Below are 113,279 nucleotides of genomic sequence, written 5' to 3'. Positions count from 1 at the left end.
AAGGTCCACGATGGAAGTCATGGAAGCCACCCGCTCCGAAATCCCCGCCGAGAACCCGCTGGCAAGCGGCCCGGAGATCGCCGGCCCGGCCCCGCGCCACCGCACGGTCGGCGTCACGGTCGGCGAGGGCGAGGGCGCGGTCATGGTCGGGGGCGGCGCACCGATCGTCGTCCAGTCGATGACCAACACCGACACGGCCGACATCGACGCGACCGTGGCACAGGTGGCCCAGCTCGCCCGCGTCGGCTCGGAGCTGGTGCGGATCACCGTCGACCGCGACGAGGCGGCCGCCGCCGTGCCGAAGATCCGCGAGCGCCTGGACCGGATCGGCGTCCACGTGCCGCTGGTGGGCGACTTCCACTACATCGGGCACAAGCTGCTCGCCGACCACCCGGCCTGCGCCGAGGCGCTGGCCAAGTACCGGATCAATCCCGGCAACGTCGGCTTCAAGGACAAGAAGGACACGCAGTTCTCGGCGATCATCGAGCAGGCGATCAAGCACAACAAGACCGTGCGGATCGGCGCCAACTGGGGTTCGCTGGACGGCGAGCTGCTCACCCACCTGATGGACGAGAACGCCCGGGCCCCGCGGCCGATCGATGCCCGCGCGGTGATGCGCGAGGCGATGGTCCGCTCGGCGATCAGCTCGGCCGACCGCGCCGTGGAACTCGGCCTGCCGCAGAACAAGATCATCCTCTCGGCCAAGGTCTCGGCCGTGCAGGACCTGATCGCCGTCTACCGCGAGGTGGCGCGCCGCTCGGATTACGCGATCCATCTCGGCCTCACCGAGGCCGGCATGGGCTCGAAGGGTCTGGTGGCCGCCTCGGCCGCCATCGGCGTGCTCCTCCAAGAGGGCATCGGCGACACGATCCGCTACTCGCTCACCCCGGAGCCGGGCGGCGACCGGAGCGTCGAGGTGAAGGCCAGCCAGGAACTCCTGCAGACGATGGGGTTCCGTACCTTCGTGCCGATGGTGGCGGCCTGCCCGGGCTGCGGCCGCACGACCTCGACGACCTTCCAGGAGCTGGCCCGCGACATCCAGAACTGGATCGTCACGTCCATGCCGGAGTGGAAGAAGACCTATCCGGGCGTCGAGGGGCTGAACGTCGCCGTGATGGGCTGCATCGTGAACGGCCCGGGCGAATCGAAGCATGCCGATATCGGCATCTCGCTGCCCGGCACCGGCGAGACCCCGACCGCCCCGGTCTTCATCGACGGCAAGAAGGCGATGACGCTCCGCGGCCCGACGCTGGCCAAGGACTTCGAGACGATCGTGATCGACTACATCGCGCGCCGGTTCGGCCAGGGCGGGACGCGCACGGCCGCGGAGTGAGGCGCGCATAGCCCCTCATCCGCCGCGGGGGCGGGAACGCGCGCCGCGCGCCCGCACCCTCGATCCATCCCCGCGTCGATCGACCTCCCTGCGCCGAGACCCAGCTCCGCGCTCTTCGCATCTGCACACGGTTTCCGCCCGCACGAGGGCGTGATAGCAAGGCGCCACGATCCCGTGAGCGGTCGGCCCGGTGGCCGACCCGCGCGGTTCGGCGGAGTCTTCGCGTTTTCTGCCCGGCCCCGACCGGCCCCTGAGCCGAACCGCGAAGCGCCGGCCACGCCCGAGCGTCCGACATTCCATGAGCCAGACCTTCGCACCCGGCGTAGCAGCCCAGCCCGCGCCCGCAGCGTCCGACCCCGCGCGCCAGGTCGCCCCGGCGGCCGAGGGCGAGGGTCCCGTTCAGGGCCCGGCGCCCGCCGGCACCCTCGATGCGCCCGAGAAGGCGGAGACCCGCCACGGCCCTGCCGGCTTCTGGACGCTGCTGGTCGGCTCCGTCGGCGTCGTCTACGGCGACATCGGCACGAGCCCGCTCTACGCGTTCCGCGAGGCGCTGGTCCCGGCCCGGACCGACGGCATCCTGCTCCCCGAGGAGGTGATCGGCACGGTCTCGCTGATCCTCTGGGCGCTCTTCATGATCGTGACGGTGAAGTACGTCGCGATCCTGCTGCGCATGGACAACAACGGCGAGGGTGGGATCCTCTCGCTGATGGCGCTCGCCCGGAAGGCGCTCGGCGGCTCGCGCATCGTGTTCATGCTGGGACTGCTCGGCGCCTCGCTGTTCTACGGTGACGCGGTGATCACGCCGGCGATCTCGGTGCTGTCGGCGGTGGAGGGCCTCAAGCTCGTCACCCCCGCCCTCGACGACTACGTCCTGCCGATCACCGTGGTGATCATCGTCGCCCTGTTCCTCGTGCAGAACCGCGGCACCGCCAAGGTCGCGGCCTTCTTCGGGCCGATGACCATCGTGTGGTTCCTGGCCATGGCGCTGGCGGCCCTGCCGCACATCGCCCTCCATCCGGAGGTGTTCCGCGCGGTCAATCCCATGCACGCGGTGGTCTACCTGCTGGGCCACGGCACAGGGGCGCTGGTGGCTCTGGGCGCCGTGTTCCTGGCGGTGACCGGAGCCGAGGCCCTGTTCGCCGATCTCGGGCATTTCGGCCGCAAGCCGATCCAGGTGGCGTGGGTCTGCCTCGTCTTCCCGGCGCTCGCCCTCAACTATCTGGGCCAGGCGGCCCTGGTGCTGGAGAAGCCCGACACCGCCGATCCATTCTTCCAACTGGTGCCGGCCTGGGGCCTGCTGCCGATGGTGGTGCTGGCCACGCTCGCCACCGTGGTGGCGAGCCAGGCGGTGATCACCGGCGCCTTCTCGCTGTCCCGGCAGGCGATCCAGCTCGGCCTGCTGCCGCGGCTGGAGATCCGCCACACCTCCGAGTCCCACGCCGGCCAGATCTACCTGCCGCAGATCAATTCGCTGCTGATGATCGGCGTCGTGCTGCTGGCGGTGCTGTTCAAGACCTCGTCGTCGCTGGCCTCGGCCTACGGCATCGCGGTGACCGGCACGATGCTGCTCACCGCCTCCATGACCTTCCTGGTGATCTGGCGGATGTGGCGCTGGTCGCCGATCGCGGCGGCGGCCGTGATGCTGCCCTTCATCGTGCTCGAGTTCCTGTTCCTGCTCTCCAACCTGATCAAGGTGGTGGAGGGGGGCTACGTGCCGCTGCTGCTCGCGGGCGGCCTCGTCATCCTGATGTGGACCTGGGTGCGGGGCGTCACGATCCTGTTCAACAAGACCCGCAAGACCGACGTGCCGCTCGTGGAGCTGGTCGGCATGCTGGAGAAGAGCCCGCCCCACCACGTGCGCGGCACCGCGGTGTTCCTGACGAGCGATCCCGAGATCGCCCCGGCGGCGCTCCTGCACAACCTCAAGCACAACAAGGTGCTGCACGAGAAGAACGTGATCCTCACCGTCGAGACGGTGGACACGCCCCGCTCCAACGAGGCCGACAAGGTGCGGATCGAGCCGGTGGGCCCGCATTTCTACAAGGTCGTGATGAAGTTCGGCTACATGGAGACGCCGAACATTCCGAAGACGCTGGTGCTGCTGCGCCGCCAGGGCTTCAAGTTCGACATCATGGCGACGTCGTTCTTCCTGTCGCGCCGCTCGATCCGGCCGGCGGCCCATTCGGGCATGCCGCTCTGGCAGGACCGGATCTTCATCACGCTGGCCAAGAACGCCAACGACGCCACGGACTTCTTCCAGATCCCCACCGGGCGGGTGGTGGAGGTCGGGACGCAGGTGACCGTATAGGTGGGCGAATTGGGTGACACACGGTAAACCCAATCGATATTCCAGGTCGACGCCAAACTTTTACCAGCAAGGATCACATAGACGACCAATATCCCGAGAATGTTACTCCAAATTTACATCTTGTCTCTGCGCTTGAGTCCAGGTTGCGTCCAGGCAACATTGCGACCTACTGTCTGCGAGGCCGCCAAACGATTCCTCGCAACTACGCGAGGTTGAGCCATGGTGATCGCGGAGCGATCTCTGTCGATAGAGGACGGATCCGAGCCCAAGGCGTGCAAGATTACGATGCACGCACCTGAAGACACGGACGGGATTTGGATCTGCCGCTATACGATTGAATGGCCGACCGCTCCGGAAGAGAGCTTCGGCGCTGGCGTGGACACCTTTCAAGCGCTCCACCTCACGCTCCAGAAAATCGGCATCACTCTTTATGCGAGCGCCTATCACAAGGCAGGCATCTTGGTGTTCGACAAGCCCGGGAGAGGCTACGGCTTCCCCATGCCGAAGAACGGGCGCTATCTTCTGATCGGGGACGACAAGATCTTCGACGGGTGAGCGCCGGACCCGGGTGCCGGCGGGTCGACACCGTCGCGGACCGTGAGGCAGCGCGGGCGAAAGGCCGCCGAAGCCGCGGCACCGCTCCTCCCTCAGACCGGGATCCGGGCCTGTGCTCGGCAGGTTGATCTTGCAACGCTCGACGGCACGGCTCGAAAGGCCGCGCCGGCCGAGCGGACACGATCTCTGGTCGTTCCCACGGCCGCTCACTTCATGTGCGCCGCCGCACGCGGCATGACCTGAGCGCAACCAAGCGAGGATGACCGGCCCTGTCCGTGCGTTGCGCCCGGGACGGGGCCTGTTTTAGAATATTTATTATTCTGAGCTTGAGCGTTGGCCTGGCGGTCCTCCCCGCATCGGCACGCGTGACCCGGCCATGCCGGCCTTGGCCTTAGGGCCCGGCTCGGACCCGACTGATCGCCGCTCCGGCGCCGCCAGACAGGACGCATCGATGATCAAACTCACCGTGAACGGGGCTGCGCGCAGCTTCGACGGCGACCCCGACATGCCGCTGCTGTGGTACCTGCGGGACGAGCTTGGGCTCACCGGCACCAAGTTCGGCTGCGGCGTCTCGCTCTGCGGCGCCTGCACCATCCATCTCGGCGGCGCGGCGACCCGCGCCTGCATCACGCCGGTCTCGGCCGCCGCCGGCCAGGAGGTCGTCACCATCGAGGGGCTGTCGCCGGACGGCAACCACCCCGTGCAGGTGGCGTGGCGCGACCAGAACGTCGCCCAGTGCGGCTTCTGCCAGTGCGGCCAGATCATGCAGGCCGCCGCCCTGCTCAAGGACACGCCCAAGCCCACCGACGACGACATCGACACCACGATGAGCGGCAACATCTGCCGCTGCGGCACCTACCCGCGCATCCGCACCGCGATCCATCAGGCCGCCGGCCAGACGGCGCCCGCCACCAAGGGAGAGCGCCTGTGATTCACGACGCCAAGCTGACCGCTGAGTTCACCAAGACCAAGCCGACCCTCGACAATGTCAGCCGTCGCGGCATCCTCGGCGGCGCCGGCGCCCTGGTGCTGGCCCTCTCGCTGCGTCCCGCCCGGGCCGACGAGACCCAGACCCAGGAGCAGAAGGAGCAGAAATTCGGCGCCGACGGCATGCCGCACGGCTGGCGGGACGACCCGAAGGTCTTCGTCGCGATCGCGCCGGACGGGACCGTCACGGTGACCAACCACCGCTCCGACATGGGCCAGGGTATCCGCACCTCGGTGGCCTTCACGGTCGCCGACGAGCTGGAGGCCGACTGGTCGAAGGTGAAGGTGGTCCAGGCCTGGGGCGACGAGACCCGCTTCGGCAACCAGGACACGGACGGCTCGCGCTCGACCCGCCACTTCTTCCAGCACTTCCGCCACGCCGGCGCCGCCGCGCGGCTGATGCTGATCCAGGCCGCCGCCAAGCAGTGGGGCGTGCCGGCCTCCGAGGTCACGGCCGTCAACCACACGCTGACTCACGCCAAGTCGGGCCGCACCCTCGGCTACGGCGCGGTCGCCAAGGCCGCCGCCGAGCTGCCGGTGCCCACCGACGTCAAGCTGAAGGACCCGAAGGACTTCCGCTACATCGGCACCGGCAAGGTCGGGCTGATCGATAATTTCGACATCACCACCGGCAAGGCCGTCTACGGCCTCGACACCAAGCTCGACGGGATGCTGTACGCGGTCGTCGCGCGCCCGGCCGTCTACGGCGGCAAGGTGAAGTCGTTCGACGACAGCGAGGCCAAGAAGGTCCCGGGCGTCGTCAAGATCTTCAAGATCGACGGCGGCGAGATCCCGTCCGAGTTCATGCCGCTCGGCGGCGTCGCGGTGGTGGCCAAGAACACGTGGTCGGCCATGAAGGCGCGCGACGCCCTCAAGATCACCTGGGACGACGGCCCGAACGCCGGCTACGACACCGACGCGTTCCGCAAGGAGCTGGAGGCCGCGGCCCGCAAGCCCGGCAAGGTCGTGCGCACGCAGGGCGACGTCGACGGCGCGATGGCCAAGGCCAAGACCAAGCTCGAGGCCGAGTACTTCGTGCCCCACCTCGCCCAGGCGCCGATGGAGCCCCCGGCCGCGGTGGCCCGCGTGAAGGACGGGTTCTGCGAGGCCTGGGCCTGCGTCCAGGGTCCGCAGGCGGCCAACGACCGCCTGATGAAGGCGCTCAAGCTCCCCGACGACAAGGTCAAGGTGAACGTCACGCTGCTCGGCGGCGGCTTCGGGCGCAAGTCCAAGCCCGACTACGTGGTCGAGGCGGCGCTCTGCTCGCAGGCCGTCGGCGGCGCGCCGGTGAAGCTCGCCTGGACCCGCGAGGACGACCTCCACCACGGCTTCTTCCACACGATCTCGGTGGAGCACCTGGAGGCCGGCCTCGACGAGAAGGGCCTGCCGGTGGCGTGGCTGCACCGCTCGGTGGCGCCGACGATCGGCTCGATCTTCGCGCCCGATCCGAAGCACGAGCTGCCGTTCGAACTCGGGATGGGGCTGGTCAACACGCCGTTCAACATCCCGAACCTGCGGCTGGAGAACCCCGAGGCCGCCGCCCATGTCCGCATCGGCTGGTTCCGCTCGGTGTCGAACATCCCGCACGCCTTCGCGATCCAGTCCTTCGTGTCGGAGTTGGCCCACGCCGCCGGCCGCGAGCCGAAGGAGTACCTGCTGGAGCTGATCGGCCCCGACCGGAAGATCAGCCCGACCGAGATCGGCGACGTCTGGAACTACGGCGAGGCCCCGAAGCGCTACCCGATCGACACCGGCCGCCTGCGCGGCGTCATCGAGACGGCCGCCAAGGGCGCGGGCTGGGGCCGGCAGATGCCCAAGGGCGCCGGCCTCGGCATCGCCGGCCACTACAGCTTCGTCACCTACACGGCGGTCGCGGCCGAGGTGGAGGTCGACGACAAGGGCCAGGTGAAGGTGAAGGCGATCGACATCGCGGTCGATTGCGGGCCGCAGGTGAACCCGGAGCGCATCCGTTCGCAGATGGAGGGCGCGGTGGTCATGGGGATGGGGCTCGCCCTCACCTCCGAGATCACCTTCAAGCAGGGCCGGGCGGTGCAGAACAACTTCGACGGCTACGAGGTCCTCCGGATCGACGCCGCCCCGAAGCTGGTCCGCGTGCATCTCGTGCCGACCGGATCCTATGACGGGCCGCTCGGCGGCGTCGGCGAGCCCGGCGTGCCGCCGGTGGCGCCGGCGATCGCCAACGCGATCTTCGCGGCCACCGGCCGGCGGGTCCGGCAATTGCCGATCCGCGATCAGCTGAGCGCCTGAACCGTCGCCGAGCGCGATGCGTTGGGGCCGTGGGGGAACCCGCGGCCCCATTCTCTTGGAAAGTACCCGACCCGATGATGCGTCCCGCCCTGACCGCCTGCCTGACCCTGATCCTGACGGCGGCCCCCGCCCTCGCCTCGCCCTGCGGCGACCGGATCGACAGCGTGTCGAAGCGCGTCCAGTCCGAGGTGAGCCAGTCGATCTCTGCCAATACCAGCGGCCAGGGCAACGCCGCCAAGCGCGGCGGTGAGGGGATCACCGGTACGGAGGGCCAGCGGGACAAGGAATCCCCCGAGGCGCCGCCGGAGAAGTCGGCCCAGGCCGGCCAGGGGGCCGACGCCGCCCAGCAGGCGAAGGTCGCCCTGGAGGAGGCGCGCACCGCGGATTCGAAGGGCGACGCGAACGGCTGCGAGGCGGCGCTCACCCGCGCCGAGCAGCAGTTGAAGAAGGCGCCGTGAGGGCCCGGGGGAACCCGCCGAAGGCTTCGCAAGTGCGGCTCGACATCCCCGTTGATCCAACGGGCACCTCGTCCTGAGGCGCCGCGAGCGGTGCGGTGGCCGCGCAGGAGCCCTCCCTCGAGACCCGCGGACGCGGATCACCTCAGGATGAGGCGGGGGCCTCCACGACGTCCTGCCGGGCTTGCCGCCCCTACCGCCCCAGGGCGCTGATCTCGATCACGAATTTCCGCCGCAACGCCCGCGAGAAGTCGCCGTAGCCGGCCGCGGCCAGCAGGAACGCCCCCGGGCCGCCGATGACGTGGGCGCGGTACCATTGCTCCAGGCTCGTGCGCTCCTGCGGCAGCGGCGTCGGGAGCAGGCCGTAGCCCGGCGCCCGGTAGGCGCCCGCCCCGACCACGTCGTTCTCGCCCGGCACCAGGATCGGCAGGCCGTTGATCGTCGCGCCGGTGGCGAGCAGCGCCGCGTGCGCCTCCGCGAGGCTGCCGGCATCGGTGCAGTTGTCGATCCCGTCGCCCGAGACGTCGACCACGACGCGCTCGGCCGGGACCGGCAGGGCCGGCAGCACGCCGGCCGCGACCGTCCGAAACATCTGGCCGAGGCAGGTGAACTCGCCGGCCTGCCGGGGCGTGGCTCGCACCAGGGCCGCGGCGGCCGCGGCGTCGGCCCGGCTGGCGATCCGCCGCCAGCCGACCGCGAGGTCGGCCCGGTCCGCCCAGGTGACCATGGCGAACAGGATCCCGCCCGGAGTGCCGGTGATCGCGCCGATCACCGACGGGTCCTCCAGGGCCTCGGCGATGCCCTCCATCTGCAGGCGGAAGCGGGCATCGTCGACGGATTGCGAGACGTCGACCGCGACGACCAGCGCGGTGGCGACGCTCTCCGGCGCGGCGGCGGCGGGCAGGCCGGGGAGCAGGGCGAGCCACAGGGCACTGGCCGCGCGCATCACGCCGCCGCGGAGGCGTCCCGAACCCGTCCGCATCGTCGGCATCGGCGCCCCCGGTCCCCGCGGCCGGAGGACGGGCGCGTGACCCGTTAGGGCATGTTTCCCGGCCGGGCGAAACCGGCCTTTTCGGGGGAGTCCCGGCCGCGGCGAGACCGCGGCGGGGGGGTGGCGGGACCCGGGTGTCGCGCCCGGGCCCGGCGCGGGAACCGTCCCCGGCGGCGGTACCGCTCGTCTCGGGGAAGCGCCTCCCGGCTCCGTCTCGGCGCGCCCCGCGGGACGCCGGATCGCCGCCCTCAGGCGGCGGCGGCGGCCAGCGCGTGGCGGTGGCCGTTCAGGCCGGCGCAGAGGTCGTCGATCTCGGTGAGATCCAGGGCGTTGCCGGTCTGCCCGGCAATCGTATCGATCAGGTGGTCCTGGCGTGGGTCGAACGGATGTCCCTGCATCCGGTAGAACTGGTAATAGCGCAACGCCGCCAGAACGGTGTCACGCTCGCGGTCGGTTACGGTGAAGTTCTGCATGGGTCGTAGCTTCCCCTTGTGGCTTCAACGAACGCTCAGGAGGGCCGCGACGCCGAGCCCGAGCTTGGCCGTTGTAACCGGTGGGTAACGGTCCGACCAGTTCTTGACAGGTCGCGCGGATGTGATTCGCCGCCGTTGAGACTGGGGTCCTCGTCGGAGAATCCCGGCCTCCCGCCGGGCCCGTCGGGGTCGCCGAGCCGGCGCGGCTGGCCCGGCGGTCACAGCCCGAGATCCGCGAGGTAGCGCGGCAGAGCGGTGCTCGCCGGCCCGTAGCGGGCGTCGTCGAAGGCGTCGGCGGTGTCGGACGGCTCCAGGTTGATCTCGCGGGTCGGGATGCCCCGCGCCCGGGCCTGCCGCACGTAGCCGGCCGCCGGGTAGACCGCCCCGGAGGTGCCCGCCGCCACGAAGAGGTCGGCCTCCGCGAGCGCCGCCTCGATCGCGTCGAGGTGCATCGGCATCTCGCCGAACCAGACAACGTCCGGCCGCATCCGGCCTCCGGTACCGCAGGCGGGGCATCGGTCCGCCCGGCCCAGATCCGCGCGCCAGGGCGTGACGGCGCGGCAGGCGCAGCAGCGCGCCTTGAGCAGTTCGCCGTGCATGTGGGTCACCGCCCGCGAGCCGGCCCGCTCGTGCAGGTCGTCGACGTTCTGGGTGCACAGGAACAGCCGCCCGCCCCGGTCGGCGCAGCGCGCCTCGGCCTGGGCCAGGGCGACGTGCGCGATGTTGGGCTCGGCCGCGATCACGCCGCGGCGGCGGTGGTCGTAGAAGTCGAGGACCGTGTCGGGGTCGGCCGCGTAGGCCTCCGGGGTCGCGAGCTTCATGGGATCGAACCGCGCCCAGATCCCGCCGCGGTCCCGGAACGTGCCGAGCCCGCTCTCGGCCGAGACGCCGGCCCCGGTCAGCACGAAGATCGTCCGGGGATGTTTCGTCACGCGCGGCTCCTGCTCGCTCGAGATTGGCCGGACATGTCCGCTGGTCGGCGGCGGGATTTCTGTCGCGCTGCGTTCCGGCCGGGGATGCTGCGGCTCGCGTCACCGAGCGGGAGACAGGACATGTCCGATGTTGCGCTGCTGGTCATCGATGTCCAGGAATCCTTCCGGCGCAGGCCGTTCTGGACCGACGCCGATGTCCCGCTGCTGGCGGCGCGGGCCGGGCTCCTCGACGGCTACGCCGGCACCACCCACGAGGCCCGCTGCGCCCGCCTGGCGGCGCCCCGGGCCCGGGTTCCGGGGAACTGCGAGAGCGCCCCGCTCACCGACGCTGCGCTGCCGCCGGTCACGCCGCCGCGCTCGTCGCGCGGGAATCCGGATCACCGTTCACGGCGTCCGGGCGAAGGGGGAACATCCCGCGCCCGGGAGCGCCCGTGCCCGATCCGGGATCCCCTGGACCCGCGCGGCTGCGACCCGCGCGGCTGCCCGTGACCTCCTGCCGTGCCGACCGCGCCCGCCCGAATCGGCGCGAACCCTGCATCGGCCCGGCGCGCCCGACGGCGCGGAGGAGTGAGCGGCATGCCCGAGTTCGACCTTGCCATCCGCGGCGGCACGGTGGTCACGGCGAGCGACACGGTGCGGGCCGATGTCGGCGTGCGCGGCGGCCGGATCGTCGCGGTGGCGGAAACCATCGCCGACGCCGCGCGGGTGATCGACGCCTCTGGCCTGCTGGTCCTGCCGGGCGGGATCGACAGCCACGTCCACATCGCCCAGGAATCCGGCCCCGGCATCGTCATGGCGGACGATTTCGCCAGCGCCACCCGGGCGGCGGCGGCGGGCGGCAACACCTGCGTGATGCCCTTCGCGATCCAGCCCCGGGGCGGCTCGCTGCGCGGGGCGGTCGACGCCTACCGGGCCAGGGCCGAGGGCCAGTGCCACGTCGACGTGGCGATCCACATGATTATCTCGGACCCGACCGAGGCGGTGCTCGGCCAGGAGCTGCCGGCCTTGGTGGCCGACGGCTACACCTCGTTCAAGGTCTTCATGACCTACGACGACCTCGTCCTGAACGACCGCCAGCTTCTCGACGTGTTCCACGTCGCCCGGCGGCAGGGCGCCCGCGTGATGGTCCATGCCGAGGGCTACGACGCGATCCGCTACCTGAGCGACCGCCTGGAGCGGGCGGGCGAGACGGCGCCCTACGGCCACGCCCTGTCGCGTCCCGAGGTGGTCGAGCGGGAGGCCGCCCACCGGGCGATCAGCCACGCCGAGCTGATCGACCTGCCCATCGTGATCGTCCACGTCTCGGGCCGCGAGGCCACCGAGCAGATCGCCTGGGCGCAGGCGCGGGGCCTGAAGATCCGGGCCGAGACCTGCCCGCAATACCTCACCCTGACGGCCGAGGACATGAAGGGGCTCGGCCCCGATGACGGCTCCTTCGACCCGATGGCGGGCGCGAAATACGTCTGCTCGCCGCCGACGCGGGACGTCGCGAGCCAGGCGGCGGTGTGGTCGGGAATCCGGCGCGGGATCTTCGACGTGGTCTCGTCCGACCATTGCCCGTTCCGCTACGACGACCCGCAGGGCAAGCTGAACCCGCGCGGAAGAACCTCCTTCCGCTGGATCCCGAACGGCATCCCCGGCATCGAGACGCGGCTGCCGGTGTTCTTCTCCGAAGGTGTCTCGACGGGGCGGATCAGCCTCAACCAGTTCGCCGCGCTGACCGCCACGAACCACGCCAAGCTGTACGGTCTCTATCCGCGGAAAGGCTCGATCGCCCCGGGCTTCGACGCCGACCTGACCCTGTGGGACCCGAACCGCCGCGAGACCATCCGCCAGGCGAACCTGCACCACGGCTCCGACTACACGCCCTGGGAGGGCTTTTCCGTCACCGGCTGGCCGGTGGTGACCATCGCGGGCGGGCAGGTGATCGCCGAGGACGGCCGGGTCCTATCCGAGCCGGGACGCGGGCGGGTGCTCGACCGGGCGGTCGATCCGGCCGAGCGGCGGGACGCTTGAGCGCCGCGCTGGCCCGCCGCTTGCCTGCAGCCTCCGGGGGGAGCACCGCATGGATGTCGAGCTGATCGGCCTGACCAAGCGCTACGGCGCGGCCATCGCGGTCGACGCTGTCGACCTGAAGGTGCCGTCCGGCGCCTATTGCTGCCTGCTCGGCCCCTCCGGCTGCGGCAAGACCACGACCCTGCGGATGATCGGCGGTCACGAGCGGGCCAGCGCGGGCGACGTGGTGATCGGCCCGAAGGCAGTGGGCGATGCGCCGCCAGCGGAACGCGGCACCGCCATGATGTTCCAGAGCTACGCGCTGTTCCCGCACCTCGACGCGCGCGACAACGTCGCCTTCAGCCTGAAGATGCGCGGCGTCGGCAAGGTGGAGCGCCGGGCCAAGGCCATGGCCATGCTCGGCCTCGTGCAGATGGACCACCTCGCCGGGCGCCTGCCGGCTCAGCTTTCCGGGGGGCAGCAGCAGCGCGTGGCACTCGCCCGCGCCCTCGTGACCGGCCCGAAGGTGCTGCTGCTCGACGAGCCGCTCTCGGCCCTCGACCCGTTCCTGCGGGTGCGGATGCGGGTGGAGCTGAAGCGGATCCAGACCGAGCTGGGGCTGACCTTCATCCACGTCACCCACAGCCAGGAGGAGGCGATGGCGCTCTCCGACCTCGTGGTGGTGATGAATGCCGGCCGGATCGAGCAGGCCGCGGACCCGCGTACCGTGTTCGAGCGGCCGGCCACCGCCTTCGTGGCCCGGTTCATCGGCGGCCACAACGTCATCCGGCGGCCCGACGGGCTGGTCGCCGTCCGCGCCGACCGGATGCGGCTCGGGGCCGAGGCCGGGCCGGCGGCGCTGGCGGCCCGGGTGGTGGCGGTCGAGTACCAGGGCACCAGCGTCCATGTCGGCCTCGACGCCGACGGGCTGGAGCGCGCCGCCGACAGCCCGGCCGCCCTCACGGCGATCCTCAGCGACGCCGCCTTCGCGGCCCGTCCCCTCCGCCCGGGCGACACGATCCCGGTGGGCTGGGACGCGACCGCCGCCCACCGCCTCGACGCGTAACGGAGACGACCATGGACCTGCCCGCGAAGGACCTGCCCTCGAAGCCGAGCCGGCGCACGCTCCTGCAGGGAGCCGCCGCGCTGGCCGCCACGCCGGTGACCGGCTTCCCGGCGGTGCACGCCGCCGAGCCCGTGACCCTGCGCTACCTCGGCACGGCAGTGAACCAGTCCGCCGACATCGCCAGGAAGGTGAAGGAGGATCTCGGCCTCACCATCGAGTACATACCGGTGGTGACCGACGAGGTGACCAAGCGCGCGGTCACCCAGCCGAACTCCTTCGACCTGATCGACGCCGAGTATTTCAGCCTCAAGAAGATCCTGCCCTCCGGCAACCTGCAGGGCATGGACGCCAAGCGGATCAAGCTCGCCGACAAGATCTCGTCCGTCTTCACCAAGGGGGAAGTGGCGGGAAAGCAGATCGGCGACCAGGGCACGGCACCCAGGAAGGTCTTCTACCTGGAGGGCCAGGAGTCGAAGAAGTTTGCCGGCGAACAGACCGGGTGGATCTCGCTGATCCCCACCGTCTACAACGCCGACACGCTCGGCATCCGGCCGGACCTGATCAAGGTCCCGGTGACGAGCTGGAAGGAGCTCCTCAACCCGGCCTTCAAGGGCCGCGCCTCGATCCTCAACATCCCGTCCATCGGCATCATGGACGCCGCCATGGTGGTGGAGGCGACCGGCGACTACACCTACGGCGACAAGGGCAACATGACGAAGCCCGAGATTGACCGCACCATCAAGGTGCTGATCGAGGCCAAGCGCGCCGGCCAGTTCCGCGCCTTCTGGCAGGATTTCAACGAATCCGTGAACCTGATGGCCTCGGGCGAGACGGTGATCCAGTCGATGTGGTCGCCCGCCGTCACCAAGGTCCGCGCGCAGGGCGTGCCCTGCACCTACCAGCCGCTCAAGGAGGGCTACCGGGCCTGGGCCTCGGGCTTCGGCATCCCGAAGACCCTGAGCGGCCGGAAGCTCGACGCCGCCTACGACTTCATCAACTGGTTCCTGTCCGGCTGGGCCGGGGCCTACCTCAACCGGCAGGGCTACTACTCGGCGGTGCTGGAGACCGCCAAGGATAACATGCAGCCCGACGAGTGGGCCTTCTGGATGGAGGGCAAGCCCGCCGAGAAGGACATCCTCGGTCCCGACGGCACCCTGATCGAGAGGGCCGGTGCCACCCGCGACGGCGGCTCCTTCGAACAGCGCATGGGCGCGGTCGCCTGCTGGAACGCCGTCATGGACGAGAACACCTACATGGTGCGCAAGTGGAACGAGTTCATCGCGGCGTGAGCGGGCCGCGCGCCGCCGCCGCCCCACCCTCCCCCCTCCGCGCGGGAGGGGATGCGTCGGCGCGCGGGGGGCGAACCCGATGACCGATCTCGCCCTGCCCGCCGCAGCCCCTGCCACGGTGGCCGCGACCCCGGTCGCGACGCCGCCGTGGCGGCGGCGCGCCCTCGCCTATCTCCAGGCCGCGCCGCTGACCCTCGTCTTCCTGATCTTCCTGGTGGTGCCGCTGGCGCTCACCGGGATCGTGTCGCTCTGGGAGTACAACGAGTACGAGATCATCCCGGCGCTCACCCTGCAGAACTACGCCGACCTGTTCGACGGCTGCCTGTCGGCCGACCTCTGCACCACGGTCCGCACCTATCTCTCGACCGTGAAGTTCGTCGCCCTGACCCTGGCCATCACCCTGCCGCTCGGCTTCGCCGTCGCGTATTTCCTGGCCTTCCACGTCCGTTCCGGCACGGTGCGGATGGGCCTGTTCCTGCTCTGCACGATCCCGTTCTGGACCTCGAACGTGATCCGCATGATCTCGTGGATCCCGCTGCTGGGGCGCAACGGCCTCGTCAACGACACGCTTCGCGGCCTGGGGCTGATCCGCGCGCCGATCGAGGGCCTGCTCTACTCCGACTTCGCGGTGGTGCTGGCCTTCGTGCACCTCGACACGGTGTTCATGATCGTGCCGATCTTCAACAGCCTCGCCCGCATCGACCGGCGGCTGATCGAGGCGGCGCGCGATGGCGGCGCGTCGAGCGCGCAGATCCTCCGGAACGTCGTGCTGCCCCTCGCCAAGCCCGGCATCGCCATCGGGGCGATCTTCGTGGTCACCCTGGTGATGGGCGACTTCGTCACCGTTGGCGTCATGGGGGGCCAGCAGATCGCCAGCGTCGGCAAGGTGATCCAGGTGCAGATGGCCTATCTGCAATTCCCGGCCGCCGCCGCCAACGCCATGGTGCTGCTGGCCGCCGTGCTGCTGATGATCCTGGGGCTCACCCGGATGATCGACCTGCGCCGGGAGCTCTAGCGATGGACCAGCCCCGCGGCCCCGCCTTCTACCTGCTGGGCGGAATCTTCGCGCTCTACGTCCTGTTCCTCTACGGGCCGACGCTGACCATCCTGGCCCTGAGCTTCCAGGGCCCGTCCGGCGGCCTGACCTTCCCGATGAACGGGGTCTCGACCCACTGGTTCGCCAAGCTGTGGGCGGGCGTCGGCGTCGTCGACATCTGGGCGGCTTTGCGGCGCTCCCTGGCGCTCGGCCTCGTGGTGATGGCGCTCACCGTGACGCTGGCGTTCTATGCCGGTCTCGCCTTCCGGAAGGGCTTCCGGGGGGCCGGCCTCGTCTTCGCCCTGGCGGTTTCGAGCCTGATCGTGCCCTCGATCGTGGTTTCCCTGGGCATCGGGCTGGAGTTCCGGCTCCTCGACGACGCCATCAAGGCCCTGGCCGCCGCCACCGGCTGGGGATTCTTGGAGGATCACGGCACGCTGATGGGCCTCTACACCTCGGCGCTCGGGGCGCATCTGACCTGGACGCTGCCCTTCGGCCTGCTGATCCTGTTCGCCGTGTTCAACCGGTTCGACCCCGCCTACGAGGAGGCCGCCCGCGACCTCGGCGCCAGCGGTCCGCAGACGCTCCGCCACGTGGTGGTGCCGATCCTCGCCCCCGCGCTGGTCGGCGTCGCGCTGTTCGGCTTCACCCTGTCGTTCGACGAACTCGCCCGCACCAGCCAGGCGATCGGCGGGCGCAACACCCTGCCGCTGGAGCTGCAGGGCCTGACCACCACGGTGACGACGCCGGAGATCTACGCGCTCGGCACGGTGACCACGGCGGTCTCGGCGCTGGTGATCGGCACGGCGCTGGGCCTGACCCTGTGGCTGCAGAAGCGGCGGGCGCGGCGAGCGCTGGCGGGGTTGCGCCCGTAGTCGGGCGGGGTTCGGCCGGCCCTGAGGGGGTCCGCCCCGCACCGACCGGTCGCGACCTGCGCGGAGCACCGGCAGGATCGTGACGTCGGCGCTGGTCCGACGCGTTCCAACATTGCCAACCCGCCCCCATCCGTGTAAGCGCACGGCGCGCCCCCGAGACACCCTTGGAGGCAGGGGCGCGCCGGGAAGGATGTGGCCGTCCGTCAGGGGCGGCCTTTTCGTTTTCCGGCTCCAGCAACGTTTAAGGATCACGCCATGAGCGCAGTAAAGACGCTTGAGGCCGTGGCACGCGACCGGGTCGGCAAGGGGGCCGCCCGGGCCGTTCGTCGCCAAGGCCAAGTTCCCGCGGTCGTCTACGGGGGCGGCCAGCCGCCGCAAGCCATCGCCATCGACCTCATCCGCACCCGCACCCTGATCTACGCGGGCGGCTTCAAGACGACGCTGTTCGAGATCAAGGCCGGCGGCAAGACCGTCCGGGCGATCCCGCGCGACTTCCAGCTCGACCCCGTCTCCGGCGTGCCGCTGCACGTCGACTTCCTGCGCGTCGTCTCCGGCCAGACCGTGACCGTCGAGGTGCCGGTGCACTTCGTCAACGAGGACGCGGCTCCCGGCATCAAGAAGCTCGGCGGCACCCTCAACATCGTGACCCATACCCTGAGCCTCGAGGTCGCCCCCGACCAGATCCCGGACGCGATCGAGGTCGACCTGACCGGCCGTGCCATCGGTGACGTGATCCACGTCTCGGACATCAAGATCCCGGCCGGCACCTACACCGGCGAGCAGACCGACCCGGTCGCCAACATCGTGCCGCCGACCGTGCTGGGCGCCGAGGTGGAGGCCGAGGAGGCCGCCATCGCCGAGGCGCAGTCGGCCGAGGCCGCCGAGGAGAAGGCCGAGGCCGAGGCCGATGCTGCCGAGGACGAGAAGAAGGAGGGCGAGGAGGCCTGAGCCTCGTCGCACCGCTTCAGCGCTCCCGAGAGCCCCGGCCCTGCCGGGGCTCTTCTGCGTTTCCGGTCGACGCGTTCAATCGGAGACCGGATCACGGATAGAGCCGCGCGCGGCTCCAGCCCCCGTCCGTCCGGGTGAAGCGGACGCGGTCGTGCAGGCGGAACTCGCCGTTCTGCCAGAATTCCAGGGTCACCGGAGTGATGCGGAAGCCGGTCCAGTGCGCGGGTCGCGGGATCGGACCGTCCCCGTAGCGCGCGGAGAGTTCCGCCACGGCGTCCATCAGGGTGGCGCGGTCGGCGAGGGGGCGCGACTGCTGGCTGGCGATGGCACCCAGCCGGCTCTCCCGGCGGCGGCTCTGGAAATAGGCGTCCGCCTCCTCGGACGTCACCGGCGTGATCGCCCCCCGGGCGCGCACCTGCCGGCGCAGGCTCTTCCAGTGCAGCACCAGGGCGGCCTGGGGATTCTCGGCCAGCTCCGCGCCCTTGGTGGACTGCGTGTTGGTGTAGAACACGAAGCCCTGCGCGTCGAAGCCCTTCAGGAGCACCATTCGCACGTCCGGCAGCCCGTCGGCCCCCGCGGTGGCGAGCGCCATGGCGTTCGGATCCTCGGGCTCGGCGGCCTCCGCGTCCTTCATCCATGCGGCGAACAGCGCCACGGGATCGTCGCTGCGGGTGAAGTCCGCAGCCTGCGGGTCATCGGTCCTTAACTGATCCACGCCAAGACTCCTGCCTGCCGCGTCCAGGGCCTGAGGGGGCACCGACATCGGCATGTTCGGTCGAGCGGAAAGCCCGTCGTGAGTCAGGTGTAATGCGGCGATGCGCGTGTAAAGAGCCAAGCCGGTGGGTGCGCAGTGTCGCGTCCGTCTCGGTCCTGTCGGTGACGATGGCCCTGTGCGGCTGCAGCCAGCCGCTGCTCGTATTCCGCGGCGCGGCCGAGGCCCCGCCGCGCGTGGCCGAGGAGCCCATCGTGACCGGCAGCATCGAGAAGCGCCCCGCGAGCTTCGGGGATGATCTCGCCGAGGAGGATTGGCGGCGCGCCCGCGCGGCCCTCTCGGTCGCCCTCGATCCGCAGGGCAACGGCCGGCCGGTGAAGTGGGACAATCCCGAGACCGGCCTGCACGGCAGCATCAATCCGACCGGGCTGCCCTACGTGGCCGACGATCTGATCTGCCGGAACTTCCTGGCCTCGGTGATCGGAAGCGCCAGCAGCCGCTTCGTTCGCGGCACCGGCTGCAAACCGTCGGGCGGCCAGTGGACCCTGAAGCGGCTCCGCAACGTCAAAGGCATCGAGCGGTCCTGAAGGCGCTGGGCATGCCCGCCCGGCGCAGCGACGGCCGGACGAGTCCCAAGGGTGTCCGCGGCGTTCGACCGCGCCGGGCGCCTCCCGTCGTCCCGGGATGCCGGCTCCGACCACCCTCGAGCGAGGAGACCCGCGGGGCCTTCGCTGCGCTGCGCCGCCGCAGAAGGCGGGGCCGGGTCGCGATGGCCCGACCGCTCCCGCTGCCGCTCGGCCGCGGATCGCTACGGACGGGCGCGCCGGGGGCTCACCGTTCGAGCGCAGGTTTCGATCGCGTCCCGCCCGGCCACGACGCGGCGGGCGGATCCGTGGCTCAGTAGGGATAGCCGTAATAGGGGCGCATGCGCAGGCGCGGACGGGCCGCCGGCGGCGTGGCGGCGCGGGCCGCGGCCTCCGGGTCGTAGGCGCGGATATACGGGTCGAGGGCAGGGTCGCGGTAATTGCCGTTGTTGACCCCGGCCGAGCGGTCGTTGCCGCTGAGGGCGGCGTAGGGCGAGAGCCCGCTGCCGCTGTCACCGCCGCCGCCGCCACCACCGCCCCAGGCGAAGGCCGTCCCCGGCAGGGCGACGAGGAGCGTCGCCGTGAGCATCAGCGTCTTGCGCGTCATATCGTGTCTCCACACCCCGTCGCCCCTAGCGAACGGCCGAGCCGATCTGGGAGTTCCCGGGGCGTCCCTCACCGGCCGGGCGACACGGTCGCACGGCACCGTAACGTGACCTTACCGCGTCGACCGAGGCGCATCATTTTAATCAGTTCGGCAGAAATCGTCCTGCATCCTCAGCTCGTCGAGGTAGACTCATCCCTGGGCTTGCTTGATCGTCGCGCCAAGGAACAGCTTTCAGCCCGCGGCCGACCTGTTTCCAGCCGTTTTCTCTGCATCCGAAGGATCCTGAGCGCCGTGATTGCCGCCTCGAAATCCGACACGCGCGGCGGAAGGCTTCCCGGCTGATGGAACGGGCGATCGGCGGCATGGATCGGCCTCCGTCCGGCGGCAGCCGGGCCCCGGCCTGGTCGGAGACACAGGCCGCCGTGACGAGCCCCCCGGCGGCCCCCGTGACGAGGCCAGCGGCGCGGACCGTGACGGTGCGGCTCGACCGCCGCGCCCTGCGCGGCTGGCACATCCGCCTCCTCGACCAGCTCGGGCAGCGGCCCGAGCGCCGGATCCGCATCGCCTGGATCGAGGATGCCGGCGGCCTGCCGCCGAACGCCGAGCTGCTGTTCCGCCTGGAGGCCGCGATCCACGGGCTGCCCCGACCGGGCCTCGCCACCGCGGCCGAGCCGGTCGCCCTCGCCCCCTACGAGGCGGGTCGCGGCGACGACGCGGCCGCGGCGGCCGACATCGTCCTCGACCTCTCGGGGGGGCCCGCGGAGGCGGCGTCGGCCCCGACCTGGCGGCTCGACTTCGACGGGGTTCCGGGCGAGGCGGGCCTCCTGTCGGCCCTGTTCGCCCGGCGGGCGCCGGTGGCGGCCCTGCGGGGTCCCGGCGGCGTCCCGGTCGCGGTCGGGCGGCTCGGCGCGGAATCGCACACCGTCATGCTCGCCGCCTTCGAGGATTACCTCGCGCGCACGATCACGCTGATCGCCGCCGCCCTCGACGGCGCCGCCTCGCCGACGCTGCCGGACGGGACCGAGGCGCCCCTCCAGCCGGACCGGTCGTTCGATCTCGGCGGCCTGGGCGCCGGTCGGCGCGCCGCCGGGGGCCTCGCCCGGCTGATCGCCCGCCGGCTCTACGCCCTCTGTTTCCACAAGCCGCAATGGCGGGTCGGCTGGCGGCGGATCGAGGGGCCCGACCTGATCGATCTGCGCCGCCACCCGGAGGACGGCTGGATCGACCTGCCCGACGACGGCCACCGCTTCTACGCCGACCCCTTCGCCATCGCGCGGGGCGGGGCGGTGACCCTCTTCGTCGAGGAATTCGACTACCGGCGCGGCAAGGGGGTGATCTCGGCGGTGGGCTTCGATGCCGGCGGTCCGCGCGGGCGCCCCGAGCCGGTCCTGGAACTCGAGACCCACCTCTCCTACCCGTTCGTCTTCGAGGCGGACGGGCAGGTCTGGATGATCCCGGAATCCCACGCCTCGGGCACGATCGACCTCTACCGGGCCACCGCCTTCCCGCGGGGCTGGGTCCACGAGGCGGTGCTGGTGGACGGGGTGGTGGCCGGCGACGCGACGCTGCTGCACCACGGCGGCCGCTGGTGGCTCTTCGCCACGGTCCGGGCCGGCGGGGGCAGCTACTCCGACACCCTGCATCTCTGGCACGCGCCGCATTTCCGCGGCCCCTGGACACCCCACCGGCTGAATCCGGTGCTGATCGACGTCGGCTCGGCCCGGGCCGCCGGGCCGATCGTGGCGCGGGACGGCGCCCTGATCCGGCCGGTCCAGGATTGCCGCCAGGGCTACGGCGCGGCGCTGGGCCTCGCCCGGATCCTGCGGCTCGACGAGGGCGGCTACGCCCAGCGGGTCGAGACGCGCCTCGGGCCGGGGGCGGCCTGGCCGGGCTCGCGCCTGCACATGCTGAGCGCGGCCGGCGGCTTCGAATTCATCGACGGCTCGCGCCGGGCGCAGCCGCGGCTGCTGGCGTGAGGCGGTCGGGCGCGCCCTCCCGCAGCGCCGGACCGGGCGCGATGCGATGCCCCCGGTGTCGCGAGGCGTCCCCCCGCCCGAACGGGTTTCAGTATCGGCGGAACCCGACCTGAAACCCCGCGCGGGACGCGCCGCGCCCGCGCCGCGGCGGCGGGCCGGGGTTCGGCGCCCCCCGATCAGGAGCCCCTTGTGCCGAACGGCACCCACGCGCGGCTCGCGTCCCGGCCCCGCCCGCGCTAAGCGGGTGCTCCATCTGCGCGACCCTCGAAGAACCGCCGGGACGATCTTCATGGCGAGCCCCGTCGAACATGCGAGCTTCCTGCCGCCGGTCCTGACCTTCCTGTCGGCGGCGGTGATCGGCGTCCCGGTGTTCCGGCTGATCGGCCAGAGCGCCGTGCTGGGCTACCTCGTGGCCGGCGTGCTGATCGGGCCGTCCGGCCTGTCGCTGATCGCCGAGCCCGACACGGCCGCGAGCGTCGCCGAAATCGGCGTGGTGCTGCTGCTGTTCATCGTCGGGCTGGAGCTGCACCTGTCGCAGCTCGTCTCGATGCGGCGCGACATCTTCGGCCTCGGGGCCGCCCAGCTCGTGGTCTGCGCCCTGGTGCTCGGCGGCGCGGGGGTTCTGGCGGGCCTGAGCCTCGGCGCGGCCGCGGTGATCGGCCTCGCGCTCGCCCTCTCGGCCACCGCGGTGGCGCTCCAGCTCCTGGAGGAGCGGGGCGACCTCGGCAGCGCCTACGGGGGCCGCGCCTTCGCGGTGCTGCTGTTCCAGGATCTCTCGGTGGTGGGCATCCTGGCGCTGATGCCGCTGCTCGCCTCGGCGGGCGGGGCGACCGACGCCTCCTGGCTCGGAGAGGCGGCGGTCTCCACCGGCAAGGCGCTGGCGGCGATCCTGGCGGTGGTGCTGGTCGGCCGCTACGGCCTGAACCCGTTCTTCCGGCTGCTGGCGGCGAGCGGCGCCCGCGAGGTGATGACCGCTGCGGCCCTCCTCGTGGTGCTCGGGACCGCGCTGCTGATGGAGCAGGTCGGCCTGTCGATGGCCATGGGCGCGTTCCTCGCCGGGATCCTGCTCGCGGAGTCGAACTTCCGGCACCAGCTCGAGGCCGATATCGAGCCGTTCCGCGGCATGCTGCTCGGCCTGTTCTTCATGAGCGTCGGCATGTCGATCGACGGCACCCTCGTGCGCGAGGTCTGGCCGGCCCTGTTCGGCGCGACGCTGGGGGCGATCCTCGTCAAGGTCGCCCTCGTGGCCGGCCTGTTCCGGCTGTTCGGCTCGGACACCCTCGGGGCCCTGCGGGGCGCGGCCGTCCTGGCGCCCGCGGGCGAATTCGCCTTCGTGCTGCTGCCCCAGGCCGCGGAACTCGGCCTGACCGGCGCCACGGCGACGCGCTTCGCGGTGGCCCTCGCGGCGCTGACCATGCTGATCGGGCCTATCGCCGCCAAGGGCCTCGACAAGCTGATCGAGCGGCGCAACGCGCGGACCACGCACGACCTGGAGGAGCCCGCGACCGAACTCGCCGAGAGCGGCGAGGCGCGGGTCCTGGTGATCGGCTTCGGGCGGTTCGGGCAGGTTCTGACGCAGGTGCTGCTGGCCGAGGGCATCCCCGTCACGGTGATCGACAAGGACGTCGAGCAGCTGCGCGCGGCCTCGCGCTTCGGCTTCCGGATCTATTACGGCGACGGCACCCGGCTCGACGTGCTCCGCGCCGCCGGGATCGGCCGGGTCGAGCTGGTCTGCATCTGCGTCGACGACCGGGAGGGCGCCCTCAAGATCGTCGACATCGTGCACGAGGAGTTCTCGAGCGTTCGCACCTTCGTGCGCGCCTACGACCGCCTGCACGCCGTGGAGCTGATGAACCGGGACGTGGATTACCAGATCCGCGAGACGGCGGAATCCGCCCTTGCCTTCGGGCGGGCGGCGCTGGAGGGGCTCGGCCTGTCGCCGGAATCGGCCACCGCCCGGGCGGACGACGTGCGCAAGCGCGACATCGCCCGCCTCGTCCTGCAGCAGGCGGGCGCCCTGCCGGACGGGTCCAGCTGGATGCGCGGGGCGGCGGCGGGGCTGAAGCCCGAACCGCTCACCGCCCCCGTCCGGCCCGCCCGCGCGCTCAGCACCGAGACCCGCGACCTCGTGGGCGGCGACCGGCGCGAGGCCGCCGAGCGGCTCCTGGAGCGGCCCGCCCTCGCCCCGCAGGAGAGCGACGCCGCCGAGGCCGAGGGCGACCCGGAGGCGGAGCTGGAGGCGGAAGGCAGCGCCCGGAATGCGTGACCGGCCGGATGTCTGACGGCCCGCCCCCGCCCAGCCCGCATGCGTCCGGTCCGGCCCCGGTCGAGACCGGACGCTTCGTCACCGGCTCGATCCTCCGGCACGTCGTCGTGATGGCGGCCACCGGCTCGGTGGGGCTGATGGCGATCTTCGTCGTCGACCTGCTGTCGCTGTTCTACGTCTCCAAGCTCGGCGACCCGAACCTGACTGCGGCCGTCGGCTTCGCGGCGATCGTGCAGTTCTTCGCCACCGCGGTGAACATCGGCCTGATGATCGCCGCGGGCGCCCTGGTCGGGAGGGCCGTGGGGGCCTGCGACCCGGCGGCGGCGCGCCGGCTGGCCACCTCCGCGCTGACGCTGGGCAGCCTCGTGGCCGCCCTGATCGCGGGGTTGATCGCCCTCCTCGCCGACCCGCTGCTCGTCCTGATCGGCGCGCGCGGGGAAGCGCTGCGGGTGGCGATGCTGTTCCTGCACATCACCCTGCCGTCGAACATCCTGCTCGCCGCCGGCATGCTGTTCACCGGCCTGCTCCGCGCCGTCGGCGAGGCGCGGCAGGCGATGCTGGTGACGGTGGCCGGCGCCCTGGTCACCGCCGCCCTCGATCCCCTGCTGATCTTCGGGGCCGGCCTCGGCGTCGAGGGCGCGGCGATCACCGTCTGCGTGGCGCGGGTCACCTTCGTGGCGGTGGGCCTGCGCGGTGTCGCCCGCCACGGCCTCGTCGGCCGGCCGCGCCTCGCCGACCTGCCGGCGGATGCCGCCGCCCTGGCGGGGGTCGCGGGACCGGCCGTCCTCACCAACCTCGCCCCCTCGGTGGCGAGCGCCTTCCTGGCGCGCCTGTTCGCCGGCTACGGCGCCGACGCCGTCGCCGCCGCCGCGGTGATCGACCGCCTGACGCCGGTGGCCTTCGGCGGTCTGTTCGCCCTGTCGGGTGCGATCGGGCCGATCCTGGCGCAGAACTGGGGCGCGGGCCGGTTCGACCGGATGCGCGGCGTGCTGCGCGAGGCGGTGCGGGTGACGCTCGCCTACGTGGCCCTGGTCTGGCTCGCCCTGGCGCTCGCCCGCGGGCCGCTCGCGGCCCTGTTCGGCCTGAACGGGGTGGCGGCCGACCTGTTCGGCTTCTTCTGCCTCGTCGGCGGGGGGATCTGGTTCTTCAACGGACTCCTGTTCCTGGGCAACGCCGCCTTCAACAACCTCGGCTTTCCCCTGCGGTCGACGCTCCTGAACTGGGGGCGTGCGACGCTCGGCACCATCCCGCCCGCGCTGCTCGGCGCGTCGCTCTACGGCCCCCGCGGCGTTGTGGCCGGCATGGGGCTCGGCTCCCTGGTCTTCGGCGCGCTCGGCATCCTGCTCGCCCGCCGCACCGTCGATCGCCTCGAAGGGTCCGGCCCGAGCGGCGCGGAGCCGGAGGGCACGCGGGAGGGGCCCCACCGGGACACGCCGCTGCCGGCGGGCCATCCCCATCCCGGACCGGTGAGCTGAGACGGCGGGCGGGGCCCGCAGGACGACAGGGCGTCGCGGTCACGGGGCGCCGGGAAGACAGGGCGCCGGGATGACAGGGCGCCCGAGTTATCCGCCTCCGTCACGTCGCCCGACACAAGTTCCGCGGGCAAGAACTGGTATTTCGCCGCGCAACGGGTCACGATGCCTCGCCCCGGCCGGTCCGACCGGGGCAGGAACGAGGCGTCATGTTCAACCCGCTCGACATGTTCCAGGTCCAGGGCGAGGCCGGGCTCCAGACCATGGCCCAGCAATTCGGCCTCACGACGGAGCAGACGACCCGCGCCTTCCAGGCGCTGATGCCGGCCCTGACCCTCGGCCTCCAGCGAAGCGTCGGGATGGACCCGACCGGCTTCGCCCGGATGTTCGGCCTGGAGGCCGCCCGGCCGGCGGCGCCGCAGGGCCTCGACGCGCTGAGCCAGATGTTCGGCTCGGCCCAGCTGATGCAGGCGGTTCTGCAGCAGGCCTCCACCGCGAGTGGGGTCGGCGCCCAGGTCCTGCGCCAGATGCTGCCGATGATGGCGGGCGCGGTGGTGGCGAGCATCGTCCACGTGATGCTGAACCAGCCGCAGGCCGACCCCCTGCAGGCGCGGGCGAGCCCACCGCCGCCGGTGCCGTTCCCGTTCGGACCGGCCTGGGCCGAGATGGCCAAGGCCTTCCTGCCCGCCGCCGCGCCGCCCGCACCGAAGCCCGTGCCCAAGCCCGCGCACAAGCCCGCGGAGGGCGCGATGGGCGAGGCCGGCTCCGACATGATCCAGCAGATGCTGCGCACCGGGGCCGAGGTGCAGGGCAACAATATCCGGGCGATGCAGGAGCTGTTCGAGACCTTCTGGCCCACGACCGGCGCGCCGTCCCAGCAGGATCCGGGGTCCCCCGGATCGACCGGGCCGGGCGCGACGCCCGAGCGGGCCCGGCCCGACCCGGGGGCGCCCAGGGGCCGGCGGGGGCGCTCGCCCGGCGGGACCGGTTGACGCGGGCACAGGCCTCCGGACGCCCGTCGACCCGGCCGGCTTGGCCCCGCCCCACGCGCCCCTGGAAGAGACCCGAGCGATGGCCGATCACCTGACCACCTGGAACGACCGCGCGGAGAGCGTCGCCGGGAACGGCGTCGCCAAGCGTGAGATCCCGGGTGCGGGCGCCAGCCTCGTGCGGGTGGTGGTGCCGGCGGGTGTCTTGGCGGCGCGCCACAGCCACGATCACGAGCAGTTCGTGCAGGTGATCTCGGGGTCGGGCATCCTGGAGACGGAGCAGGGCCGCAGGCCGTTCTCGGCCGGCAGCGTGTTCCACTTCCCGATCGGGGCGTGGCATGCGGCCGCCTTCGAGACCGAGACGGTGCTGATCGAGACGAACCTCACGACGGAGGTCTGAGATGGATCCGGCGGGCTTGGGCGGCGCCGCCGAGGTTCTCTGGTCTCGCCGAGGTTCTTCGGCCGGGTCAGGCCTGGCGCTGAGGATGACCCCGGATCATTCCGGTCCGGGGCCGTGCTGCCGCTCGAGTTCCTCAGCGCCGGGCACCGTCTCGCGCGCGTACTGGACGGCCTGATCGGCCGTCAGCAAGCGACCGTCCTCCGGATAGAAGGCGAGCCCGCCAACCAGTTTCACGCAGGCCGCGATCGCCATCAGGGCACCGATGGATTCCGCGATGGTGCCGAAGCAGAACGCGTACACGCACGGCCAAGAGCCGGCGAAGTCGGTCTCCGGATAGGTGTCCTTCAATTCCGAGAGCGGCATGCTCGAGCACTCGAAGCCCGAGGCCCGGCCCCGCCGCGTGGCCGGCAGATGCCCCGACGAGGCCGGCGGAATCGCCCCGCCGCGCAGCTGGAGATCGAAACCGAGCGCGTCCAGGCCGGTCTGCCATTCCGATACGCTGGCAAGTGGTCGCGGACACAGGGCATACGCTTCCATACTCATGCGACTAAGACTCCCGTTGTGACGGCGACAGAGACGCGGCTCTTGACGGAAATGCCGCGGAGGAGATGGATCTCGATGACGGGGACGCGGTCGTCGACACCTGCGCCGGCCCGCAAGGCACGGATACGGCGCGGCGACAGGCCCATTTCACCCGTCTTGATGTCCCAGATCGCCCGGATCGGCGCCGCGCTGGTTCGGCCATCCCGGAGAAGAACATCCGTCCGGATGCTGCCCGACAGGCCGTGGCGGACGATGTCCCCCGCGACGAAGCTCTGCTCGACGCCGTGCCGGCCGATCCCGGGGAGATCCAGCGCGCGCAGGCGGGCCGCCAGCGCCGCGTGGATCTGAATTCCGTAGAGGAACCCCTCTCCCGGCTCGGTGCTCTCGACGACTTCCTTCAGGACATCGAGGATCTCATCAGTCTTGGTATCAATCCGAGAATCGCCCGTCTTGTCCTTTCGCGTGACGACGAACGATCCGCCTCCGCCCGACCATCGGCCGTCACTGTCTCGCGGCTGATCCTGACGAAACCCCGCTTTGATCTCGAGAAGACGCAGGGTGACGAATGCGAGACTGAGTCGAAGCCACGCGATGCGGCAATCCAGCGCTCGATCACGTTCGTCACTTTGCATGACCGCGCCTCGCCTGTGTTCATGTTTTATCCCATGAACATTTTCCTTTCGTCAAGAAGATCAGAGGTTTAATAGGAACACGGGCCTAGCAACCGCCGGTCGGCGACGCGGCCCCCATGCGGCAAATTATTCTTTGCGCGTATCCAAATTGCCTGTGCTTGGCCTGAGGGTTCGGCGCGTGTAGGAATCGCACCTTCAACGCCCGCCCGTTTACGCCGACGAAAGGCCGGGCATCGCCCCTACCAGAACAGAGGCTGACAATGAGCGCCGGTACTGCCGCCGACAAGCACTTCTCCAACAGCTTCTTCGCCGCCCCCCTGACGGAGGCCGATCCCGAGATCGCCGAGGCGGTGTCGAAGGAACTCGGGCGCCAGCAGCACGAGATCGAGCTGATCGCCTCGGAGAACATCGTCTCCCGCGCCGTGCTGGAAGCTCAGGGCTCTGTGCTGACCAACAAGTACGCGGAGGGCTATCCGGGCCGGCGCTACTACGGCGGCTGCCAGTTCGTCGACATCGCCGAGGATCTCGCCATCGAACGCGCCAAGCGTCTGTTCGATTGCGGCTTCGCCAACGTGCAGCCGAACTCGGGCTCCCAGGCCAACCAGGGCGTGTTCCTGGCCCTGATGCAGCCCGGCGACACGTTCCTCGGCCTCGACCTCGCCGCCGGCGGCCACCTCACCCACGGCGCCCCGCCGAACGTCTCAGGCAAGTGGTTCAAGCCGGTCTCCTACACGGTGCGCCGCGAGGACCAGCGCATCGACATGGAGCAGGTCGCCGCCCTCGCCCAGGAGCACAAGCCGAAGGTGATCATCGCCGGCGGCTCGGGCTACCCGCGCCACTGGGACTTCGCCAAGTTCCGTGAGATCGCCGACTCGGTCGGGGCGTATTTCATGGTCGACATGGCCCACTTCGCGGGCCTCGTGGCGGCCGGCGTCCACCCGTCGCCGTTCCCGCACGCCCACGTCGCCACCACGACGACCCACAAGACGCTCCGCGGCCCGCGCGGCGGCATGATCCTGACGAACGACGAGGCGCTGGCCAAGAAGTTCAACTCGGCGATCTTCCCCGGCCTCCAGGGCGGCCCGCTGATGCACGTCATCGCCGGCAAGGCCGTGGCCTTCGGCGAGGCGCTGAAGCCCGAGTTCAAGATCTACGCCCGCCAAGTGGTGGAGAACGCCCGTGCGCTCGCCGACACGCTGATCTCGGGCGGCTACGACATCACCTCGGGCGGCACCGACAACCACCTGATGCTGGTCGACCTCCAGCGGAAGGGCCTCACCGGCAAGGCCGCCGAGGCGGCGCTGTCGCGGGCCGACATCACCTGCAACAAGAACGGCGTGCCGTTCGACACGCAGAAGCCCACGATCACCTCGGGCATCCGCCTGGGCACGCCGGCCGGCACCTCGCGGGGCTTCGGCGTCGCCGAGTTCAAGCAGATCGGCGGCTTCATCGTCGAGGTGCTGGACGGGCTGGCCGCCAAGGGCGAGGCGGGCGATGCCGAGGTCGAGGCCAGCGTCAAGAGCCGCGTCCACGCGCTGACCGACCGGTTCCCGATCTACGGCTGAGACCCGCGCGGGGCCGGCCTTCCGGCCCCCTGTGGAGTGGATTAGACAGCGGCCGCGGATCCGACGGATCCGCGGCCGTCTTTCTGCGTCGAGTGCGAATCCATGCGGTGTCCCTATTGCGGCGGCTCCGAGACCCAGGTGAAGGACTCGCGGCCCTCCGAGGACGGCGCCGCGATCCGGCGCCGCCGGGTCTGCCCGGATTGCGCCGGCCGCTTCACCACCTTCGAGCGGGTGCAGCTGCGCGAGGTCGTGGTGCTGAAGCGCTCGGGCAAGCGCGTGCCCTTCGATCGGGACAAGCTCCAGCGCTCCATCGACGTGGCGCTGCGCAAGCGCGCCGTCGAGCCGGACCGGATCGAGCGGCTGGTCAGCGGCATCACCCGGCAGCTCGAGAGCGCCGGCGAGCCCGAGGTGACCTCCGAGGCGATCGGCGAGTTGGTGATGGCGGGGCTGAAAGGTCTCGACGACGTCGCCTACGTGCGCTTCGCCTCGGTCTACAAGAACTTCCGCGAGGCGAGGGATTTCGAGGCCCTGCTCGGCACCCTCGGCGACGGCACCCTGGCGGCGGAGGCCGGGGCCGACGGGGCGGCGGACGTGCCGGGACCCGAGCCGGAGCCCGGGGTCCCGGGCCGACGACGCGCGGGGCGCCCGTGAGCCCGGCGGCATGAGCGACGACGCCACCTTCATGCGGCTCGCCCTGGCGCTGGGCCGGCGCGGCCTCGGCACCACGTGGCCGAACCCGTCGGTCGGCGCCGTGGTGGTCGAGGCGGCCACGGGGCGCATCCTCGGGACGGGCGCGACCGCGCCGGGCGGGCGCCCGCACGGGGAGCCCCTGGCGCTCGCCGCCGCGGGCGAGGCCGCCCGCGGCGCGACCCTCTACGTCACCCTGGAGCCCTGCTCGCATCACGGGCGCACGCCGCCCTGCACCGACGCGATCCTGGCCGCCGGCATCGCCCGCGTGGTCAGCGCCCTGGAGGATCCGGATCCGCGGGTGGCGGGGCGCGGCCACGCCCTGCTCCGGCAGGGGGGCGTGGCGGTCGAGACCGGGCTGATGCGGGAGGCGGCGGCGCGGGACCATATCGGCCACGTCACCCGGGTGACGCGCGGCCGCCCGGCCCTGCACCTGAAGCTCGCCCGCACCCGCGACGGCTTCTGCGCGGCCGCCGGGCCGGAGCGCCTGCGGATCACCGGGCCGGTGGCGGACGGGGCGGTCCATCTCTGGCGGGCGCACGCGGACGCGATCCTGATCGGCATCGGCACCGCCCGGGCCGACGACCCCGCGCTGACCGTGCGGCTGCCGGGCCTCGCCGGGCGCTCGCCCCTGCGGGTCGTCCTCGACACGCACCTGCGGCTCTCGCCGGCCAGCGTGCTGGCCCGGACCGCCCGGGACACGCCGACCCTGGTGCTCACCACCCGCTCCGCGCCGGCCCATGCCCGCCGCGCCCTGGAGGCCCTGGGCGTCGCGGTGGCGACCGTGCCGGCGGATGCGGCCGGCGGGATCGACCTGACGGCGGCCCTGGCGGACCTCGGCGCGCGCGGCCTGACGCGCCTGTGCAGCGAGGGCGGCCCCCGCCTTGCGGATGCGCTGGCGCGGGCCGATCTGATCGAGGCCTGCACGCTGGTCACCGGACCGGCGGAACTCGGAACCGCGGGCGGCCTGCGGGCGCTGGGCCCCGCCCTGACGGCGGCGCTCGCGGGCGGCGGGTTCCGCACGGTCGAGGCGCTGCGCCTCGGCGCCGATACGGCCGTGACCTACGAACGCGACAGGACGTGAAGCGATGTTTACCGGACTCGTCAGCGCCATCGGCACGGTGGTCTCGGTCGCGGGCGAAGGCGACCTGCGCCGGATCGCGATCCGCGCCTCCTACGATCCCGCCTCGATCGCGCTGGGCGCCTCCATCGCCTGCGCGGGGCCATGCCTCACGGCGGTGTCGGTCGAGCCGGATGCGGAGGGCTGCGTCTTCGCGGTGGACGCCGCCGCCGAGACCCTGGCGCGGACCACCGTGGGGTCCTGGACGGCCGGCACGCGGATCAACCTCGAACGCTCCCTGAAGATCGGCGACGAGCTCGGCGGCCACCTCGTCACCGGCCACGTGGACGGCCTCGCCGAGATCGTGGCGCGCGAGAGCGTGACGGCGGGGGCCTGGGGACCGAGCGAGCGGTTCACCCTGCGGGCGCCGGCGGCCCTGGCGAAGTTCATCGCCGAGAAGGGCTCCGTCTGCCTCGACGGCACCTCGCTGACGGTGAACGCGGTCGCGGGAGACCAGTTCTCCGTGCTGCTGATTCCCCACACGCTCCAGGTGACCACCTGGGGTGAGCGGCGCTGCGGCGACCGGCTCAACCTGGAGGTCGACCTGATCGCCCGCTACGCCGCCCGGCTGACCGAGGCGCGGGCCTGAACGGCCTCAGCTGTCCTCAGGGGGGCGGGATCGAGTAGGTGCCGGTGGCGTGGCAGACGAGGTCCGGGCTCCCGACGGCAGTGATCAGCACCTCGCCCACCGCCAGCCGCCGGCCGAGCTTGAGCAGCCGGCATTCCGCCAGCAGGTCCCCCGCGGCGGGCTTGCGCAAAAAGTTGAAGGTGAGGCTCGTGGTCACCGCCAGCGCCACCGGGCCGATATTGGCGAGGATCGCCGCGTAGAGGGCATAGTCGGCCAGCGCCATCATGGCCGGGCCCGACACCGTCGCGCCGGGCCGGAGGAAGCGCTCCTGCGCCTCCAGCCGCATCCGCGCCGAGAGCGGCCCGACGGCCTCGAGATGGTAGGCCCGCCCGCCCGCCTGCATCTGCGGGAATTCGCGGTCGAGGAAGTCGCCGGTCTCGGCGCGGGTCAGGATCGTGGCAGCCATGGAACCATGGAGCATGGCCGGGACAGCTGGGCAATCGGCACCTCTCCCGCCGTCCGCCGCATCCGGAGACGCCGCGGCGCAGCGGTGGCCGCGCTGGAGGGATCCAGCCGGCCGCGCGGGTCCCGGCGCCCCCTGCGAACCGACTTCACCGCACCTCAGGATGAGCGGGACGGGTGGGAGACGCCGCTCAGAAGAAAATCGGCCGCGCGCTGGCGGTGATCTCGCCCAGCACCGTGCCGGTGGCGGGCTCGATCTCCTTGAGCACCACGTCGTAGCCCCAGAGGTCGGCGAGGTGCTGCAGGACCCGCTTGGCGTCGTCCTTCTGCAGGGTGATCTTGTTGATCGCCTTGTGGTGCAGGATCAGGCGGCGGTCGCCCTCCAGGTCCACGTCCACCACCTCGATGTCGGGATCGAGCCACGCCACGTCGTACTGGCGCGCGAAGGAGCGGCGCATCTTGCGGTAGCCGCGCTCGTCGTGGATCGCCTCGACCCGCAGCTCCGGCTCGTCGGGATCGTCCACCACGTGGAACAGGCGCAGGTCGCGCATCAGCTTGGGCGACAGGAATTGCTGGATGAAGCTCTCGTCGCGGTAATTCTCCCAGCAGTCGCGCAGGACCGCCATGGCGTCGCCGGTTCCCGCGATGTCCGGGAACCAGTCGCGGTCCTCGGCGGTCGGCTGCTCCACGATGCGGGCGATGTCCTGCATCATGGCGAAGCCGATCGCGTAGGGGTTGTGGCCGCCGTAGGAGCGGTCATCGTAGTTCGGCTGGCGGATGACGTTGGTGTGCGACTGCAGGAATTCCAGGTAGGCCGCCTCGGTGATCTGCCCGGATTCCGACAGGGCGTTCATGATCCGGTAGTGGCAATAGGTGGCGCAACCCTCGTTCATCACCTTGGTCTGGCGCTGCGGGTAGAAATACTGCGCCACCAGCCGGACGATGCGGAGGATCTCCCGCTGCCACGGCCGCAGGCGCGGCGCGACCTTCTCGAGGAAGTACAGGATGTTCTCCTGCGGCAGTTCGAGCAGCGCCTTGCGCCGCTCCGCCGCGAGGTCCGGCCGCACCGTGCCGATCTTCTGCGGCAGGGTCCGCCAGAGATCGTTGTAGATCTGCTCGCCGTGCTCGATCCGCTCGCGCTCGCGCCGCTGCTCGGAGGCGAGGTCCGGCCGCTTCTTGCGCGGGTAGCGGTGGACGCCCTGGCTCATCAGGGCGTGGGCGGCGTCGAGCACCTGCTCCACCGCCTGATGGCCGTAGCGCTCCTCGCAGCGGCCGATGAAGCTCTTGGCGAAGTCGAGGTAGTCGAGGATCCCCTCCGCGTCGGTCCATTGCCGGAACAGGTAGTTGTTCTTGAAGAAGTGGTTGTGGCCGAAGGCGGCGTGCGCGATGACCAGCGTCTGCATGGTCGCCGTGTTCTCCTCCATCACGTAGGAGATGCACGGGTCGGAGTTGATGACGATCTCGTAGGCGAGCCCCATCAGGCCGCGGCGGTAGCCGGCCTCGTGCTGGGCGAAGTGCTTGCCGAAGGACCAGTGCTTGTAGAACAGCGGCATGCCGATCGACGCGTAGGCGTCGAGCATCTGCTCGGCCGTGATGATCTCGATCTGGTTGGGGTACCAGGACAGGCCGAGCTGAGGACCCGCGACCGCCTCGCAGGCGTCGTGGATGCGGCGGATGGTGTCGAAATCCCAGTCGTTGCCCGTGAACAGGGGTTTCTGGCCACCGGAGATGATCTGGGGCGTGCGTGCCTTGACGAGCGTCATGCGGCCTCCCGATCGAGTGTATGGATCCGGCCGGCTCCGCGCCTCTCCCCTCCGCGGGGGCGAGCGAACCCCGCCTCAGCAGGGGGCGGGAGAGCGGAACCCGGGTTCAGAAGGCGGCGCGACCCGCAGGAAGGCCGAAGCCCCGTCGCGCACCGGCGCTCCCACCGCCCGCCCGCCTGCGGAGGCCGTGCGCCCCCGCAGCGGGAGGGGACGAGATGCCCGCGTCCTGCCACCCTCACGCCTCCGCCTCCGCCCGCGCATCCTTGCGGCCGAACAGCTCGCGGAAGACCGGGTAGATCTCCCGCCGGTGGTTGACCTTGCGCATGGCGATCGGGCCGCCGGCCTTGGCGATCGCCTCGTAGGTCCGCCACAGGGTGGTGCGGTGCTCCACGAAGCCGGCCCGGGGGCCGTTCTCGTCCCCCACTTCGAGGTAGGCGAAGTGCTGGCAGGCCGGCAGGATGTGCGACCGCAGCAGTTCCGTCGAGGTCGGCCCGTCGGAGGAGACGTTGTCGCCGTCGGAGGCCTGGGCCGCGTAGATGTTCCAGTCGTTGGGATCGTAGCGCTCGGCGATGACGCGCTTCATCTCCACCAGCGCCGAGGAGACCAGGGTGCCGCCGGTCTCGCGGGAGCCGAAGAACGTCTCCTCGTCGACCTCGGTGGCCCGGTCGGTGTGCCGGATGAACACGATCTCCACGTGGCGGTAGCGGCGCGTCAGGAAGATGTGCAGCAGGATGTAGAACCGCTTGGCGAGGTCCTTCATGTGCTCGGTCATCGAGCCGGACACGTCCATCAGGCAGAACATCACCGCCTGCGCGATCGGCCGCGGATAGGGCTCGAAGCGGCGGAAGCGCAGGTCGATCGGGTCGACGTAGGGGATGCGCTTGGCGCGCTCCCGCAGCTTGAGGAGCGCCTGCTCGAGGTCCGGCCGCTCCGGATCGCCCTCCGGCAGGGCGTCGAGCCGCGACGCCAGGGCCGCGACCTCCTCGGGCTTCGGGCGCTTGAGGGCGATGCGCCGCGACATCGAGTTGCGCAGGGTCCGGGTGAGCGCGAGGTTGGCGGGCGAGCCCGTGACCGTGTAGCCGGCCCGGCGCAGGCCCTCGGTCTCGACGATGGCGAGGCGGCGCTTGGCGAGGTCCGGCAGTTCCAGATCCTCCAGGAACAACTCCAGGAACTCCTCGCGGGTCAGCACGAAGCGGAACGCGTCCTCGCTGTTCTCGCCGCCCTCCCCGCCCTCGCCGGAGCCGCGCCCGCCGCCACCGCCCGGCGGGCGCTCGATCGTGTCGCCCTCCACGTAGGTCTTGTTGCCGGGCAGGATATGGTCCTGCAGGCCCGTGCCGGGCTGGCGGGAGAAGCGCGGCTCGCGCACGCCGTCCACCGGCACGCTGACCCGGCCGTCCTTGCCGAGATCCTTGATGTCCTTCTCGCGGGCGGATTCCCGCACGGCGCGCTGGGCCACGTCCTTCACGCGGCGCAGGAAGCGCTGGCGGTTGGGGAGGCTCTTGCCGCCCGGGTTCAAACGTCGGTCGACGATGTGCATCCGCTGCGAAAACCCTCGTCCGCGTGTGCCGGCCGGGTCCCGACCCTTCTCGTACCATGCTGCGGCCGGGGGAATGGATCCCGCGTCCGCGGCCGGGTCCCGGATCTTCACCGGCCGGTCGTCCGAAACTGTGGCGGCGGAGGGTTGGACCGCGGGGTCTGGATCCTGGCCCGGCCGGATTGGACCCGGCCGGACGCCCCGCGCCTCAGCCGGCCTGCTTCACCCGCATGTACCATTCCACCAGGCGGCGGACCTGCCGCTCGGTGTAGCCGCGCGCGACCATGCGCTCGACGAACTCGCCGTGCTTCTTCTCGGTGTCGCCGTCCTTCTTGGAGCCGAAGGAGATCACCGGCAGCAGTTCCTCCACCTGGGAGAACATCCGCCGCTCGATCACCTCCCGGAGCTTCTCGTAGCTGGTCCAGCTGGGGTTGCGGCCGCCGTGCTGCGCCCGGGAGCGCAGGGCGAACTTCACCACCTCGTTGCGGAAGTCCTTCGGGTTGGCGATCCCGGCCGGCTTCTCGATCTTCGTCAGCTCCTGGTTCAGGAGCTCGCGGTTCATGAGCTGGCCGGTTTCGGCGTCCTTGAAGTCCTGGTCCTCGATCCAGGCGTCGGCGTAGTCGATGTACCGGTCGAACAGGTTCTGCCCGTAATCGTGGTACGATTCGAGATAGGCCTTCTGGATCTCGTGACCGATGAACTCCGCGTAGCGCGGGGCCAGCTCGGTCTTGATGAATTCCAGGTACTTCTTCTCGGTCTCCGGCGGGAGCTGCTCGCGCTTGAGCGCCTGCTCCAGCACGTACATCAGGTGAACGGGGTCGGCCGAGACCTCGGTGGTGTCGTGGTTGAAGGTCGCGGCGAGCACCTTGAAGGCGAAGCGGGTCGAGATCCCGTCCATGCCCTCGTCGACGCCGGCCGTGTCCTTGTACTCCTGCATCGAGCGGGCGCGGGGATCGACCTCCCGCAGGGACTCGCCGTCGTAGACCCGCATCTTCGAGAAGCCGTTGGAATTGGCGTGCTCGCGCAGGCGCGACAGGACCGAGAAGCGCGCCAGCATCTCCAGCGTGCCGGGCGCGCAGGCCGCGTCCGACAACTCCGAGCCGGAGATCAACTTCTCGTAGATGCGCTGCTCCTCGGCGACGCGCAGGCAGTACGGGACCTTGATCACGTAGATCCGGTCGATGAAGGCCTCGTTGTTCTTGTTGGTCTTGAAGGTCTGCCACTCGGCCTCGTTCGAGTGGGCCAGGATCACGCCGGTGAACGGGATCGCGCCGATATTCTCGGTGCCGACGTAGTTGCCCTCCTGCGTCGCGGTGAGCAGCGGGTGCAGCATCTTGATCGGCGCCTTGAACATCTCGACGAACTCGAGGATGCCCTGGTTCGCCCGGTTCAGGCCGCCCGAGTACGAGTAGGCGTCGGGATCGGCCTGCGACAGGGTCTCCAGCCGGCGGATGTCGACCTTGCCGACCAGCGAGGAGATGTCCTGGTTGTTCTCGTCGCCCGGCTCGGTCTTGGCGATGGCGATCTGGCGCAGGCGCGAGGGCCGGACCTTGATCACCTTGAAGCGCGAGATGTCGCCGTTGAACTCGTCGAGGCGCTTCAGCGCCCAGGGGCTCATCAGGCCGGTCAGCCGCCGGCGCGGGACGCCGTAGCGCCTCTGGATCTCCTCGCCCATCGTCTCGGGGTCGAACAGGCCCAGCGGGCTCTCGAAGACCGGCGACACTTCGTCCCCAGCCTTGAGTACGTAGACGGGGTGAACCTCCATCAGGAGCTTCAGCCGCTCGGCCAGCGACGACTTACCGCCGCCCACCGGTCCGAGGAGGTAGAGGATCTGCTTGCGCTCCTCCAGCCCTTGCGCGGCGTGGCGGAAGAACGAGACGATCCGCTCGATCGTCTCCTCCATCCCGTAGAATTCGCGGAAGGCCGGGTACGTCCGGATCGTCCGGTTCATGAAGATCCGGCCGAGGCGCGAATCCTTGGCGGTGTCCACGAATTCGGGCTCGCCGATCGCCGCGAGGATGCGCTCGGCGGCCGAGGCGTACATCAGGGGCTCGTCGCGGCAGGCCTCGAGATACTCGGAGAGCGTCATCTCCGTGTCGCGGCGGGCTTCGTACCCGCGGGCGAAGCTCTGGAAAAGGTCGTTCGTCGCATGCATGGGCATTCGATAACCCTCTCAGACCGTGACAGCTTCATCCTGTCTCGGCTTGGATGCAACCGACAGGCCCGCTTTTGTCGCAGTGCGGTGAGCGTGTCGCCCGGCATGTCGATTGCGTGCAACACTCCCGCGATCGGGGGCGGCGCGGAGGAGACTCCGCGCCCCTCCGGGACGTTCAAAACGGGGTGACGGGCCTGCCTCGCCGCCTCGATTCACAAATCGGTGCCCTCTTTCTTGGCATCATCTCCCGATTTGCCGGCCGCGGCCCCGACCGTGATCTTGACGGTCTGCGTCTGGACTTGCCCGTCGGAGCTCTTGACCTCGAACGTCACTTCATCGGTGCCGGTGAAGCCGCTGTTGGGCTGGTAGAACAAGGCCTGCACCGCCGCCTCCTTGTTGGGGCATCGGTAGCTCGCGGGCGTCTTCAGCTTGCCGACCTTGGTGATGACCGAGCCGTTCTTCGGCGAACCGGAGACCTTGAACTCGGGCATCGGCCCCGGAGAGCAATCCTTCTTCAGGTTCGGCGCGATCTCGAGGCGCACGGTCTTGCCGGGCGCGACCGTCTTGGTCCGGCTGGACGGCGACTGGGCCAAAGCCGGCCCGGCGAGCGCCAGGCTCCCCACGAGCAGCGCGGCGAGTGGACGATGGGCGATCATGTCAGCGTCTCTCCAGGGCCGGGCCGGGACCTATGTCCGGACTTCCGTCCGGATGCCCCGTTCATCGGTGACGTGCATGTGGGAATGCCGCCGACCGCCGTCGAGGGCCCAGGATGCAGTCAGGTCTGCAGCGCGGCCGCGACGATACCGGTGACGCGCGCGATCTGCGCGGCATCGAACTCGCCCGCCAGCGCCGCGGCAAGCCGCGCCTCGACCCGCGCCCTCTCCCCGGCATCGGCGGTCGGCATGGGGGGAATCTCGTCCTCGGCGAGGCGGCAGACCCGGCGGATCGTCTCGGCGGCGGCGAGCAGCTTCGCCCGGTCGGTGGGACCCATCTCCCAGAGGGGATTGCGCAGCCGGCTGATCACGCGCTTGGCGTCGCGATACTCCCGGTCGACGCCGGTCGATGCCTCGATCTGGCTGACGAGGAACATCAGTTCCAGGACTTCGGAGGCCGCTTCCGGGCAGGTGCGGACGATCCGCATGAGGCGGGCCATCAGTTCCTGGCTGGGCGACAGCTTGGATTTGGGCACGGACATGCGGGCGACAACGCGAGTTGTTGCCAAAAAGTTCGCTCTCAGCGCGAAGGGTGCGGCGAGGCGTCCGCCGGACCGGGCCTCAGATGTCCTTCGCGGGCGCCCGGTGCAGTCCGTCGATCAGGGCGCGGCAGGCTTGCAGTTCCTCCAGGGCCTCCGCCAGCGCCGCCCGATCAGGGCCGCCCAGCGCGCCGCTCCTGGCCCCTGCCTCCGCCTCGACCTCCGGGGACAGGGGTTCGGCCGCCACCGCCTCGCCGCGCCCGACGGACTGGACGAAGCGGACACCGTTCTCCTTGAGCACCCGCTGCGCCCCGGCGATGGTGTAGCGGCGCACGTGCAGGAGGTGACGGATGCCGGCGACGAGTTCGACGTCCTGGGGCCTGTAGTAGCGGCGCCCCCCGGCCCGCTTGACCGGGCGGATCTGGCCGAACCGGGTTTCCCAGAACCGCAGCACGTGCTGGGGCACGTCGAGTTCCTCGGCGACCTCGCTGATCGTGCGGAACGCGTGGGGGCTCTTCTCGCCGGGCCCGGGGCTCTGTTCGTCGGCCTGTTCGGCGGCGCGGAGGGCTGGCGGCATGGCGGTCTTACGGATCAGCGCGGGACGGCACGATCTTGCCGGGTTGCGGAGCCGCACTCAAGCCTAACCGGTGATCCCGGGCCGGTTCCGTTCGGCACCGACGCCGGAGCGGCTCAGTCGTCGTCTTCGTGGGCACCCGCACCGTTGAGGCCGTTGATCTTGGCCTTGAGCACGTTCGAGGGCTTGAACACCATAACCTGGCGCGGTTCGATTGCGACCTCGACTCCGGTCTTGGGATTGCGGCCGACGCGCTTGCCCTTGCTGCGCACCACGAAGGAGCCGAACGAGGACAGCTTCACGGTCTCGCCGCCGGCTAGGCAGGTGCAGATCTCCGACAGCACGGTCTCGACGAGGGCCGCCGACTCGGTCCGCGACAGGCCCACCTGATGGTAGACGGCCTCGCTCAAGTCGGCGCGCGTCACCGTCTTGCCTGCCATGCCGTGCCCCCTCGCCCGCATCATTCTCTTCATGACCTCGGGCGCGGCGATCACGGCCGCACCAAACGCTGAAGACGTATCTCTATGATCCGGCACGCTAATCGGCGCTCCGCCCCCGGTCAACCGCGTGCGTGCGAGGAATCGTTTCGGCCCTCACCAGCGGATCAGCGCCGCTCCCCAGCTGAAGCCACCGCCGATCGCCTCGATCATCACGAGGTCGCCGGGCTTGATGCGGCCGTCCCGCCGCGCGACGTCGAGGGCCAGGGGGATCGAGGCCGCCGAGGTGTTGCCATGGCGATCCACCGTCAGGACGATCTTGTCGCGGGCGATCCCGATCTTGTCGGCCGAGGCCTCGATGATCCGGCGATTGGCCTGATGGGGAACGAACCAGTCGAGGTCCTCCGCAGTCATGCCCGCCTGCGCGAAGGCGTCAACGATCACGTCGGTGACCTGCCCGACGGCGAACCGGAACACGTCGCGGCCCTCCATGCGCAGGTGCCCGGTGGTGCCGGTGGAACCCGGGCCGCCATCGACGTAGAGCTTCTCCCGATGGCGGCCATCCGAGCGCAGGCTGGTGCTGAGGACGCCCCGGCCCTCCTCCGCCGCCTGCGCCTCCAGCACGATGGCGCCGGCCCCGTCGCCGAAGAGGACGCAGGTGGTGCGGTCCTCCCAGTCGACGAGCCGCGAGAAGGTCTCGGCGCCGACGATCAGCGCCCGGCGGGCCGCCCCGGTGGTCAGGAACTTGTCGGCGGTCGTGACCGCGAAGACGAAGCCGGCGCAGACCGCCTGGAGGTCGAAGGCCGCACCCTGGTGGATGCCCAGCGCCGCCTGGATCTGGGTCGCAGTGGCCGGAAACGTGTGGTCCGGGGTCGAGGTCGCGCAGATCACGAGGTCGATGTCGTCTGCAGTCAGGCCTGCATCATCCAGGGCAGACTGCGCGGCGCGCATGCCGAGCACCGACGTCGTTTCGTCGGCCGCCGCGATGTGGCGCTGCCGGATGCCGGTACGCTGGACGATCCACTCGTCGGAGGTGTCCATCTGCTCGGCCAGAGCGGCGTTCGTCACCACCCGCTCGGGCAGGCTCGAGCCGGTCCCAACCACCACCGAGCGCAGGTTCGGAGCGCGCCGGCTCTGTTCGGGGTCTGTGCGGAGAGTCGCCATCTGTGTCCTTCCCGAACGGCCCCGAATTCACAAGTCTCCGCTGTGAAGCCGCGACCGCCCGATTTCCATGCCGTTCGGTGACGGCCTCTCCCGGGTCGTTCAGGCCGGCGCCAGGGCCGCCGTCTGGTCGAGCATCTCGCGGATCGTGCGGATCATGTCGTGGCGGGCCATGTCGTGCGCCAGATCGACCGCGGCCGCGAAGCCCTGCGCGTTCTCCGAGCCGTGGCTCTTGATGACGATGCCTTCCAGGCCGAGGAAGACGCCGCCGTTGGCCCGGCTCGGGTTCATCTTGTCCCTGAGCGCCCGGAAGGCCTGCCGGGCGAACAGCGCGCCGATCTTGGCCGCCAGCGTCCGGGTCATGGCGGACCGGAGATAGGTGGCGATCTGCTTGGCGGTGCCCTCGGCGGTCTTGAGGGCGATGTTGCCGGTGAACCCCTCGGTTACCACCACGTCGACCGTCCCGCGCCCGAGATCCGTGCCCTCCACGAAGCCGTGGTAGCTCAGGCCCGGGCTGTCCATCTCGCGCAGGATTCGGGCGGCCTCCTTGACCGCCTCGTTGCCCTTCATCTCCTCGGTGCCGACGTTGAGGAGGCCCACCGTCGGCCGCTCGAGGTCGAACACGATGCGGGCCATGGCCGAGCCCATCACGGCCATCTCGACGAGGTGCTCGGCATCCGTGCCGATGGTGGCGCCGACGTCGAGCACGATGCTCTCGCCGCGCACGGTCGGCCACAGGCAGGCGATGGCCGGGCGCTCGATGCCCGACATGGTCTTCAGGCAGATCTTCGACATCGCCATCAGGGCGCCGGTGTTGCCGGCCGACACGCAGGCATCGGCCTGCCCGTCGCGGACCGCCTGGATCGCCTGCCACATGGACGACTTGCCCCGGCCCTGGCGGACCGCCTGACTGGGCTTGTCGTCCATCGCCACGGCCACGGCGGTGTGGCGGATCTCGACGCAGTCCTTGAGCCGGGGCTCCTTGGCGACCAGCGGCGCGATCACCGCCTCGTCGCCGAACATCAGGAAGGTGGTGCCGGGATGGCGCTCGCGGGCCAGAGCGGCGCCGGGGACGACCGTGGAAGGCCCGTGGTCGCCGCCCATGGCGTCGAGCGAGATGCACACGCGTTGGGACATGTCTCTAGCGGGTCGCGGGGCTCGGCGAGGGGGGATCGGGCGGGACGGGGCCCGTCAGGCGCGGCGGACCATAGCGATACCGGCCCGGCGGGCAAATGAAATCGGGTGCCGGCTGGTTCCGTCGGCCGCCCGGCGGCGCCCGGAGGGGCGCTTCGCGACCGCGTGCGCCGGATCTCCCGGATCGCATTCCGCGCGTGCTCCGCGCGCCGGGGACGGGGACGACGCCCGAACGCATTGGCGCGCCACCCTCCGATCCGCGCGACACCGCGGGGGTGCCGGCTCTACGCTTCTCCGTCACGGAGCCGGCGCAGCTGATCGAACGGCCCCGCATCCTCCCCCGCCACGACCGGCTCGAAGGCGATGCCGGGCTTGCGGGGATAAGGATCGAGGCCGAGGGCCAGGAACTCGGCGGTGAGCGCGCCGAAATCGATGCGCCCGCCGACGAGGGGATCGGGGATGTCGGCCTCCTCGGCATCGGTGCCGGCCAGCCGGTCGGTGTCGGTGAACACCACCTCGACGGGCTCACGGACCGGCGTCTCGAATGGTTCGAGGCTCACGGTGCAGACCTGGGTCACCTGCGCCTCGACGGTGCCGGTGACCGTGAGCCGGCTGGTGGAGCCCGCGATGGCGAACCGGCCCACGAGGTCGCGGATGCCGGGGATGCCGAAATCGGCGGCGAGCGCCGCGCATTCGGCCGGGCTCGCCTCCACGGTCACGGCGCCGCGCCCCTGGGGCAGGCGCTCGACGTTGACCCAGCGCGCGAGCGGACCGCTCGCCTGGCTGCCGTCCCGTGTCATGCCATGCCTCCCGTTGCGTCTCTGGCCGTTGCGTCTGCGGCCCGGGCCGATGCGGGCGCGAAGCCGTCCGGCTCCGGGAAGGGCGGTCCGCCCCCGAGCAGCCCGTCGAGATCGGCTCCCGCCAGCGCCGCGTCGGCGGCCCGCACGTAGGCGGCGAGACCCGCCCCGTCCCCCTCGCCGCCCAGAACGTTCCGGGACAGGACCGCGCGCAGGGCCGCCGTGTCGCCCGCATTGAGCGCCGCGTCGTAGCCCTCGGCGCGGCCGTAGAAGGCGGCGCCGAGTTTCTTCATGCGCTTGGACACGCCCATGTCGCCGACGCCCAGCTCGCGCAGGGACGCGTCGAGCTGGGTGAAGACGGAATTCACGAGATCCTGCGCGACCTCGGCGGCCGGTGCCGGCAGGCGGTTCAGCCGGCGCAGGACCAGGATGGTGTGGAGGCACAGGGATTCGAACCGGCCCTCCACGGTGTCGGGCACGCCGAGGCGCGTGTACAGGCCCGGGCGGCGCGCGGCCATGCTCAGGGCCACGTGCAACTCCTCGACGGCGCGACGGCGCGCGTTCGCCCGCCGGAACAGACCGGCGATCATGGGCGCCCCGCGCGGGTCGGGACGGCCGCCCACGACGCTCCGGCCCCTGTGCGGATGGCGGCCACCTGTGGCCAAGCTTGCCTTGTCAAAGCCATATCCCCGCGGTACGGCAACCCATGCCCAGGGCGCAAGCGCTGTCGGAGTCCCGTGCCGACGGCGACGGTTGCGTCCCGTCCGTCAACACGCTCTCTGGGGGCCCGATGCGGCGCCGTTTCGTCCAGTCCTTCGCGCGCCTCGCTCTGATCGGCCTCGCGGGAGCCGGCCTGTCCGGCTGCATCGGCGAGGAACTGCGCCACGGCTATCAGGTCGATCAGGCGGCGCTCGCCACGATCAAGCCCGGCATGAGCCCCGAGCAGGTGCTCCAGATCCTCGGCACGCCGTCGACGGTGTCCACCGTGGGCAACAAGTCCTGGTACTACATTTCGCAGAACACCCGCCGGACGATCATGTTCCTGGGCGAGCAGGTGGAGGACCAGAAGGTCACGGCGATCTACTTCACCGCCGGCTTCAAGGTGGAGCGCGTGGCCCTCTACGGCCTGCAGGACGGGCGGATCTTCGATTTCATCGAGCGCACCACGCCGACGAGCGGCGCCGACCGCGCCTTCCTCAGCCAGCTGTTCCGCGGCCTGACCCGCTACGAGCCGTTCGGCAGCGGCAAAGGCACCAGCGTGATCCCCGGCGCGAATCGCGGCCAGTGATCTGAGGCGCCCGCGGCCGCGCGGGCGATCTCCGCGGGCTCGGCGAACAGGTAGTCGGGCGCCTGCGCGGCCAGCGCCCGGGGATCCGTATAGCCCCAGGTCACGGCCCCGAACGGGCAGCCGAGCGTGCGCGCAGCCTCCAGGTCACGGATCTCGTCGCCGACGCAGAGCGCCCGATCCGGCGGGACGCCGCTGCGGGCGAGAAGCGCTTGCAGCCGACGTGCCTTCCCGAAGATCGAGGCCCCGCAGGCATAGGCCTCGATGCGCGCCGCGTTGTCCGGTCCAAGGACCCGGCGGACCGTGTCGGCGCGGTTCGACGAGAGGATCGCCAGGGGCACGCCCGCGGCCGCGATCCCGGCCAGCATGTCGGGCACGCCGGGGAACAGGGTCATCTGCGCAGCATCGCGCGCGGCCAGCCGATGCATGTGCCGTGCGATGAGCGGCAGCTTCCAGCGCGGAATGCCGAGATGGGCCACGATCGCCCGGGCACCCTGCAGGCGCAACGCGTCGACCTCGCCGGCCTCGACCCGGCGGAAGCGGTAGCGGTCCGCGACCCCGTTCAGGACCGAGCAGAACCAATCAAAGCTGTCGGCGAGCGTCCCGTCGAAATCGAGGACAACGAGGCGCGGCGGGCCGGCATCGGGTCTGCGGTTCATCCCGGTGTCCATCCGTCCCTGCGCGCGGAACTGGGCGCCACGCCACCCATGTCGCGCCGCCCCGGTTCGCCTCGCCGTCCGCGAGGCGGGCGGGGGTCTGGGAAGCGTTCCTCGGGCTCACGCCGTATCCGCCCCGCCCACGATCCGTGCCTCGCATCACCGGTGATGCCTCTGCAGCGGGCGCCTTCCACCCGCCGGCCGGGTCGTTCGGGGCGCTGCAGGACCCTGGACCGGCCGATGGACCGACCCGTTCCGGGAAAGGACGCCGAGCCTTGCCCCCCGCCGGAGATTGGAATTCCCCACCCTCCGGAGCCCCGACCCCGCCGGGGGCGGGAGACCCGCGGCCGTTTCCGGCGCGCCGTCCCCTGCGGCGGGCATCGGATCGCGACGCGCACATCCGCCAGTCCGCTCAGGTCCGCAGGTTCCCGATCGGGACGCTGAGCCGCATCAGCAGGCCGCCGGGCGCCCAGTCGCGCTCCAGCGCGCCGTCGAGCTGGCCGGCGACGCTGCGCTCGGCCAGGACCGTCCCGAAGCCCTTCCGCGAAGGCGCACCGGTGACGGGCGGTCCGCCGGTCTCCCGCCATGTCAGCGTGTAGCGGTCCGCGTCCCGGCGACCGCTCAGGGAGACGCCGCCCTCCTTGGTGGACAGGCCACCGTACTTCATCGCGTTGGTGGCCTGCTCGTGCATGATCAGCGCCAGCGCCGTCGCGGTGCGCTCGCCGATCTCGGCGTCGTCCCCGGCGATGGCGACGCGGGAGCGGCCGCCTTCCTCATAGGCTGCCATGATCAGGCGCATGAGCCCGAGCACGGTCTGGCCCGCCACCGCCGGTGCACTGTCGGGCGAGTGCGGGCGGACGTATTCGTGCGCCTGGGCCAGCGCCCCGAGCCGGTCGCGGAAGGCAGCCGCGAACGGCTTGGCGGCCGGATCGCTGCGCGCGGTGAGCGCGGCGAGGCCACCGACCACCGCGAAGATGTTCTTGATCCGGTGGGACAGCTCGCGGATCAGCAGGTCGCGGGCCTCCTCGGCGCGCTTCGCCTCGCGCAGGTCCCGGGTGACGGTGGCGTAGCCGATCTCGGCCCCGGTGGCATCGCGGACCGGGAAGATGTTGTAGAGGACCGCCACCGGCTCGGCCGTGCCGAACGGGCGCAGGGCCAGCTCGCCCTCCCAGTACCCGTCCCGGCGCACCGCCGGCATCGCGGTGTCGGCCAGCACCCGGCGGCTCTCGTCGGTGAAGAGATCCGGCATCCGGTAGCGGCGCCCGGCTGGGAGGTCGGGCAGGCCGACCAGCGCCAGGGCCGCCTCGTTGAGGTGGGTGATCGCGCCGTCCAGCGTGAACAGGCCGATGAAGTCCTTGGAAGCCTCGACGATGGCGGCGAGCTTGCGCGCCTCGGCCTCGGCCCGCTTCAGGTCGTCGATGTCGGTACAGGTCCCGAACCAGCGCTCGATCCGCCCGCCGGCGTCGCGGATCGGCATGGCGCGGCCGAGCGTCCAGCGATAGGCACCGCCGTGGTGGCGCAGGCGGTACTCGATCTCGTACGGCTCGCCCGTGGCCAGCGAATGGCGCCAGCGTGTCCAGGCCCGCTCCTGATCGTCGGGATGGAACACGTCGTTCCAGCCCGCGCCGTCGGTGGAGCCGTAGGGCACGCCGGTGAACTCGTACCAGCGGTCATTGTAGTAATCGTGGAACCCGTCCGGCTGCGTGGTCCAGACCATCTGGGGCATCGCCGCGGTCATGACGCGGAAGCGGCGCTCGCTGGCGGCGAGCTCCGCCTCGCGGGCCGCGACCTGGGCAAGGGTCCGGCGCTGGTCCAGCAGGTTCGAGATCTGGCGCGCCAGCGCCGTGAGCGTGGCTCTCTGCTCGGAGTCGAGGCCGTCCGGCCGCGGGGACCGGTCGAGCACGCAGAGGGCACCCAGGGGGATGCCCTGCGCGCCGCGGATCACCGCGCCGGCGTAGAACCGGAAGGCCGGCGTCCCGGTGACCAGCGGGTTCTCGATGGTCCGCGGATCGGCGGTCAGGTCGGGGATAATCAGCAGATCGCCCGCCTCGATCGTATGCGCGCAGACGGAGCAGTCGATCGGCAGTTCCCGCTTGCCGAGACCCACCTCCGACTTGAACCATTGCCGCTGGGCATCCACCAGGCTGACGAGGGCCACGGGCGCGCGGCAGACATGGGCGGCGACCCGGACGAGATCGTCGTAGAGCGGCTCCGGCTCCGTATCGAGGATCGCGAGATCATGCAGTTCGGCGATCCGGTCCGCAGTGCTCCAGGGCCCTGCGGTCGGTTCGGAGGCCGCGAGCGCGTGAGGTGCCGGCACTGTCATGATCCGGCTGTCACATAGGTTCCTTGCGTCCTCCTGCCTAGGTCCCGGTCGACCGCCGCGCTTCCCCACGCGGGGCGGCCGACCGAGATCCCGCGCCTAGGCGGCGCGGGCTTGGCCGAGGGTCGGGTAGTCGAGGTAGCCCTCCGGTCCCTGGCTGTACCAGGTGGCGGCGTCGTCCTTGTTGAGCGGCGCGCCCTTGGCGATCCGCTCGACGAGGTCCGGATTGGCGATGAAGGTCCGCCCGAACGCGATGGCGTCGGCCTCGCCGGCATCCAGCACCTTCTGGCCGCTGATCCCGTCGTAATCGGCGTTCAGGATGATCGGGTTGCGGAACACGCGCCGCATCGCCGGGGCGATCGGCGGATGGTCGGCCTTGCCGAAGGTGCCCTCCGGACCCGGCTCGCGCATCTCCAGGAACGCGATACCGAGATCGGCGAGCGCCTGGGCGGCGGCCACGAACAGCGGCTCGGGGTTCGAGTCGTTGCAGCCCTGGATCGCGCCGTTCGGCGACAGGCGCACGCCGGTGCGCTCGGGGCCGGCGACCTTCGCCACCACCTCGGACACCTCGCGCAGCAGCCGTACGCGATTCTCGATGGCGCCGCCGTACTGGTCGGTGCGGTGGTTGGTGCCGTCGCGCAGGAACTCGTCGATCAGGTAGCCGTTCGCCGCGTGGATCTGCACCCCGTCGAAGCCGGCCGCCAGGGCGTTGGCGGTGGCGCGCTCGTAATCGGCGAGCAGCCGCGGAATCTCGGCGACCTCCAGGGGGCGGGCCTCACCGTAGGGCTTCTTGCCGGCATAGGTGTGGGCGTGGTCGGGGGCCGTGGTGGCTGAAGCCGAGACCGGCTTGGCGCCGCCGAGGAAGTCCGGATGGACCATCCGGCCCATGTGCCAGATCTGGCAGACGATCTTGCCGCCCTTGTCGTGGACCGCCTTCACGATCGGCCGCCACGCGTCGACCTGGGCGTCCGACCAGATGCCCGGCGCGAAGGGCCAGCCGAGCCCCTCCTGGCTGATGCCGGTGGCCTCGGTGAGGATCAGGCCGGCGCCGGCGCGCTGGGCGTAATACTCGGCCATGATCGGGGTCGGCACGTGCTCGCGGGTGCCGCGGCCGCGAGTGAGCGGAGCCATGAAGATCCGGTTCTTCGCCTCGATGGCGCCGATGCGGATCGGGTCGAGCAGGGATGGCATGGGTGACCTCGTGCAGGTGCGGCAGCGCCGCGTCCGGTTTTATTCCGGCGCCGAGGTGGCGCTGCGGCGCGGCGATGCCAAGGTGCGCCGCGCCCCGGGCGACAGCGGCGTGCGAGGGCGCACATGCCGAAAGGCGAAGGGCCAAGCTCGGTCCGAACCTGGCCCTTCCTGCATTTCCCGCCTGCTGCGGCCTTCAGCTGTGTGCCAAGACCGCCAGCAGCAGGAGGGCGATGATGTTGGTGATCTTGATCGCCGGGTTCACCGCCGGGCCGGCGGTGTCCTTGTAGGGGTCGCCGACCGTGTCGCCGGTCACCGCCGCCTTGTGGGCGTCCGAGCCCTTGCCGCCGTGGTGCCCGTCCTCGATGTACTTCTTGGCGTTGTCCCAGGCGCCGCCGCCCGAGGTCATCGAGATCGCCACGTAGAGGCCGGTGAGGATCACGCCCAGCAGGCTCGCGCCCACCGTGGCGAAGGCCTGGCTCTTGCCGGCGATGAGCTGGATCACGAAGAACAGCACGATCGGCGACAGCACCGGCAGCAGCGACGGCACGATCATCTCCTTGATCGCCGCGCGGGTCAGCATGTCGACCGCCCGGCCGTAATCCGGCCGGTCCGTGCCCTGCATGATCCCGGGCTTCTCCCGGAACTGGCGGCGAACCTCCTCCACCACCGCGCCCGCCGCGCGCCCCACCGCCGTCATGGCGATGCCGGCGAACAGGAACGGGATCAGGCCGCCGAGCAGCAGGCCCACGACCACGTACGGGTTCGACAGGGAGAAATCGACGCTGACGCCCTGGAAGAAGCGGTACTGCGTCGGGCTCGCGTTGGCGATGAAGTAGTTCAGGTCCGACGTGTAGGCGGCGAACAGCACCAGCGCGCCGAGGCCCGCCGAGCCGATCGCGTAACCCTTGGTCACCGCCTTGGTGGTGTTGCCGACCGCGTCGAGGGCGTCGGTCGACTTGCGCACCTCGGCGGGCAGGCCCGCCATCTCGGCGATGCCGCCGGCATTGTCGGTGACCGGCCCGAAGGCGTCGAGCGCCACGATGAAGCCGGCCAGGGCCAGCATGGCGGTCACCGCGATGGCGATGCCGAACAGGCCGGCCAGCGCGTAGGTGCTGATGATGCCGGCCACGATCACGATGGCCGGCAGGGCGGTCGATTCGAGGGAGATCGCCAGCCCCTGGATGACGTTGGTGCCGTGGCCGGTGACGGAGGCGTCGGCGATCGACTTCACCGGGCGGAAGTTGGTGCCGGTGTAGTACTCGGTGATCACCACGATCAGCGCCGTGATGGCGAGACCGATCACCGCGCAGCCGAACAGGCCCGCCGAGGTGAAGGTGACGCCCGTCGAGGTGGTGAAGGACGTCGCGAAGCCGCCCAGCAGCGCCATGTTGACGGCCGCGATGGCGGCGACCGAGAGCACGCCCGCCACGATCAGGCCCTTGTAGAGCGCGCCCATGATCGACTGGTTCGCCCCGAGCCGCACCGCGAAGGTGCCGGCGATCGACGTGACGATGCAGGCCGCGCCGATGGCCAGCGGGTAGAGCATCATCGGTTCCAGCACGTCGCGGCCGCTGCCGGTCGGGCCGGAGAAGAAGATCGCCGCCAGCACCATGGTGGCCACGATCGTGACCGCGTAGGTCTCGAACAGGTCGGCCGCCATGCCGGCGCAGTCGCCGACGTTGTCGCCGACGTTGTCGGCGATGGTGGCGGGATTGCGCGGATCGTCCTCGGGAATGCCGGCCTCGACCTTGCCGACGAGGTCGCCGCCGACATCCGCCCCCTTGGTGAAGATGCCGCCGCCCAGCCGCGCGAAGATCGAGATCAGCGACGCGCCGAAGCCCAGCGCCACCAGGGCGTCGATCACCTCGCGGCTCGACGGGTCGAGATGGGCGCCGCGGGTGAGGTACAGGTAGTAGAGGGCGACACCGAGCAGCGCGAGGCCGGCGACCAGCATGCCGGTCACCGCGCCGGACTTGAAGGCCATGTCGAGGCCCCCGCCCAGCGAGGTCGAGGCGGCCTGCGCGGTGCGCACGTTGGCCCGGACCGAGACGTTCATGCCGATGAAGCCCGCCGCGCCCGACAGCACCGCGCCGATCAGGAAGCCGATGGCGACCTTGATCCCGAGGAACACGGCGAGCAGCACGAACAGAACCACGCCGACGACGCCGATGGTCGCGTATTGCCGCCGGAGATAGGCCTGCGCGCCCTCCGCGATGGCGGCGGCGATCTCCTGCATCCGCTGGGTTCCGGCGTCGCGCCGCATCAAGTCGAGGATCGTGACGATGCCGTAGGCGACGGCGCAGAGCCCGCCCACGATGATCAGAATCAAGGGAATCATTCGACCGTCCTTGTTATTATCGTGCCTGGCGTGGGCTTGTACTTTCCGAGCTTGACCGTCGGAGGACAGCCATGGGACGTGGTGCCCGGATCCGGGGCTTTCCTTCCCAGAACAATACCTTGATTGCCAAACTTCGCCGGGGAGCGCAAACGCCGAGTTTCGATGTGTTTGCGACGCAGCACACGAATGCTGCATTGCGCAATAGAAGAACCGGCAAAATAAATGCATTATCTTGCGGATTGGCAGGATGGGGCGCTGGATCGTGATGATGTCCCCGCGACCGGCTCCGGCGGGCCGGCTTTCCAAGGCCGCTCGCATCGGGGCGGCCGTCATGCGGCTTCACCGGCGTGCTGCCCGTGAGGGCGGCGCGAGACTCTGGAGCCGACCCCGCTCGATCCAAAGGTGGTGAGGTCCAACCCGGACCGTGGGCGCCGAAAGGTGTGAAGCCTGCCGCGAGAAGACTTCCTGGGAACGGATGACGACGGCCGCTCACACCGTCGCTCCGCCCATGTCGGAACACACTCCGTCTCTTTGACGGCACGGACGTTGAGGCGGCAATCGCTCAGCCTCATGCAGCCGGCGGCCGTTCGCTCGCTGTCGCAGGGCGCGCCGGTTTCGACCGCTCCTCCACGTTACAAATTCTTGAGATCGGATTGGATCCGCGCAGGCGGGCCGCAGCGCGATCGTCGCGCGGTGCCGAGCCGTGACGATCTTCGAAGCGCCGGAAGACGGTAACCTCTAATTACGACCGCGTTGCCAAGCTTCGACCTCGCCGCAGTTTTGCCGCGGTGCGGCGCATCTGATAGGCCGTCGCGCCGACACCGGATCGCAGCCGCATCATGCCCGCCCGCCTTCGCACCCGCCTCGCGCTCGCCACCGCTCTCGGCGCCGCGCTCCTCGGCCACCCCGCCGCCGCGCAGGACGCCTCCGAACTGGTGGTGCGTCTCGGTCGCATCGAGAACCAGTCCCGGATCATGGCCGGGCAGATCGAGACCCTCCAGTACGAGAACCGCCAGCTCAAGGAGCAGCTGCGCAAGTTCCAGGAGGACGTCGAGTTCCGGCTGAACGAGGGCAAGGGCGGGGGCAAGTCCGCGCCGTCGGCCGCGCCGTCCTCAGCCCCGTCGGGCAACGTCAACGGCGTCAATCCGGGCTCCGGGCGTCCGGGCAAGCGCGGCGACGCCTTCGACCCGTCGCAGGCGCCCGGCGCCCCCGGTGCGCCGATGCAGCTCGGCAGCACCCAGCCCTCCGCATCCCTGCCGCCCCGGGAGGCCGCCGAAGCCGCGCCCCGGCCGCAGCGCCTGCCCCAAGGCGCGATCAACGGCACTGCCAACGGCGCGATGGACGATGAGGACGCGGATGCCGGCGCCCCCGGCTACGACGAGCCGGTGGACCTGCGCCCGCCGGTGCGGACCGGTGCGATCCCGGCGGCGCGCCCCGCCGAGAGCGTCGCCGCCACACGGAGCGGCGATCCGGCACTGGATTACGACGCGGCGGTGGAGCTGTTCCGCGCCAAGCAGTACGAGCAGGCCGAGATGGGCTTGCGCCAGTTCATCCAGTCGCATCCCCGCGACAACCGGGTCGCCGGCGCGACCTACTGGCTGGGCGAGAGCTACCTCGCCCGTGGCCGCAACCGCGAGGCGGCCGAGCAGTTCTTGAAGGTCTCCACCGATTACGCCCGCTCGGCCCAGGCCCCCGACGCCATGCTGAAGCTCGGCGTCACGCTCAACGCCCTCGGCGCCCGCGAGCAGGCCTGCGCGACGCTGGCCGAGCTGGACCGGAAGTTCCCGAATGCCGGGACCGGCGTCCGCCAGGGCGTCGTGCGCGAGCAGAAGCGCGCCCGCTGCGCCGCTTGAGCGGATCGGGCGACCCGGTCCTCGGCGCCCTCGGCCCCTGGCTCGACCGATCCGCCCGCGACGGGCAGCGCGTTCTCCTGGCCGTCTCGGGCGGCCCCGATTCGAGCGCCCTGATGCACGCGGCGGCGCTCGCGGCATGTCCCGGCGCGTCCCTGCGTGTCGCCACCGTGGATCACGGCCTGCGCTCCGGCTCCCGCGCCGAGGCCGAAGGAGTCGGGCGCACGGCCGCGCGCCTCGGCCTGCCGCACGCGGTTCTCTCCTGGGCCGGAGAGAAGCCCGGCGGCGGCCTGCAGGACGCCGCCCGCACGGCCCGCTACGCGCTGCTGGCCGCGCACGCCGAAGCGATCGGCGCCGGCCTCGTGCTCACCGGACACACACGGGACGATCAGGCCGAGACCGTTCTGATGCGTCTCTCGGCCGGGAGCGGCACCGCGGGGCTCGCCGGCATGCGCGCCGAGCGGGTTCTCGCCCCCGGGATCAGGCTGGGGCGACCGTTCCTGCAACTGCCGAAGGCGAACCTGGTGGAATGGTGTGCGGCCCGCGGCATCGCCACGTTGCGCGACCCCAGCAACGCCGACCCGCGCTTCGCCCGCGGGCGCCTGCGCGCGGCGTGGCCGATCCTGGAGCGAGAGGGCCTGACCGCCGCGCGGCTCGCCCGGCTCGCCGAGCGCGCGGCCCGCGACGAGGCCGCCCTCACGCGCGCCGCCGAGGAGGCCCTGGCCGCGGTCCTGCTCCCGGCGGTGGGAAGAGGCGCGGTGGTGCGCCTCGATGGCGCCGGCCTCACGACGCTGCCCGAGGCCGTGGCCCTGCGCTGCGTCGCCCTCGCCCTGTCGCGGGCCGGCGCCGCGCCGCGCCGGCTCGAACGTCTTGAGGCGCTGGTGCTCGAATCACTGCTTCCGGCGCTGCGGCGGCGGGCGGCGATCCGGCGCACGCTGGCCGGCCTCCTGATCGCGTCCGACGCCTCAGCCACCGTGAGTTTCGCCCCCGCGCCCCCGCGGCGGCATCCGGCAGGTGTAGCCCTCGCCGCAGGGGATCCCCGATTACTTGGCAAGGAAGGGCCCCCCGCTTACATTGGCGATGTGTGCACAGACGGACCGGCCGAACCGTTCGACGCGTCCATCAGGAGGTCGCACACGCCAGGGATTGATCGATGAACCCGAATTTTCGCAACTTTGCCTTGTGGGTCGTCATCTTCCTGCTGGTGCTGGCCCTCGTCACCCTGTTCCAGAACCCCGGGCACCGGGGCGGCGGAAGCGAGATCGCCTACAGCCAGGTTCTGAACGACGCCGATGCCGGCAAGATCCAGTCGGTGGTGATCTCCGGTCAGGACGTGTCCGGCACCTATGTCGGCGGCGGCAACTTCACGAGCTACGCGCCCAATGATCCGAGCTTGGTCTCCAAGCTCCAGGGCAAGGGCGTGCAGATCACCGCCCGTCCGCCGTCGGACAACACCCCCTGGTTCATCCAGCTGCTCGTGAGCTGGTTGCCGATCCTCGTCTTCATCGGCGCCTGGATCTTCCTCAGCCGCCAGATGCAGTCGGGCGCCGGTCGCGCCATGGGCTTCGGCAAGTCGAAGGCGAAGCTCCTGAACGAGGCCCACGGCCGCGTCAGCTTCGACGACGTTGCCGGCGTCGAGGAGGCCAAGGAAGATCTCCAGGAGATCGTCGAGTTCCTCCGCGACCCCCAGAAGTTCCAGCGGCTCGGCGGCCGGATCCCGCGCGGCGTGCTGCTCGTCGGCCCGCCCGGCACCGGTAAGACCCTGATCGCCCGGGCGGTCGCGGGCGAGGCCAACGTGCCGTTCTTCACCATCTCGGGCTCCGACTTCGTCGAGATGTTCGTGGGCGTCGGCGCCAGCCGCGTGCGCGACATGTTCGAGCAGGCCAAGAAGAACGCGCCCTGCATCATCTTCATCGACGAGATCGACGCGGTCGGCCGCCATCGCGGCGCCGGCCTCGGTGGTGGCAACGACGAGCGTGAGCAGACCCTGAACCAGCTCCTCGTGGAGATGGACGGGTTCGAGGCCAACGAGGGCGTCATCATCATCGCGGCGACCAACCGCCCCGACGTGCTCGACCCGGCGCTGCTGCGCCCGGGCCGGTTCGACCGTCAGATCATGGTGCCGAACCCGGACGTCACCGGCCGCGAGCGCATCCTGCGGGTCCATGTCCGCAAGGTTCCGCTGGCTCCCGATGTCGACCTCAAGGTGATCGCCCGCGGCACCCCCGGCTTCTCGGGCGCCGACCTGATGAACCTCGTCAACGAGTCGGCCCTGCTGGCGGCCCGCCGCGGCAAGCGCATCGTGACGATGCACGAGTTCGAGGACGCCAAGGACAAGGTCATGATGGGCGCCGAGCGGCGCACCCTGGTGATGACCGAGGACGAGAAGCGGCTCACCGCCTATCACGAGGGCGGCCACGCCATCGTGGCCTTCAACGTCCCGGCCACAGACCCGGTGCACAAGGCGACCATCATCCCGCGCGGCCGGGCGCTCGGCATGGTCATGCAGCTGCCCGAGCGCGACAAGCTTTCCATGAGCTTCGAGCAGATGACCTCGCGGCTGGCGATCATGATGGGCGGCCGCATCGCCGAGGAGATGACCTTCGGCCGGGACAAAGTGACCTCGGGTGCCCAGTCGGACATCGAGCAGGCGACCCGGCTGGCCAAGATGATGGTGACCCGCTGGGGCTTCTCGCCCGAACTCGGCACCGTCGCGTACGGCGACAACAACGACGAGGTCTTCCTCGGCATGTCGATGGGCCGGCAGCAATCGGTCTCGGAGTCGACCGCTCAGAAGATCGACGCCGAGGTCCGCCGCCTCGTGGAGACCGGCCTGGAGGAGGCGCGCCGCATCCTCGCCGAGCACAAGGACGACCTGGAGGCCCTCGCGCAGGGGCTCCTCGAATACGAGACCCTCTCGGGCGAGGAGATCCGCAACCTGCTCCGCGGCCAGCCCCCGATCCGCGACGGTGGCGACGTGCCGCCAACCCCGGCCCGGGGCTCCTCGGTTCCCTCGGCGGGCCGCGGCCGGCCGAAGGAGAGCGACGGCGGGCTGGAGCCGCAGCCGCAGGCCTGACGCACGGGACAGGACGATGATCGGAAGGGGCGCCGCGAGGCGCCCTTTTTCGTGGTCGATCCCTCGGGTGGGCTTCGACGATGTTTGCTGGGCTGGACGCGGCCTTTCCTCCCCCTCCCCGGGAATGGACGTCGCGTCTCCGGTGACAAACCGGGTCTCCTGTCGGCAATCGATGCTGTCCGCTGAGCCGGTCGACTCCGCGTCATCCGGCGAATCGGAAACACAGACTCCTCCTCCACGCAGCGCAGCCTAAAACCCCGATGCCGGTCTCGACCTATCTCGTCGTCGCCCTCGGCGCAGTGGCGGCCGGCTTCGTGCAGGGGCTGTCGGGCTTCGCCTTCGGGCTCACGGCCCTGTCGTTCTGGGCCTGGGTGATCGATCCGCAGCTCGCCGCGGTGCTGGCCGTCTCCGGGGCCTTCACGGGCCAGATCATCGCCGTCCTCTCGGTCCGGCGCGGCTTCGAGCCCAAGCGCCTCGCGCCCTTCGTGCTCGGCGGTCTCGCGGGCATTCCCCTCGGGATCCTCCTGCTGCCCCGGCTCGACGCCGATTGGTTCAAGGCGCTCCTCGGCGCCCTGCTGGTGGTCTGGTGTCCGGTCATGCTGGTGGCGAAAAACCTGCCGCGGATCACGGCCGGCGGTCGGCTGGCGGACGCGGCCGTGGGCCTCGGCGGTGGCCTGATGGGCGGGCTCGGCGGCTTCACCGGGGTGCTGCCGACGCTCTGGTGCACCCTGCGCCGCTACGAGCGCGACGTGCAGCGGTCGGTGATCCAGAACTTCAACCTCGCGATGCTCGGCGTGACGATGGCGACCTATCTCGCCTCGGGCCTCGTCACCCGCGCCACGCTGCCGATGCTGGCCGTGGTGCTGCCGGCGATGCTGATCCCGACGCTGCTGGGCACGCGGATCTATCTGGGCATCAGCGAGGCGGCGTTCCGCCGCCTGGTGCTCGGCCTCCTGACCGTCTCGGGCCTCGCGCTGATCTCGGCCTCGGTGCCGCGGCTTCTGGCGCGCGCCTCTGCCGGGCGCCCCATTTCGACCGCCTTTGTCGCGGAGCACCCCGATTCACCCTGGCGGCCGATGAGCCTCCGTCGGGTTCGGTAATCTGCTAGGCTGTGTCGGGTCCGCGGCCCGGCATCGGAGACGTCATGGCGCGCAAGTATTTCGGAACCGACGGCATCCGGGGCCGGGCCAACGGGGTGATCACGCCCGAACTCGCCCTCAAGGTCGGTCAGGCCGCCGGCCTCGTGTTCCAGCGCGGCGACCATCGCCACCGGGTGGTGATCGGCAAGGACACGCGCCTGTCCGGCTACATGATCGAGACCGCGCTGGTGGCGGGCTTCACCTCGGTGGGCATGGACGTGCTGCTGCTGGGGCCCGTGCCGACGCCCGCCGTGGCGATGCTGACCCGCTCGATGCGGGCCGATCTCGGCGTGATGATCTCGGCCTCGCACAACCCGTTCGAGGACAACGGCATCAAGCTGTTCGGGCCCGACGGCTTCAAGCTCAACGACACGATCGAGCACCAGATCGAGGCGCTGATCGACGCCGACATGCACAAGCGCCTCTCCGGTTCGAACGATCTCGGCCGGGCCAAGCGCATCGAGAGCGTGCATGCCCGCTACATCGAGTTCGCCAAGCGCACCCTGCCCCGGCAGGTCACCCTGGAGGGCCTGCGGGTCGTGGTCGACTGCGCCAACGGCGCCGCCTACAAGGTCGCCCCCGAGACCCTGTGGGAACTCGGCGCCGACGTGATCGCCATCGGCACCGAGCCGGACGGGTTCAACATCAACCGCGACGTCGGCTCCACCGCCCCGGCCGCCCTGGTCGACATGGTCCGCGAGCGCCGGGCCGATATCGGCATCGCGCTGGACGGCGACGCCGACCGGGTGCTGATCGTCGACGAGAAGGGCCACGTGGTCGACGGCGACCAGCTCATGGCCGTCGTCGCCCGGTCCTGGAAGGAGGACGAGCGCCTCACCCAGCCGGGCGTGGTGGCTACCATCATGTCGAACCTCGGCCTGGAGCGCTACCTCGGCAGCCTGGGCCTGACGCTCGCCCGCACCGCGGTGGGCGACCGCTACGTCCTCGAACATATGCGCGAGCACGGCTACAACCTGGGCGGCGAGCAGTCCGGCCACATCATCATGTCGGACTACACCACCACGGGCGACGGCCTCGTGGCGGCGCTCCAGCTCCTGAGCGTGGTGCAGCGCCAGAGCCGACCGGTGAGCGAGGTCTGCCACTGCTTCGACCCGCTGCCGCAGATCCTCAAGAACGTGCGCTACAGAGCCGGCGAGCCGCTCCGTCAGGACAGCGTCGTCAGCGCGATCGAGCACGCCCGCCAGCGTCTGGGCGATGGCGGCCGCCTGGTGATCCGCCCGTCCGGCACCGAGCCGGTGATCCGCGTGATGGCCGAGGGCGACGACCGCGGCCTCGTCACCGCGGTGGTCGACGAGGTGGTCGACGCCGTGACCCGGGCCGCGGCCTGAGGAGGAGCCGCCACAGGGCCGGCGGTGCGGGACCGGCGAGCGTCGGCGGAACCTGATCCGGACGGATGCCGCGCGTATCCCCGGGCCACGTCCCAGGGCGCGTCCGGCGCCGCGTCCCGCTGGTGCGGGATGCGGTCGGGCAAAAGATGGCGCCGGCAGGTCTGCGCAGGCCCCGGATCCCGACCGGCCGCGCCGCAACCGCTGCCCGTAGCCCTCTGGCGGGTTCGCGGCGGGCAGGCTCAGGCCATGTCGACGTAGGCCGCGCGCAGCTCCGGCGGCGCCGTCATCCCCCAAGCCGCCAGCAGCGCATCCCGCAGCGTCTCCTCCGCGCACAGGTCGAGGTCCAGATTGGTCCAGCCGCGCCGGCCCCAGGCCCCGTCGAGGGGCGTGAACAGGTCCGGCTCGGCCGCGCACAGGGCCGCCTGATCGTCGGGCGCGAGGCGCAGCACCACCCGCGCCTCTTCGACCCACAGGGTCGCCAGCACACGGCCGCCGACGCGGAAATCCGGGTTGCCGCTGTGGGCCCCCGCCACCGTCCCGGGCAGCATCAGCGCCAGGATGCGCACGTCCTCGGGGAGCACGGGACGCTCAGGCCCGGCGCCCGGACCGGAGGCGCGGGCGAGGCCCGGCAGCCGGCCCGGGGGAGAACAGAGTACTCACGCCCGCATCCTCGTCGCGAGAGTTGACGCACGGGAAGGTGGCAGCACGTTCCCACGAAAATAAACAAATACTTGCTGATCCGCAGTTTCGATGGGCATGCGGAAAACGCGCAAGCATAAGATTTAACGTTAAGCCAGATTTAAGACCTTCCATACATCCTTCACCATGTACCCCCGAGCCCACGCTGCGTGTCCGGCTCACGAGTTCAGAAGGAAATCTCATGGCCCGCTCCAAGCTGAACGCTTTGGTGCGTAGCCTGACGCTCGCGGCGAGCGTCGGCGCGCCCTGCCTCGCCGTCGCTGCGGATCTGCTGCCGCCGCCCCCGCCCCCGCCCCCGCCGATCGAGGTGGGCGGCGGCTGGTACCTGCGCGGCGACGTGGGCGCGAGCGTCTACACCCGTCCGAAGTACAGCGAGGCCTACGATTACACCGGCTATTCCGACGCCAACCGCTCCTTCGGGAACGTGATCGGCGGCGGCGGGTTCGCGGGCGTCGGCGTCGGCTACCAGTTCACCCCGTTCCTGCGCGGCGACATCACCGGCGAGTACCGCTACTCCACCGGGCTTCGCGGCAGCGAGTACTATCGCGGCCCCGACTTCGACGACGGTCTCGGCTCGTACGGGGTCAACAAGTCGAGCGGCCACTTCGACTCCGCGGTGGTGCTGGCCAACGCCTACTTCGATCTCGGCACGTGGTACGGCATCACGCCGTTCATCGGCGGCGGCGTTGGCTACGCCTTCAACCATGTCTCGTCGTACTCGACGAACCAGCAGTTCACCAGCCCGTCCTACGCCTACGATTACGGCCATCCGGTCTACGGCTGCGAGTGCGGACCGCCCTCCTACAACTACGCGCCCGTCTACGACGCCAACGGCAACGCGGTCTACAACACCAACAGCGGCACCAAGTTCTACAAGGACAAGACGAGCGGCAGCTTCGCCTGGGCACTCCATGCCGGTCTCGCCTACAACGTGACCGACGCGTTCAAGATCGAGCTGGCCTACCGCTACCTGAACCTCGGCAAGGCCGAGACCGGCACGGGCTACGTGCCGTGCTGCACCGGCACCCTGCAGGCGATGAAGGTGAAGGACATCGAGGCCCACGACGTCAAGATCGGCCTGCGCTACTACCTCGGCGGCGTGATCGCGGCCCCGCTGCCGCCGCTGATGCCGGAGCCGATCCCCGGCCCGCTGGTGCGCAAGTACTGATCGAACACCCCGCCCGGCTTCACCGCCAGGGCCTGACGGCGCGGAGTCTCTCCGCGCCGTTTCGCGTTTTGCCACCCGGTCTCGGGGGCGGCTCGGCCCGTCGGACAACACCCGTCTTCCTTCCGGTCTACGCGAACGGAAGCCCGAATGATCTCGCTGGAAAGAAGAAACCACGCCCTAGCAACGGACGATTAAGGTTACTGGTCTATCCCGGTACTGAGGCTTGATCCGCCGTCCGCTCCGTACTGCCAGGACGATCCCGATGCGTACCGTCACCCTTCCGTTCCTGGCAGTTCTCGGCCTCTTCGGCGTGAACACGGCCCGGTCCGCCGATCTGGACTACGATTACCTGCGCGGCGCCGATTACGACCCGATCCCGGCGCCGGTGATCGACTGGAGCGGCGTGTATGTCGGCGGCCATGGCGGCTACACCTCAGCGGCCCTGGGCAGCAAGGGCGCGCTGCAGCCGCTGATCTACCGGGATTCGCACAACACGACGGGCGAGTCCGACTTCAGCGCCTCGACCCTGCTCAGCCCGCCATCGCGGCGCGTCGGCGACATGAGCTTCGGCGCCTTCGCGGGCTACAATGTCCAGTTCGACGATTTCGTTTTCGGCATCGAGGCCGACTACACCCATTTCGGCCGGATGGGCGTGTCGAACGACGGACTCGCGCGCAGCCAGATCTCGGCCGCGGGCATGTACGAAGTCGTGAACCTGTACGGATCCACGGCCACGCGGGTCAACGACTACGGCAGCGTGCGTGCGCGGGTCGGCTACGCCCTGGGCAATTTCCTGCCTTACGTGACCGGCGGCGTGGCGATCGGACGGGCACGCATCGCCGATGCGACGAGCTACCAGAATTACGGGTTCAACCTGACCGCCTACAACGCGAACCTGTCCGGCACGCCGACCTACGTCAACAATTTCGGCTACGCGAGCTTCAACCCGGGCGCGCCCTACAGCGGAACGGCCTTCACCGCGCTCCAGACGCAGTCGAAGACCAAGGTCGTCGCCGGCGTGGCGGGAGGGGCCGGCATCGAATACGCGATCACGCCCAACATCCTGCTCCGCGCCGAGTACCAGTACGTCCTGTTCAACGATTTCGACGGCCACAAGGTCAACCTGAACACCGTCCGCGCCGGCGCCGCCGTCAAGTTCTGAGACCGGGCCCGCGGTCGACGATCGCGGGTCGCGTCCCTTCGTTGAAGCGCACCGCCTCGGGCCGGGCCGGCGACGCCCCGGACGGCGGCTGCGTCCGTGCCGCGCGTCGGCGGAGCCTGACCATGCAAATCCACCGCTTCCTCCGGCTTGCCGCACCTCTCCTGCTCGCCGGGCTCGTCCTGGCGCCGGAGCCATCCGCGGCCCGGCACCGGCCGCGCATCGTCCGGCACCGGATCCACGTGCGCCCCGTTCCGGCCGTCCCGCCGCCGGTGCTCATCCGGGACTACCTGCCGCGCAACCACAACGTCCCGATGTACAACGAGCCGCCACGGCGGGGCCCGGCGTGGTGAGGGCGCGTCCTCAGCTCTCCAGCTCGCTGTCCCAGTACAGGTAGTCGAGCCAGGTGTGGTGGTACTGGCGGTGGTCGAACTCGGGCTGCCGGTGGTGCAGCTCGTAGCGCGTCGGCCGCCGGGGCGCGTTCATCAGCGGCATGTCGGCCTCGTCGGGGGTGCGGTTGGCCTTGCGCAGGTTGCAGGGCGAGCAGGCCGCCACGACGTTCTCCCAGCTCGACAGCCCGCCCCGGGAGCGCGGCACCACGTGGTCGAAGGTCAGGCCGCCCGAGGGCAGGCGCAGGCCGCAATACTGGCAGCTGAAGCCGTCGCGCAGGTAGATGTTGTAGCGGGTGAAGGCTGGGCTGCGGGCCAGCGCCACGTAGTTCTTCAGCGCCACCACGCTCGGCACCCGGAGCGAGCGGGACGGGGAGCGCGCCTCGACGTCGTAGCTCGCCACCAGGGTCACGCGGTCGAGGAACAGGGCCGTGAACGCGTCCTTCCAAGACCAGAGGGAGAGCGGATTGTACGAGAGCGGCCGGTAATCCGCGTTGAGGACGAGGGTTTGGAGATCCATCATCGGCGCGACTCTTCGGACTGACTCTGACGCGGATAACGCGCGGGACCACGCCCGCGCGTCACCGGCCCGCCCGGACCGGCCGAGGGCCGGGGCAGGACGGAGAGGTGCGCGGAGCGCTGGCTTGGCGGGAGAGACGACGGGAGCAACAGGGCGGCGGGCCGGCGCGCGGGGGCGCCGGTCGGGGCAGTCGTATCCGGAACGCGGCCGGGCCGGGCCGGCACTGTGACCGGCCGTGCCCTTTCGCGTAATGACGAAAAGGCCCTGTCCATCAGGTGTTCATCTAATCCTAGCGTGACACCCTTGTGAAGCTATTCCCGCCGGGCTCCAGGGACGCACCCACAGGCCGGCCGCCGATCCCGAATCCGCGGAAGCGTCGGCAGGAGCACTGTTTCGCCCCAAAGCTCGCCCAGAGCACCCGGCCGCCAGGAGGCCCGCCCCGGTCCCCTATCGCCGCCGATTCGCCGATGCCGGCCTGCGACCGCGCGTCCGGCGCACCCGACGAGAGGTTGCCCATGACCCGTCCGCCAGCGCGGATCTGCCCGCGCCCGTCGCTGATCCTGCCGGTTCTCGCGGCCCTCGTGCTCGGAGCCCCGGCGGCCGCGCCCGTGCCGGCCCTTGCCCAGGCACAGCCTCAGGCGCAAACCCAGTCTCCGGCCCAGTCTCACGACCAGTCTGACGTCCAGGCGCCCACCGGGAGGCCCGCGGACACGAAGCCGGCTGACGCCAAGTCTGTCGACGCCAAGTCTGTCGAGGCCAAGTCTGCCGAGGCCAAGTCTGCCGAGGCCAAGCCCGCAGAGGCCAAGCCCGCGAACGCCAAGCCCGCCCCGGCGCAAGCCGAGGTCCCCGAGCAGTTCAAGGCGGTCCGGGCCAAGCTCGAGGCCGCCAAGGCCGAGCTCGACGCCCGCGAGAAGCAGCTGGGGCATACGGACCTGACGGTGGCCGACCTCACGGCCATCCGCGACAGCGCCGTCACGGAGACCGACGAGATCCGCAGCCTGGTCACCCGGCTCGACGCGCCCCTGGAGGCCGCGCGCGAGCGGCTCACCCAGCTCGGTCCGAAGCCGAAGGACACGCAGGAGAGCGCCGACGTCGCCGAGCAACGCGTGGAGCGCGAGGCCGCCGTCACCCGCATCGACGAGACCCAGCGCCTCGCCCGCTCCCTGGTGGTCCAGGGCGACCAGATCGTCGACCGGGTCTCGAACCGGCGCCGCGAATCCTTCACCCGCGACCTGTTCCAGCGTTCCCAGCCCCTGGTCGGCCCGGGCCTCTGGACCAAGGTTATGGGCGACGTGCCCCGGGATACGCGCGCCCTGCAGAGCGCCGTGTCGGATATCGGCCTGCTGTTCTCCCGCAACGGCAGCATCGGCAACCTGCTGATCCTGGGCCTCGCCTTCGGGATCTCGATCGCGCTGTATTTCGGCCGCCGCAACATCGCCCCCCGGGGCGCCCGCCGGGACGCCGCCAAGACCGATCCGTCGCGGCGGGCCATGATGCTCGCCGCCTGGCGGGTGATCCTGCTCGGCACCGTCCCGGCGGTGGCCGGGTCCTACGCGGTCTACTACGCGCTGGACGCCACCAACCTCCTGCCGTCCCGGCTCCTGCCCGTGGCCGCCGCGATCCTCGGCGGACTCGCCTTCATCGCCTTCGTGGAGGCCCTGTGCGACGGGCTGCTCAGCACCGAGAAGCCCGCTTGGCGTCCCGCGCCCGTGAGCGACGCGGCGGCCACGCGCCTGACCCGGCTCGCGGTCGGCATCGCCACGGTGATCACCGTGGTGAAGTCCGTGGAGGCCCTGAATTCCGGGATCTCGGCGGCCCTGCCGATCTCCATCGCCACGCGGGGCCTCGGCGCGGTGGCGACCGCCCTGATCCTGGCGGTTGGCCTCCACCGGTTCGCCGACACCGAGCAGGAAGAGGAGGCCTGCTTCGGCCCCTACGTGCCGACCAAGACCACCACGGGCGTCGGCGGGCCGGCGCGGCTGCTCGGCTGGGCCGCGGTGGCGCTGATCGGGCTCGGCGCGCTGGTGGGTTACGTGGCCTTCGCGGCCTTCCTGATCGACCAGCTGATCTGGGACGCCAGCGTCCTCGTGCTGCTCTACCTGCTGGTCCAGAGCGTCGACATCTTCGTCGGCCGCGCGCTCAGCGACGAGACCCGGCTCGCCACGACGCTCCAGGCCAATACCGGCCTGCGCAAGCGCTCGCTCAACCAGATCTCGGTGCTCGCGACCGGCGCGACCCGGCTCGTCCTGTTCCTCGCGGCCGCGGTCCTCGTGCTGGCGCCCTGGGGCCTCGACTCCACCGACATCGTCTCGTCGGTCCGGCAGGCCTTCTTCGGCTTCAAGGTCGGCGACGTCACGATCTCGCTCTCGAGCATCGCGCTGGGTATCGGCATCCTGGTGCTCGGGGTGTTCATCACCCGCGGGGTGCAGCGCTGGCTGGAGAACACCTACCTGCCGGCCACCGACCTCGACGCGGGCCTGCGCAACTCCATCACCACGGTGGCGGGCTATTGCGGCTTCCTGATCGCGCTGGCGCTGGCCTTCTCGTATCTCGGCCTGAGCCTGGAGAAGCTCACCATCGTGGCCGGCGCCCTGTCGGTGGGTATCGGTTTCGGTCTGCAATCGATCGTCAACAACTTCGTCTCCGGCCTGCTGCTCCTGTGGGAGCGGCCGATCCGGGTCGGCGACCAGGTGGTGATCGGCGATTCCGAGGGCATCGTGAAGCGGATCTCGGTCCGCTCCACCGAGATCCAGACCTTCGACCGCTCGGCCGTGATCGTGCCGAACTCGAACCTGATCTCCGGGGTGGTGAAGAACCGGGTGCGGGGCGACCGAACCGGGCGCGTCAGCATCACGGTCAGCGTCCTGCGCAACCAAGACCCGGTGCGCGCCGCCGAGATGATCACGGCCTGCGCGCAGAATCATTCCGACATCCTGAAGGAGCCCCCGCCCCGGGTCGTGTTCAAGAAGATCGGCGACCCGTTCCTGGAATTCGAGCTGCTCGTCTGGATCGTCGACGTGAGCCTCGGCCAGAAGGTGGTGACCGACCTGAACTTCTCCGTGTTCGCGACCCTCTCGGGGGCGGGGTTCATCCCGCCCCTCGGGCCCGGCTCCAGCATCGTCACCGTGCAGGGCCTCGACACGATGCAGAGTGCCATGGGCGAGATCGCCAGCCGCTTCATCCAGCCGGCCCCGGCTCCCGAGGGCGGCGAATCAGCCCGGCCCCAGCGCGACCGCGGCCTCCGCAGCGCCGGCGCCTGACCGGCCGCCGCCGAGAACGATCCGGACGGTGTTCCCGCCCGCATCCTTGGCGGCGTAGAGCGCCGCGTCCGCCCGGCCGAACAGCCGGGCGCGGCCGCCCGGGGTGGTCCCCACGGCGATCCCCACGGAGGCGCCGATCCGCAGCCCGTCGCCGCGATACGGGATCGGCCGGCTCAGGGCGGCGACGATGCGGCGGCCGCGCTCCACCAGCGCGGGCGGGTCGACCGGCGCCCGCAGGAGCACGGCGAACTCGTCGCCGCCGATGCGGGCGACGAGCGCCGCGTCCCGGCAGACGGCGGCCAGCCGCGCGGCCGAGCGCCGGAGGCACAGGTCGCCGGCCGCGTGGCCGTGGCGGTCGTTGACCGGCTTGAACCCGTCGAGGTCGATCAGCAGCAGGGCGCCGAAGAGATCCGGGCCGGAGCCGGGCGCCCTCGCGTCGAATCGCGCCTCGAACTGTGCCTCGAAGCCGCGGCGGTTCGCCAGACCGGTGAGCGGGTCCCGCTCGGCGCGCCGGCTCAGCTCGGCCAGCCGGGCGATCTCCTCGGTGATGTCCTGCTTGGTTCCGAAGAGGCGGGTGGGGCGCCCGTCCGCGGTTTCGACCGCGGCGCGGATCCGGATCCAGCGCGGCCGGCCTCCGGCATGGATTTCGGCGTCGAGCACGAAGGCGCCGCTCCGGGCGATCGCCCGGTGCCGGATCGTCTCCAGCAGGCGCCGCGAGGCCGGCTCGTAGAGTTCCAGGACCCGGGGTCGGTGCAGCGTCGTGCCCCGCGGGATGCCGAACAGGTCGTGTACGCCCCCGGACCAGTCGAGGGCGCCCGCGCGCAGGCAGCAGGACCACAGGCCCATGCCGGCGGCCGCCAGGGCGCGCTCCTGCTGCACCAGGAGGCCGGCCTGCTGGTGGAGGACCACCCGCTGCAGGGCGTGATCCGCGACGGCTTCGGGAGCCGCCTCGACGGCGGCCGACAGGTCGGCAAGGCCGCCGACCGGTCGGTCGCGGGGCGTTTCCACCGGGGTCAGGGCGCACTCGGTCGTCATCAGCGTACAGATTTAGACGGAAGGCCTTTGAGGAAGCCCTAACGGACCGATGCGCGGCCGCCCGGCAGCGCCTATATGCCGACGGGGCGGCAGGGCCGTCGCAGGGATGGGTAAGTCGTGACGAGACGCGATCGGGACGGTCGACATGCGGGGCGCGGGCCCGGCCGGATCAGGGTCCGGACGCTCGTCCCGGCCGCGCTGATGGCGGCGGCGGGGCTCGGCGGCTGCGCCGCCCAGGCGCCCAGCAGCGCCGCGTTGCCGAGCATCTACCTGCCGCTGGCCAGCAACACCGCCCACATCGACGTGGAGGCGGCCCGCGACATGATCTCGTCCTATCGCCGCAACCGCGGCGCGCCGCCGCTGACGGTCGATCCCGAGCTGCAGCGGCTGGCCGAGACCGAGGCCGCCGCCATGGCGCTGGCCGACCGGCCGAGCCGGGCCCAGACCGTCAAGGGCGCGGTGGAGCGGCTCGGCTACGCGGACGTGAACGCCAACCTGTCGGCGGGCTACCACACCCTGGCCGAGGCGTTCTCAGGCTGGCGCGAGAGCGCGCCGCACGACGCCACCATGCTGGCGCCGCGGGCGACCAAGATGGGCATCGCCACCGCCTACGCGCCGGGCTCCAAGTACAAGGTTTACTGGGCGCTCCTCACCGCCAGGTAGCGCCGCCTCCTACGGCAGCCCCTTCGCGCCGGTCGCGGGGCAGGTAGGCGACGCGCATTTCGCCGATCGAGTCGGACTCCTCGGGTCGCGGATCGTCAGGATGCCGTCGATGATGCGCGGGCGGGCGACGTCCGCCGCCTCCAGCTTCACCTGCAGCTTGTCGGCGATCGGCAGGCGCACGAGGTTGGCGATGAGCGCCCCGTAGAGCGGGGCCAGGCGCGCGGTCGCCATGGCGGGGCCGGGCTTCGCGGGATCGGACCTGTCGGCGGACATCGTCACCGTGCCGAGGATCGTGCCGATCCTGCCCCAGGCCGGGGCGCGGTCGCCGCCGACCAGCCCGACACCGGCCGCGGGACCCATAGGACGATGACCCGGCGGGTTTTCCCGGACACGGCGGGACCGCGCGCGCGACCGTGACGCGCGGCCGGCGCGCCACCCTAGGGCGTTTCGCTGAACGAACCGTAAAGGCGATTGTTTCGAACCTGTATCGCTCCGTCATCGCGCGTTCAGGCGGGAACTGGCATAGCCCTTCCCCATGAAGGGTTTGACCCGGCGCCGAAGCCGGTCGCGTGCCCTTCGAACAAGGCGCGAGACCCGGGTCACACGGGCCGCGCCAGGGGTGGCGGAGCGGTACGATGGTTCGTCTGTACGGGCGGGTCCTGGGTTTCCTGAAGGCGGAGCGGCGGCTGGCCATAGGCTTGGCCGCAACCAACGTCGTTCTGGCGGTCGCGGCCTTCGCCGAGCCCCTGCTGATGGGCCGGATCATCGACCAGCTGACCCATCTCAAGCGCGGCGGTGACGCCATGGGCACCATGCTGCCCCTGCTCGCCGCCTGGGTGGCGTTCGGCTTCTTCACCATCGCGGCGGGCGTGTTCATCGCGCTCCACGCCGACCGGCTCGCCCACCGCAACCGCCTGTCGTCGATGGCGAGCTACTTCGAGCACGTCCTCGACCTGCCGCTCGCCTTCCACTCGGCCAACCATTCCGGCCGCGTCCTGAAGGCGATGCTGGAGGGCACCAACGGCATGGCGTGGCTGTGGCTCGGCTTCTTCCGCGACCACCTCGTCGCCCTGGTGTCGCTGGGCGTGCTCCTGCCGATGACCCTGCTCATCAACTGGCAGCTCGGCTCGATCCTGGTGGTGCTGGTGCTGGCCTTCACGGCGCTCACCACCTTCGTGATGCGCCGGACCGAGGCGCTCCAGGGGCAGGTCGAGGAATTCAATTCCGGCCTGGCCGCCCACGCGTCCGACGCGCTCGGCAACGTCGCGGTGATCCAGTCGTTCACCCGCGCCAAGGCCGAGAAGGAGGCGATGCGCGGCATCATCACCAACCTGCTCGCCGCGCAGATCCCGGTCCTGTCCTGGTGGGCGCTGGCCAACGTGGCGACCCGCGCCTCGGCGACCATCACGATGACGGCGATCTTCGTCACCGGCATCTGGCTCTACCAGGCCGGCAGCACCACGGTGGGCGAGGTCGTGGCCTTCATGAGCCTCGCCACCGCCTTCGTGGCGCGGCTCGACCACGTGGTCGGCTTCGTGAACGGCCTGTTCCAGCAGGCGCCGAAGATCGCCGAGTTCTTCGAGATCTACGACACCGTTCCGGCGGTGGCCGACCGGCCGCACGCCCGGCAGGTGGCGCGGTTCGAGGGCAAGGTCACCTTCGAGGACGTCGCCTTCTCGTACGACGGACGGCGCCAGGCGCTGGACGGCGTCTCGTTCTCGGCCCGTCCCGGCGAGACGATCGCCCTGGTCGGCACCACCGGCTCGGGCAAGTCGACGACGCTCGGCCTCCTGCACCGCAGCTTCGACCCGGCCGCCGGCGCGATCCGCATCGACGGGATGGATATCCGCGACGTCGGCCTCGCCTCCCTGCGCCACAACATCGGCGTGGTGTTCCAGGAGCCGATGCTGTTCGCCCGCTCGATCCGCGAGAACCTGCAGGTCGGCTGCCCCGACGCCACGGATGCCGAGATGCTCGACGCCCTGGAGCGGGCCCAGGCCAGCGCCTTCATGGCGCGCCAGGCCGACGGACTCGACACGGTGATCGGCGAGCGCGGCCGCTCGCTGTCCGGCGGTGAGCGCCAGCGGCTCTCGATCGCCCGGGCGCTCCTGAAGAACCCGCCGATCCTGATCCTCGACGAGGCGACCTCGGCGCTGGACGCGGCCACCGAGCGCAAGCTCCAGGGCGCGCTGGAAACCGTGATGGAGGGGCGCACCACCTTCGTGATCGCCCACCGCCTGGCGACGATCCGCGACGCCGACCGCATCCTGGTGTTCCACGAGGGCCGGATCGTCGAGGCCGGCACCTTCGACGAGCTGGTCGCGCAGGACGGCCGCTTCGCGGACCTCGCCCGGGCCCAGTTCATGGCCGCCCAGGCCGACGAGGACGACGGGCTGGCGCTGGCGGCGTGAGGACGCGTCGCCGCGGAGCGCGCTGCGCTTCACGACGGTGCGGGGTCCCCTCTCCGGACGGGAAAGGGAGCCCGCCGCGCCCCCCCCGGGACGCGACGGCTCACACCCACCCGATCCGCGCGAAGAACCCCGCGATCTCCTCCGCGGCCCGGTGGGGATCCTCCCGGTGGGGGAAATGCCCCACCCCCGGGAACAGCGCCAGATCGAGATCCGAGAAGGTCTCGCCCAGGCGGTCCGTCCAGGCGGAGGGGAAGATCGGATCGTGCTCGGCCCAGCGCACGCAGGTCGGCACGCCGATCGGCGGCAGGGGTGGAGCTTCGCCCTTGAGCATGGCCACCCGGCCGGCATGGGCCGCCCGGTAATAGGCGAAGCCGCCCGCGAGGTTTCCGGGTTTCAGGAAGGTGTCCACGAAGGCGTCCAGCACGGGATCGAACGCGTCCTTCCGGTGCGACCAGTGCCGCAGGAAGTGGCCGATATAGGCGGCGCAGCTCGCCCGGCCGGCGCCGGCCAGCGTCATCGCCAGATCCATCTGGTTGAAGGATTGGTACCAGATCTCGGTGAGCCGGTCCGGCGCCCCGAGGCGGGCGCCGATCCCCGGATAGACGAAGTCGAACAGGAACAGGCCGGCGCAGCGCTCCGGATGGGACCGCGCGAGGGCCTGGATCACCGCACCGCCGACATCGTGGCCGACGATGCCCGCGCGGTCGATCCCGAGGGCCTCCAGCAGGGCCGCCATGTCGGCGGCGTGATCCGCCGCCCCGAAGGCGTCGTCCGGCTTGTCGCTGTCGCCGAAGCCGCGCAGATCCGGGGCGATCACCGTGTGGCGGGCCGCCAGCCGCGTCATGACCGGCTCCCAGGTCAGCCAGAATTCCGGCCATCCGTGGAGCAGCAGCAGCGGCGGCCCCGCGCCGCAGCGCGCCACGTGCAGGTCCGCGCCGTTCGCCCGCACCCTCAGGTGCTCGATGTCGTCCATCGTCCCTCCATCTCGGCCCGGCGGGCCAGCATCTTCGCCTGCAGGCGGCTGCGGCGGGCGGCGATCACCGTCCCGTTGATCTCGCCGCCGAACAGGAACATGGCGGCGAGCCAGTAGAGGAACACCAGGAACACCATCGCGGTCGCCAGACCCCCGTAGGTCGACGCGTAGGCGTTCGAGAACCGGTCGAGGTAGTAGCCGAAGCCGAGGCCCGCGAAGAACCACAGGACCAGCGTCACCGCGATCCCCGGCAGCACCGACAGGATCGAGCGGCGCCCGGTCGCGACGAACTTGTGGGCGATCACCAGGATCACGGCGAGCAGCAGGGCGGTGACGCCGATCCGGCCGATCGCCACCGCGAGGCCGAGGGGCTCCAGCCCCGGCGCCACCAGGACGACGTTGCGCCAGATCAGCGGTCCCAGCACCACGAGCAGTGCGAAGGCCAGCATCGCGAAGGCGCCGCAGATCACGTAGCCGATCGATTCGAGCCGGGTCAGCCACCACGGCCGGCTCTCCCGCAGGCCGTAGGCCCGGTTCAGCCCGACCCGCAGGCTCTCGACTCCCGAGGACGAGAAGTACAGGGCGAACAGCGCGCCCAGGGTCAGCACGCCGCTGCGCTGCTCGGTGAGAACCCGGTGCACCTCGCCGACGATCGGCTTGGCGATCTCCCGCGGCCACGCGTCGAAGATCAGCACCCCGGCCTCGTCGGCGAGCGACTGCGTGCCGAACAGGCCGGCGAGCGCCGCGAGGAGGATCAGGAACGGGAACAGCGATGTCAGGGTCGAGAGCGCGATGTGGCTCGCGATCGCCCAGCCGTCGTGGGAGACGAAGCGCTGCGCGGCGAGGCCCGCGACCTGGGATCCACTGCGGATGGGATTCACGGGCGTTCAACGATCCTCAAGCACACGATCCCCGGGCGGAGCGGCCCGCCGATGAACGGTGCCGGGCCCCGCCCGTCAACGCCGCCGGCCCGATCCGGTCCCGAACGCCCGCCGGTGACGCACGCGCGCCACGCCGACCGCGCGCGCGGGGAGCGCGGGCGCCGAAGGGCTGAATCGGCGTTGCGACTCACCGGCCCGATGCCCCTTAGATCCCGCCATGCCGAACCCCGCACGCTCCTCGACGCTCACGGCCAGCGCCCTCCCGGCCCTGTTCGTCCCGATCTGGGCGACCGGCTTCATCTCGGCGCGGGCCGTGGTGCCGCATGCCGACCCCTTCGCGTTCACGGCGGTCCGCTTCACCGCCGTCGCCCTGGTCCTGGCCGGGATCGCGGCCGCGTCCCGCGTCCGGTGGCCCGCCGACCGGGCCGGCTGGCGCGATCCGGTCATCGCCGGCTTCCTGATGCAGGGCGTCTACCTGTCGAGCACCTTCTGGGCGGTGAGCCACGGTCTCCCGGCCGGCATCGCGGCCCTCGTCGGCAGCCTGCAGCCGCTGCTCACCGCCCTCCTGGCGCAACCGCTGCTGGGCGAGCGCGTCAGCGGCCGCCGGGCGCTCGGCATCCTGATGGGCTTCGCCGGCGCCGGCCTCGTGCTGGCCCCGAAGCTCGGCGCCACGGACCCGTCGGGGATCCCGCCTCAGGCGCTCGCGGTGAGCTTCGTGGCGGTCCTGGCCCTGACCTTCGGCACCCTCTGGCAGAAGCGCACCGGCGGCCGGGTCGACCTGCTGGCCGGGGCGACGCTCCAGTTCGTCGGCGGCATGGCCTGCGCAATCCCCCTGGCGCTCGTCTTCGGCAGCGCGGCGATCGACCCGGCGCCGGCCCTGTGGCTCGGCCTCGCCTGGGCGGTGCTGGTCAATTCGGTGGCGGGGATCCTGCTGCTGCTGGCGCTGATCCGGCGCGGCGCGGTGGCGGGCGTCGCCGCCCTGTTCTTCCTGGTTCCGCCGGTTGCCGCCCTCCTCGGCTTCCTGCTGTTCGGCGAGGTGCTGACGCCCCTGCAGGGCGCCGGGATGGCCCTCGCCACCCTGGGTGTCGCGGTGGCCAGCCGGGGATGAGCGGCGGCGAGCGGCCGGCCCTGCGACCGAAGGCCCGGAAACCCTTCGCGGCCTCGCGGTTTGGTGCGCGGGTCACGAGAGCCCGGACCGGCACCGCGCGAGGCGAGGATGGATCAGGACAGGCCCCGCGAGATCCGCCTCGCCCTCGACGCGATCCCCCTCGGCGGCAAGGCCGAGGGCAAGGCCGGCGACGACGCGGTCCTGTTCGTGCGCGACGCGGACGGCGTCCGCGCTTTCCAGGCCAAGTGCCCGCATCTCGGGGCGCCGCTGGCCAAGGGCGAGATCTGCGGCGGCCGGCTCTACTGCCCCTGGCACAAGGCGGCGTTCTCCCTCGCCGACGGCAGCCTGGAGGAGCCGCCGGCGCTCGAGGCGCTCACCCGCTATCCCGTCCGGATCGAGGGCGGCGAGGCGGTGGCGCTGCTAAACCCCGAGCCCGCCCCGGTCAAGCGTGCCGAGACGCCGGTCAAGACGGTCCTGATCGTCGGCACCGGCGCGGCGGCGGTCGCCTGCGTCACCACGCTCCGGCGCGAGGGCTTCCCGGGGGCGATCACCATGGTCGGCCGCGAGGCCCGCCCGCCCTACGACCGGACCAAGCTGTCCAAGCAGTTCCTGGCCAAGCCGACGCCCGCGGAGGAGACCCTGCTGGAGCCGGATTTCTGCGCCGCGCACCGGGTCGAGGGGATCGCGGCCGAGGCGACCCGGATCGATCCGGCGACCCGGAGCGTCACCCTGGCGGACGGGCGGGTGCTCACCGGCGACGCCCTGCTGATCGCCACGGGCAGCCGCGCGGTGGCCCCGGACTTCGCCGGTCGGGATCACGAGGGGGTCATGACCCTGCGCAGCCTCGACGACGCGGTGCGGCTCAGCGACGCGGCGGCGCAGGCCCGGCGCGCTGTGGTGGTCGGGGCGGGCTTCATCGGCCTGGAGGCCGCGGCCTTCCTGACCAAGCGCGGCCTGTCGGTGACGGTCCTGTCGCGCGAGGCGGTGCCCTTCGCCAAGCGCTTCGGCGAGGCCGTCGGCGCGGCGCTGAAGCGCTACCATGCCGGCAACGGCGTGACCTTCGTGACCGGGACCGTCGCGCGGATCGTCGGCGACGGGCGGGTTGCCGCGGTGGAGACCGGGGCCGGGGCGCGGCTGCCGGCCGACATCGTGCTGATCGGCGCCGGCGCCGCGCCGGAGACCGCGCTCGTCGCCGGCGTGGAGCCGGACGAGAACGGCGGCCTCCCGGTGGGGGGCGACCTGAAGCTCGCCGAGGGCGTCTGGGTCGCGGGCGACATCGCGGCCTTCCCCGAGCGCGGCAGCGGGCTCACCGCCCGGATCGAGCACTGGCGCCTGGCGCAGCAGCACGGGACCCACGCGGCCCGGGCGATGCTGGGCGCGACGGACGCATTCTCCGGCACGCCGTTCTTCTGGAGCAACCAGGGCGACAAGCGCCTGGATTACGGCGGCTACGCGCCGGGCTTCGACCGGATCATCCTGCAGGGCGATCCCGCCGCGCTGGACTTCATCGCCTACTACGTCCGCGCGGATCGGGCGGTGGCCGCCTGCAGCATCGGGCGCAACCCGGCCTTCACGGCGTTCCTGCACCTGCTGGGCGAGAACCGGGTGCCGAGGCCGGAGGTGATCGAGGCCGGCGCGGACCTCGCCGCGCTGGTGTGACATCGGTCGCGCCGCGCCGCGCCGCGCCGCCGTCGCGTCGCCGCGCCCGCCCGACCGGTCGCCGTCGCACCGATGGAACCAGTTCCGGCAGTCCATCTTTCGGTAAGCGCCGCCCGCCGTCCTGGAAGCCGGGCCCCTGGGAGGCACCATGAACTCGATCGTCGTCATCGCCCTGATCTGTGCCGCCTCCGTCCAGGCTCCGGATTGCTCGCGCGACACCGCCATCGACGTGATCACCGGCCCGGCGCACACCCTGCAGGAATGCCTCGTCCAGGGACCGGTGCTGGCGGCCAATGCCGGGTTCAAGGGCGAGGACGGCGCTTACGTCAAGACCCGCTGCGAGCAGAAGCGCTGAGCCGGACGGCTTCCGCACGAACAGGACCGCGGCTTTTCAGTCTCCGGTGCGGCACGCGCCCCCGTGACGCGCCGCCCTCGACTGTGAAGGCACGCGCGCCGCGGGCAGGGCCGCCGTCTTCAACTTGAGTTCAAGGCGGACCAAATGAAATCTGCTTCGGCCTCGGGCCGGGACAGGTTAGAAGACACGATCCAATATGACGCCACGCGAGTCAGAACCATGTCCGCATCCCCCGCCATCCAGTCCGAGCCGCAGGATCTCGTCTCCCTGACCAAGTCCGCCGGCGAAAGCGCCAAGGCCCTCGTCGCGGAAGCCACCCGCCGGGTGCGGACGCGGATCCTGGGCACGGACGGGCGGATCGATGCGGCCAAGCTCGAGGCGCAGCAGCACGCCGCCCACGGCCTCGCGTGGCTCGCGACCTACGCGGAGGCCGTGAACGAACTCGGCGGCTATGCCGAGCGTCTCCGGGGCGAGGGCCGGTTCGGCGAGACCGAGGCGCTCCTCGTCCGGATCGGCGCCGGCGAGTATCTCGACCAGCTCTTCTCCGGCATCCCGATGAGCCAGGGCGAGATGGTTCGCCCCACCGGCTCCCTCGGCCTCAGCGCCAAGGAGGTGGCCGCCTACCGCACCGACGCGGTGGAGACCCTGATCGCCGAGGGCAACACCGTCGAGAACCGCGCCGCCCTGGTGGCGCAGATGCGCGACGGCGGCGGCGCCGCGACGGTCGGCGCCTCCGGCCTCGACGAGGACATGGAGGCGATCCGCTCCGAGATGCGCCGCTTCGGCAAGGCCGAGGTGGTCGATCAGGCGCACGCGTGGCACCTGCAGAACGCCTACATCCCGATGGAGATCGTCACCAAGATGGCCGAGCTCGGCGTCTTCGGCCTGACGATCCCCGAGGAGTACGGCGGCATGGGCCTGCCGAAGACCGCCATGTGCGTGGTCTCGGAGGAGCTGTCCCGCGCCTATATCGGCGTCGGCTCGCTGGGCACCCGCTCGGAGATCGCCGCGGAGCTGATCCTGTGCGGCGGCACCGAGGAGCAGAAGCAGCGCTTCCTGCCGAAGATCGCCTCGGGCGACATCCTGCCGACCGCCGTGTTCACCGAGCCGAACACCGGCTCCGACCTCGCCAGCCTGCGCACCCGCGCCACCAAGGAGGGCGACGTCTGGAAGATCACCGGCAACAAGACCTGGATCACCCACCCGGTCCGCGCCGACATCATGACGGTCCTGGTCCGCACCAAGCCGGAGGAGAAGGGCCACAAGGGCCTCTCCATGCTGATCGCCGAGAAGCCCCGCGGCACGGACGAAGAGCCGTTCCCGGTCGAGGGCCTGTCGGGCGGCGAGATCGAGGTGCTCGGCTACCGCGGCATGAAGGAATACGAGCTGGCCTTCGAGGGCTTCGCGGTGCCGGCCGGCAACCTACTCGGCGAGGTCGAGGGCAAGGGCTTCGCCCAGCTGATGCAGACCTTCGAATCGGCCCGCATCCAGACCGCGGCCCGGGCCATCGGTGTCGCCCAGTCCGCCCTCGACGTGGGCCTGCGCTACGCCGAGGAGCGGGTCCAGTTCGGCAAGCCTCTGTTCAGCTTCCCGCGGGTCGCCGACAAGCTCGCCATGATGGCGGTCGAGATCAACATCGCCCGCCAGCTCACCTACTTCTCGGCCCGCGAGAAGGATGAGGGCAAGCGCTGCGACCTGGAGGCCGGGATGGCCAAACTGCTCGGCGCCCGCGTGGCCTGGGCGGCGGCCGACAACGCCCTGCAAATCCACGGCGGCAACGGCTTCGCGCTGGAATATCCGGTGAGCCGGATCCTGTGCGACGCCCGCATCCTCTCGATCTTCGAGGGTGCGGCCGAGATCCAGGCGCAGGTCATCGCTCGCCGCCTGCTCGAAGCCGCCTGACGACGGGGATCCGTCAAGGGATCGGGGCGCCGGGAATCGCGCCCCTCCCACCCCTCCCGCCCCTCCGCGGGGAGGGAGGGGTACAACGGACCAGGACGAAGCTCGGCGCTGCGTGAAGGTCGCCGCGCCCTGTCGGGAGGCGGGATGCCCGTGTCCCGACCTCTGCTGACGCGACGGGCGCCCATCGGGCCCCCTCCCCCACAGGGGGCGGTGACAGCCCCATCCCGACGCGCCGAACAGCCACCGGAGCGCGGCTGCACGCCCGGCGTCTCCTGCCCCGAACGCTACTTCGTGATTTTCACCGAGACCGGATCGCTCGACGGGAAGGTTTCCTCCAGGGCGTCGTCCAGGCGCTCGCTGAGCTTCTCCTGCTTGTTGTCGGGATTCTTCGCATCGCCCGGCTTGGCGCTGTCCTGCTGGAAACCCGGCTGGGTCTCGTTCTTCTTCTGGTCCTCGGCCATGTCGGTCGCTCGTCCGTGACGGGGGCACGCAAGGGTGCCGGTGCGCATCAACGCGAAGGACGGCGGGTGTTTCCGATCTTTCCGGGCCGATCGGGCCGCTCCGTCACGACCGGCGCGGCGCAGTCGCCCGGGGCGGTGCCGCGCCAAGGGACTTGATGCCCGCGAGGGATCTGTCGCCTGCTGGAAAGATCGGCTCCGCTGGCGGAGACGGATGAACCGGGGCGGCCGTCACACGGTGGCGAGCGCCTGCTCCGCCGCCGCACCCGCGTGCCCACGGGCGGATGCCGCCCGCATCACGGTCTCGTAGACTCCTTCGAGGCGATCGAGATGGGCGTCGAGGCTCAGCGGCGCCGTCCAGTAGCGGTCATGGGCCGCCCGGCCCATCCGCGTGGCGAGCCCGTCGTCCGACAGGCGGCGCAGATGCGCGGCGAGCGCGTCCGGATCGCCCGAGCGGAACCAGAAGCCGGTCTCCCCGTCGATCACCGCCTCCCGGCCGGCGCAGGCGTCGCTGACGATCACCGGCGTGCCGCAGGCCAGCGCCTCGTAGACGGTGAGCGGCTGGCCCTCGTACCAGACGCTCGGGAAGACCAGGGCCCGGGCCTGCCGCATCAGCGCCTGCACGCCCGCGGCGTCGCGCCAGCCGCACATCGCGGCTTCGGGATACCGCGCCGCGAGATCGTCCCGCTGGGGGCCGTCGCCCACGAACGCCGCCCGCACGCCGGCCCGCCGGGCCGCCTCGGCGAAGATCGGCGCGCCCTTCTCGGTGGAGATCCGGCCGACGAACAGGAAGTCGCCCGGCGCCCCGTCGTGCACCGGGGCTTCCGCCACGGCGATCGGATTGTCGACCCGGTGGAACACGGTGCCGGGCGGCATCAGGGGCCGCACGACGCCCTCCTGCAGGTCGCTGATCGTGATGACGTGGGAGAACAGCTCCGGTAGCCGGGCCACCTGGACGAGCCCGGCATGGCGGATCATCCGGGCGACCTTGCGCGGGTAGCTGCGCGCGTCGCAGTTCGCCACGATGCAGGCGGTCGACATCGGCCGCCGGTGGCAGATCCGCTGCTCCGGATAGGCGTAGAAGCCGCCGGTCGGGCAGACCAGGAAGAACTCGTGCATCGTGTAGAGGCAGGGCAGGCCCGCATCCCGGAGCGCCGGGCCGATCGAGGGTGAGAGCGCCTTGGCGAAGGCGTGGACGTGGACCAGCGTGTCCCGCGGATCGCAGGCGGCGAGTTCCCGCGCCAGCGTCCGGCGCGCCGTCCCGTTCCAGATCGCCTGGGCGGCGAAGGCCAGCTTGCTGCGCGCCGTGGTCACGTCGTCCTGATCCAGGCAGACCACACGGATGCCGGCGGCTTCCAACCGCGGATCCACCGGGCCCACCGCCGCGAACAGGCTGACCCGGGCTCCGCGGGCGGCGAGGCCCAGGGCGGATTCGATGGCGACCTTGGCCTGGCCGCCGTTGATCGCGGCGTGGTCTGCGACGAGGACGACGTGCACGTCAGGGGTTCCGCCGCTGTGATCCGGGACCGAAGTCAGTAACAGCCGGCGGTTGATCCCCCGTAAACCGGTATCCCCCATGCTTCCGCCGTCGAGCGCCGGGGAAAGCCGCATGCACGTCGTCATCCTGGCCGAGTTCGCGGCCGCCAGCGGCGGGGCCGAGAAGGTGGCGCTCGAATCGGCCCGCGGCCTCGCCGAGGCCGGCGTCGCGGTGACCTACATCCAGGCCATCCCCGGGCCCGCCGACCCGATGCTCGACCATGCCGGCATCCGGCGGATCGGGCTCGATCTGCCCGACATCTGGTCGCTGGGCGGCGTCCGGGCGGCGGCAGCCGGCATCTGGCACGCGGCCGCGGCGCGCCGGCTCGCCGCATCCCTCGCCGCGCTGCCGGCGCGGCCGGACATCATCCACCTGCACCAGTGGACCCGAGCCCTGTCGCCGGCGGTCTTCCCGGTCCTGTCGAAGGCGGGGGCGCCGCTGGTCGTCACCCTGCACGATTACGCCCTGGCCTGCCCGAACGGCGTCTACTACCGCTTCGACCGGGCCGAGCCCTGCGGGCTCGCGCCGCTGTCCTCGGCCTGCCTCACGGCGCCCTGCGACCCGCGCAGCCGCGCCCACAAGCTCGTGCGCGTCGCCCGCGCGGCGACGCTGCGGCACGCGCTGCGCGGCCACCCGCTCCACGTCGTCCACGTCTGCGACGCGAGCCGCCGGCTCCTGGGCGACCTGCTCGGCGGCTATGCCGTCACCCATCACCGCATCGACAATCCGGTCCGGGTCGCGGAGGGGCCACCGGCGACGCCCGCCAGCGGCGACGCGATCGCGTATGTCGGGCGCCTGACCCGGGAGAAGGGGGCAGACCTCGTGGCCGACGCCGCCCGGGCCGCCGGTCTCCCGGCCCTGTTCATCGGCGCCGGCCCGCTGGACGCCGAGCTGCGCGCCCGGCCCGGCGTGGCGGTGGTCGGCTGGCAGGCGCCGGAGGCGGTCTGGGCGATGCTGCGCAGCCGTGCCCGGGCGCTGGCCGCGCCCTCGCGCTGGTACGAGACCGGTCCGCTCACCGTCTACGAGGCGCTGGCGGCCGGGATCCCGGTGGTCGCCTCTGACCGGTCCGGCGCCGCCGAGAAGGTCCGGCATGGGCAGACCGGCTTCGTGGTCGCCCCCGCCGTCGCACCGCTGGCCGAGGCCTTCACGGCCCTGCGGGAGGACGCCTGTGCCCGCATCCTCGGGGCGGAAGCCCGCCGCCGCTTCCGCGCGGAGCCAATGACGATCGGCGCGCACGCCGCGGCCCTGCGATCCCTGTACGAGCGGCTGGCCCGGATCGCTCTTGGTGCGCCGCAGCATCCGGGGGATGCGCCGGGCGCGGTCTATCCCGAGATCGAGCCGGCCTGACGGCCGCCGAACAGAATACAATATCCTTCCGCCACCTCTGGACAGGAGGAAATAAATTTGTAAACCCGGCGTCCGCTCGGAATGCCAATCGAGCCGTCGCCGACGACCGGCAGAGCTTGCTCGCCCGCAGTCAGACGGCGAGCGGACGCCGCGATGACTGCACGGAAGCTTGGCATCGGCATTTTATCGGGCCTCGGCGGTTCGAGCGGAGCCGCAAAACATGCACTTGACTTCTTGTTGCACTGCAACATATAGAGGCGCGTCACCGCGGACGCATACGGCGTCCCGCTCCAAGAATGACGCTGGAGACATCGATGCAGACCCCGAATTTCGAGATCCCGACCGAGATGCGCGACTTCGCTGAGAAGAGCGTCGACCAGGCGCGGAACGCCGTCGGCACCCTGATGGCCAATGCCGTCAAGGCCACCGAGCAGGCCCAGACGTCGGGCCAGACCTTCCAGTCGACCTTCAGCGCCGCGGTCGCCAAGGGGTTCGAGCACGCGCAGACCAACGCCAACGCGACCTTCGACTTCGCGCAGAAGCTCGTGCGCACGAAGGACCTCCGCGAGGCGTTCGAGCTCCAGTCCGAGTTCGTCCGCAGCCAGTTCGCCGCACTCCAGGCTCAGGCCAAGGATTACGGCGCCCTCGCGCAGAACGTGGCCCGCTAAGGCCGTCCGCGCGACCCCGACCGCCAGGTCCGGGGTCGCGCTCCAGGATCCGGGCGGACGTCGTGCGCCGGCCGGATCCCGACATTCGACGCTCGAGCGTCACAGGTCCGGCCCCGACAGGGCGAGCGGGCCGGCCGCCCCTACCGTCCGGCCGCCGCCCCCGTCCGGATGGGCCACAGCGGGCAGGAGGACATCGCGCCATGGGAAAGCCGCGTCGACCGAGAGGGCCGCGCTCCGCCTGGGAGCCGAAGTCCCCCGTCGTCACCGATACGCCCCTGGTGACGGAGAAGGCGGCGGAGCCGCCCGCAGCGGTCGAGGCCATGGCCGCACCGACGGCCGGACCGATCGCCGAACCGACGGCCGGAACGTCGACCGCGCTGCCGCCCGAGATCGCACCCGAGGTCTCCCCCGCGACCCTGGAGCAGGCGCTGGCTCGGGTCACCGAGGACACCGACACACCCGAACCGGACCATGAGGCGGCCGCCGAGGCCGCTCCGGCGGCCGAACCCGAGCCCGCATCCGAGCCTGCTCCGGCGGCCGCCGAGGCCGCGGTCGCTCCGGAGATCCCGGACGTGCTGCGGGCGGCGGCCAACGGGAATGTCCACGCCGAAGCGACGGGCGGGGTCGCCATCGCGGCGGAGCGCTTCGACGTCGTCGAGATCGGCTCGACGGTCGCCCGCTACATGCGCGGCGAGGGCGAGGCCGCCATGGCGCATCTGCGCGCCCTCTCGGGTGCCCGCTCGCCCGCCGAGATCATCCGCCTGCAGGTCGGCGAGGCCCAGCGCGCCGCCGACGCCTCCCTGACCTGCTGGGTCACGGTGATCGGCAAGGCGAGCCGCATCGTCGCGTTCCGCTGACGCGGCCCCAGATTTGTCGCATCCCGCGGGCAAGGCTCCCGGATCGAACCGGCCCCGGCAACCGACCGTTAACCAAGCCGGTCCCATGCCTGCACGGAGGGCACGGGAGACGATACCGGACCGATGCCGAGTTGCACGCGCCTGATCCGTTCCGCCTGTCTGGGCCTCGCCGTCGCGCTGTCTGCCGCGCTGGCGGGGGCACCGGTCGTCGCGCAGAACGGCGATAAGCCCGCCATCGCCATCGGGGCCGATCTCGCGAGCCAGGCGGGCACGACGCGCCTGACCCTGACCCTGTCCCGCGCCGTCGAGGCCCGCGGCTTCGTGATGGAGCGGCCGGACCGGGCGGTGATCGACCTGCCGGAAGTGAACTTCCAGCTCGAATCCGGCACCGGAGGCCGCCGCGAGGGCCTCGTGCAATCCTTCCGCTACGGCCTGTTCGCCCCGGGCCGCTCCCGCATCGTAATCGACCTCGCTGGCCCGGCGACCGTCGGCCGGATCGAGACCGCGACCCGGCAACGGGACGGGGCCGTCCTGCTCACGATTCCCCTGCAGCGCGTCGACCGCGAGGCGTTCCGCAAGGCGGCCGCGGCGGCGGACCCCGCCCCCGCCCAGGCCCGGAGCGCCGCCCCCGAACCCGCCGACCAGCGCCCGCTGATCATGGTCGATGCCGGCCACGGCGGCACCGATCCCGGCGCCATCGCGGTGGGCGGCGTATTCGAGAAGGACATCGTGTTCGGCTTCGCCCAGGCGCTGGTCGAGAGGCTGGAGGCGGGCGGCCGCTACCGGGTTCGGATGACCCGCGACCGCGACGTGTTCGTGCCGCTCGCCGAGCGGGTGCGCCTCGCCCGCGGGGCCAAGGCCGACCTGTTCGTGTCGATCCACGCGGATTCCATCTCGGCGGCCCCCCAGGTGCGCGGCGCGACGATCTACACCAATTCCGAGAAGGCCACGGACGCCGAATCCGCCAAGCTCGCCGAGCGCGAGAACCGGGCCGACGCCGCCGCGGGGGTGGACGCCGCCGAGGCCCCGCCCGACATCGCCGACATCCTGCAGGAGCTGACCCTGCGGGAGACCCGGGGCTTCTCGTCGGGCTTCGCCCGCACCCTGATGGGTCAGCTCGCGCCCGTCATCGAGATGAGCTCCAAGCCCCACCGCGAGGCGCGCTTCGTGGTGCTGCGCTCCCCCGACGTGCCCAGCGTGCTGGTGGAATTGGGCTATCTCTCCAGCAAGCGCGACTTGGAGATGCTGCAATCGCCGGACTGGCGGGCCGGCGTCACCGGCTCCATGGCCAAGGCGATCGACCTGTTCTTCACCAATCGCGCCACGCTAAGCCGACCGGCCACCACGCGCCGTTCGGCCGCCATCGCCCCAGTTTTACCATAGAGTAAGTGTCGATACGGGGCGTCCGAACGCCCCGTCGCACCGCCGCTGAACCGGCAATCCGAGGGGGCCTGACGGGAGCATCCGGAGGCCGACCGCATCGAGAGCGGACGCAACGCGCCGGATGGGCCGATTCCGGCATGCGGCCGGGCCAGCGACGAGCGGAACACCGGATGCGTCTGATCCTTCGTTTCTTCGGGATCCTGTTCAGCGCCGCCGCGGTGCTGTTCGTGATCGGAGCGGCGGCCGGCGGTTACTTCTACTGGAAGTACAGCCAGGACCTGCCGGACCACGCCGCGCTCGCCAATTACGAGCCGCCGGTGATGACCCGCGTCCACGCCTCGGACGGCTCGCTGCTCGCCGAATACGCCCGCGAGCGCCGCCTCTACCTGCCGATCCAGGCGATGCCCAAGATCGTGGTGGCGGCCTTCCTGTCGGCCGAGGACAAGAACTTCTACAAGCACGGCGGCATCGACCCCGAGGGGATCGTGCGCGCCTTCCTGACCAACGCCAAGTCGGGCAAGCGGCAGGGCGCCTCGACCATCACCCAGCAGGTCGCCAAGAACTTCCTGCTGTCCTCCGAGCAGACCTACGACCGCAAGATCAAGGAGGCGCTGCTGGCGCTCCGCATCGAGGCGGCCTACTCGAAGGACAAGATCCTCGAGCTCTACCTCAACGAGATTTTCCTGGGCACGATCGTCCCGGGCCGCAACCTGCACGGCGTGGCGGCCGCGGCGCTCGACTACTTCGGGAAGTCGGTCCACGAGCTGACCATCAACGAGGCGGCCTACCTCGCCGCCCTGCCGAAGGGGCCGAACAACTACCACCCTTACCGCAAGACCCAGGCGGCGCTCGACCGCCGCAACGAGATCATCCGCCTGATGGCGGAGAACAACTACATCACCCGGGAGGAGGCGGACGCCGCCAAGAAGATGCCGCTCGGCGTCAACCCGCGGGTCGCCTTCCCGAACGCCGCCAACGCCAACTACTTCACCGAGGAGGTCCGCCGCGAGATCTCCGAGCGCTACGGCGAGAAGAAGCTCTACGAGGGCGGCCTCTCGGTGCGCGCCACCCTCGATCCGAAGATGCAGGGGTGGGCCCGGAAGGCGCTGGTCGACGGCCTCGTGCGCTACGACCAGGCCCATGGCTGGCGCGGTCCCGTCAGCAAGGTCGACCTGACCGGACGCGACTGGGGCATGGCGGCGGCCGAGGTGCCGGCGCTCGGCGACGTGGCACCCTGGCGGCTCGCCGTGGTGCTGGGCAACGGCGGCGGCGGCGTGCAGGTCGGCCTCCAGCCGCGGCGCGAGGCGTCCGGTCAGGTCGGCAAGGACCGTGAGACAGGCGTGATCACCCCCGACGGCATGCGCTGGGCCGGCCGCGCCAACCTCCAGCCCGGCGACATGGTCTATGTCGAGGCGATGGAAGGCGGCCGCGGCCAGTTCCGCCTGCGCCAGAAGCCCGAGGTCTCCGGCGCCATCGTGGCCATGGACCCGAACACGGGCCGCGTCCACGCCATGGTCGGCGGCTTCTCGTACGACGAATCCGAGTTCAACCGTGCCACCCAGGCGATGCGCCAGCCGGGCTCCTCGTTCAAGCCGATCGTCTACTCGGCGGCGCTGGACAACGGCTACACCCCCGCCTCGATCGTGCAGGATTCGCCGATCACCATCGAGGCCGGCCCCGGCCAGGAGGCCTGGACGCCCTCGAACTACGACGGCAAGTCCGGCGGCCCCCACACCCTGCGCCACGGCATCGAGCACTCGAAGAACCTGATGACGGTCCGGCTCGCCAAGGATGTCGGCATGCCGCTCATCGCCGAGTACGCCCGCCGCTTCGGCGTCTACGACGACATGCTGCCGGTTCTGCCGATGTCGCTGGGCGCGGGCGAGACCACGGTGATGCGCATGGTCACGGCCTACTCGATGCTGGCCAATGGCGGCCGGCGCATCCGCCCGACCCTGATCGACCGGATCCAGGATCGCGTCGGCGAGACGATCTATCGGCACGACAACCGGAAGTGCATCGGCTGCGACGCCGAGAAGTGGTCCGGTCAGGACGAGCCCAAGCTGGTGGACGATTCCGAGCAGGTGCTCGACCCGCTCACCGCCTACCAGATGGTCTCGATCATGGAGGGCGTGGTCCAGCGCGGCACCGCCACCATCCTGAAGCAGATCGGCAAGCCGCTCGCCGGCAAGACGGGCACGACGAACGACGCCAAGGACGCGTGGTTCGTGGGCTTCTCGCCGGATCTCGCGGTCGGGATTTACCTCGGCTTCGACAAGCCGCGCTCCCTCGGCGACCGCGCCACCGGCGGCGGGCTGGCGGCACCGATCGCCCTGGAGTTCCTGAAGACGGCCCTGAAGGACAAGCCGCCGACGCCGTTCCGCGTGCCCCCGGGCATCAAGCTGATTCGCGTCAACCTCGGCAGCGGCACCCGGGCCGGCTCCGGCGAGGGCGCCGGGACGATCCTCGAGGCGTTCAAGCCCGGCACCGCGCCGCCGGATTCCTACGTGGCGTCTTCGGGCGGCCAGAGCGCGGCGCCCGCCGCCGCGGCGGTGCCGCCGGATGCCGACCGGGCCGCGCAGGCCGGCGGCTTGTACTGAGGGGATCGCCGGCGGGTGGCTACACCCGCCGGTCTCGTCTCAGGCTCCGAGCGGGGCGCGCGACGGTTCGCGGACGTTCCACCGGCCGGTCGACACGTGTGCGTCATCCCGCGGGCGCCGATTGAGGCTCGCGCGGGACGCCGCGGCGAACCGCCCGGCGCACAGAAAAAAGCCGCCCCGGTGGGAGCGGCTTCGAGAAGTCTTCAGGGAGGCATCAAACAGAGCGGACAGAAGATACCGCTCGACATCCAGATCTCTGGATGCCCTCTTTATAAATTGAAAACCCTAATCGCCGGTTAAGATAAAACTCCGCCGTCGGCGCCTAGGCCGCCAAGCTGTCGAACAGGCCGCGGCCGTCGGTCCCGCCGATCAGGCCTTCGACAAAGTTCTCCGGATGCGGCATCATCCCGAGGACGTTGCGGCGCTCCGACAGAACCCCGGCGATCGCGTTGAGCGAGCCGTTGCGATTGGCCTCCACGGTGACGTTTCCGTCCGCGTCGCAGTATCGGAACGCGACCCGGCCCTCGCCCTCGACCCGCGCCAGGGTCTCGGGATCGACGAAGTAGTTGCCCTCCCCGTGGGCGACGCAGACGTCGATCACCTGACCCTGCTGGTACGCGCTGGTGAAGCGCGTGTCGGTGCGCTCGACCCGGAGCGTCTGCCGGTGGCAGATGAAGCGCCGGTTGATGTTGCGCATCAGCACGCCGGGCAGCAGGCCGGATTCGCACAGGATCTGGAAGCCGTTGCAGATGCCGAGCACGAGTCCGCCGCGGCCCGCATGGGCGCGCACCGCATCCATCGCGGCCGCGCGCCCGGCGATGGCGCCGCAGCGCAGGTAGTCGCCGTACGAGAAGCCGCCCGGCAGGACGGCGAGGTCGGTTCCGACCGGGAGTTCGTGGTCCGCGTGCCAGACCAGATCCACCTGCGCGCCCGACCGCCGCAGCGCCCGGACCACGTCCGTCTCGCGGTTCGAACCCGGGAAGACGATGACCGCGGCGCGCATCAGAGGATCTCGATCGCGTAGTTCTCGACCACCGTGTTCGCCAGCAGCTTCTCGCAGGCCGTGCGCAGGGTCGCCTCGGCGGCCGCGCCGTCTGTCGCCGACACCTCGATGTCGAAGACCTTGCCCTGCCGCACGCCGTTGATCCCCTCGATGGCCAGCGACTTGAGGGCGGCCTCGATCGCCTTGCCCTGCGGGTCCAGAACGCCGGTCTTCAGGGTGACGATGATACGGGCTTTCATGGGGCTTCGGGTCTCACACGGGGCCTGGAACGGGGCGCGACCTGCGGCGTCGTTACGCAGCCGGCCGCGGAGCGGTTCTAGCAGGGACGTTCCCGGCTCGCCAGCAAGGCGATGACAGGACGGGTCCGCGCGCGGTTCGCCTACCGGCGGGGCGCGGTCGGGGCGGTCCGCAACGGCTCGATGCTGGTCGCCCGGCGCCACAGCTGGAGCATGATCCAGGCCGCGAACAGGCTGAACACGCCCATCAGAACGTGGCCCAACCGGTCTCCGAGATCGAACAGGCCCGCCAGGGCCCACCCGGCCGCGATGGCCACGGCGAACACCTCTGTGCCGACGAGGACCATCATGCTCACGATGGTGATGGCGTTGCGCCCGTTCACGATCTGCGCCCTCAAAAACGTTCGGGTCCCGGGCGATTACCGCCCGAGACCCGTGCAGCTAGCCCACGAAGGCCGGCCTGCGCAACCGATTGTGCCGGCCCGCCTCAGCGCGGTGCGCGCTTGGCCAGGATCCGCTGCAGCGTCCGCCGGTGCATGTTCAGGCGCCGGGCAGTCTCGCTGACGTTGCGGCTGCACAATTCGTAGACCCGTTGGATGTGCTCCCAGCGGACCCGGTCCGCCGACATCGGGTTCTCCGGCGGGTCGGCGCGCTCGCCGGGCTGCGCCATGAGGGTGCCGTGGATCTCGTCGGCGTCGGCGGGCTTGGCGAGGTAGTCGAAGGCGCCGAGCTTCACCGCGGTGACGGCCGTCGCGATGTTGCCGTAGCCGGTCAGGATCACGCCCCGGGCCTCGGGCCGGCGCTCCTTCAGGCGGGCGATCACGTCGAGGCCGTTGCCGTCGCCGAGGCGCATGTCGATCACCGCGAAGGCCGGCGCCCGCGCCTCGACGGCGGAGACGCCATCGGCCACGCTGTCGGCGACCTGCACGTGGTAGCCTCGGCTCTCCATCGCGCGCGCGAGACGCGTCGAGAAGGGCTTGTCGTCGTCGACGATCAGCAGGCTCCGGTCGGAGAAAGCCGCCAGCGGATCGGCATCGTTGATCACGGCAGCGTCGGTCGCCGCCGAGGTCCCGGGCTGCGTGAGCATCCGGCACTCCTTTCAGGTTTTCGTCGTCGGGTTCTTGGTCTGTCCCCTATATAGGTACCGCATCGCGCGGTGGCAGGGGGGTGCGTATATTGAGTTCCGGAGAATGTCGCGGCACCGCCCCCCGCTCGAAGATGTGGCGGGCCCACGAGATCCGCACGACCGCGCCGTGGGCGTCGGGGGCCGAGACGTTCATCAGGGTCAGCTGGGCGCCCGAGCGCTCGATCAGCGTTTTGGCGATGAACAACCCGAGGCCGAGCCCGGCGCCCACGGTCCCGCCGGATTGCTGCCGGTCGTGGCTGCGGGTCGTCACGTAGGGCTCGCCCGCGCGCAACAGCACCTCGCTGGAGAAGCCGGGGCCGTCGTCCCGGATCTCGATCCAGACCCGCTCCGGGCCCCAGTGCCCCTCCACGGAGACCCTGGCCTCGGCGAAGTCGACGGCGTTGTCGAGGATGTTGGCGAGCCCGAACATCACGCCGGGGTTGCGGCGGCAGGCCGGCTCCGGCCCATCGCCCGTGCTGGCGACGTCCAGGACCGCGCCGAGCCCCCGCTGCGGGGCCACCAGCTCCTCCACCAAGTGGCTGAACGTGACGGTCTCCAGGAAGCCCGCCCCGTCCCCGTCGAGGGAGGTGAGCTTGCCCAGGATGCCGCGGCAGCGGTCGACCTGCTCGCGCAGGAGGTCGAGGTCCTCCGCCACGGCGGGCGAGGCCGTGGGCCCGAGTTGCCGGATCAGTTCCTTGGTCACCACCATGATGGTGCCGAGCGGCGTGCCCAGCTCATGGGCCGCCGCGGCCGCCAGCCCGTCGAGCTGCGAGAGGTGCTGCTCGCGGGCGAGCACCAGCTCGGTCGCCGCGAGGGCCTGGGCGAGGAGCCGGGTCTCCTCCGCCACCCGCCACGCGTAGACGCCCGTGAAGGCGGTGCCGAGCAGGATCGCGGTCCAGACCCCCGAGACGTACAGGAACGGCAGCTCGATCCGCCCGTCCGCGAACCAGGGGAGCGGCCGGTGGACCAGGGCCAGCAGGGTGGCGAGCCCCACCGCCAGGAGGCCCAGCGCCAGCGTCCGCTCCGGCGGCAGCGCCGTGGCGGAGATCAGGACGGGGGCGAGGAACAGCAGCGAGAACGGGTTCTGCAGGCCGCCCGTGAGGAACAGGAGGGCGGCGAGCTGGACGATGTCGAAGGCGAGCAGCAGCGCCGCGGAATCGTCGCTGAGCCGGTAGCTCGCCGGGAAACGGATCCGCAGGGCGAGGTTCAGCCAGGACGAGGTGGCGATCACCAGGAAGCACCAGCCGAACGGCAGGGGCAGCCCCAGGCCGAACTGCGCGCCGACGACGGCGGCGCTCTGGCCGGTGATGGCGAGCCAACGCAGGCGGACGAAGGTGTCGAGCCGCAGGTGTCGCGCGTCGCGGCCGAGGCCGCTGAGGTCGGTGTCGGGCATGCGCTGCTTCGGTGCGTCGCTGGACGGACCGTGCCGGCCCGGCCTCATCGCGGATCAGCACCGCATGACGCAGGCGCGGGGATCCCGGCAAGCCGACCCGGACGCGGCGTCGCTGGCTCACGTCGTCACAGGAACGTGTCCCAGGCAAGTCGCCGCGGGTGCGGGATGTTCCACCCTCGTTCAGGGTGGGGCATTATCCTCTCGATTCGTGTCGCGGGAGGTATGGGCCGATGGGCTGGGCGCCGGCGGCCGGACGTGAGACCGCGAGGTGACGATGCTGCTGGCCTACTCGATGTACGAGGGCGCCCGCGCCCTGATGGCGCCGGCCCGGGTCGCCGCGGACCTCACCCGCTACGGGCTGCAGCTGCCCGGCAACCCCCTGGCCTACGGACCCTACGCCCGCGCGGTCAGCGCCGGCTGCGAGATGTTCGAGCGCGTCACCCGCCAGTACGGCAAGCCCGCCTTCGGCTTCACCGAGACGGTGAGCGACGGCATCCCGGTCCCCGTCACGGAGCGGGTGGTCTGGGAGCGGCCGTTCTGCCGCCTGATCGCCTTCGACCGCGCCTTCCCGACGCCGCCCGCGGAGGCGCAGCCGAAACTGCTGATCGTCGCACCGATGTCGGGGCACTACGCGACGCTGCTGCGCGGCACCGTCGAGGCGATGCTGCCGAACCACCGGGTGTTCATCACCGACTGGACCGACGCCCGGATGGTGCCGCTGCTCGCCGGCCGCTTCGACCTCGACGACTACATCGATTATCTCCAGGAGATCTTCGCGGTCCTCGGGCCGGACCTGCACGTCATGGCCGTGTGCCAGCCGGCGGTGCCGGTGCTCGCCGCGGTGGCGCTGATGGAGGCCGCCGCCGAGCCCGCGGTGCCGACCTCGATGACCCTGATGGGCGGGCCGATCGACACGCGCCGCTCGCCCACGGCCGTGAACTGCCTCGCGCAGGAGCGCGGGCAGGCCTGGTTCGAGAAGAACACGATCAGCCTCGTGCCGCCGATCTACCCGGGGGCGTGGCGGCGGGTCTATCCGGGCTTCCTGCAGCTCTCGGGCTTCATGGCGATGAACCTCGACCGCCACGTCACCGCCCATTCCGACATGTTCGACCACTTGGTGAGGGGCGACGGCGACTCCGCCGAGAAGCACCGGGATTTCTACGACGAGTACCTCGCCGTGATGGACCTCACGGCAGAGTATTACCTCCAGACCGTGCAGACCGTGTTCGTCGACCACGCCCTGCCGCAGGGCCGGATGCGGCACCGGGGCACGCCGGTCGAGCTCGGGGCGATCCGTCGCTGCGCGATCCTCGCGGTCGAAGGCGAGAACGACGACATCTCCGGCGTCGGCCAGACCAAGGCGGCCCTCGACCTGACGCCCAACCTGCCGGAGGCGCGCAAGGCCTACCACCTCCAGGCCGGCGTCGGCCATTACGGCGTGTTCAACGGCTCGCGCTACCGGGCGGTGATCGCGCCCCGCATCGCCGCCTTCATGCGCGCCATGCAGGCGGCGCCCGGTGCGCGCGGCGGGCACCTGCGGCAGGTCAGCTAAGGCAGGTCAGCTGAGGCGGCGGCGCGGCGCGCCACCCGTCCGGCGCGGATCCGGCCGGGCGGGTCGCGCGCCCGCATCCCGCCCCGATCCCCTACCCCAGCGCCTGCTCCACCGCCTTGCCGCAGGCCTGCGTATCGGCATTCCCGCCGAGGTCGCGGGTGCGCAGCGTCCGCTCGGACAGCACCCGCTCGATCCCGCCGACGATCTCGGCGGCGGCCGCGTGCTCCCCGAGATGCTCCAGCATCATCGCCCCCGACCAGATCTGGCCGATCGGATTGGCGATCCCCTGCCCGGCGATGTCCGGCGCCGAGCCGTGGACCGGCTCGAAGACGGAGGGATGCACCCGCTCCGGGTTGATGTTGCCGGACGGCGCGATGCCGATCGTGCCCGTGCAGGCGGGCCCCAGGTCCGACAGGATGTCGCCGAACAGGTTGGAGGCCACCACCACGTCGAACCGATCCGGGTTCAGGACGAAGTGCGCCGTCAGGATGTCGATGTGGTACTGGTCCCAGGACACGTCCGGATAGGTCTTGGCCACCTCCCGCACCCGCTCGTCCCAGTACGGCATGGTGATCGAGATGCCGTTCGACTTCGTTGCCGAGGTCAGGTGCTTCTTCGGGCGCTTCTGGGCCAGTTCGAAGGCGAACTTGAGGATCCGGTCGACCCCGTGGCGGGTCATGATCGTCTCCTGCAGGGCGAATTCCCGGTCGGTGCCGACAAACATCCGGCCGCCCGCGTTCGAGTACTCGCCCTCGGTGTTCTCCCGGACGACCCAGAAGTCGATGTCGCCGGGCTTCCGGTCGGCGAGCGGGCACTTCACCCCCGGCATCAGCCGCACCGGGCGCAGGTTGGCGTACTGGTCGAACTCCCGCCGGAACAGGATCAGCGAGCCCCACAGGGAGACGTGGTCCGGCACGCGCTCCGGCATGCCGACGGCGCCGAAATAGATCGCGTCGTGGGTCTCGATCTGCGCCTTCCAGTCCTCCGGCATCATCCGGCCGTGCTGCTCGTAGTAGTCGCAGCTCGCGAAATCGAACCAGTCGAGCTGGAGCGCGAAGCCGTGCCGCTTGGCCGCCTGCTCGAGCACGCGCACGCCCTCGGGCACCACCTCCTTGCCGATGCCGTCACCCGGGATCACCGCGATGCGGTAGCGGCGCTGCTGGCTGCTGGTCTGATCGGCCATAGATCCTCTCACGTGTGTCGGGTCGTCGACGTCCCGTCGTCTGGGTCAGGGTTGTTGCCGCCGGGTATCCGGTCAACACCCGGCCCTGACAATCAGTCGGTTTCGCCCGCCATGGCCCGGCGCTGACGGTCGAGTTCCTCGCTGTAGCGCTTGAGGGTGTGGCTCTCGGTGAGCAGGCCCAGCACCTTGCGGGTCTCGGGCCCGTCAACCACGGCCAGCGCCTCGCTCTCGGCGCGGTCGAAGGCGGCGGCGGCGTCCTTGGCGTTCATGCCGGGCGTGAGGAAGGTGTTCGTGTGGAGTAGGAGATCGGCCAGCACCGGCTGCGCCGCGGTCGCGGCCTCCCGGGCGGCCGCGTGCGTCTCGGGCACGTTCACGATCCCCGCGTAGCGCCCGCGCCCGTCCACGGCGATCACCCGCGAGGGCGATCCGAGGGCATGGGCGCGCAGGAAGGTGGGCAGCGGCGTGTCCAGGGCCACGGTTTCGGGATCGCGCCGCATCAGCCGGCCGACCGTCAGCGAGCGGATCCAGCCGACATCGTGGGGGCTGCGGATGCTCTCGCCGCGCAGGTGGAAGCGCCATGTGGCGAAGGAGTAGCCGAAGGTCTTCCGCACGGTGAGCGACGACGCGATCACCGCCGCCAGCACCACCCCGGTGATCGGCAGGCTGCCGGTGACCTCCAGCGCCAGGAACGTCATGGTCAGCGGGCCGCCGATGATCGCCACGGCCAGCGCGCTCATCCCGATCACCGCGTAGGCGAGCGGCGTGAGGCCGAATCCCGCCAGCGGCGGCACCAGCATCGGCGCCAGGGCGGCGAACAGCTTGCCCGCGATGGCGCCGAGGAAGAGCGAGGCGAAGAACAGGCCGCCCCGGAAGCCGGAGCCGATCGAGATCGCCGAAGCCGTCGCCTTGGCGGCGAACAGCCCGGCGAGCGCGGCGATCCCGTGGCCCTGACCCTCGGCGGCGAAGTGCATGTGCAGGGCGCCGTGGCCGCCCGAGAGCACCTGCGGGGTCGCCACGAGGGCCAGGGCGCCGACGCACAGCCCCCCGAAGGCCGGGGCGGCCGCCCGCGGTATCCCGGAGGCCTGGACCAGCCGCTCCACCAGGGTCACCCCCCGCATGATCAGGATGCCGAGGGCCGCGCAGATCAGGCCGAGGGCGAGGCTCGGCAGGATCTCCATGCTGGTGACGTGCGAGGTCGTAACCGCCTGCATGTCGCCGAGATCGACCAGCGGCTGCGCCTCGATCAGCGACCGGGAGACGAGGTTACCGCAGAGCGCCGCCACGACCACGGGGGTCAGCGTCGCGATCGAATAGGTGCCGATGATCAGCTCGAAGGCATAGAACGCGCCGGCCAGCGGTGCGCCGAATCCCGCCGCGATGGCCCCGGCCGCGCCGCACCCGACCAGCGTCCGCAGGTCGCTCCGGCGCACCTCGAAGGCGATCCCCAGGCGCGAGGCCAGGCCGGAGGCGATCTGCGTGTAGCCGGCCTCCAGCCCCACCGAGGCGCCGCAGCCGTTCGAGATCACGTTCTGGGCGGCGAGGTAGACGCTGTCGCGCAGGGACATCCGGCCGCCGTGCAGGGCGTTCGCCTCGATCGGGTCGATGGCCGGGCGCTTGCGCGGTCCGCGGACGTACTGCATCCCGACGATCAGCGCACCGAGCAGCGCCCCGCCGAGGCAGGGGCCGACCAGCAGGAGGGCCGGCGTCACGGTGTCGGCCGCGCTCAGCCGCAGGCCCGAGGGCAGGAGGAAGAGCAGCTCCCGCAGGCTTTGGGTCACCCAGCTCATGGCGGAGACTGCCACCCCGGCGACGCTGCCCACCAGGGTGGCGAGCGCCACGAGGCCGCCCTCGCTCCGGCGGACGAGGCTGCGCAGGCGGCCCGGGGCCTGGACGATCCCGGCTCCCGTCCAGCGCCGGCGGGTGCGCCCCCCCGGCCGGGGGGCTGTCCGGCCCGCCGCGTCCGCTGCCCTGCCGGCGGAGGTCTGCCCCCCGCCCGCGGCCGCCGCTGGCTGTCGCGCGCTCACGGTCCGTTCCCCAGTCCCCGGTCCATCCCGGCCGGCGAACCGACCGTCGGCGCCGCGGCCCCGCCCCGTACTTAGAGCATCTCACAGGTCGCCCGGCCACAGGACACCCGGCCAGGGGGCGCTTCGCCGGAGGCTCCCGGGGGTTGATCGGCCGCTGCGTCCACCGGCTCCGCATCGCGTCGCACAGTTCGCCTTGAAAACCGCCGCAGCCCACGATACACCGCCCGCCAGTGCCGCCGTAGCTCAGTTGGTTAGAGCACCAGATTGTGGATCTGGGGGTCCCCCGTTCGAGCCGGGGCGGTGGTACCATCCATTCAGCCGGACAGCGCGAGGGGTTGGCGGATCGCCGGCCCCTCTTCGCTTGTCCGGCGCCCCGCACTGGCTCACGGCTGCCGTGGCGGCCTCGCTTCGCCGATCCCGTCCCAAGGACGCCCGGGCCCGCCCCGCAGGCTCGCACCGGGACGCGCCGCGGATCGGGGCCGGCTCGCTCGGGCGGGTGACGCCTCAGGTTGCGCCTTGAAATGACGTGTCGGCCACGCGCCGCCGGATCCGCGCCAGCAGGGCCTGGCTCCGGCGCCGGTGGCGGCGCAGCTCCGCCGCGAGGCTGCGGGCGTCCGGCAGGCCCACGGCCTTGGCGATCTGCCGGGCCGCGGTGTCGGAGGGCGCCGCCGGATCCGCCATCACGAGCCGCTGCCACTGATAGACCGCGTCGAGGAACCCGTAGATCTCGGACAGCGACTCCGCGGCCCCCACGGGCAGCAGGTTGCGCGCTCCGGCTTCGCGGAAGACCGCGTCCGCGCCCAGGCCGATGAAGGCGGGCCAGGCATGGGCGTGGCTCAGCACGATCGCCTGGGCCAGGAAGTCGAGGTCGAACAGCGCGCCCGGCGCGAGCTTCAGGTCGGCGGGGCCGCCATGGCCGCGCTCGCGGGCGACCAGGGCCCGCATCGCGCCCGCCTCGGCGCAGACCGCGGCCGGTTCGCGGCGTCGCCCGAGGATCCCGGCGATCTCCGCCGTGACGGCATCCCCCAGGGTCGCGTCGCCGGCCACGATCCGGGCTCGGGCGAGCGCCATGTGCTCCCAGAGTTCCGCCTCGTCCCGGTGATAGGCGCAAAAGCCGCTGAGCTGCACGGCGGGCGGGCTGTGGCTGCCGTGGGGCCGCAGCCGCAGGTCGACCGCGTAGAGCCGCCCGCGCCGCGTGGCGGTGGTGAGCGCCGCGAACAGGCGCTGCGCCAGCCGGTTATAGGCCACCACGGCGTCGAGGGGCCGGCGGCCGTCGCTGGTGCGGTTCTCGGGATCGAAATCGTAGAGGAACACGAGGTCGAGGTCGGATTCGGCGCTGAGCTGCCGGGATCCGAGGCGGCCCAGCGCCAGGATGCAGCACCGCCCCTTCGGCACGGCGCCGTGGTCCTGGGCGAACCGGCGCTCCTCCGCCTCCAGGCTCGACGCCACCGTCGCCTCCGCGATCGCCGTGTAGGCCTCGCCGGCCTGCCGCGGCGTGAGGATGCCCGACAGGAGACGCGCGCCCGTGACGAAGGTCATCTGCCGCGTGGCGTCCCGGCAGCGGTCGAGGAACTCCTCATGGCTTGCCGGCTCGCCCACCAGCGCCCGGTACTGGGCGCGGACCGCGGCCGGATCCGTGGTCGGCGTGACGAAATCCGCGTCGAGGACCGTGTCGAGGACGTGCGGGCTGAGGCCGACGGTGTCGGCGAGGCGCGGCGCGGTGCCCAGGATGTCGGCGAAGAGCAGGCGCAGGCGCTCGTGCGAGCGCAGGATCGCCAGGAGTTCGGCCAGGGCGGGCATCCGCGCGAAGGCCCGGTCGAGGGCCAGCAGCGCCCCGTCCGGGTCGGCGGTGCCGCCGAGCGCCCGCAGCAGCGCCGGGAGCATCTCGGCGAGGATCTCGCGGGCGCGGCCGGTCCGCAGGGCCGGGCGGCGCCCGAGATGCCAGCCCTGCACGGTCTCCCAGGCCAGCGCCGGGTCCCGGAACCCGAAGGCGCCGAGGCGCGCCAGGGTGGCGGGCTCGGGCTCGGTCTCGCCGAAGACGAGGGTGTCGTCCTCCGCCTCCGCCGATTCGAACAGCAGGGCGTAGTGCGCCTGCACCCGCCCGGCATGGTGCAGCAGCGCCGCCTCGAAGGCCGCCAGGTCGGGAAACCCGGAGAACAGGGCCAGCGCGGTCAGCGCCTCGGTCCCGGTGGGCAGGCGCTGGGTCTGCTCGTCCCGGACCATCTGGACCCGGTGCTCGAGGGTGCGCAGGAAGGCGTAGGCCGCGGACAGCTCGTCCCGGGCCCGCCCGTCGATCCAGCCCTCCGCGACGAGGCCGGCCAGCATCGCGACGGTGCGCCGCCCCCGCAGGGCGGGCTTGCGGCCGCCGAAGACGAGCTGCTGCGTCTGCACGAAGAACTCGATCTCCCGGATCCCGCCGCGGCCGATCTTGATGTCGTGGCCGGCCACCGCGATGGTCTCATGGCCGCGGACCATGTGGATCTGCCGCTTCAGGGCGTGGATCTCGGCGATGGCCGGGAAGTCGAAGTGCCGCCGCCAGATGAACGGCGCGAGTTCGGCGAGGAAGGCCTCCCCGGCCGGGGTGTCGCCGGCGATGGGCCGGGCCTTGATGAAGGCGGCGCGCTCCCAGTTCTGGCCCAGCGTCTGGTAGTAGTCGAAGGCGAAGTCGGTGGAGAGCGCCACCGCGGTCGAGCCCGGGTCCGGCCGCAGCCGGTAGTCGATGCGGTGGACGTAGCCGTCGGCGGTCCGGTCGGCCAGGAGCTTCACCAGACCCTGCGCGAGCTTGACGAAGAACGCCTTCGGGTCCCCGCCCGTCGCGGCCGCGGCGGGGGCGGCCTCGTAGAAGACCACGAGATCGATGTCGCTGGAATAGTTCAGTTCGCAGCCGCCGAGCTTGCCGAGGCCCAGGACGATCAGGCCGGACCCGTCCTGCGGCCTGTCCGGATCCGCCGCCCTGAAGCGCCCGGACGCCATCCCCTGCCGGAGCAGCGCCTCGGTCGCCGCGCTCACCGAGGCGTCGGCGAAGGCGGACAGGGCCCGGGTCACCGCGTCGAGGTCCCAGCAGCCGCCGAGATCGGCCAGGGCGACCAGCAGCGCGTGCGCCTCCCGGTTGCTCCGCAGCCGGCGGCCCACCTCGGCGAGGTCGGGGTTGGCTCCGCAGGACGCGCCGACCGCGCGCTGCCGCGCGATGATGTCCCGGCTGGCCGCGTCCGGCGGCTGCTCCAGCAGGGCGACGAGGCGGTCCGGCGCGCGCGTGACCGCTTGCCAGAGGAACGGCGAATGGTCGGCGAGGCCGAGCAGCAGGTCGCGGCAGGCGGGCGTCAGGAAGCCCGCCGGGAAGCCCGCCTCGATCTCGGCGAGCCGGGCCCGCGCGGCCTCCGGGTCGGCGAGCCTCAGGCGGGGGGACAGGCGTTCGCGCAGGGTCGGGTCGGGCAGCATGGGGCGGACCTCCGCGTCAGTCGACAGGGGAAACCTCGGTGGAGCATGATCGTGCCGCCGGACCAACGCCGCGAGACCGTCTCAGCCCGAGGCGCGCGGTCACGCCGACCCGCGCCGTCATCGCCGCCATCGCCGCCGAGCTGGACACCGCAGCCTCCCTGGCCGACGGGTGCGGGCGCCCGACACGGTCCCGCCCGATCCGGTCCGAACCCGTACCGACGGCGGCCAACCGCGCCTGGAGCGGCCCCGTCCCGGGCCCTCCCTCGGTTCCGGTAACGCTTTTCAAAGCCGAACGTGGCGTTTATCCGTGCGGACCGGGCGTCGCCCCGGTCTGACCTGCAGGCCGCGCGGACCCCTCCGGGCGACGTCATCGCCGGATCGGGCAGCCGGGAACCGGCGGCCCCAGCCGGAATCCCGCCCGCACCCGTCCCCATCCAGATCCGCCCGCCCGGAGCGCACCATGTCCTCCCCGACCTCGCCGACCCTGAACCTCGACGGCCTCGACCTCGCCGCCCTGCTCTGCTCCCGCGTCTGCCACGACGTGATCAGCCCCGTCGGCGCGATCGTGAACGGGCTCGAGGTGCTGGAGGACGACCAGGACGAATCGATGCGGACCTTCGCGCTGGAACTGATCGGCAAGAGCGCCCGGCAGGCCTCGGCGCGGCTGAAATTCGCCCGGATCGCCTTCGGGGCGGCGGGATCGGCCGGCGCCTCGATCGACCTCGCCGACGCCGAGGGCGTCGCCAAGGGCATGTTCTCCGACGAGAAGACCAAGCTGACCTGGAGCGCGCCGCAGGCCCTGTTCCCCAAGAACAAGGTCAAGCTGCTCCTGAACCTCGTGATGATCGCCACCTCGGCGATCCCGCGGGGCGGCGTGATCGACGTCGTCGTCTCGGGCGAGGCCGAGGCGCCCACCTTCGTGTTCAAGGCCAAGGGCTCGCACGCCCGCATCCCGCCCCACGTTGAGGAGCTGATGGCTGGCCGGCCCGAGAGCGGCACCGTCGATGCCCACGGGATCCTGCCGTTCTACGCCGGCCTCGTCGCGCGGGCCGCCGCGATGGATGTTCGGTTCTCCATCCAGGATGATGAAGTGACGATCCACGGCGCCCCCGCAGTGATCGCAACACCTGATTCCGCGGATGGAGAGGCTTCCGGCACGGCGCTGGCGTGAAGTTCTGAAAAACTCTGCCGCGGGGGCGGGACGGAAACGCTTCCCTAACCCCGCGCGAGTAAGTACGTTGCGCGAGACCTTCTCTGCGTGATGAGTACCGCCGATGGACGACCTGCTTCGCGAGTTTCTGACCGAGAGCGGGGAGCATCTCGACACGGTTGACGCAGAACTTGTTCGGTTCGAGCAGGATCCGAATAACGAGACGATCCTGCGGAACATCTTCCGCCTGGTGCATACGATCAAGGGAACTTGCGGATTCCTCGGTCTTCCGCGCCTCGAAGCCTTGGCGCACGCCGCCGAAACCTTGATGGGCCGTTTCCGCGACGGGCTGCCCGCCACGTCGGCCTCGGTCACGCTGATTCTCCTGACGCTGGACCGGCTCAAGGCGATCCTGGCCGATCTGGAGGCCACCGGCACGGAGCCCACGGGATCGGATGACGACCTGATCTCCGCCCTGGAGCGCATGGCCGAGGGGCCGGCGGAACAGGAGCAGGCAGCCTCGCTGCCGCCGCCCGAGCCGGTGCTGCCGCCCCCGGTCGTCCGCGAGTTGAAGCCCGGCGAAGTGTCCCTGGAGGATCTGGAGGCCGCGTTCCTGTCGGCGCCGGGACCGGACGAATCCGATGTCCTCGCGCCGCCGGCCGCGCGCGAGGCCCCGAAGGCCGAGCCCGCGCGGGTCGAGCCGGTGGAGGCTGAGAAGACCGAGAAGGCCGAGCCGGCCCGCGCCGAGAAGGCCGAGGGCGTCGAGGGTGAGACGACGGCCGCCGCCAAGAATCAGACGATCCGGGTGAACGTCGACACGCTCGAGCACCTGATGACGATGGTCTCGGAGCTGGTGCTGACCCGCAACCAGCTCCTCGAGATCGCCCGCCGCCACGAAGATTCGAGCTACAAGGTCCCGCTGCAACGCCTGTCGCACGTCACGGCCGAGCTGCAGGAAGGCGTCATGAAGACGCGCATGCAGCCGATCGGCAACGCGTGGCAGAAGCTGCCGCGCGTGGTGCGCGACCTCTCGGCCGAACTCGGCAAGCAGATCGAGCTGGTGATGGTCGGCGCCGAGACCGAGTTGGACCGGCAGGTCCTCGAGGTCATCAAGGACCCGCTGACCCACATGGTCCGCAACTCGGCCGATCACGGCCTGGAATCGACCGCCGAGCGCGTGGCGGCGGGCAAGCCCGCCCGCGGCACGATCCGGCTCGCCGCCTACCATGAGGGCGGCACGATCACGATCGAGATCGCCGACGACGGCAAGGGCCTCAACCTCGCGGCGATCCGCCGGAAGGCGGTGGAGCGCGGGCTGGTCGCCCAGGCCGACCTCGACCGAATGACCGACGCGCAGGTCGCCAAGTTCATCTTTCACGCCGGGTTCTCGACGGCGGCGGCGGTGACCTCGGTCTCGGGCCGCGGCGTCGGCATGGACGTGGTCAAGACCAACATCGAGACCATCGGCGGCCTGATCGACATCGCCACCACGGCGGGCCGCGGCACCACCTTCACCATCAAGATCCCGCTGACGCTGGCGATCGTGGCCGCCCTGATCGTGCGGGCCGGCGAGCACCGCTTCGCGCTGCCGCAGGTGGCCGTGCTGGAACTGGTCCGGGTCGATGCCGGGGCGCAGAGGGTCGAGCACATCAACGGGGCGCCGGTGCTGCGCCTGCGCGAGCGGCTGCTGCCGATCGTGTCGCTGACCGGCCTGCTCGGGCAGTCGGCCGCTGGCGCGGAGGCGGAGCAGGCGGGCTTCGTGGTGGTCGCGCAGGTCGGGCGGGAGCGCTTCGGCATCCTCGTCGACGAGGTCTTCCACACGGAGGAGATCGTCGTGAAGCCGATGTCGGTGAAGCTGCGGCACATCCCGATGTTTGCCGGCAATACAATCCTGGGCGACGGCGCGGTGGTGCTGATCGTCGATCCCAACGGCGTCGCCCGTCAGGTGGCGCAGGGCGTCCAGGGCAGCGGCGGCCACATCGACGCCGACACCGACGAGACCGCGGAGGTGACGGACACCAAGACCACGCTGCTGGTGTTCAAGGGCGGCCAGGGCAGCTTCAAGGCGGTGCCGCTGTCGCTGGTCACCCGCCTCGAGGAGATCGAGTGCGCCAAGGTCGAGTGGCTCGGCGGCCGCGCGCTCATCCAGTACCGCGGGCGCCTGATGCCCCTGGTCCCGGCCGATGCGGGGATCACCATCAAGGCGGAGGGAACCCAGGCCCTGGTGGTGTTCTCCGACGGCGAGCGCGCCATGGGCCTCGTGGTCGACGAGATCGTCGACATCGTCGAGGAGCGCCTCGACATCGAGATCGCGGCCGACCGTTCGGACCTGATCGGCTCGGCGGTGCTGCGGGGCCGGGCGACCGACATCATCAACATCGCCCATTTCCTGCCGCTGGCCTACGACGACTGGGCGCGCGGCCTGAAGCGGCCCGAGCAGATCTCCACCGTCCTGCTCGTCGACGATTCGGCCTTCTTCCGCGACATGCTGAGCCCGGTGCTGAAGGCGGCGGGCTACCAGGTGGTCACGGCGGCGAGCGCCGACGCGGCGCTGGCGACCCTCCAGTCCGATCCGAAGATCGAGGTGGTGGTCACCGACCTGGAGATGCCGGGCCGCAGCGGCTTCGACCTCGTCGCCGCCCTGCGCCGGGCGGAGCCGAGGCTCGCCGGCCTCCCGGTGATCGGCCTCACCGGGACGATCGGCGCCGACGCGGTCGAGCGGGCCCGCGCGCTCGCCATCACCGACCTCGTGGCGAAGTTTGACCGCAGCGGCCTGATCGCGGCCCTGGCCGAGATCGGCGCCGCGACGGTCTCGAAGGCCGCCTGAACCGACCGCCGCCGCCCCCAAGACGGTCGACACCGACGGCCGACACCGACGATCGAAGCCGGAGAGTTCCGATGCAGGCTGCCAACGCCAACGCCACCGAGACCGGGGCCACCAACGACTTCGTCACGGTCTATGTCGGCGACACCCTGTTCGGGCTGGCGATCGAGCGGGTCCACGACGTGTTCGTGCCCTCGGGCGTGACGCCGGTGCCCCTGGCGCCCGCCGAGATCGTCGGCCTCCTGAACCTGCGCGGCCGCGTGGTGACGGCGATGAGCCTGCGCCGGCGCCTGGGCCTGCCCGACGCCGAGGCCGAGGCGGACGGCACCAAGGCCAGCCCGAAGATGGCGATCGGCCTGGAGCAGGCCGGCGAGACCTTCGCGCTCGTGGTCGACGGCGTCGGCGAGGTGCTCAAGCTCGGCGCCGACAGCCGCGAGGCGGTGCCGATCAACCTCGATCCGCGCTTCCGCGACCTAGCCATCTGCGTCCACCGCCTCGACGGGCGGCTGCTGGTGATCCTCGACGTGGACGCGCTCCTCGGCTTCACGACGGCCGGCGCCAAGGCGGCTTGAGGGAGGGGGCGATGAAGGCGCCGCATCAGACGACCTGCCTCGTGGTGGACGATTCCGCGGTGATCCGGAAGGTCGCCCGGCGGATCATCGAGGATCTCGGGATGAACGTCAGCGAAGCCGAGGACGGCAGCGCCGCCCTCGAAGCCTGCGCGGTCAGCATGCCCGACGCGATCCTGCTCGACTGGAACATGCCGAACATGGACGGTTTCGCCTTCCTTCAGGCGCTGCGCCGCAGCGAGGGGGGCGACGCGCCGAAGGTCCTGTTCTGCACCACCGAGAACGATATCGGTGCCATCGCCCGGGCACTCCGGGCGGGGGCGGACGAGTACATCATGAAACCGTTCGACCGCGACATCCTGACGGCCAAGCTCGAGCAGGTCGGCCTCGTCGCCGACGCGGCCTGACCTCACGTTCCGACCTCGCCCCCTACACCCGCGACCTGTTCCCGAGGCAACCCCCATGGCCCTGAGTCCCGCGGTCGCCCCGCTGCGCACCACGCCTGCCCAGAGCACGACCGCGTCCGCCGCCGCGATCCGGGTGCTGGTCGCCGACGATTCCGCCGTGGTGCGCGGCCTCGTCGCCCGCTGGATCGGCGAGGCCGGCTTCGAACTGGTCGGCACGGCCTCGAACGGCCGGATCGCCCTGGAGATGATGGCCAAGCACGACCCGGACGTGGTCCTGCTGGACATCGAGATGCCCGAGCTCGACGGCACGACGGCGCTCCCGCGCATGCTCGCCATGAGCCCGAGCGTCCAGGTCGTGATGATGTCGACCCTGACGACCCGCAACGCCGACATCTCGCTGAAATGCCTAGCCCTCGGGGCGGTGGACTACATCGCCAAGCCCGAGAGCAGCCGGGGCGTCACCACCTCGGATACGTTCCGGGCCGACCTGATCGAGCGCGTCCGCGTCTTCGGCTCGGCCCGCGCCCGGAGCCGGCGCCCCGCCCCGGCCGGGACGCCCGCCGCCCCCGTCCCCGCGTCGGCGGCCCATCTGGCGCCGGCCGCGCCGCGGCCCGCGACGCCCTTCACCCTGCGTCCGAAGGTTCGCAACCGGATCCAGCCCCGCGCGCTGCTGATCGGCTCGTCCACGGGCGGCCCGCGAGCGGTGGGCGAGATGCTGGAGAAGATCGGGGCGGCCGCCCTGCGCCGCCTGCCGGTCCTGATCGTCCAGCACATGCCGCCGATCTTCACGGCGGTGTTCGCCGAGCACCTGTCTACCCGCACCGGCCTTCAGGCGGCCGAGGGCAAGGCGGAGGAACGGGTCGAGCCGGGCCGCATCTACGTGGCGCCAGGCGGGCGCCACATGGGTCTCGCCGCCGGACCGGGCGGCCCCATCATCAAGCTCACGGACGGACCACCGGTGAATTTCTGCCGCCCGGCGGTCGACGTGCTGTTCAAGGACGCCGCCGTCGTGTTCGGGGCCGCCACCGCGACCGTGATCCTCACCGGCATGGGCTCGGACGGCACCAACGGCGCCCGGGCGCTCACCGACGCCGGGGGGCCGGTCCTGGCGCAGGACGAGGCGACCAGCACCGTCTGGGGCATGCCGGGCAGCGTCGCGCGGGCCGGCCTCGCCGAGGCCGTGCTGCCGCTCCCCGAACTGGCGTCGGCGGTGCGCGCCCTAATCACGGGGCAGCCGGTATGACCGAGCTCGAATTCGAATACCTGCGCAACTTCCTGAAGCAGCGCTCCGGCCTCGCGCTGACGGCCGAGAAGCGCTACCTGGCCGAGAGCCGGCTGACGCCGGTCTGCCGGCGCTTCGGGATCGCAAGCCTCGGGGACCTGATCGGGAGCCTGAAGCTCGCCCAGAACGGGGCGATCGAGCGGGCCGTGGTCGAGGCGATGACCACGAACGAGACCTTCTTCTTCCGCGACCGGATCCCCTTCGACCTGTTCCGCGACACGCTCCTGCCGGAGGCGCTGGCGCGCAACGCCGGCCGGCGCCGGCTGCGGATCTGGTGCGCGGCGGCCTCCACCGGGCAGGAGCCGTACTCACTCGCCATGCTGCTTCAGGAGGCGGGTCCCCGGCTCGCCGGCTGGCAGGTGGAGATCGTGGCCACCGACCTGTCCACCGAGGTGATCGAGAAGGCGAAGCTCGGGCTCTACAGCCATTTCGAGGTCCAGCGCGGCCTCCCGGTGCAGTGGCTGATCAAGTACTTCACCCAGGTCGGCGAGCAGTGGCAGATCGCCCCGAGCCTCCGCGCCATGGTGGATTACCGCCAGCTGAACCTGCTGCACAGCTTCGCCTCGCTCGGCCAGTTCGACGTGATCTACTGCCGCAACGTGCTGATCTATTTCGACGCCCCCACGAAGTCGGACGTGCTGGCGCGGCTCGCCGCCCAGCTCACGCCGGAGGGCGCGCTCCTGCTCGGGGCGGCCGAGACGGTGATCGGCCTGACCGATCGGCTCAACCCGCATCCGAAGCATCGCGGCCTCTACGGCCACGCCCGTCCCGCGGCGGCGCGCCCCGCCGAGATGGTACCGCCGCTGCGCGTGGCTGCGGGCGTCTGATCCGACGCCCGGTCGAAGCCTCGTTTGAAGCCGGACGCATCGCCCACCTGCGTCCCGCGGGGTCGACCCTGCCGGCCCGACACGGCATCACAGCGCCATCGCATTCGCGCGGCCGGGCACGGCCGGGAGGCAGGGCATGGCGGCAGGATCGGCGGCAGGATCGGCGGCGGGCACCGGGACCGGGTTGCCCAAGGTTGCGTTCATCGGAACGGGCGGGACGATCTCGTCCCTCGGGCGCGACGCCCTCGACATCCTCGACTACACGGCCACCGATCGGCGCCTCGAAGCCGGCGGCATCCTGGAGGTGGTCCCGGAGCTGGCGACGGTGGCGACCATGGTGCCGGTTCCCTTCCGGGCGGTGCCGAGCCCGGCGATCGGCTTTTCCGAGTGGCGCGACCTCGTGCTCCTGTGCGAGCGCCTGGCGGCCGAGCATCCGGACCTCGCCGGGATCGTCATCGGCCACGGTACCGCCACCCTGGAGGAGACCGCCTACGCGCTGAGCCTCACCCTGACGGTGGACGTGGCCGTCGTGCTGGTCGGCTCGCAGCGGCCGTTGAGCGCGCTCTCCACCGATGCCAAGCTCAACCTCGTGGCGGCGGTACGCGCCGCGGCGGCGCCATCGTCGCGGGGTCGGGGCGTCCTCGTGGTGCTCAACGACGAGATCCAGGCGGCCCGGGAGGTGACCAAGACCTCCGTGGCCAGGCTCCAGACGTTCCGGACGCCGGATTTCGGCGTCCTCGGTCACGTCGACGGCGACAGCGTGCGCTACTACCGCCGCTCGGAGCGCGCGACCGCGCCGGGTACGCCCTTCGACATCCGCGCACTCCCCGCCCTGCCGCGGGTCGACATCTCTTATGGCTACGCCGATGCCGACGGCACGGCCGTGCGGGCGTTCCAGGCCGCGGGCGCCCGCGGCCTCGTCTCGGCGGGCCTCGCCCCCGGCATGACCCCGCCCGCCGAGGCCGAGGCCCTGGAGGCGGCGGCCGCGGCCGGGCTCCTGGTGGTGATGTCGACCCGGGCCGGCAGCGGCGTCGTGCCTCTCACGACCCGCCTGCGCAGCCGCGGAATCCTCAGCGCCGACAACCTGACCCCGCAGAAGGCCCGGATCCTGCTCGCACTGGCGCTGACGGTGACGCACGACCGGGAGGCGGTGGCGCGCCTGTTCGACACTTACTGACGCCGATGCCGCTGATCGATCCGACCCGCACCCTCCTCCTCGTCATCGATCTCCAAATCCGCCTGATGCCGGCCATCGCCGCGAGCGCGGACGTGCTCGCCAATACCGGCCGCCTGACCGCGGCAGCGCGGCTCCTCGACGTGCCGGTCCTGGTCACCGAGCAGAACGCCGGCGGTCTCGGCACCACCGTGCCGGAACTCGCTCCGGAGCCCGGAAGGGCGTTCCCGAAGATGAGCTTCGGGGCCGCGCGGGCGCCGGGCTTCCTCGACCGGCTGCCCCGGGGCCGCGACCTCGTGGTGACCGGTTGCGAGGCGCATATCTGCGTGCTGCAGACGGTGGTCGGGCTTCTGGAAGCCGGCTGCCGGGTCTACGTGGTCGGCGACGCGGTCGGCTCGCGCCGGGCCGAGAACCGCGAGGCCGCGCTCGGCCGGATGGCGGCCCACGGCGCCGAGATCGTGACCACCGAGATGGTGGTGTTCGAGTGGCTCGGCACCGCCCGGCATCCCCGCTTCCGCGAGGTCGTCAAGCTCATCAAGTGAGCGGCGCCGGCACGTGCGGGCCTCAGGTCCCGTCGAGGGCCGCCCTGGTCTGCGCGTCGGGGCCGATATCGTCGGTCCCGTTCATGCCCAGAACCTCGATGAGGCGCAGGCGTGCACGGCTCACCCGGCTCTTGATTGTGCCGACGGCGACTCCGCAGATCGCGGCGGCTTCCTCGTAGGTGAAGCTCTGGGCGCCGACCAGGACCAGCGCCTCGCGCTGCGCGGCCGGCAGGCGGTTCAGCGCGCTCTGGAACTGCGCCATCTCCATCCGGACCTCCTGCTCCGGCAGAGTGGTCAACCGGCCGGCATGCACGCCGTCGGCATCCTCCACCTCGCGCTTGCGCTTGCGCTGCTCCGAGTAGAACAGGTTGCGCAGGATGGTGAACAGCCAGGCGGTGAGGTTGCTTCCCCGGCGGAAGCTCGCGGCGTTGATCCAGGCGCGCACCAGCGTGTCCTGCACGAGGTCGTCCGAGCGGTCGAGATCGTAGGTCAGCGAGAACGCGAAGGCCCGCAGCGCCGGGATCGCCGCCAGCAGCAGGTCGCGCATCTCGGCGTCCGCGCCCGAGGGCACATCCACGGGCGCGTTCATCGGGGCGGGTTCCGATCCGCTCCCCGTGGGAGCGGCGTGCAGCATCAGGGTCATGGCTGGACCTCCGTGTCCGAGCGGGTCGCGAGGTCGTCGAGGAGCCTCCGGAACTGATCCGGGATCGGCAGCGCCAGAACCTCGGCGTAGTGGAGGCGCAGGCCCCGCCCGATACGGTCCCGCGCCGCGCCGTCGATCGTTCGGCCCGGCGCACGTCGACGGCCCCCTGGTCGAGGTCGGAGCGCCCTGGCCGGCCCGGTCGCCTGCGCCGCGACGGCGGGGGTCATGGTCGCCGGCTCGTCCTCGTTCCCGGTCATCGTCGCGCCCCGTCCCGTGCGCGATGTGGCCCCTGAGGGCATGGCGGGCCGCTGCACCGATCCCGCTGCCGGTGACGGTGTGACCGCGCCTCATCGCCTTCTGGCGGCCCTGGTATGCGGGGTGGATTTAATCGGTTCTGAATTACGCATTCATGCAATTTTAATATACGAAGATATGAGCTTGACTATAAATTAACGCACGTTAAACGAGTTACAATTCAGAAATACTTGGTATGAGCTTGACCGTGCGGACGATGGCCGCGCTTCCCTGAACGACGGCTGAGCGCGATCAGCGCGGGCGCGCTCGGGCTGTCAGAGCCGACGAGAGATCACCGCCAAGGCGTATCGCGTAGCCTTCCGAGTTCAGGCCGGCGCAGGGCCGCCCGCCGGGCTCGTGCCTTGGGCCGCGACAGGGATTGTTCGACGTGGCCGAACCAGCCCGGGACGCGAGCGACCGACGTCATCTGGGCTGCATCGCCCCGCGGCCGCCTCCTGGGCGCCACCGGGCGGGACGCGCATCTCGGCCGCCGCAAGACCGCCGATCGGACATCCCACCCGGATCTTGGCTTGCGGCTGCCACGGTCAGGCCGACCCGCGCCGATCATCGCCGCCTGCGCCGACGCGATGCGCGCCGAGCCAATGCCGGTCGACTTGTCGGAGTGCCGATGAACTATAATTTCTCACGCGCCCGACGACCGATCGCTTAAGATTGAAACTCGATCTCATATTCCCAGATCATACTGAGACATCGGCGGTCTCTTATTGGTCGCAAGACATACCGACATCGCCGATCTATCCGACCTTAAGCCAAGCGGCGAAAATTTTACTGGCGAACTGTGCCGCCGGATAGCCAGACCACGGGAGCGTGTCGACGGCGCCCGAACGGAAAACCTACCCTTGTTCAGTATTGATCAGCGATAGCAATCAGATATATGATCGCTCATAGTTGTAATTCAGCACAAGCAGATCTTGATGTCCACAGACACGGAGAGTCTGTGGGATGCGGAGCCGGATACGGACGTCAGCGTCGCAGAGTGGAAGAGTGAAATGGGCCCGCCCGATGCCGCGTTACAATCTCAAATCGCAGACCGAGAAGGCTTGAAATCGTACGTAGGACTTACGATTGCTACCATCGTATCCTGCTTTTTCGCATATGTCATACTGATTATTATTTTACAGGCGCTCGATCGGAAACCCCCGCCGGCATTCACAAATAACCTTTGTATTGACGGGAAGATTGAATTCCTCAGACAAAACAGTCCCGTGGATCCGACCCATCTCGTCATCGGTTCATCCATCAGTTGGAGGAACATCGACTCGAGCACCATTGTCGACAGACATCCGCAATCTCGGCCGCTCAACGGTGGCTTCTGCAGCTTACACATGAATCAAATCGCGTTCGTGTCGGATTTCCTCATAAAGCGGTACCCGACCGTATCCGATCTGTTACTGGTCCTCGATGTCGAGGACATGGCCGCTTGCCGGCAGAACAAGACGATCTTGTTCAATGAGAATGATGTCGCCTCCTATTTGTCGAAGGCCAACGATATACAATTCTATTTCAAATATTTTTCTCCGATCTCGCTCCTCCGCAATGCCATGCAACTGAAGGAACGGAAGCAGAATTTGATCGAGCTGGATCCGCTCGTGTTCACGGCCTATGCCGATGGCCCTCTCAATACGTCGCAGGAGCGCGGCCTGTTCTATGGAACGGCGCCCCCCATCGATAATGCGTGCGTCGATGCCCTGAGGTCCCTAGCCAATGCCGCGAAGACCAAGAAGCTGCGCCTCACGGTTGTGACAATGCCATTGCCTTCAACTTGGTCGGAGAAATACGACCAGGATGCCGTCGTCCAGAAGAGATTCACCGACACGGTGCGCACCGCCTTGGACGGCACGGGAACGCAGTTCTGGGATGGCTGGGCCGAGGCGAAAATCGACCCCAAGGCGTACACAGATGCCTATCATCTGCGCTGGAGTGCGGTCCCGGCCTTCACGCAGCAACTCATCAAGGCGACGCAATTCGGCTCCAGCGATTCGTGAGATCCGGACATGCTGTTTAATTCCGCGGCGTTCATTCTCGGCTTTCTGCCGGTGGCCCTGATCGGCTTCTTCGTGCTCGGCCGATTGGATTTGAGACGATCGGCCATTCTGTGGCTCGGTCTCGTCTCCTTGGTCTTCTACGCCGCCTGGGACATCTACAACGTCCCCTTGCTGCTGATATCGATCGCTGTGAACTTCACCGTCGGTCGACGTCTGGCGCGTCGCCCCTCGAAGGCGCTGCTGATCATCGGCATCGCGCTCAATCTCGGCGCCTTGTTCTATTTCAAGTATTCAGAATTCACTGCGGCGTCGGTCGCCCAGCTCTTCGGCTGGGACCTTCCGCACCTCAACATCGTCCTGCCTCTGGCGATATCATTCTACACATTCCAGCAAATCGCGTATCTCTGCGATACCTACGACGGGCTGACCGACGACACGAGTGCGCCCAACTACTTTGCGTTCATCACGTTCTTCCCGCATCTCATTGCCGGCCCGATCACGCACCACAAGGAGTTGATCCCGCAATTCCAGGAACCGGCGACGTTCCGACCGCAGCGCACCATGATATCGGTCGGTCTGACCATGTTCCTGATCGGGCTCTTCAAGAAAGTCATTCTGGCAGACAATATCGCCATCTATGCCAACCAAATTTTTGATGCCGCCGCGCAGGGCCAGATCCTCACGGTCACACAATCCTGGGCTGGCGCACTCTCCTACACGCTGCAAATCTATTTCGATTTCTCCGGATATTCGGACATGGCTATAGGCCTTGGCCTGCTGTTCGGCATCCGACTTCCATTCAACTTCGATTCCCCGCTGAAGGCGTCCAGCATCATTGAGTACTGGTCGCGATGGCACATCACGTTAACGCGTTTCGTGACGGCTTATATCTATAACCCCATCGTACTGCGTCTGACCCGACGCCGCCTAGCCCAGGGCAAGTCGATGCCGAAACGGGGCCGGATGGACGGGGAGACCTTTGCCGTTCTAGTGGCGGCTCCCACGATGACGGCGATGCTCATTATTGGAATCTGGCACGGTGCCGGCTGGCAGTTCGCAGCATTTGGATTGATACATGGCATCTACCTGGCAATAAACCACGGATGGCGCGCCGTCGCCCCGCGCTCGAAACGCGATGGGGCACCGACAGGCCGCGCATTCGCCGTGCCTTCAATCTTGTTGACCACGACCTGTGTCGTCATCGCCCTCGTATTCTTCCGCTCTCACAACGTGGCAGACGCCGTACATTTAGTGAAACAGATGTTCGGTCAGAGCGGAGTCCTTTACGAAGACTCGTACCTTTTCACAAAGCGGCAAACGATGCTTCTGGCAGGCCTGCTGGCGATCGTCTGGCTCTGCCCGAATACGCAGGAGTGGCTACGGCTTTTCCCCACTGGAATCGGAAGTGTTCGACGATCTGCTTGGTTTGAACGCCACAATCTGTTGCTATCTGCAACGAGCTGGCGCCCATCGCCAAGTTTTGCCGTCATCGTTGGGGTGATCGGTTTTTTCGCATTGGCGCAGGCGTTCTCATCGGCGCCCGCGGAGTTTATCTACTTCAATTTTTAATTGAAGCGTGTTTAGGCGTCTTGCGGCATGGCCACACCCCAATCGATACCAGACGGCAGCAACCTTCACTAATTAAATCTCTTACCTTGTCAGCAACGCCTTACCTCCTACACCGTTGATCAGTTGGCCCAAGCAGAGTCCACATAGCATCGTCACGTGGCGTGAGTGAACGCTGACACTGGCAGCATCATCCGGCCGCAGCAACTCGGGAGATATTTATGTTGACGGAAAGTTCGGTCTATAGCGCCCTCACCGACATTTTCTCTGATGTTCTTGATAATGACAACATAGTCTTGACGCGGGACACAACTGCCAAGGACATAGACGGCTGGGATAGCTTGACTAATATACAAATTATGTTGAGAACCGGACAAGTTTTTAAGTTACATTTTTCTGCCGGACAAATTCAATCATTCCATAATGTTGGCGATCTTGTCGCGTTCATTGTAGATAAATCGAAATCCTAGTCGGTCTGCCCTATGCCGGGGTCAGTGATCGGAACTTCGATGATCGACACGCTCTATGAGGACCTCGCGTGGCTTCCGGCGGCACCACCGGACTTCAGAGAGCGCTGTCGCTTGGTCGCGCAGAATGACGATCCTGGGCGCGAGCTCCGGGCGCTCGCGAGCTACGCGCTGAGCACGCCGCAACTCAACCGCCTCGCCTCAGCGTTCGAACGCGTGACGTCTCCGTCGGACCGGTTGCCCCAACTGGCACCCTTCCGCTTGGGCTTGCTCGGCAACGGTACGTTGGACGCGATCGCCCCGGCGATCGTTGCAAGCTCCCTGCGCCATGGCTTCGCGATGGAATGCGTGACCGTGCCGTTCGGTACCTTCGCGCAGCAGGCCTATGATCCGGCGTCCCTGATCCACAGGGCACGATGCGACGCCGTACTTCTGGCCTTGGATGCCCGGGCCTTGCCGTTGCACGGACCTGCGATGGATCGGGAAGAGGCGCGCACCGTCGTCGACGGGGCCGTCGCCGTCCTGGATGGCCTCCGGAGCGCTCTCCATGCCGGGAGTGGCACCACATGCATCGTTCAGACACTCGCGGCCTTTCCGGAGACGCTGTTCGGCAACGCCGATCGGCGGACCTCCACCACGTCGCGCTATCTGGTGGATGCCTTCAACGAACGCCTCATCGCGGGCCTGACCGGATCGCCGGATGTCCTGCTCGACTGCGCGGCCCTGGCCGAAACCGTCGGCTTGGGCCGCTGGCATTCTCCCGCTCAGTGGAACTTGGCGAAGTTGCCGTTTGCGGACGCGTACGTCCCCGTTTACGCGGACCAGGTTGCGAGACTCGTCGGCGCGATCAAAGGCAAATCCCGACGCTGCTTGGTGCTGGATCTCGATAACACGGTCTGGGGCGGCGTGGTCGGCGACGTCGGGATGGAGAACATCGCGATCGCGGAGGGAGATGCGGTCGGTGAAGCCTTCCGATCGGTCCAGCGCTTTGCCTTGGAGTTGCGGGAGCGGGGCGTCGTCCTGGCTGTCTCGTCGAAGAACGACGACGCGGTGGCGAGGCGGGTCTTCCGCGAGCATCCCGACATGCTCCTGCGCGAAAATCACATCGCCGTGTTCCAAGCGAACTGGAAGGACAAGGCCTCGAACATCAAGGCGATCAGCGAAGAGCTGTCGCTCGGTCTCGATGCCTTCGTGTTCCTTGACGATAACCCGGCCGAGCGAGGGATCGTTCGGCAGATGCTGCCCGACGTCGCCGTGCCGGAACTGCCGGCGGATCCGGCTTACTATGCGCGCACGCTGGCCGCCGCGGGATATTTCGAGAGTACTGTTTTTTCGCCCGAGGATCGGCAGCGTGCCGATTATTACGAGCGCAATGCCAAGCGGGTCGCCCTCCAGAAGGAGCTCGGCGGTCTCGATGAGTACCTCGCATCGTTGGACATGGAGATCACGTTTTCACCCTTCGATGCCTATGGCCGCGATCGGATCGCGCAGCTGATCAACAAGTCCAATCAGTTCAATTTGACCACGAAGCGCTACACCCCGGCCGAGATCGCCCAGCTGGAACGCGATTCCGACGTACTTGCGCTGCAGATTCGCTTGTCGGACGTTTTCGGCGACAATGGGATGATCAGCGTGGTCATCTGCCGTCGGGCCGACCGCGCGGTCTGGACTATCGACACGTGGCTGATGAGTTGTCGCGTGCTGGGACGTGGCGTGGAGCGCATGGTCCTGCGGGAACTCATCGCGCGCGCGCGCGCGTGCGGCATCGCGCGTCTGACAGGTTACTTCATCCCCACCGGCCGCAACGAACTCGTGCGGGATCATTACGCGTCCCTCGGCTTCAGACCCGACGGCGAGGCGTGGTGTTACGATGTGACCGAGTCGGAGCCGGAACCGACGATGAGAGTTCGATACGGCTGAGCCGGCCTAGAGAGAGGTCGCGCGCGATCTTGGCGGTCGGTGCGGGGTGTCGTCGCGACGTCTCGGCGCGTTGCTCGGCTCGGACAGCCATCGCGCAGGGTGGCGTGTGCGAGGGTCGTGAAGGGCGCGCGCGGCTGGGGACATGCGGGAGACTTGCGTCCGCGAGGTTGTCCCGAGCGGCGGCGACGGATCCGTCCCGAGGGATGCGGAAGAGGGCGGGCATTCGGTAACGGGTAACCGGGGCTTCGGCCCAGTCCGGCTTTACCGGCCGCGGGCGGCGACCACGGCCGGCTCCGATACCCGTGCAACGGGTAAGGGCCGTAGGATCAAGCGGTAGGACCAAGCGCTGGTTGTGAGTTCCCTGCACGAAGTCGCGGCTCTCGCCCTCGGACCTGGGTGCGCCCACCTGTCATGACTCGGCGACATTCTGGTGCCGGTGGAGAGGATCGAACTCCCGACCTTCGGTTTACAAAACCGCTGCACTACCGCTGTGCTACACCGGCAGGCGCTCTGAAACCATTGAAGAAATTGGCGGTTTCGGCGCTTCGAGGAGCTTTTGACTACGTTTGGGGG

96 protein-coding genes, 2 tRNA genes and 1 pseudogene are annotated in these 113,279 nt (G+C 70.6%); 57 read left to right on the top strand and 42 right to left on the bottom strand.

Features of this window, described 5'->3' with window-relative positions; all coding sequences use genetic code 11:
• The first annotated feature begins 10 nt into the window (after positions 1-10).
• The 6 genes from ispG to MKK82_RS25325 all read left to right on the top strand — a co-directional run bounded on the left by ispG (position 11) and on the right by MKK82_RS25325 (position 7,909).
• The gene (ispG, locus tag MKK82_RS25350; protein WP_238286970.1) at positions 11-1,333 is read left to right on the top strand and encodes a flavodoxin-dependent (E)-4-hydroxy-3-methylbut-2-enyl-diphosphate synthase; all 1,323 of its coding nucleotides are present in this window, start codon (positions 11-13) and stop codon (positions 1,331-1,333) included.
• Between the two features lie 298 nt (positions 1,334-1,631).
• Positions 1,632-3,641 carry a potassium transporter Kup gene (locus tag MKK82_RS25345; RefSeq protein ID WP_238286971.1) on the top strand — a complete coding sequence of 670 codons (2,010 nt, stop codon included), beginning with the start codon at positions 1,632-1,634 and terminating at the stop codon, positions 3,639-3,641.
• A 219-nt stretch (positions 3,642-3,860) separates the two neighbouring features.
• Entirely contained in the window at positions 3,861-4,196 is a 336-nt protein-coding gene (locus tag MKK82_RS25340) for a DUF6968 family protein (RefSeq protein WP_238286973.1), read from the top strand.
• A 451-nt stretch (positions 4,197-4,647) separates the two neighbouring features.
• Positions 4,648-5,127 (top strand): (2Fe-2S)-binding protein, encoded by a 480-nt coding sequence (locus MKK82_RS25335; protein ID WP_238286975.1) that lies wholly within the window; start codon positions 4,648-4,650, stop codon positions 5,125-5,127.
• Positions 5,124-7,451, top strand: coding sequence for a xanthine dehydrogenase family protein molybdopterin-binding subunit (locus MKK82_RS25330; protein WP_243987229.1), 2,328 nt, complete (start codon positions 5,124-5,126; stop codon positions 7,449-7,451). Before MKK82_RS25335 ends, MKK82_RS25330 begins: the two co-directional genes overlap by 4 nt.
• Before the next feature lie 74 nt (positions 7,452-7,525).
• A complete protein-coding gene (locus MKK82_RS25325) occupies positions 7,526-7,909 on the top strand; it encodes a hypothetical protein (RefSeq protein ID WP_238286977.1) in 384 nt (127 codons plus the stop codon).
• A gap of 190 nt (positions 7,910-8,099) precedes the next feature.
• Here MKK82_RS25325 and MKK82_RS25320 read toward each other — a convergent pair whose 3' ends face one another.
• The 3 genes from MKK82_RS25320 to MKK82_RS25310 all read right to left on the bottom strand — a co-directional run bounded on the left by MKK82_RS25320 (position 8,100) and on the right by MKK82_RS25310 (position 10,302).
• Positions 8,100-8,888: a DUF1194 domain-containing protein gene (locus tag MKK82_RS25320; protein WP_238286978.1), complete on the bottom strand. Its 789-nt coding sequence runs from the start codon at positions 8,886-8,888 to the stop codon at positions 8,100-8,102.
• 257 nt (positions 8,889-9,145) lie between these two features.
• Complete coding sequence (locus MKK82_RS25315) at positions 9,146-9,370, bottom strand: hypothetical protein (RefSeq protein ID WP_238286979.1); 225 nt, start codon at positions 9,368-9,370, stop codon at positions 9,146-9,148.
• A 218-nt stretch (positions 9,371-9,588) separates the two neighbouring features.
• Positions 9,589-10,302: an SIR2 family NAD-dependent protein deacylase gene (locus MKK82_RS25310; RefSeq protein ID WP_243987228.1), complete on the bottom strand. Its 714-nt coding sequence runs from the start codon at positions 10,300-10,302 to the stop codon at positions 9,589-9,591.
• Between the two features lie 120 nt (positions 10,303-10,422).
• Between MKK82_RS25310 and MKK82_RS25305 the strand changes: the two genes are divergently transcribed.
• The 7 genes from MKK82_RS25305 to MKK82_RS25275 all read left to right on the top strand — a co-directional run bounded on the left by MKK82_RS25305 (position 10,423) and on the right by MKK82_RS25275 (position 17,511).
• A complete protein-coding gene (locus MKK82_RS25305) occupies positions 10,423-10,791 on the top strand; it encodes a hypothetical protein (RefSeq protein ID WP_243987227.1) in 369 nt (122 codons plus the stop codon).
• A gap of 87 nt (positions 10,792-10,878) precedes the next feature.
• Entirely contained in the window at positions 10,879-12,318 is a 1,440-nt protein-coding gene (gene hydA, locus MKK82_RS25300; protein ID WP_243987226.1) for a dihydropyrimidinase, read from the top strand.
• A 49-nt stretch (positions 12,319-12,367) separates the two neighbouring features.
• Positions 12,368-13,363 carry an ABC transporter ATP-binding protein gene (locus MKK82_RS25295; RefSeq protein ID WP_238286983.1) on the top strand — a complete coding sequence of 332 codons (996 nt, stop codon included), beginning with the start codon at positions 12,368-12,370 and terminating at the stop codon, positions 13,361-13,363.
• Between the two features lie 11 nt (positions 13,364-13,374).
• Positions 13,375-14,652, top strand: a complete 1,278-nt coding sequence (locus MKK82_RS25290; protein ID WP_238286984.1) for a PotD/PotF family extracellular solute-binding protein — start codon at positions 13,375-13,377, stop codon at positions 14,650-14,652.
• 79 nt (positions 14,653-14,731) lie between these two features.
• Entirely contained in the window at positions 14,732-15,667 is a 936-nt protein-coding gene (locus MKK82_RS25285) for an ABC transporter permease (protein WP_238286985.1), read from the top strand.
• Positions 15,668-15,669: 2 nt separating this feature from the next.
• A complete protein-coding gene (locus MKK82_RS25280; protein WP_238286986.1) occupies positions 15,670-16,563 on the top strand; it encodes an ABC transporter permease in 894 nt (297 codons plus the stop codon).
• 255 nt (positions 16,564-16,818) lie between these two features.
• On the top strand, positions 16,819-17,511 hold the full coding sequence (locus MKK82_RS25275) for a 50S ribosomal protein L25/general stress protein Ctc (RefSeq protein ID WP_238286987.1): 693 nt from the start codon (positions 16,819-16,821) through the stop codon (positions 17,509-17,511).
• 91 nt (positions 17,512-17,602) lie between these two features.
• Here MKK82_RS25275 and pdxH read toward each other — a convergent pair whose 3' ends face one another.
• Entirely contained in the window at positions 17,603-18,226 is a 624-nt protein-coding gene (gene pdxH, locus MKK82_RS25270) for a pyridoxamine 5'-phosphate oxidase (protein ID WP_238286988.1), read from the bottom strand.
• Between the two features lie 167 nt (positions 18,227-18,393).
• Between pdxH and MKK82_RS25265 the strand changes: the two genes are divergently transcribed.
• Positions 18,394-18,810: an RT0821/Lpp0805 family surface protein gene (locus MKK82_RS25265; protein ID WP_238287150.1), complete on the top strand. Its 417-nt coding sequence runs from the start codon at positions 18,394-18,396 to the stop codon at positions 18,808-18,810.
• Between the two features lie 310 nt (positions 18,811-19,120).
• Here MKK82_RS25265 and MKK82_RS25260 read toward each other — a convergent pair whose 3' ends face one another.
• Entirely contained in the window at positions 19,121-19,414 is a 294-nt protein-coding gene (locus MKK82_RS25260; protein WP_238286989.1) for a hypothetical protein, read from the bottom strand.
• A gap of 341 nt (positions 19,415-19,755) precedes the next feature.
• Here MKK82_RS25260 and MKK82_RS25255 point away from each other — a divergent pair, with 341 nt between their 5' ends.
• The 5 genes from MKK82_RS25255 to MKK82_RS25235 all read left to right on the top strand — a co-directional run bounded on the left by MKK82_RS25255 (position 19,756) and on the right by MKK82_RS25235 (position 26,517).
• Positions 19,756-21,390: a formyl transferase gene (locus MKK82_RS25255; protein WP_238286991.1), complete on the top strand. Its 1,635-nt coding sequence runs from the start codon at positions 19,756-19,758 to the stop codon at positions 21,388-21,390.
• 289 nt (positions 21,391-21,679) lie between these two features.
• The gene (locus MKK82_RS25250; protein ID WP_238286992.1) at positions 21,680-23,656 is read left to right on the top strand and encodes a monovalent cation:proton antiporter-2 (CPA2) family protein; all 1,977 of its coding nucleotides are present in this window, start codon (positions 21,680-21,682) and stop codon (positions 23,654-23,656) included.
• 8 nt (positions 23,657-23,664) lie between these two features.
• On the top strand, positions 23,665-25,131 hold the full coding sequence (locus MKK82_RS25245; protein WP_243987225.1) for an MATE family efflux transporter: 1,467 nt from the start codon (positions 23,665-23,667) through the stop codon (positions 25,129-25,131).
• Positions 25,132-25,337: 206 nt separating this feature from the next.
• The gene (locus MKK82_RS25240) at positions 25,338-26,120 is read left to right on the top strand and encodes a DUF937 domain-containing protein (protein ID WP_238286994.1); all 783 of its coding nucleotides are present in this window, start codon (positions 25,338-25,340) and stop codon (positions 26,118-26,120) included.
• 79 nt (positions 26,121-26,199) lie between these two features.
• A complete protein-coding gene (locus MKK82_RS25235) occupies positions 26,200-26,517 on the top strand; it encodes a cupin domain-containing protein (RefSeq protein ID WP_238286995.1) in 318 nt (105 codons plus the stop codon).
• A gap of 96 nt (positions 26,518-26,613) precedes the next feature.
• Here MKK82_RS25235 and MKK82_RS25230 read toward each other — a convergent pair whose 3' ends face one another.
• Together MKK82_RS25230 and MKK82_RS25225 are read right to left on the bottom strand one after the other, a co-directional pair.
• The gene (locus MKK82_RS25230; RefSeq protein WP_238286996.1) at positions 26,614-27,060 is read right to left on the bottom strand and encodes a hypothetical protein; all 447 of its coding nucleotides are present in this window, start codon (positions 27,058-27,060) and stop codon (positions 26,614-26,616) included.
• Positions 27,057-27,692 (bottom strand): hypothetical protein, encoded by a 636-nt coding sequence (locus MKK82_RS25225; RefSeq protein ID WP_243987224.1) that lies wholly within the window; start codon positions 27,690-27,692, stop codon positions 27,057-27,059. Before MKK82_RS25225 ends, MKK82_RS25230 begins: the two co-directional genes overlap by 4 nt.
• 260 nt (positions 27,693-27,952) lie before the next feature.
• Between MKK82_RS25225 and glyA the strand changes: the two genes are divergently transcribed.
• From glyA to MKK82_RS25205, 4 genes are all read left to right on the top strand, one after another.
• Positions 27,953-29,257 (top strand): serine hydroxymethyltransferase, encoded by a 1,305-nt coding sequence (gene glyA, locus MKK82_RS25220; RefSeq protein ID WP_238286999.1) that lies wholly within the window; start codon positions 27,953-27,955, stop codon positions 29,255-29,257.
• 102 nt (positions 29,258-29,359) lie between these two features.
• A complete protein-coding gene (gene nrdR / locus MKK82_RS25215) occupies positions 29,360-29,908 on the top strand; it encodes a transcriptional regulator NrdR (RefSeq protein WP_238287000.1) in 549 nt (182 codons plus the stop codon).
• Positions 29,909-29,918: 10 nt separating this feature from the next.
• Complete coding sequence (gene ribD / locus MKK82_RS25210; protein ID WP_243987223.1) at positions 29,919-31,028, top strand: bifunctional diaminohydroxyphosphoribosylaminopyrimidine deaminase/5-amino-6-(5-phosphoribosylamino)uracil reductase RibD; 1,110 nt, start codon at positions 29,919-29,921, stop codon at positions 31,026-31,028.
• 4 nt (positions 31,029-31,032) lie between these two features.
• Positions 31,033-31,653 carry a riboflavin synthase gene (locus MKK82_RS25205; RefSeq protein ID WP_243987222.1) on the top strand — a complete coding sequence of 207 codons (621 nt, stop codon included), beginning with the start codon at positions 31,033-31,035 and terminating at the stop codon, positions 31,651-31,653.
• Between the two features lie 16 nt (positions 31,654-31,669).
• Here the strand turns inward: MKK82_RS25205 and MKK82_RS25200 are convergent, their stop codons facing one another.
• The 12 genes from MKK82_RS25200 to MKK82_RS25145 all read right to left on the bottom strand — a co-directional run bounded on the left by MKK82_RS25200 (position 31,670) and on the right by MKK82_RS25145 (position 43,431).
• A complete protein-coding gene (locus tag MKK82_RS25200) occupies positions 31,670-32,098 on the bottom strand; it encodes a PaaI family thioesterase (protein WP_238287003.1) in 429 nt (142 codons plus the stop codon).
• 187 nt (positions 32,099-32,285) lie between these two features.
• Positions 32,286-33,857: a SpoVR family protein gene (locus tag MKK82_RS25195; protein ID WP_238287004.1), complete on the bottom strand. Its 1,572-nt coding sequence runs from the start codon at positions 33,855-33,857 to the stop codon at positions 32,286-32,288.
• 235 nt (positions 33,858-34,092) lie between these two features.
• Positions 34,093-35,394, bottom strand: a complete 1,302-nt coding sequence (locus MKK82_RS25190) for a YeaH/YhbH family protein (RefSeq protein ID WP_238287005.1) — start codon at positions 35,392-35,394, stop codon at positions 34,093-34,095.
• Between the two features lie 205 nt (positions 35,395-35,599).
• Positions 35,600-37,552: a PrkA family serine protein kinase gene (locus tag MKK82_RS25185; RefSeq protein WP_238287006.1), complete on the bottom strand. Its 1,953-nt coding sequence runs from the start codon at positions 37,550-37,552 to the stop codon at positions 35,600-35,602.
• A 206-nt stretch (positions 37,553-37,758) separates the two neighbouring features.
• Positions 37,759-38,202 carry a cadherin-like domain-containing protein gene (locus MKK82_RS25180; protein ID WP_238287007.1) on the bottom strand — a complete coding sequence of 148 codons (444 nt, stop codon included), beginning with the start codon at positions 38,200-38,202 and terminating at the stop codon, positions 37,759-37,761.
• A 119-nt stretch (positions 38,203-38,321) separates the two neighbouring features.
• Positions 38,322-38,741, bottom strand: a complete 420-nt coding sequence (locus MKK82_RS25175; protein ID WP_238287009.1) for a hypothetical protein — start codon at positions 38,739-38,741, stop codon at positions 38,322-38,324.
• Positions 38,742-38,820: 79 nt separating this feature from the next.
• Positions 38,821-39,315: a MerR family transcriptional regulator gene (locus tag MKK82_RS25170; RefSeq protein WP_238287010.1), complete on the bottom strand. Its 495-nt coding sequence runs from the start codon at positions 39,313-39,315 to the stop codon at positions 38,821-38,823.
• Between the two features lie 113 nt (positions 39,316-39,428).
• A complete protein-coding gene (locus MKK82_RS25165; protein WP_238287012.1) occupies positions 39,429-39,752 on the bottom strand; it encodes an integration host factor subunit alpha in 324 nt (107 codons plus the stop codon).
• A gap of 153 nt (positions 39,753-39,905) precedes the next feature.
• Positions 39,906-40,913, bottom strand: a complete 1,008-nt coding sequence (locus MKK82_RS25160) for a beta-ketoacyl-ACP synthase III (protein ID WP_238287014.1) — start codon at positions 40,911-40,913, stop codon at positions 39,906-39,908.
• A gap of 99 nt (positions 40,914-41,012) precedes the next feature.
• Positions 41,013-42,047: a phosphate acyltransferase PlsX gene (gene plsX, locus MKK82_RS25155; protein WP_238287016.1), complete on the bottom strand. Its 1,035-nt coding sequence runs from the start codon at positions 42,045-42,047 to the stop codon at positions 41,013-41,015.
• Positions 42,048-42,328: 281 nt separating this feature from the next.
• Complete coding sequence (locus tag MKK82_RS25150) at positions 42,329-42,844, bottom strand: YceD family protein (protein WP_238287018.1); 516 nt, start codon at positions 42,842-42,844, stop codon at positions 42,329-42,331.
• The gene (locus MKK82_RS25145) at positions 42,841-43,431 is read right to left on the bottom strand and encodes a ubiquinol-cytochrome C chaperone family protein (RefSeq protein ID WP_238287151.1); all 591 of its coding nucleotides are present in this window, start codon (positions 43,429-43,431) and stop codon (positions 42,841-42,843) included. Before MKK82_RS25145 ends, MKK82_RS25150 begins: the two co-directional genes overlap by 4 nt.
• A 200-nt stretch (positions 43,432-43,631) precedes the next feature.
• On the opposite strand from MKK82_RS25145, the gene MKK82_RS25140 reads away from it, so the two are divergent.
• Positions 43,632-44,129, top strand: coding sequence for an outer membrane protein assembly factor BamE (locus MKK82_RS25140; protein WP_238287019.1), 498 nt, complete (start codon positions 43,632-43,634; stop codon positions 44,127-44,129).
• Here MKK82_RS25140 and MKK82_RS25135 read toward each other — a convergent pair.
• The 4 genes from MKK82_RS25135 to MKK82_RS25120 all read right to left on the bottom strand — a co-directional run bounded on the left by MKK82_RS25135 (position 44,066) and on the right by MKK82_RS25120 (position 50,634).
• The gene (locus MKK82_RS25135) at positions 44,066-44,785 is read right to left on the bottom strand and encodes an HAD hydrolase-like protein (protein ID WP_238287021.1); all 720 of its coding nucleotides are present in this window, start codon (positions 44,783-44,785) and stop codon (positions 44,066-44,068) included. The two genes, MKK82_RS25140 and MKK82_RS25135, sit on opposite strands and share 64 nt — an antisense overlap.
• A 409-nt stretch (positions 44,786-45,194) precedes the next feature.
• Positions 45,195-47,108, bottom strand: a complete 1,914-nt coding sequence (locus MKK82_RS25130) for a PAS domain S-box protein (RefSeq protein WP_243987220.1) — start codon at positions 47,106-47,108, stop codon at positions 45,195-45,197.
• Positions 47,109-47,204: 96 nt separating this feature from the next.
• Positions 47,205-48,296 (bottom strand): alkene reductase, encoded by a 1,092-nt coding sequence (locus MKK82_RS25125; protein ID WP_238287025.1) that lies wholly within the window; start codon positions 48,294-48,296, stop codon positions 47,205-47,207.
• Positions 48,297-48,489: 193 nt separating this feature from the next.
• Positions 48,490-50,634, bottom strand: a complete 2,145-nt coding sequence (locus MKK82_RS25120) for a sodium-translocating pyrophosphatase (RefSeq protein ID WP_238287027.1) — start codon at positions 50,632-50,634, stop codon at positions 48,490-48,492.
• A gap of 839 nt (positions 50,635-51,473) precedes the next feature.
• Between MKK82_RS25120 and ybgF the strand changes: the two genes are divergently transcribed.
• The 5 genes from ybgF (at position 51,474) to glmM (ending at position 58,048) form a co-directional block, all read left to right on the top strand.
• A complete protein-coding gene (gene ybgF / locus MKK82_RS25115) occupies positions 51,474-52,487 on the top strand; it encodes a tol-pal system protein YbgF (protein ID WP_238287029.1) in 1,014 nt (337 codons plus the stop codon).
• Positions 52,484-53,641: a tRNA lysidine(34) synthetase TilS gene (gene tilS, locus MKK82_RS25110; RefSeq protein WP_243987218.1), complete on the top strand. Its 1,158-nt coding sequence runs from the start codon at positions 52,484-52,486 to the stop codon at positions 53,639-53,641. The genes ybgF and tilS overlap by 4 nt, the downstream gene beginning before the upstream one ends.
• On the top strand, positions 53,638-55,560 hold the full coding sequence (ftsH, locus tag MKK82_RS25105; RefSeq protein ID WP_238287031.1) for an ATP-dependent zinc metalloprotease FtsH: 1,923 nt from the start codon (positions 53,638-53,640) through the stop codon (positions 55,558-55,560). Before tilS ends, ftsH begins: the two co-directional genes overlap by 4 nt.
• 260 nt (positions 55,561-55,820) lie before the next feature.
• On the top strand, positions 55,821-56,660 hold the full coding sequence (locus MKK82_RS25100; RefSeq protein WP_238287032.1) for a sulfite exporter TauE/SafE family protein: 840 nt from the start codon (positions 55,821-55,823) through the stop codon (positions 56,658-56,660).
• 44 nt (positions 56,661-56,704) lie between these two features.
• Complete coding sequence (gene glmM / locus MKK82_RS25095; protein WP_238287033.1) at positions 56,705-58,048, top strand: phosphoglucosamine mutase; 1,344 nt, start codon at positions 56,705-56,707, stop codon at positions 58,046-58,048.
• A gap of 239 nt (positions 58,049-58,287) precedes the next feature.
• Here the strand turns inward: glmM and MKK82_RS25090 are convergent, their stop codons facing one another.
• Positions 58,288-58,629 carry an MmcQ/YjbR family DNA-binding protein gene (locus MKK82_RS25090; protein WP_243987217.1) on the bottom strand — a complete coding sequence of 114 codons (342 nt, stop codon included), beginning with the start codon at positions 58,627-58,629 and terminating at the stop codon, positions 58,288-58,290.
• A gap of 299 nt (positions 58,630-58,928) precedes the next feature.
• On the opposite strand from MKK82_RS25090, the gene MKK82_RS25085 reads away from it, so the two are divergent.
• The 3 genes from MKK82_RS25085 (at position 58,929) to MKK82_RS25075 (ending at position 61,427) form a co-directional block, all read left to right on the top strand.
• Positions 58,929-59,915, top strand: coding sequence for an outer membrane protein (locus tag MKK82_RS25085; RefSeq protein WP_238287035.1), 987 nt, complete (start codon positions 58,929-58,931; stop codon positions 59,913-59,915).
• A gap of 262 nt (positions 59,916-60,177) precedes the next feature.
• Positions 60,178-61,077, top strand: a complete 900-nt coding sequence (locus tag MKK82_RS25080) for an outer membrane protein (RefSeq protein ID WP_238287036.1) — start codon at positions 60,178-60,180, stop codon at positions 61,075-61,077.
• A gap of 122 nt (positions 61,078-61,199) precedes the next feature.
• On the top strand, positions 61,200-61,427 hold the full coding sequence (locus MKK82_RS25075; protein ID WP_238287037.1) for a hypothetical protein: 228 nt from the start codon (positions 61,200-61,202) through the stop codon (positions 61,425-61,427).
• A 10-nt stretch (positions 61,428-61,437) separates the two neighbouring features.
• On the opposite strand, the gene MKK82_RS25070 is transcribed toward MKK82_RS25075, so the two are convergent.
• Positions 61,438-61,986, bottom strand: coding sequence for an HNH endonuclease (locus MKK82_RS25070; RefSeq protein ID WP_160536565.1), 549 nt, complete (start codon positions 61,984-61,986; stop codon positions 61,438-61,440).
• A 512-nt stretch (positions 61,987-62,498) separates the two neighbouring features.
• On the opposite strand from MKK82_RS25070, the gene MKK82_RS25065 reads away from it, so the two are divergent.
• Positions 62,499-65,243 carry a DUF3772 domain-containing protein gene (locus tag MKK82_RS25065; RefSeq protein WP_243987216.1) on the top strand — a complete coding sequence of 915 codons (2,745 nt, stop codon included), beginning with the start codon at positions 62,499-62,501 and terminating at the stop codon, positions 65,241-65,243.
• On the opposite strand, the gene MKK82_RS25060 is transcribed toward MKK82_RS25065, so the two are convergent.
• Positions 65,196-66,278, bottom strand: a complete 1,083-nt coding sequence (locus MKK82_RS25060) for a sensor domain-containing diguanylate cyclase (RefSeq protein ID WP_243987215.1) — start codon at positions 66,276-66,278, stop codon at positions 65,196-65,198. The two genes, MKK82_RS25065 and MKK82_RS25060, sit on opposite strands and share 48 nt — an antisense overlap.
• Before the next feature lie 201 nt (positions 66,279-66,479).
• On the opposite strand from MKK82_RS25060, the gene MKK82_RS25055 reads away from it, so the two are divergent.
• Positions 66,480-66,941: a CAP domain-containing protein gene (locus tag MKK82_RS25055; protein WP_238287152.1), complete on the top strand. Its 462-nt coding sequence runs from the start codon at positions 66,480-66,482 to the stop codon at positions 66,939-66,941.
• Here MKK82_RS25055 and MKK82_RS25050 read toward each other — a convergent pair.
• Positions 66,928-67,268: pseudogene (locus tag MKK82_RS25050) on the bottom strand (MotA/TolQ/ExbB proton channel family protein); the annotation flags it as partial. The gene MKK82_RS25055 and the pseudogene MKK82_RS25050 overlap by 14 nt on opposite strands.
• Before the next feature lie 308 nt (positions 67,269-67,576).
• Here MKK82_RS25050 and MKK82_RS25045 point away from each other — a divergent pair.
• Positions 67,577-69,352, top strand: coding sequence for a glucan ABC transporter ATP-binding protein/ permease (locus MKK82_RS25045; RefSeq protein ID WP_238287041.1), 1,776 nt, complete (start codon positions 67,577-67,579; stop codon positions 69,350-69,352).
• Positions 69,353-69,452: 100 nt separating this feature from the next.
• Here the strand turns inward: MKK82_RS25045 and MKK82_RS25040 are convergent, their stop codons facing one another.
• Positions 69,453-70,325 carry an alpha/beta fold hydrolase gene (locus MKK82_RS25040; protein ID WP_238287043.1) on the bottom strand — a complete coding sequence of 291 codons (873 nt, stop codon included), beginning with the start codon at positions 70,323-70,325 and terminating at the stop codon, positions 69,453-69,455.
• A complete protein-coding gene (locus MKK82_RS25035) occupies positions 70,304-71,206 on the bottom strand; it encodes a YihY/virulence factor BrkB family protein (RefSeq protein WP_238287045.1) in 903 nt (300 codons plus the stop codon). Before MKK82_RS25035 ends, MKK82_RS25040 begins: the two co-directional genes overlap by 22 nt.
• 217 nt (positions 71,207-71,423) lie before the next feature.
• On the opposite strand from MKK82_RS25035, the gene MKK82_RS25030 reads away from it, so the two are divergent.
• The 4 genes from MKK82_RS25030 to MKK82_RS25015 all read left to right on the top strand — a co-directional run bounded on the left by MKK82_RS25030 (position 71,424) and on the right by MKK82_RS25015 (position 76,230).
• Positions 71,424-72,314, top strand: a complete 891-nt coding sequence (locus MKK82_RS25030; RefSeq protein ID WP_238287046.1) for a DMT family transporter — start codon at positions 71,424-71,426, stop codon at positions 72,312-72,314.
• 108 nt (positions 72,315-72,422) lie between these two features.
• On the top strand, positions 72,423-73,973 hold the full coding sequence (locus MKK82_RS25025) for an FAD-dependent oxidoreductase (protein ID WP_238287047.1): 1,551 nt from the start codon (positions 72,423-72,425) through the stop codon (positions 73,971-73,973).
• Positions 73,974-74,121: 148 nt separating this feature from the next.
• Positions 74,122-74,328: a hypothetical protein gene (locus MKK82_RS25020; protein WP_238287048.1), complete on the top strand. Its 207-nt coding sequence runs from the start codon at positions 74,122-74,124 to the stop codon at positions 74,326-74,328.
• Between the two features lie 219 nt (positions 74,329-74,547).
• Positions 74,548-76,230, top strand: a complete 1,683-nt coding sequence (locus tag MKK82_RS25015; protein ID WP_238287049.1) for an acyl-CoA dehydrogenase family protein — start codon at positions 74,548-74,550, stop codon at positions 76,228-76,230.
• A gap of 284 nt (positions 76,231-76,514) precedes the next feature.
• On the opposite strand, the gene MKK82_RS25010 is transcribed toward MKK82_RS25015, so the two are convergent.
• The gene (locus tag MKK82_RS25010; RefSeq protein WP_238287050.1) at positions 76,515-76,691 is read right to left on the bottom strand and encodes a hypothetical protein; all 177 of its coding nucleotides are present in this window, start codon (positions 76,689-76,691) and stop codon (positions 76,515-76,517) included.
• A gap of 228 nt (positions 76,692-76,919) precedes the next feature.
• Complete coding sequence (locus MKK82_RS25005; RefSeq protein WP_238287051.1) at positions 76,920-78,185, bottom strand: glycosyltransferase family 4 protein; 1,266 nt, start codon at positions 78,183-78,185, stop codon at positions 76,920-76,922.
• Positions 78,186-78,297: 112 nt separating this feature from the next.
• Between MKK82_RS25005 and MKK82_RS25000 the strand changes: the two genes are divergently transcribed.
• The 5 genes from MKK82_RS25000 to MKK82_RS24980 all read left to right on the top strand — a co-directional run bounded on the left by MKK82_RS25000 (position 78,298) and on the right by MKK82_RS24980 (position 85,080).
• Positions 78,298-79,572, top strand: a complete 1,275-nt coding sequence (locus tag MKK82_RS25000) for a glycosyltransferase (protein ID WP_243987214.1) — start codon at positions 78,298-78,300, stop codon at positions 79,570-79,572.
• Between the two features lie 314 nt (positions 79,573-79,886).
• Complete coding sequence (locus MKK82_RS24995; RefSeq protein WP_238287054.1) at positions 79,887-80,240, top strand: phasin; 354 nt, start codon at positions 79,887-79,889, stop codon at positions 80,238-80,240.
• A 200-nt stretch (positions 80,241-80,440) separates the two neighbouring features.
• Entirely contained in the window at positions 80,441-81,097 is a 657-nt protein-coding gene (locus MKK82_RS24990; RefSeq protein WP_243987213.1) for a hypothetical protein, read from the top strand.
• Between the two features lie 123 nt (positions 81,098-81,220).
• Positions 81,221-82,480, top strand: a complete 1,260-nt coding sequence (locus MKK82_RS24985) for an N-acetylmuramoyl-L-alanine amidase (RefSeq protein ID WP_238287058.1) — start codon at positions 81,221-81,223, stop codon at positions 82,478-82,480.
• 170 nt (positions 82,481-82,650) lie between these two features.
• On the top strand, positions 82,651-85,080 hold the full coding sequence (locus tag MKK82_RS24980) for a penicillin-binding protein 1A (protein ID WP_243987212.1): 2,430 nt from the start codon (positions 82,651-82,653) through the stop codon (positions 85,078-85,080).
• A gap of 322 nt (positions 85,081-85,402) precedes the next feature.
• Here MKK82_RS24980 and purQ read toward each other — a convergent pair whose 3' ends face one another.
• The 5 genes from purQ to MKK82_RS24955 all read right to left on the bottom strand — a co-directional run bounded on the left by purQ (position 85,403) and on the right by MKK82_RS24955 (position 88,838).
• A complete protein-coding gene (purQ, locus tag MKK82_RS24975; RefSeq protein ID WP_238287061.1) occupies positions 85,403-86,083 on the bottom strand; it encodes a phosphoribosylformylglycinamidine synthase subunit PurQ in 681 nt (226 codons plus the stop codon).
• The gene (purS, locus tag MKK82_RS24970; RefSeq protein ID WP_243987210.1) at positions 86,083-86,322 is read right to left on the bottom strand and encodes a phosphoribosylformylglycinamidine synthase subunit PurS; all 240 of its coding nucleotides are present in this window, start codon (positions 86,320-86,322) and stop codon (positions 86,083-86,085) included. The genes purQ and purS overlap by 1 nt, the downstream gene beginning before the upstream one ends.
• A 140-nt stretch (positions 86,323-86,462) precedes the next feature.
• Positions 86,463-86,702: a hypothetical protein gene (locus MKK82_RS24965; RefSeq protein ID WP_243987239.1), complete on the bottom strand. Its 240-nt coding sequence runs from the start codon at positions 86,700-86,702 to the stop codon at positions 86,463-86,465.
• Positions 86,703-86,806: 104 nt separating this feature from the next.
• Positions 86,807-87,406 carry an ActR/PrrA/RegA family redox response regulator transcription factor gene (locus MKK82_RS24960; RefSeq protein WP_091782791.1) on the bottom strand — a complete coding sequence of 200 codons (600 nt, stop codon included), beginning with the start codon at positions 87,404-87,406 and terminating at the stop codon, positions 86,807-86,809.
• Between the two features lie 46 nt (positions 87,407-87,452).
• A complete protein-coding gene (locus MKK82_RS24955; RefSeq protein WP_238287063.1) occupies positions 87,453-88,838 on the bottom strand; it encodes an ActS/PrrB/RegB family redox-sensitive histidine kinase in 1,386 nt (461 codons plus the stop codon).
• Positions 88,839-89,112: 274 nt separating this feature from the next.
• Between MKK82_RS24955 and MKK82_RS24950 the strand changes: the two genes are divergently transcribed.
• A complete protein-coding gene (locus MKK82_RS24950; protein ID WP_238287154.1) occupies positions 89,113-90,390 on the top strand; it encodes a polyhydroxyalkanoate depolymerase in 1,278 nt (425 codons plus the stop codon).
• A 91-nt stretch (positions 90,391-90,481) separates the two neighbouring features.
• Here the strand turns inward: MKK82_RS24950 and MKK82_RS24945 are convergent, their stop codons facing one another.
• Both MKK82_RS24945 and MKK82_RS24940 read right to left on the bottom strand, forming a co-directional pair.
• Positions 90,482-91,573: a tartrate dehydrogenase gene (locus MKK82_RS24945; RefSeq protein WP_238287064.1), complete on the bottom strand. Its 1,092-nt coding sequence runs from the start codon at positions 91,571-91,573 to the stop codon at positions 90,482-90,484.
• Between the two features lie 92 nt (positions 91,574-91,665).
• Positions 91,666-93,597 carry a chloride channel protein gene (locus MKK82_RS24940; RefSeq protein ID WP_238287065.1) on the bottom strand — a complete coding sequence of 644 codons (1,932 nt, stop codon included), beginning with the start codon at positions 93,595-93,597 and terminating at the stop codon, positions 91,666-91,668.
• Positions 93,598-93,829: 232 nt separating this feature from the next.
• On the opposite strand from MKK82_RS24940, the gene MKK82_RS24935 reads away from it, so the two are divergent.
• Positions 93,830-93,906: transfer RNA gene (locus MKK82_RS24935), tRNA-His, on the top strand.
• Positions 93,907-94,101: 195 nt separating this feature from the next.
• On the opposite strand, the gene MKK82_RS24930 is transcribed toward MKK82_RS24935, so the two are convergent.
• Entirely contained in the window at positions 94,102-97,035 is a 2,934-nt protein-coding gene (locus tag MKK82_RS24930; protein WP_238287066.1) for a bifunctional [glutamine synthetase] adenylyltransferase/[glutamine synthetase]-adenylyl-L-tyrosine phosphorylase, read from the bottom strand.
• A 460-nt stretch (positions 97,036-97,495) separates the two neighbouring features.
• On the opposite strand from MKK82_RS24930, the gene chpT reads away from it, so the two are divergent.
• The 8 genes from chpT (at position 97,496) to MKK82_RS24890 (ending at position 105,810) form a co-directional block, all read left to right on the top strand.
• Entirely contained in the window at positions 97,496-98,206 is a 711-nt protein-coding gene (gene chpT / locus MKK82_RS24925; protein WP_238287069.1) for a histidine phosphotransferase ChpT, read from the top strand.
• Between the two features lie 103 nt (positions 98,207-98,309).
• Positions 98,310-101,012 (top strand): hybrid sensor histidine kinase/response regulator, encoded by a 2,703-nt coding sequence (locus tag MKK82_RS24920; RefSeq protein ID WP_238287071.1) that lies wholly within the window; start codon positions 98,310-98,312, stop codon positions 101,010-101,012.
• Between the two features lie 71 nt (positions 101,013-101,083).
• On the top strand, positions 101,084-101,581 hold the full coding sequence (locus tag MKK82_RS24915; RefSeq protein ID WP_238287073.1) for a chemotaxis protein CheW: 498 nt from the start codon (positions 101,084-101,086) through the stop codon (positions 101,579-101,581).
• A gap of 11 nt (positions 101,582-101,592) precedes the next feature.
• Positions 101,593-101,985 (top strand): response regulator, encoded by a 393-nt coding sequence (locus MKK82_RS24910; protein WP_238287075.1) that lies wholly within the window; start codon positions 101,593-101,595, stop codon positions 101,983-101,985.
• A gap of 55 nt (positions 101,986-102,040) precedes the next feature.
• Positions 102,041-103,228 (top strand): chemotaxis response regulator protein-glutamate methylesterase, encoded by a 1,188-nt coding sequence (locus MKK82_RS24905; RefSeq protein ID WP_238287078.1) that lies wholly within the window; start codon positions 102,041-102,043, stop codon positions 103,226-103,228.
• Positions 103,225-104,094 (top strand): CheR family methyltransferase, encoded by an 870-nt coding sequence (locus MKK82_RS24900; protein ID WP_238287079.1) that lies wholly within the window; start codon positions 103,225-103,227, stop codon positions 104,092-104,094. The genes MKK82_RS24905 and MKK82_RS24900 overlap by 4 nt, the downstream gene beginning before the upstream one ends.
• Before the next feature lie 136 nt (positions 104,095-104,230).
• Positions 104,231-105,271 (top strand): asparaginase, encoded by a 1,041-nt coding sequence (locus MKK82_RS24895; RefSeq protein ID WP_243987208.1) that lies wholly within the window; start codon positions 104,231-104,233, stop codon positions 105,269-105,271.
• Between the two features lie 5 nt (positions 105,272-105,276).
• Positions 105,277-105,810, top strand: coding sequence for an isochorismatase family protein (locus MKK82_RS24890; protein WP_238287083.1), 534 nt, complete (start codon positions 105,277-105,279; stop codon positions 105,808-105,810).
• 22 nt (positions 105,811-105,832) lie between these two features.
• Here MKK82_RS24890 and MKK82_RS24885 read toward each other — a convergent pair whose 3' ends face one another.
• Positions 105,833-106,453, bottom strand: coding sequence for a sigma-70 family RNA polymerase sigma factor (locus MKK82_RS24885; protein WP_238287085.1), 621 nt, complete (start codon positions 106,451-106,453; stop codon positions 105,833-105,835).
• Positions 106,450-106,710: a NepR family anti-sigma factor gene (locus MKK82_RS24880; RefSeq protein WP_238287086.1), complete on the bottom strand. Its 261-nt coding sequence runs from the start codon at positions 106,708-106,710 to the stop codon at positions 106,450-106,452. The genes MKK82_RS24885 and MKK82_RS24880 overlap by 4 nt, the downstream gene beginning before the upstream one ends.
• 972 nt (positions 106,711-107,682) lie before the next feature.
• Between MKK82_RS24880 and MKK82_RS24875 the strand changes: the two genes are divergently transcribed.
• The 3 genes from MKK82_RS24875 (at position 107,683) to MKK82_RS24865 (ending at position 112,706) form a co-directional block, all read left to right on the top strand.
• Positions 107,683-108,753 (top strand): hypothetical protein, encoded by a 1,071-nt coding sequence (locus MKK82_RS24875; RefSeq protein WP_238287087.1) that lies wholly within the window; start codon positions 107,683-107,685, stop codon positions 108,751-108,753.
• A gap of 9 nt (positions 108,754-108,762) precedes the next feature.
• Positions 108,763-110,322: an MBOAT family O-acyltransferase gene (locus tag MKK82_RS24870; RefSeq protein WP_243987206.1), complete on the top strand. Its 1,560-nt coding sequence runs from the start codon at positions 108,763-108,765 to the stop codon at positions 110,320-110,322.
• A gap of 506 nt (positions 110,323-110,828) precedes the next feature.
• Positions 110,829-112,706 carry an HAD-IIIC family phosphatase gene (locus MKK82_RS24865; RefSeq protein ID WP_238287089.1) on the top strand — a complete coding sequence of 626 codons (1,878 nt, stop codon included), beginning with the start codon at positions 110,829-110,831 and terminating at the stop codon, positions 112,704-112,706.
• 428 nt (positions 112,707-113,134) lie between these two features.
• On the opposite strand, the gene MKK82_RS24860 is transcribed toward MKK82_RS24865, so the two are convergent.
• Positions 113,135-113,209, bottom strand: a tRNA-Thr gene (locus MKK82_RS24860).
• Positions 113,210-113,279: the final 70 nt, after the last annotated feature.

It is taken from the genome of Methylobacterium sp. E-046 (assembly GCF_022829625.1).
GTDB classification, from domain to species: Bacteria; Pseudomonadota; Alphaproteobacteria; order Rhizobiales; family Beijerinckiaceae; genus Methylobacterium; species Methylobacterium longum.
This window is presented reverse-complemented; position numbering and strand designations above follow the sequence as displayed.

What these genes read in the sequence shown, in the direction of transcription:
- ispG (WP_238286970.1), top strand. Translation starts at nt 11, where the DNA reads ATGGAAGTCATGGAAGCCACCCGCTCCGAAATCCCCGCCGAGAACCCG.
- MKK82_RS25345 (WP_238286971.1), top strand. Translation starts at nt 1,632, where the DNA reads ATGAGCCAGACCTTCGCACCCGGCGTAGCAGCCCAGCCCGCGCCCGCA.
- MKK82_RS25340 (WP_238286973.1), top strand. Translation starts at nt 3,861, where the DNA reads ATGGTGATCGCGGAGCGATCTCTGTCGATAGAGGACGGATCCGAGCCC.
- MKK82_RS25335 (WP_238286975.1), top strand. Translation starts at nt 4,648, where the DNA reads ATGATCAAACTCACCGTGAACGGGGCTGCGCGCAGCTTCGACGGCGAC.
- MKK82_RS25325 (WP_238286977.1), top strand. Translation starts at nt 7,526, where the DNA reads ATGATGCGTCCCGCCCTGACCGCCTGCCTGACCCTGATCCTGACGGCG.
- MKK82_RS25320 (WP_238286978.1), bottom strand. Translation starts at nt 8,888, where the DNA reads ATGCGGACGGGTTCGGGACGCCTCCGCGGCGGCGTGATGCGCGCGGCC.
- MKK82_RS25315 (WP_238286979.1), bottom strand. Translation starts at nt 9,370, where the DNA reads ATGCAGAACTTCACCGTAACCGACCGCGAGCGTGACACCGTTCTGGCG.
- MKK82_RS25305 (WP_243987227.1), top strand. Translation starts at nt 10,423, where the DNA reads ATGTCCGATGTTGCGCTGCTGGTCATCGATGTCCAGGAATCCTTCCGG.
- hydA (WP_243987226.1), top strand. Translation starts at nt 10,879, where the DNA reads ATGCCCGAGTTCGACCTTGCCATCCGCGGCGGCACGGTGGTCACGGCG.
- MKK82_RS25295 (WP_238286983.1), top strand. Translation starts at nt 12,368, where the DNA reads ATGGATGTCGAGCTGATCGGCCTGACCAAGCGCTACGGCGCGGCCATC.
- MKK82_RS25290 (WP_238286984.1), top strand. Translation starts at nt 13,375, where the DNA reads ATGGACCTGCCCGCGAAGGACCTGCCCTCGAAGCCGAGCCGGCGCACG.
- MKK82_RS25285 (WP_238286985.1), top strand. Translation starts at nt 14,732, where the DNA reads ATGACCGATCTCGCCCTGCCCGCCGCAGCCCCTGCCACGGTGGCCGCG.
- MKK82_RS25280 (WP_238286986.1), top strand. Translation starts at nt 15,670, where the DNA reads ATGGACCAGCCCCGCGGCCCCGCCTTCTACCTGCTGGGCGGAATCTTC.
- MKK82_RS25275 (WP_238286987.1), top strand. Translation starts at nt 16,819, where the DNA reads ATGAGCGCAGTAAAGACGCTTGAGGCCGTGGCACGCGACCGGGTCGGC.
- MKK82_RS25265 (WP_238287150.1), top strand. Translation starts at nt 18,394, where the DNA reads ATGGCCCTGTGCGGCTGCAGCCAGCCGCTGCTCGTATTCCGCGGCGCG.
- MKK82_RS25260 (WP_238286989.1), bottom strand. Translation starts at nt 19,414, where the DNA reads ATGACGCGCAAGACGCTGATGCTCACGGCGACGCTCCTCGTCGCCCTG.
- MKK82_RS25255 (WP_238286991.1), top strand. Translation starts at nt 19,756, where the DNA reads ATGGAACGGGCGATCGGCGGCATGGATCGGCCTCCGTCCGGCGGCAGC.
- MKK82_RS25250 (WP_238286992.1), top strand. Translation starts at nt 21,680, where the DNA reads ATGGCGAGCCCCGTCGAACATGCGAGCTTCCTGCCGCCGGTCCTGACC.
- MKK82_RS25245 (WP_243987225.1), top strand. Translation starts at nt 23,665, where the DNA reads ATGTCTGACGGCCCGCCCCCGCCCAGCCCGCATGCGTCCGGTCCGGCC.
- MKK82_RS25240 (WP_238286994.1), top strand. Translation starts at nt 25,338, where the DNA reads ATGTTCAACCCGCTCGACATGTTCCAGGTCCAGGGCGAGGCCGGGCTC.
- MKK82_RS25235 (WP_238286995.1), top strand. Translation starts at nt 26,200, where the DNA reads ATGGCCGATCACCTGACCACCTGGAACGACCGCGCGGAGAGCGTCGCC.
- MKK82_RS25230 (WP_238286996.1), bottom strand. Translation starts at nt 27,060, where the DNA reads ATGAGTATGGAAGCGTATGCCCTGTGTCCGCGACCACTTGCCAGCGTA.
- MKK82_RS25225 (WP_243987224.1), bottom strand. Translation starts at nt 27,692, where the DNA reads ATGCAAAGTGACGAACGTGATCGAGCGCTGGATTGCCGCATCGCGTGG.
- glyA (WP_238286999.1), top strand. Translation starts at nt 27,953, where the DNA reads ATGAGCGCCGGTACTGCCGCCGACAAGCACTTCTCCAACAGCTTCTTC.
- nrdR (WP_238287000.1), top strand. Translation starts at nt 29,360, where the DNA reads ATGCGGTGTCCCTATTGCGGCGGCTCCGAGACCCAGGTGAAGGACTCG.
- ribD (WP_243987223.1), top strand. Translation starts at nt 29,919, where the DNA reads ATGAGCGACGACGCCACCTTCATGCGGCTCGCCCTGGCGCTGGGCCGG.
- MKK82_RS25205 (WP_243987222.1), top strand. Translation starts at nt 31,033, where the DNA reads ATGTTTACCGGACTCGTCAGCGCCATCGGCACGGTGGTCTCGGTCGCG.
- MKK82_RS25200 (WP_238287003.1), bottom strand. Translation starts at nt 32,098, where the DNA reads ATGGCTGCCACGATCCTGACCCGCGCCGAGACCGGCGACTTCCTCGAC.
- MKK82_RS25195 (WP_238287004.1), bottom strand. Translation starts at nt 33,857, where the DNA reads ATGACGCTCGTCAAGGCACGCACGCCCCAGATCATCTCCGGTGGCCAG.
- MKK82_RS25190 (WP_238287005.1), bottom strand. Translation starts at nt 35,394, where the DNA reads ATGCACATCGTCGACCGACGTTTGAACCCGGGCGGCAAGAGCCTCCCC.
- MKK82_RS25185 (WP_238287006.1), bottom strand. Translation starts at nt 37,552, where the DNA reads ATGCCCATGCATGCGACGAACGACCTTTTCCAGAGCTTCGCCCGCGGG.
- MKK82_RS25180 (WP_238287007.1), bottom strand. Translation starts at nt 38,202, where the DNA reads ATGATCGCCCATCGTCCACTCGCCGCGCTGCTCGTGGGGAGCCTGGCG.
- MKK82_RS25175 (WP_238287009.1), bottom strand. Translation starts at nt 38,741, where the DNA reads ATGTCCGTGCCCAAATCCAAGCTGTCGCCCAGCCAGGAACTGATGGCC.
- MKK82_RS25170 (WP_238287010.1), bottom strand. Translation starts at nt 39,315, where the DNA reads ATGCCGCCAGCCCTCCGCGCCGCCGAACAGGCCGACGAACAGAGCCCC.
- MKK82_RS25165 (WP_238287012.1), bottom strand. Translation starts at nt 39,752, where the DNA reads ATGGCAGGCAAGACGGTGACGCGCGCCGACTTGAGCGAGGCCGTCTAC.
- MKK82_RS25160 (WP_238287014.1), bottom strand. Translation starts at nt 40,913, where the DNA reads ATGGCGACTCTCCGCACAGACCCCGAACAGAGCCGGCGCGCTCCGAAC.
- plsX (WP_238287016.1), bottom strand. Translation starts at nt 42,047, where the DNA reads ATGTCCCAACGCGTGTGCATCTCGCTCGACGCCATGGGCGGCGACCAC.
- MKK82_RS25150 (WP_238287018.1), bottom strand. Translation starts at nt 42,844, where the DNA reads ATGACACGGGACGGCAGCCAGGCGAGCGGTCCGCTCGCGCGCTGGGTC.
- MKK82_RS25145 (WP_238287151.1), bottom strand. Translation starts at nt 43,431, where the DNA reads ATGATCGCCGGTCTGTTCCGGCGGGCGAACGCGCGCCGTCGCGCCGTC.
- MKK82_RS25140 (WP_238287019.1), top strand. Translation starts at nt 43,632, where the DNA reads ATGCGGCGCCGTTTCGTCCAGTCCTTCGCGCGCCTCGCTCTGATCGGC.
- MKK82_RS25135 (WP_238287021.1), bottom strand. Translation starts at nt 44,785, where the DNA reads ATGAACCGCAGACCCGATGCCGGCCCGCCGCGCCTCGTTGTCCTCGAT.
- MKK82_RS25130 (WP_243987220.1), bottom strand. Translation starts at nt 47,108, where the DNA reads ATGACAGTGCCGGCACCTCACGCGCTCGCGGCCTCCGAACCGACCGCA.
- MKK82_RS25125 (WP_238287025.1), bottom strand. Translation starts at nt 48,296, where the DNA reads ATGCCATCCCTGCTCGACCCGATCCGCATCGGCGCCATCGAGGCGAAG.
- MKK82_RS25120 (WP_238287027.1), bottom strand. Translation starts at nt 50,634, where the DNA reads ATGATTCCCTTGATTCTGATCATCGTGGGCGGGCTCTGCGCCGTCGCC.
- ybgF (WP_238287029.1), top strand. Translation starts at nt 51,474, where the DNA reads ATGCCCGCCCGCCTTCGCACCCGCCTCGCGCTCGCCACCGCTCTCGGC.
- ftsH (WP_238287031.1), top strand. Translation starts at nt 53,638, where the DNA reads ATGAACCCGAATTTTCGCAACTTTGCCTTGTGGGTCGTCATCTTCCTG.
- MKK82_RS25100 (WP_238287032.1), top strand. Translation starts at nt 55,821, where the DNA reads ATGCCGGTCTCGACCTATCTCGTCGTCGCCCTCGGCGCAGTGGCGGCC.
- glmM (WP_238287033.1), top strand. Translation starts at nt 56,705, where the DNA reads ATGGCGCGCAAGTATTTCGGAACCGACGGCATCCGGGGCCGGGCCAAC.
- MKK82_RS25085 (WP_238287035.1), top strand. Translation starts at nt 58,929, where the DNA reads ATGGCCCGCTCCAAGCTGAACGCTTTGGTGCGTAGCCTGACGCTCGCG.
- MKK82_RS25080 (WP_238287036.1), top strand. Translation starts at nt 60,178, where the DNA reads ATGCGTACCGTCACCCTTCCGTTCCTGGCAGTTCTCGGCCTCTTCGGC.
- MKK82_RS25075 (WP_238287037.1), top strand. Translation starts at nt 61,200, where the DNA reads ATGCAAATCCACCGCTTCCTCCGGCTTGCCGCACCTCTCCTGCTCGCC.
- MKK82_RS25070 (WP_160536565.1), bottom strand. Translation starts at nt 61,986, where the DNA reads ATGATGGATCTCCAAACCCTCGTCCTCAACGCGGATTACCGGCCGCTC.
- MKK82_RS25065 (WP_243987216.1), top strand. Translation starts at nt 62,499, where the DNA reads ATGACCCGTCCGCCAGCGCGGATCTGCCCGCGCCCGTCGCTGATCCTG.
- MKK82_RS25060 (WP_243987215.1), bottom strand. Translation starts at nt 66,278, where the DNA reads ATGACGACCGAGTGCGCCCTGACCCCGGTGGAAACGCCCCGCGACCGA.
- MKK82_RS25055 (WP_238287152.1), top strand. Translation starts at nt 66,480, where the DNA reads ATGGCGGCGGCGGGGCTCGGCGGCTGCGCCGCCCAGGCGCCCAGCAGC.
- MKK82_RS25045 (WP_238287041.1), top strand. Translation starts at nt 67,577, where the DNA reads ATGGTTCGTCTGTACGGGCGGGTCCTGGGTTTCCTGAAGGCGGAGCGG.
- MKK82_RS25040 (WP_238287043.1), bottom strand. Translation starts at nt 70,325, where the DNA reads ATGGACGACATCGAGCACCTGAGGGTGCGGGCGAACGGCGCGGACCTG.
- MKK82_RS25030 (WP_238287046.1), top strand. Translation starts at nt 71,424, where the DNA reads ATGCCGAACCCCGCACGCTCCTCGACGCTCACGGCCAGCGCCCTCCCG.
- MKK82_RS25025 (WP_238287047.1), top strand. Translation starts at nt 72,423, where the DNA reads ATGGATCAGGACAGGCCCCGCGAGATCCGCCTCGCCCTCGACGCGATC.
- MKK82_RS25020 (WP_238287048.1), top strand. Translation starts at nt 74,122, where the DNA reads ATGAACTCGATCGTCGTCATCGCCCTGATCTGTGCCGCCTCCGTCCAG.
- MKK82_RS25015 (WP_238287049.1), top strand. Translation starts at nt 74,548, where the DNA reads ATGTCCGCATCCCCCGCCATCCAGTCCGAGCCGCAGGATCTCGTCTCC.
- MKK82_RS25010 (WP_238287050.1), bottom strand. Translation starts at nt 76,691, where the DNA reads ATGGCCGAGGACCAGAAGAAGAACGAGACCCAGCCGGGTTTCCAGCAG.
- MKK82_RS25000 (WP_243987214.1), top strand. Translation starts at nt 78,298, where the DNA reads ATGCACGTCGTCATCCTGGCCGAGTTCGCGGCCGCCAGCGGCGGGGCC.
- MKK82_RS24995 (WP_238287054.1), top strand. Translation starts at nt 79,887, where the DNA reads ATGCAGACCCCGAATTTCGAGATCCCGACCGAGATGCGCGACTTCGCT.
- MKK82_RS24990 (WP_243987213.1), top strand. Translation starts at nt 80,441, where the DNA reads ATGGGAAAGCCGCGTCGACCGAGAGGGCCGCGCTCCGCCTGGGAGCCG.
- MKK82_RS24985 (WP_238287058.1), top strand. Translation starts at nt 81,221, where the DNA reads ATGCCGAGTTGCACGCGCCTGATCCGTTCCGCCTGTCTGGGCCTCGCC.
- MKK82_RS24980 (WP_243987212.1), top strand. Translation starts at nt 82,651, where the DNA reads ATGCGTCTGATCCTTCGTTTCTTCGGGATCCTGTTCAGCGCCGCCGCG.
- purQ (WP_238287061.1), bottom strand. Translation starts at nt 86,083, where the DNA reads ATGCGCGCCGCGGTCATCGTCTTCCCGGGTTCGAACCGCGAGACGGAC.
- purS (WP_243987210.1), bottom strand. Translation starts at nt 86,322, where the DNA reads ATGAAAGCCCGTATCATCGTCACCCTGAAGACCGGCGTTCTGGACCCG.
- MKK82_RS24960 (WP_091782791.1), bottom strand. Translation starts at nt 87,406, where the DNA reads ATGCTCACGCAGCCCGGGACCTCGGCGGCGACCGACGCTGCCGTGATC.
- MKK82_RS24955 (WP_238287063.1), bottom strand. Translation starts at nt 88,838, where the DNA reads ATGCCCGACACCGACCTCAGCGGCCTCGGCCGCGACGCGCGACACCTG.
- MKK82_RS24950 (WP_238287154.1), top strand. Translation starts at nt 89,113, where the DNA reads ATGCTGCTGGCCTACTCGATGTACGAGGGCGCCCGCGCCCTGATGGCG.
- MKK82_RS24945 (WP_238287064.1), bottom strand. Translation starts at nt 91,573, where the DNA reads ATGGCCGATCAGACCAGCAGCCAGCAGCGCCGCTACCGCATCGCGGTG.
- MKK82_RS24930 (WP_238287066.1), bottom strand. Translation starts at nt 97,035, where the DNA reads ATGCTGCCCGACCCGACCCTGCGCGAACGCCTGTCCCCCCGCCTGAGG.
- chpT (WP_238287069.1), top strand. Translation starts at nt 97,496, where the DNA reads ATGTCCTCCCCGACCTCGCCGACCCTGAACCTCGACGGCCTCGACCTC.
- MKK82_RS24920 (WP_238287071.1), top strand. Translation starts at nt 98,310, where the DNA reads ATGGACGACCTGCTTCGCGAGTTTCTGACCGAGAGCGGGGAGCATCTC.
- MKK82_RS24915 (WP_238287073.1), top strand. Translation starts at nt 101,084, where the DNA reads ATGCAGGCTGCCAACGCCAACGCCACCGAGACCGGGGCCACCAACGAC.
- MKK82_RS24910 (WP_238287075.1), top strand. Translation starts at nt 101,593, where the DNA reads ATGAAGGCGCCGCATCAGACGACCTGCCTCGTGGTGGACGATTCCGCG.
- MKK82_RS24905 (WP_238287078.1), top strand. Translation starts at nt 102,041, where the DNA reads ATGGCCCTGAGTCCCGCGGTCGCCCCGCTGCGCACCACGCCTGCCCAG.
- MKK82_RS24900 (WP_238287079.1), top strand. Translation starts at nt 103,225, where the DNA reads ATGACCGAGCTCGAATTCGAATACCTGCGCAACTTCCTGAAGCAGCGC.
- MKK82_RS24895 (WP_243987208.1), top strand. Translation starts at nt 104,231, where the DNA reads ATGGCGGCAGGATCGGCGGCAGGATCGGCGGCGGGCACCGGGACCGGG.
- MKK82_RS24890 (WP_238287083.1), top strand. Translation starts at nt 105,277, where the DNA reads ATGCCGCTGATCGATCCGACCCGCACCCTCCTCCTCGTCATCGATCTC.
- MKK82_RS24885 (WP_238287085.1), bottom strand. Translation starts at nt 106,453, where the DNA reads ATGACCCTGATGCTGCACGCCGCTCCCACGGGGAGCGGATCGGAACCC.
- MKK82_RS24880 (WP_238287086.1), bottom strand. Translation starts at nt 106,710, where the DNA reads ATGACCGGGAACGAGGACGAGCCGGCGACCATGACCCCCGCCGTCGCG.
- MKK82_RS24875 (WP_238287087.1), top strand. Translation starts at nt 107,683, where the DNA reads ATGTCCACAGACACGGAGAGTCTGTGGGATGCGGAGCCGGATACGGAC.
- MKK82_RS24870 (WP_243987206.1), top strand. Translation starts at nt 108,763, where the DNA reads ATGCTGTTTAATTCCGCGGCGTTCATTCTCGGCTTTCTGCCGGTGGCC.
- MKK82_RS24865 (WP_238287089.1), top strand. Translation starts at nt 110,829, where the DNA reads ATGATCGACACGCTCTATGAGGACCTCGCGTGGCTTCCGGCGGCACCA.